The sequence below is a fragment of the Tsuneonella sp. HG222 genome, assembly GCF_053819185.1.
On the sequence record NZ_JBSOQZ010000001.1, the window covers coordinates 1 to 114,239 of the forward strand.

96 protein-coding genes and 2 tRNA genes are annotated in these 114,239 nt (G+C 67.6%); 53 read left to right on the forward strand and 45 right to left on the reverse strand.

The annotated features are described in order from the left end of the window. Window positions 1-1,142 (reverse strand): UDP-glucose dehydrogenase family protein (locus tag ACWPMZ_RS00005; RefSeq protein ID WP_455701980.1); only part of this gene is annotated, 1,142 nt, incomplete at its 3' end. 84 nt (window positions 1,143-1,226) lie between these two features. Then, window positions 1,227-3,146: a polysaccharide biosynthesis protein gene (locus tag ACWPMZ_RS00010; RefSeq protein WP_455701981.1), complete on the reverse strand. Its 1,920-nt coding sequence runs from the start codon at window positions 3,144-3,146 to the stop codon at window positions 1,227-1,229. A 538-nt stretch (window positions 3,147-3,684) separates the two neighbouring features. Between ACWPMZ_RS00010 and ACWPMZ_RS00015 the strand changes: the two genes are divergently transcribed. Further along, window positions 3,685-7,998 (forward strand): beta strand repeat-containing protein, encoded by a 4,314-nt coding sequence (locus ACWPMZ_RS00015; protein ID WP_455701982.1) that lies wholly within the window; start codon window positions 3,685-3,687, stop codon window positions 7,996-7,998. A 347-nt stretch (window positions 7,999-8,345) separates the two neighbouring features. On the opposite strand, the gene ACWPMZ_RS00020 is transcribed toward ACWPMZ_RS00015, so the two are convergent. Then, window positions 8,346-8,822, reverse strand: coding sequence for a hypothetical protein (locus ACWPMZ_RS00020; protein ID WP_455701983.1), 477 nt, complete (start codon window positions 8,820-8,822; stop codon window positions 8,346-8,348). Window positions 8,823-9,092: 270 nt separating this feature from the next. Between ACWPMZ_RS00020 and ACWPMZ_RS00025 the strand changes: the two genes are divergently transcribed. The 9 genes from ACWPMZ_RS00025 to galE all read left to right on the forward strand — a co-directional run bounded on the left by ACWPMZ_RS00025 (window position 9,093) and on the right by galE (window position 21,654). Beyond that, on the forward strand, window positions 9,093-11,144 hold the full coding sequence (locus tag ACWPMZ_RS00025; protein ID WP_455701984.1) for an acyltransferase family protein: 2,052 nt from the start codon (window positions 9,093-9,095) through the stop codon (window positions 11,142-11,144). A gap of 151 nt (window positions 11,145-11,295) precedes the next feature. After that, a complete protein-coding gene (locus ACWPMZ_RS00030) occupies window positions 11,296-12,894 on the forward strand; it encodes a TolC family protein (RefSeq protein WP_455701985.1) in 1,599 nt (532 codons plus the stop codon). Then, the gene (locus ACWPMZ_RS00035) at window positions 12,894-14,624 is read left to right on the forward strand and encodes a type I secretion system permease/ATPase (RefSeq protein WP_455701986.1); all 1,731 of its coding nucleotides are present in this window, start codon (window positions 12,894-12,896) and stop codon (window positions 14,622-14,624) included. The genes ACWPMZ_RS00030 and ACWPMZ_RS00035 overlap by 1 nt, the downstream gene beginning before the upstream one ends. Before the next feature lie 10 nt (window positions 14,625-14,634). Beyond that, on the forward strand, window positions 14,635-15,978 hold the full coding sequence (locus ACWPMZ_RS00040) for an HlyD family type I secretion periplasmic adaptor subunit (protein ID WP_455701987.1): 1,344 nt from the start codon (window positions 14,635-14,637) through the stop codon (window positions 15,976-15,978). A 115-nt stretch (window positions 15,979-16,093) separates the two neighbouring features. Beyond that, entirely contained in the window at window positions 16,094-17,143 is a 1,050-nt protein-coding gene (locus ACWPMZ_RS00045) for a polysaccharide biosynthesis protein (protein WP_455701988.1), read from the forward strand. After that, window positions 17,140-18,273, forward strand: coding sequence for a polysaccharide biosynthesis C-terminal domain-containing protein (locus tag ACWPMZ_RS00050; protein WP_455701989.1), 1,134 nt, complete (start codon window positions 17,140-17,142; stop codon window positions 18,271-18,273). Before ACWPMZ_RS00045 ends, ACWPMZ_RS00050 begins: the two co-directional genes overlap by 4 nt. Beyond that, window positions 18,270-19,415 (forward strand): non-hydrolyzing UDP-N-acetylglucosamine 2-epimerase, encoded by a 1,146-nt coding sequence (wecB, locus tag ACWPMZ_RS00055; RefSeq protein ID WP_455701990.1) that lies wholly within the window; start codon window positions 18,270-18,272, stop codon window positions 19,413-19,415. The genes ACWPMZ_RS00050 and wecB overlap by 4 nt, the downstream gene beginning before the upstream one ends. Before the next feature lie 19 nt (window positions 19,416-19,434). Beyond that, window positions 19,435-20,643 (forward strand): glycosyltransferase family 4 protein, encoded by a 1,209-nt coding sequence (locus ACWPMZ_RS00060; protein ID WP_455701991.1) that lies wholly within the window; start codon window positions 19,435-19,437, stop codon window positions 20,641-20,643. A gap of 9 nt (window positions 20,644-20,652) precedes the next feature. After that, window positions 20,653-21,654 (forward strand): UDP-glucose 4-epimerase GalE, encoded by a 1,002-nt coding sequence (galE, locus tag ACWPMZ_RS00065; protein WP_455701992.1) that lies wholly within the window; start codon window positions 20,653-20,655, stop codon window positions 21,652-21,654. Window positions 21,655-21,663: 9 nt separating this feature from the next. Here the strand turns inward: galE and ACWPMZ_RS00070 are convergent, their stop codons facing one another. From ACWPMZ_RS00070 to ACWPMZ_RS00080, 3 genes are read right to left on the reverse strand one after another with little or no spacing between them, the layout of a single operon-like run. Beyond that, entirely contained in the window at window positions 21,664-22,962 is a 1,299-nt protein-coding gene (locus ACWPMZ_RS00070; protein ID WP_455701993.1) for a hypothetical protein, read from the reverse strand. Between the two features lie 24 nt (window positions 22,963-22,986). After that, on the reverse strand, window positions 22,987-24,381 hold the full coding sequence (locus ACWPMZ_RS00075; protein ID WP_455701994.1) for a hypothetical protein: 1,395 nt from the start codon (window positions 24,379-24,381) through the stop codon (window positions 22,987-22,989). A 9-nt stretch (window positions 24,382-24,390) separates the two neighbouring features. Beyond that, window positions 24,391-25,605 (reverse strand): glycosyltransferase family 4 protein, encoded by a 1,215-nt coding sequence (locus ACWPMZ_RS00080; protein WP_455701995.1) that lies wholly within the window; start codon window positions 25,603-25,605, stop codon window positions 24,391-24,393. 130 nt (window positions 25,606-25,735) lie between these two features. Between ACWPMZ_RS00080 and ACWPMZ_RS00085 the strand changes: the two genes are divergently transcribed. From ACWPMZ_RS00085 to ACWPMZ_RS00105, 5 genes are read left to right on the forward strand one after another with little or no spacing between them, the layout of a single operon-like run. After that, window positions 25,736-26,863: a DegT/DnrJ/EryC1/StrS family aminotransferase gene (locus ACWPMZ_RS00085; protein ID WP_455701996.1), complete on the forward strand. Its 1,128-nt coding sequence runs from the start codon at window positions 25,736-25,738 to the stop codon at window positions 26,861-26,863. Further along, entirely contained in the window at window positions 26,860-27,723 is an 864-nt protein-coding gene (locus tag ACWPMZ_RS00090) for a transketolase (RefSeq protein WP_455701997.1), read from the forward strand. Before ACWPMZ_RS00085 ends, ACWPMZ_RS00090 begins: the two co-directional genes overlap by 4 nt. Then, window positions 27,716-28,642 carry a transketolase family protein gene (locus ACWPMZ_RS00095; protein WP_455701998.1) on the forward strand — a complete coding sequence of 309 codons (927 nt, stop codon included), beginning with the start codon at window positions 27,716-27,718 and terminating at the stop codon, window positions 28,640-28,642. Before ACWPMZ_RS00090 ends, ACWPMZ_RS00095 begins: the two co-directional genes overlap by 8 nt. Next, a complete protein-coding gene (locus ACWPMZ_RS00100; RefSeq protein WP_455701999.1) occupies window positions 28,635-29,378 on the forward strand; it encodes a sugar transferase in 744 nt (247 codons plus the stop codon). The genes ACWPMZ_RS00095 and ACWPMZ_RS00100 overlap by 8 nt, the downstream gene beginning before the upstream one ends. Next, a complete protein-coding gene (locus ACWPMZ_RS00105) occupies window positions 29,378-29,971 on the forward strand; it encodes a GNAT family N-acetyltransferase (RefSeq protein WP_455702000.1) in 594 nt (197 codons plus the stop codon). Before ACWPMZ_RS00100 ends, ACWPMZ_RS00105 begins: the two co-directional genes overlap by 1 nt. Here the strand turns inward: ACWPMZ_RS00105 and ACWPMZ_RS00110 are convergent. The 8 genes from ACWPMZ_RS00110 to ACWPMZ_RS00145 form a co-directional block, all read right to left on the reverse strand. After that, window positions 29,901-31,184 (reverse strand): hypothetical protein, encoded by a 1,284-nt coding sequence (locus ACWPMZ_RS00110; protein WP_455702001.1) that lies wholly within the window; start codon window positions 31,182-31,184, stop codon window positions 29,901-29,903. The two genes, ACWPMZ_RS00105 and ACWPMZ_RS00110, sit on opposite strands and share 71 nt — an antisense overlap. An 11-nt stretch (window positions 31,185-31,195) precedes the next feature. Beyond that, on the reverse strand, window positions 31,196-33,406 hold the full coding sequence (locus tag ACWPMZ_RS00115; RefSeq protein WP_455702002.1) for a GumC family protein: 2,211 nt from the start codon (window positions 33,404-33,406) through the stop codon (window positions 31,196-31,198). A 13-nt stretch (window positions 33,407-33,419) separates the two neighbouring features. Next, window positions 33,420-34,130: a polysaccharide biosynthesis/export family protein gene (locus ACWPMZ_RS00120; RefSeq protein ID WP_455702003.1), complete on the reverse strand. Its 711-nt coding sequence runs from the start codon at window positions 34,128-34,130 to the stop codon at window positions 33,420-33,422. Between the two features lie 132 nt (window positions 34,131-34,262). Next, on the reverse strand, window positions 34,263-35,651 hold the full coding sequence (locus ACWPMZ_RS00125; RefSeq protein ID WP_455702004.1) for an O-antigen ligase family protein: 1,389 nt from the start codon (window positions 35,649-35,651) through the stop codon (window positions 34,263-34,265). Between the two features lie 85 nt (window positions 35,652-35,736). Then, a complete protein-coding gene (locus ACWPMZ_RS00130) occupies window positions 35,737-36,510 on the reverse strand; it encodes a metallophosphoesterase family protein (RefSeq protein WP_455702005.1) in 774 nt (257 codons plus the stop codon). Window positions 36,511-36,637: 127 nt separating this feature from the next. Then, window positions 36,638-37,456: an enoyl-ACP reductase FabI gene (fabI, locus tag ACWPMZ_RS00135; RefSeq protein WP_455702006.1), complete on the reverse strand. Its 819-nt coding sequence runs from the start codon at window positions 37,454-37,456 to the stop codon at window positions 36,638-36,640. Beyond that, complete coding sequence (locus ACWPMZ_RS00140; protein WP_455702007.1) at window positions 37,453-38,532, reverse strand: YihY/virulence factor BrkB family protein; 1,080 nt, start codon at window positions 38,530-38,532, stop codon at window positions 37,453-37,455. The genes fabI and ACWPMZ_RS00140 overlap by 4 nt, the downstream gene beginning before the upstream one ends. Window positions 38,533-38,662: 130 nt before the next feature. Beyond that, a complete protein-coding gene (locus ACWPMZ_RS00145; RefSeq protein WP_455702008.1) occupies window positions 38,663-39,652 on the reverse strand; it encodes a DnaJ C-terminal domain-containing protein in 990 nt (329 codons plus the stop codon). Window positions 39,653-39,874: 222 nt separating this feature from the next. On the opposite strand from ACWPMZ_RS00145, the gene pdxH reads away from it, so the two are divergent. Genes pdxH through ACWPMZ_RS00160 form a run of 3 tightly spaced genes read left to right on the forward strand, consistent with a single transcriptional unit; the run spans window position 39,875 to window position 42,209 of the window. Next, window positions 39,875-40,477 carry a pyridoxamine 5'-phosphate oxidase gene (gene pdxH, locus ACWPMZ_RS00150; protein WP_455702009.1) on the forward strand — a complete coding sequence of 201 codons (603 nt, stop codon included), beginning with the start codon at window positions 39,875-39,877 and terminating at the stop codon, window positions 40,475-40,477. Then, window positions 40,474-41,421: a cation diffusion facilitator family transporter gene (locus ACWPMZ_RS00155; protein ID WP_455702010.1), complete on the forward strand. Its 948-nt coding sequence runs from the start codon at window positions 40,474-40,476 to the stop codon at window positions 41,419-41,421. Before pdxH ends, ACWPMZ_RS00155 begins: the two co-directional genes overlap by 4 nt. Then, the gene (locus tag ACWPMZ_RS00160) at window positions 41,421-42,209 is read left to right on the forward strand and encodes a PhzF family phenazine biosynthesis protein (protein WP_455704144.1); all 789 of its coding nucleotides are present in this window, start codon (window positions 41,421-41,423) and stop codon (window positions 42,207-42,209) included. The genes ACWPMZ_RS00155 and ACWPMZ_RS00160 overlap by 1 nt, the downstream gene beginning before the upstream one ends. On the opposite strand, the gene ACWPMZ_RS00165 is transcribed toward ACWPMZ_RS00160, so the two are convergent. Beyond that, a complete protein-coding gene (locus ACWPMZ_RS00165) occupies window positions 42,194-43,321 on the reverse strand; it encodes a serine hydrolase domain-containing protein (RefSeq protein ID WP_455702011.1) in 1,128 nt (375 codons plus the stop codon). The genes ACWPMZ_RS00160 and ACWPMZ_RS00165 overlap by 16 nt on opposite strands. 31 nt (window positions 43,322-43,352) lie before the next feature. Between ACWPMZ_RS00165 and ACWPMZ_RS00170 the strand changes: the two genes are divergently transcribed. Then, complete coding sequence (locus ACWPMZ_RS00170; RefSeq protein WP_455702012.1) at window positions 43,353-43,724, forward strand: hypothetical protein; 372 nt, start codon at window positions 43,353-43,355, stop codon at window positions 43,722-43,724. Here ACWPMZ_RS00170 and mnmA read toward each other — a convergent pair. Continuing rightward, complete coding sequence (gene mnmA, locus ACWPMZ_RS00175) at window positions 43,691-44,863, reverse strand: tRNA 2-thiouridine(34) synthase MnmA (RefSeq protein ID WP_455702013.1); 1,173 nt, start codon at window positions 44,861-44,863, stop codon at window positions 43,691-43,693. The genes ACWPMZ_RS00170 and mnmA overlap by 34 nt on opposite strands. Before the next feature lie 108 nt (window positions 44,864-44,971). Between mnmA and ACWPMZ_RS00180 the strand changes: the two genes are divergently transcribed. From ACWPMZ_RS00180 to ACWPMZ_RS00210, 7 genes are all read left to right on the forward strand, one after another. Next, complete coding sequence (locus ACWPMZ_RS00180; protein WP_455702014.1) at window positions 44,972-45,295, forward strand: hypothetical protein; 324 nt, start codon at window positions 44,972-44,974, stop codon at window positions 45,293-45,295. After that, a complete protein-coding gene (sciP, locus tag ACWPMZ_RS00185; RefSeq protein WP_455702015.1) occupies window positions 45,292-45,591 on the forward strand; it encodes a CtrA inhibitor SciP in 300 nt (99 codons plus the stop codon). Before ACWPMZ_RS00180 ends, sciP begins: the two co-directional genes overlap by 4 nt. Window positions 45,592-45,744: 153 nt before the next feature. After that, complete coding sequence (locus tag ACWPMZ_RS00190) at window positions 45,745-46,011, forward strand: GlsB/YeaQ/YmgE family stress response membrane protein (protein ID WP_455702016.1); 267 nt, start codon at window positions 45,745-45,747, stop codon at window positions 46,009-46,011. Between the two features lie 237 nt (window positions 46,012-46,248). Then, window positions 46,249-47,430: an efflux RND transporter periplasmic adaptor subunit gene (locus ACWPMZ_RS00195; RefSeq protein ID WP_455702017.1), complete on the forward strand. Its 1,182-nt coding sequence runs from the start codon at window positions 46,249-46,251 to the stop codon at window positions 47,428-47,430. Between the two features lie 12 nt (window positions 47,431-47,442). Then, a complete protein-coding gene (locus tag ACWPMZ_RS00200; RefSeq protein ID WP_455702018.1) occupies window positions 47,443-50,940 on the forward strand; it encodes an efflux RND transporter permease subunit in 3,498 nt (1,165 codons plus the stop codon). A gap of 103 nt (window positions 50,941-51,043) precedes the next feature. Further along, window positions 51,044-52,270, forward strand: coding sequence for a DUF445 domain-containing protein (locus tag ACWPMZ_RS00205; protein WP_455704145.1), 1,227 nt, complete (start codon window positions 51,044-51,046; stop codon window positions 52,268-52,270). Then, window positions 52,267-52,785, forward strand: coding sequence for a GNAT family N-acetyltransferase (locus ACWPMZ_RS00210; RefSeq protein ID WP_455702019.1), 519 nt, complete (start codon window positions 52,267-52,269; stop codon window positions 52,783-52,785). Before ACWPMZ_RS00205 ends, ACWPMZ_RS00210 begins: the two co-directional genes overlap by 4 nt. Window positions 52,786-52,806: 21 nt before the next feature. On the opposite strand, the gene ACWPMZ_RS00215 is transcribed toward ACWPMZ_RS00210, so the two are convergent. Together ACWPMZ_RS00215 and sucC are read right to left on the reverse strand one after the other, a co-directional pair. Further along, complete coding sequence (locus ACWPMZ_RS00215; RefSeq protein ID WP_455702020.1) at window positions 52,807-53,691, reverse strand: hypothetical protein; 885 nt, start codon at window positions 53,689-53,691, stop codon at window positions 52,807-52,809. 58 nt (window positions 53,692-53,749) lie between these two features. Beyond that, window positions 53,750-54,946 (reverse strand): ADP-forming succinate--CoA ligase subunit beta, encoded by a 1,197-nt coding sequence (gene sucC / locus ACWPMZ_RS00220; protein WP_455702021.1) that lies wholly within the window; start codon window positions 54,944-54,946, stop codon window positions 53,750-53,752. 100 nt (window positions 54,947-55,046) lie between these two features. Here sucC and ACWPMZ_RS00225 point away from each other — a divergent pair, with 100 nt between their 5' ends. Together ACWPMZ_RS00225 and ACWPMZ_RS00230 are read left to right on the forward strand one after the other, a co-directional pair. Further along, complete coding sequence (locus ACWPMZ_RS00225; protein WP_455702022.1) at window positions 55,047-55,832, forward strand: 3'(2'),5'-bisphosphate nucleotidase CysQ; 786 nt, start codon at window positions 55,047-55,049, stop codon at window positions 55,830-55,832. Between the two features lie 8 nt (window positions 55,833-55,840). After that, entirely contained in the window at window positions 55,841-57,106 is a 1,266-nt protein-coding gene (locus ACWPMZ_RS00230) for a hypothetical protein (RefSeq protein WP_455702023.1), read from the forward strand. Window positions 57,107-57,170: 64 nt separating this feature from the next. On the opposite strand, the gene ACWPMZ_RS00235 is transcribed toward ACWPMZ_RS00230, so the two are convergent. Beyond that, window positions 57,171-57,857 (reverse strand): OmpA family protein, encoded by a 687-nt coding sequence (locus ACWPMZ_RS00235; protein WP_455702024.1) that lies wholly within the window; start codon window positions 57,855-57,857, stop codon window positions 57,171-57,173. A gap of 166 nt (window positions 57,858-58,023) precedes the next feature. On the opposite strand from ACWPMZ_RS00235, the gene ACWPMZ_RS00240 reads away from it, so the two are divergent. Then, window positions 58,024-59,316 (forward strand): hemolysin family protein, encoded by a 1,293-nt coding sequence (locus ACWPMZ_RS00240; RefSeq protein ID WP_455702025.1) that lies wholly within the window; start codon window positions 58,024-58,026, stop codon window positions 59,314-59,316. 263 nt (window positions 59,317-59,579) lie between these two features. On the opposite strand, the gene ACWPMZ_RS00245 is transcribed toward ACWPMZ_RS00240, so the two are convergent. The 9 genes from ACWPMZ_RS00245 to ACWPMZ_RS00285 form a co-directional block, all read right to left on the reverse strand. After that, window positions 59,580-59,990, reverse strand: a complete 411-nt coding sequence (locus tag ACWPMZ_RS00245) for a DUF3035 domain-containing protein (protein WP_455702026.1) — start codon at window positions 59,988-59,990, stop codon at window positions 59,580-59,582. Continuing rightward, window positions 59,990-60,559 (reverse strand): signal peptidase II, encoded by a 570-nt coding sequence (lspA, locus tag ACWPMZ_RS00250; RefSeq protein WP_455702027.1) that lies wholly within the window; start codon window positions 60,557-60,559, stop codon window positions 59,990-59,992. Before lspA ends, ACWPMZ_RS00245 begins: the two co-directional genes overlap by 1 nt. Then, a complete protein-coding gene (gene ileS / locus ACWPMZ_RS00255; RefSeq protein ID WP_455702028.1) occupies window positions 60,556-63,354 on the reverse strand; it encodes an isoleucine--tRNA ligase in 2,799 nt (932 codons plus the stop codon). Before ileS ends, lspA begins: the two co-directional genes overlap by 4 nt. A gap of 189 nt (window positions 63,355-63,543) precedes the next feature. After that, the gene (locus ACWPMZ_RS00260) at window positions 63,544-64,503 is read right to left on the reverse strand and encodes a bifunctional riboflavin kinase/FAD synthetase (protein WP_455702029.1); all 960 of its coding nucleotides are present in this window, start codon (window positions 64,501-64,503) and stop codon (window positions 63,544-63,546) included. After that, window positions 64,500-65,018: a dihydrofolate reductase gene (locus tag ACWPMZ_RS00265; RefSeq protein ID WP_455702030.1), complete on the reverse strand. Its 519-nt coding sequence runs from the start codon at window positions 65,016-65,018 to the stop codon at window positions 64,500-64,502. Before ACWPMZ_RS00265 ends, ACWPMZ_RS00260 begins: the two co-directional genes overlap by 4 nt. Next, complete coding sequence (locus ACWPMZ_RS00270; protein ID WP_455704146.1) at window positions 65,015-66,073, reverse strand: 5-(carboxyamino)imidazole ribonucleotide synthase; 1,059 nt, start codon at window positions 66,071-66,073, stop codon at window positions 65,015-65,017. Before ACWPMZ_RS00270 ends, ACWPMZ_RS00265 begins: the two co-directional genes overlap by 4 nt. Continuing rightward, window positions 66,073-66,552: a 5-(carboxyamino)imidazole ribonucleotide mutase gene (purE, locus tag ACWPMZ_RS00275; protein WP_455702031.1), complete on the reverse strand. Its 480-nt coding sequence runs from the start codon at window positions 66,550-66,552 to the stop codon at window positions 66,073-66,075. Before purE ends, ACWPMZ_RS00270 begins: the two co-directional genes overlap by 1 nt. Window position 66,553: 1 nt before the next feature. Beyond that, window positions 66,554-67,240, reverse strand: a complete 687-nt coding sequence (gene gpmA / locus ACWPMZ_RS00280; protein WP_455702032.1) for a 2,3-diphosphoglycerate-dependent phosphoglycerate mutase — start codon at window positions 67,238-67,240, stop codon at window positions 66,554-66,556. Window positions 67,241-67,272: 32 nt separating this feature from the next. Then, window positions 67,273-67,437, reverse strand: coding sequence for a hypothetical protein (locus ACWPMZ_RS00285; RefSeq protein ID WP_455702033.1), 165 nt, complete (start codon window positions 67,435-67,437; stop codon window positions 67,273-67,275). 73 nt (window positions 67,438-67,510) lie between these two features. On the opposite strand from ACWPMZ_RS00285, the gene ACWPMZ_RS00290 reads away from it, so the two are divergent. The 3 genes from ACWPMZ_RS00290 (at window position 67,511) to ACWPMZ_RS00300 (ending at window position 69,720) form a co-directional block, all read left to right on the forward strand. After that, window positions 67,511-67,585, forward strand: a tRNA-Thr gene (locus ACWPMZ_RS00290). Window positions 67,586-67,720: 135 nt separating this feature from the next. Then, window positions 67,721-68,215, forward strand: coding sequence for a PH domain-containing protein (locus ACWPMZ_RS00295; protein ID WP_455702034.1), 495 nt, complete (start codon window positions 67,721-67,723; stop codon window positions 68,213-68,215). Further along, window positions 68,212-69,720, forward strand: coding sequence for a PH domain-containing protein (locus ACWPMZ_RS00300; RefSeq protein ID WP_455702035.1), 1,509 nt, complete (start codon window positions 68,212-68,214; stop codon window positions 69,718-69,720). Before ACWPMZ_RS00295 ends, ACWPMZ_RS00300 begins: the two co-directional genes overlap by 4 nt. 15 nt (window positions 69,721-69,735) lie before the next feature. Here the strand turns inward: ACWPMZ_RS00300 and ACWPMZ_RS00305 are convergent, their stop codons facing one another. Further along, on the reverse strand, window positions 69,736-70,041 hold the full coding sequence (locus ACWPMZ_RS00305) for a GNAT family N-acetyltransferase (RefSeq protein ID WP_455702036.1): 306 nt from the start codon (window positions 70,039-70,041) through the stop codon (window positions 69,736-69,738). Between the two features lie 52 nt (window positions 70,042-70,093). Here ACWPMZ_RS00305 and ACWPMZ_RS00310 point away from each other — a divergent pair, with 52 nt between their 5' ends. Both ACWPMZ_RS00310 and ACWPMZ_RS00315 read left to right on the forward strand, forming a co-directional pair. Then, a complete protein-coding gene (locus ACWPMZ_RS00310; protein WP_455702037.1) occupies window positions 70,094-71,095 on the forward strand; it encodes a threonine aldolase family protein in 1,002 nt (333 codons plus the stop codon). Then, window positions 71,092-72,003 (forward strand): DMT family transporter, encoded by a 912-nt coding sequence (locus ACWPMZ_RS00315; protein WP_455702038.1) that lies wholly within the window; start codon window positions 71,092-71,094, stop codon window positions 72,001-72,003. The genes ACWPMZ_RS00310 and ACWPMZ_RS00315 overlap by 4 nt, the downstream gene beginning before the upstream one ends. Here ACWPMZ_RS00315 and ACWPMZ_RS00320 read toward each other — a convergent pair. Further along, entirely contained in the window at window positions 71,984-72,769 is a 786-nt protein-coding gene (locus ACWPMZ_RS00320; RefSeq protein WP_455702039.1) for an SDR family NAD(P)-dependent oxidoreductase, read from the reverse strand. The two genes, ACWPMZ_RS00315 and ACWPMZ_RS00320, sit on opposite strands and share 20 nt — an antisense overlap. A 47-nt stretch (window positions 72,770-72,816) precedes the next feature. Here ACWPMZ_RS00320 and pepN point away from each other — a divergent pair, with 47 nt between their 5' ends. From pepN to ACWPMZ_RS00350, 6 genes are all read left to right on the forward strand, one after another. Further along, window positions 72,817-75,474: an aminopeptidase N gene (gene pepN / locus ACWPMZ_RS00325; RefSeq protein ID WP_455702040.1), complete on the forward strand. Its 2,658-nt coding sequence runs from the start codon at window positions 72,817-72,819 to the stop codon at window positions 75,472-75,474. Beyond that, window positions 75,467-76,240, forward strand: coding sequence for a peptidoglycan editing factor PgeF (pgeF, locus tag ACWPMZ_RS00330; protein WP_455702041.1), 774 nt, complete (start codon window positions 75,467-75,469; stop codon window positions 76,238-76,240). Before pepN ends, pgeF begins: the two co-directional genes overlap by 8 nt. A 170-nt stretch (window positions 76,241-76,410) precedes the next feature. Beyond that, window positions 76,411-76,980: a ubiquinol-cytochrome c reductase iron-sulfur subunit gene (gene petA / locus ACWPMZ_RS00335; protein ID WP_455702042.1), complete on the forward strand. Its 570-nt coding sequence runs from the start codon at window positions 76,411-76,413 to the stop codon at window positions 76,978-76,980. A gap of 17 nt (window positions 76,981-76,997) precedes the next feature. Beyond that, window positions 76,998-78,293, forward strand: coding sequence for a cytochrome b (locus tag ACWPMZ_RS00340; RefSeq protein WP_455702043.1), 1,296 nt, complete (start codon window positions 76,998-77,000; stop codon window positions 78,291-78,293). 26 nt (window positions 78,294-78,319) lie between these two features. After that, window positions 78,320-79,189, forward strand: a complete 870-nt coding sequence (locus ACWPMZ_RS00345) for a cytochrome c1 (RefSeq protein ID WP_455702044.1) — start codon at window positions 78,320-78,322, stop codon at window positions 79,187-79,189. Between the two features lie 34 nt (window positions 79,190-79,223). Beyond that, window positions 79,224-79,760: an adenine phosphoribosyltransferase gene (locus ACWPMZ_RS00350; protein WP_455702045.1), complete on the forward strand. Its 537-nt coding sequence runs from the start codon at window positions 79,224-79,226 to the stop codon at window positions 79,758-79,760. On the opposite strand, the gene ACWPMZ_RS00355 is transcribed toward ACWPMZ_RS00350, so the two are convergent. Together ACWPMZ_RS00355 and ACWPMZ_RS00360 are read right to left on the reverse strand one after the other, a co-directional pair. Next, window positions 79,757-80,341 (reverse strand): nuclear transport factor 2 family protein, encoded by a 585-nt coding sequence (locus tag ACWPMZ_RS00355; protein ID WP_455702046.1) that lies wholly within the window; start codon window positions 80,339-80,341, stop codon window positions 79,757-79,759. The genes ACWPMZ_RS00350 and ACWPMZ_RS00355 overlap by 4 nt on opposite strands. A gap of 14 nt (window positions 80,342-80,355) precedes the next feature. Beyond that, window positions 80,356-81,144 (reverse strand): SDR family oxidoreductase, encoded by a 789-nt coding sequence (locus tag ACWPMZ_RS00360; protein ID WP_455702047.1) that lies wholly within the window; start codon window positions 81,142-81,144, stop codon window positions 80,356-80,358. 93 nt (window positions 81,145-81,237) lie between these two features. Here ACWPMZ_RS00360 and ACWPMZ_RS00365 point away from each other — a divergent pair, with 93 nt between their 5' ends. The 4 genes from ACWPMZ_RS00365 (at window position 81,238) to ACWPMZ_RS00380 (ending at window position 84,771) form a co-directional block, all read left to right on the forward strand. Beyond that, window positions 81,238-83,091: a cation:proton antiporter gene (locus ACWPMZ_RS00365; protein ID WP_455702048.1), complete on the forward strand. Its 1,854-nt coding sequence runs from the start codon at window positions 81,238-81,240 to the stop codon at window positions 83,089-83,091. A gap of 16 nt (window positions 83,092-83,107) precedes the next feature. Continuing rightward, a complete protein-coding gene (locus ACWPMZ_RS00370) occupies window positions 83,108-83,731 on the forward strand; it encodes an OmpA family protein (RefSeq protein ID WP_455702049.1) in 624 nt (207 codons plus the stop codon). Window positions 83,732-83,768: 37 nt separating this feature from the next. Beyond that, window positions 83,769-83,842 (forward strand) — tRNA-Gly (locus ACWPMZ_RS00375). A gap of 353 nt (window positions 83,843-84,195) precedes the next feature. Further along, window positions 84,196-84,771 (forward strand): hypothetical protein, encoded by a 576-nt coding sequence (locus tag ACWPMZ_RS00380; protein ID WP_455702050.1) that lies wholly within the window; start codon window positions 84,196-84,198, stop codon window positions 84,769-84,771. A gap of 140 nt (window positions 84,772-84,911) precedes the next feature. On the opposite strand, the gene ACWPMZ_RS00385 is transcribed toward ACWPMZ_RS00380, so the two are convergent. From ACWPMZ_RS00385 to ACWPMZ_RS00400, 4 genes are all read right to left on the reverse strand, one after another. Continuing rightward, complete coding sequence (locus ACWPMZ_RS00385; protein ID WP_455702051.1) at window positions 84,912-85,478, reverse strand: gamma carbonic anhydrase family protein; 567 nt, start codon at window positions 85,476-85,478, stop codon at window positions 84,912-84,914. Between the two features lie 7 nt (window positions 85,479-85,485). Then, window positions 85,486-86,445, reverse strand: a complete 960-nt coding sequence (locus ACWPMZ_RS00390; protein WP_455702052.1) for an amidohydrolase family protein — start codon at window positions 86,443-86,445, stop codon at window positions 85,486-85,488. A gap of 190 nt (window positions 86,446-86,635) precedes the next feature. Continuing rightward, window positions 86,636-87,595 carry an AraC-like ligand-binding domain-containing protein gene (locus tag ACWPMZ_RS00395; RefSeq protein WP_455702053.1) on the reverse strand — a complete coding sequence of 320 codons (960 nt, stop codon included), beginning with the start codon at window positions 87,593-87,595 and terminating at the stop codon, window positions 86,636-86,638. Window positions 87,596-87,799: 204 nt separating this feature from the next. After that, entirely contained in the window at window positions 87,800-89,098 is a 1,299-nt protein-coding gene (locus tag ACWPMZ_RS00400) for an MFS transporter (protein WP_455702054.1), read from the reverse strand. A gap of 245 nt (window positions 89,099-89,343) precedes the next feature. Here ACWPMZ_RS00400 and ACWPMZ_RS00405 point away from each other — a divergent pair, with 245 nt between their 5' ends. From ACWPMZ_RS00405 to ACWPMZ_RS00425, 5 genes are all read left to right on the forward strand, one after another. After that, the gene (locus ACWPMZ_RS00405) at window positions 89,344-90,117 is read left to right on the forward strand and encodes an SDR family oxidoreductase (protein WP_455702055.1); all 774 of its coding nucleotides are present in this window, start codon (window positions 89,344-89,346) and stop codon (window positions 90,115-90,117) included. Window positions 90,118-90,198: 81 nt separating this feature from the next. Further along, window positions 90,199-91,353 carry an iron-containing alcohol dehydrogenase gene (locus tag ACWPMZ_RS00410; RefSeq protein WP_455702056.1) on the forward strand — a complete coding sequence of 385 codons (1,155 nt, stop codon included), beginning with the start codon at window positions 90,199-90,201 and terminating at the stop codon, window positions 91,351-91,353. 28 nt (window positions 91,354-91,381) lie between these two features. Beyond that, a complete protein-coding gene (locus tag ACWPMZ_RS00415) occupies window positions 91,382-91,840 on the forward strand; it encodes a nuclear transport factor 2 family protein (RefSeq protein WP_455702057.1) in 459 nt (152 codons plus the stop codon). After that, the gene (locus tag ACWPMZ_RS00420; RefSeq protein ID WP_455702058.1) at window positions 91,837-93,297 is read left to right on the forward strand and encodes an NAD-dependent succinate-semialdehyde dehydrogenase; all 1,461 of its coding nucleotides are present in this window, start codon (window positions 91,837-91,839) and stop codon (window positions 93,295-93,297) included. Before ACWPMZ_RS00415 ends, ACWPMZ_RS00420 begins: the two co-directional genes overlap by 4 nt. Window positions 93,298-93,306: 9 nt before the next feature. Then, a complete protein-coding gene (locus ACWPMZ_RS00425) occupies window positions 93,307-94,242 on the forward strand; it encodes a 3-keto-5-aminohexanoate cleavage protein (protein ID WP_455702059.1) in 936 nt (311 codons plus the stop codon). 126 nt (window positions 94,243-94,368) lie between these two features. Here ACWPMZ_RS00425 and ACWPMZ_RS00430 read toward each other — a convergent pair whose 3' ends face one another. Beyond that, window positions 94,369-96,930, reverse strand: coding sequence for a TonB-dependent receptor (locus ACWPMZ_RS00430; protein WP_455702060.1), 2,562 nt, complete (start codon window positions 96,928-96,930; stop codon window positions 94,369-94,371). A 128-nt stretch (window positions 96,931-97,058) separates the two neighbouring features. Beyond that, window positions 97,059-98,228, reverse strand: a complete 1,170-nt coding sequence (locus ACWPMZ_RS00435; protein ID WP_455702061.1) for a sialidase family protein — start codon at window positions 98,226-98,228, stop codon at window positions 97,059-97,061. A gap of 269 nt (window positions 98,229-98,497) precedes the next feature. Here ACWPMZ_RS00435 and ACWPMZ_RS00440 point away from each other — a divergent pair, with 269 nt between their 5' ends. Next, window positions 98,498-100,603 (forward strand): nuclear transport factor 2 family protein, encoded by a 2,106-nt coding sequence (locus ACWPMZ_RS00440; protein WP_455702062.1) that lies wholly within the window; start codon window positions 98,498-98,500, stop codon window positions 100,601-100,603. Between the two features lies 1 nt (window position 100,604). Then, window positions 100,605-102,701 (forward strand): nuclear transport factor 2 family protein, encoded by a 2,097-nt coding sequence (locus tag ACWPMZ_RS00445; protein WP_455702063.1) that lies wholly within the window; start codon window positions 100,605-100,607, stop codon window positions 102,699-102,701. On the opposite strand, the gene ACWPMZ_RS00450 is transcribed toward ACWPMZ_RS00445, so the two are convergent. The 3 genes from ACWPMZ_RS00450 to ACWPMZ_RS00460 all read right to left on the reverse strand — a co-directional run bounded on the left by ACWPMZ_RS00450 (window position 102,698) and on the right by ACWPMZ_RS00460 (window position 105,675). Beyond that, window positions 102,698-103,615 carry a hypothetical protein gene (locus tag ACWPMZ_RS00450; RefSeq protein WP_455702064.1) on the reverse strand — a complete coding sequence of 306 codons (918 nt, stop codon included), beginning with the start codon at window positions 103,613-103,615 and terminating at the stop codon, window positions 102,698-102,700. The genes ACWPMZ_RS00445 and ACWPMZ_RS00450 overlap by 4 nt on opposite strands. Window positions 103,616-103,798: 183 nt before the next feature. Further along, window positions 103,799-104,824: an alpha/beta hydrolase gene (locus tag ACWPMZ_RS00455; RefSeq protein WP_455702065.1), complete on the reverse strand. Its 1,026-nt coding sequence runs from the start codon at window positions 104,822-104,824 to the stop codon at window positions 103,799-103,801. A 74-nt stretch (window positions 104,825-104,898) separates the two neighbouring features. Beyond that, complete coding sequence (locus tag ACWPMZ_RS00460; protein WP_455702066.1) at window positions 104,899-105,675, reverse strand: IclR family transcriptional regulator; 777 nt, start codon at window positions 105,673-105,675, stop codon at window positions 104,899-104,901. A 223-nt stretch (window positions 105,676-105,898) separates the two neighbouring features. Between ACWPMZ_RS00460 and ACWPMZ_RS00465 the strand changes: the two genes are divergently transcribed. Together ACWPMZ_RS00465 and ACWPMZ_RS00470 are read left to right on the forward strand one after the other, a co-directional pair. Continuing rightward, window positions 105,899-106,705, forward strand: coding sequence for an SDR family NAD(P)-dependent oxidoreductase (locus tag ACWPMZ_RS00465; RefSeq protein ID WP_455702067.1), 807 nt, complete (start codon window positions 105,899-105,901; stop codon window positions 106,703-106,705). Window positions 106,706-106,808: 103 nt separating this feature from the next. Next, the gene (locus ACWPMZ_RS00470) at window positions 106,809-107,597 is read left to right on the forward strand and encodes an HpcH/HpaI aldolase family protein (protein ID WP_455702068.1); all 789 of its coding nucleotides are present in this window, start codon (window positions 106,809-106,811) and stop codon (window positions 107,595-107,597) included. Between the two features lie 54 nt (window positions 107,598-107,651). Here the strand turns inward: ACWPMZ_RS00470 and ACWPMZ_RS00475 are convergent, their stop codons facing one another. The 4 genes from ACWPMZ_RS00475 to ACWPMZ_RS00490 form a co-directional block, all read right to left on the reverse strand. Further along, window positions 107,652-108,989, reverse strand: a complete 1,338-nt coding sequence (locus ACWPMZ_RS00475) for a sialidase family protein (RefSeq protein WP_455702069.1) — start codon at window positions 108,987-108,989, stop codon at window positions 107,652-107,654. Between the two features lie 32 nt (window positions 108,990-109,021). After that, window positions 109,022-109,852, reverse strand: coding sequence for a dienelactone hydrolase family protein (locus tag ACWPMZ_RS00480; protein ID WP_455702070.1), 831 nt, complete (start codon window positions 109,850-109,852; stop codon window positions 109,022-109,024). A 29-nt stretch (window positions 109,853-109,881) separates the two neighbouring features. After that, window positions 109,882-111,141, reverse strand: coding sequence for a sialidase family protein (locus tag ACWPMZ_RS00485; RefSeq protein ID WP_455702071.1), 1,260 nt, complete (start codon window positions 111,139-111,141; stop codon window positions 109,882-109,884). Between the two features lie 244 nt (window positions 111,142-111,385). Further along, window positions 111,386-114,070, reverse strand: a complete 2,685-nt coding sequence (locus tag ACWPMZ_RS00490; protein ID WP_455702072.1) for a TonB-dependent receptor — start codon at window positions 114,068-114,070, stop codon at window positions 111,386-111,388. Window positions 114,071-114,239 lie beyond the last annotated feature (169 nt).

Below are 114,239 nucleotides of genomic sequence, written 5' to 3' on the forward strand. Positions count from 1 at the left end.
CCGTCGATCGCGGCGTAGGGGCTGTCGACCATCGTGACGTGGGGCATCAGCGGGCGGGCCTGCTCCATCCCCTCGGGATCGTAGGCGGCAACCTCGACACCGGCATCGATCAGCGCCTGGGCGACAGCTATTGCCGGAGAATCGCGCATGTCGTCGGTGTTGGGCTTGAAGGTCAGGCCGAGCAGCGCGACCTTGCGTCCGCGCGCCGTCCCCATGCCGCCCAGCGCATCGAGGACCTTGCGGCCCATCGCGCGCTTGCGGCCTTCGTTGACCTTGACCACCGCCTCGACGATCCGCACCGGGCTGTTGTAATCCTCGGCCGTCTTGAGCAGCGCCAGCGTGTCCTTGGGGAAGCACGATCCGCCGTAGCCGGGACCGGCGTGGAGGAACTTGGCGCCGATGCGCCCGTCCATCCCGATCCCGCGGCTGACGTCCTGCACGTCGGCCCCGACCTTCTCGCACAGGTCGGCCATCTCGTTGATGAAGGTGATCTTGGTCGCGAGAAAGGCATTGGCGGCGTACTTGATCAGCTCGCTCGTGCGCCGGCTGGTGAACAGGATCGGCGATTCGTTGAGGTAGAGCGGCCGATAGACCTCGCGCATGACCTCGCGGCCGAAATCGTCTTCGGCCCCGATGACGATCCGGTCTGGGCGTTTGAAGTCGCCGATCGCCGCGCCTTCGCGCAGGAACTCGGGGTTGGAGACGACGGCAACCCGGTGGGTGCAGCCGCTCGACGCGATGATCCGCTCGACCTCGTCCCCGGTGCCGACGGGTACGGTCGACTTGGTCACGACGACCGCATCGTGCTCCAGCGCCTCGCTCACTTCGCGCGCCGCCGCATGGACGAACGAAAGGTCCGCATGGCCGTCGCCGCGTCGGCTCGGCGTACCCACGGCGATGAAGATCGCGCGGGCGCCGCGGATTCCCTCGGCCAGGTCGGTGTCGAATGCCAGGCGCCCGGCCTTGACGTTCGCGGCTACCAGATCGTCGAGCCCCGGCTCGTAGATCGGCATGACCCGGTTCTTGAGGCTATCGATCTTGCCTTGGTCCTTGTCGATGCAGACCACGTCATGTCCGAAGTCGGCGAAGCACGCGCCCGACACCAGCCCGACATACCCCGAACCGATCATTGCGATCTTCATCAAAAACCCTCGCCGCTGCCATGCTGTCCGGACGAAAAGCCCGGTGCCGGTCCTGTAGCTACGCTCCGAGGTGTTGCAAACCGGTTAGCCGGCGGCCGGAAGCTCGCGCGAATGGATGGCCCTCTCGAAACCGGGCACCAGGTCGCGTAGGATCGCCACGACCCCCTCGCCATCGCCGGCGGCGGCCGCGGCGCGCATCTGGTTCAGCTTGTCCTCCAGCTCGGCCCAGGGGAGCGAATCCTCATGCGCCTTGATGATGCGCGGGTGGAGCGTGGGCAGCGGATCGCTGCCGATCAGCAGCTCCTCGTACTTCTTTTCGCCGTTGCGCAGGCCGATTTCGACGATCTCGATCTCGCCCATCGGGTTGCTCTCGTCGCGCACCGAGCGGCGCGACAGGCGGATCAGCGTCCGTGCCAGGTCGTAGATCTTCACCGGCTCGCCCATGTCGAGCACGAACACGTCCCCTCCGTCGGCCATCGCGCCAGCCTGGATCACGAGCTGCGCGGCCTCGGGAATGGTCATGAAGTAGCGGGTGACCTCGCGGTCGGTCAGGGTCACCGGGCCACCGGCCGCGATCTGCGCCTTGAAGCGCGGAATGACCGAGCCGCTCGAACCGAGCACGTTGCCGAAGCGGACCATCGCGAAGGTGGTCTTGCCGCCGACCCCGGCGCGGGCCTGGAGCACGAGCTCGCACACCCGCTTGGATGCGCCCATCACGTTGGTCGGGCGCACGGCCTTGTCGGTGGAGATGAGGATGAAGCTCGAAACCCCGGCCGCTTCCGCCGCCAGGCAGGCGTTGAGGGTGCCGAAGACGTTGTTGCACACGCCCGCGATCGGATTGGCCTCTACGAGCGGGACGTGCTTATAGGCCGCCGAGTGGAACACCGTATCGGGCCGTTGGCGGGCGAAGATCCGCCGGACCGCGTTGGCATCGCAGACGTTGCACAGCTCGCTCGCCAACACGCAGTCGCCCAGCGCGGGGTCGGCCGAGAGTTCGTCGGTAATCGTGTAGAGCGCGAACTCCGAGTGCTCGACCAGCACCAGCCGCCGCGGGTGCGAACGCAGAATCTGGCGGCACAGCTCGCTGCCGATCGAGCCGCCGGCGCCGGTCACTAGAACCGTCTTGCCGGCTACGTTGCGGCCCAGCAGCAGCTCGTTCGGCGGCACCGGATCGCGCCCGAGCAGGTCCTCGATCTCGACCTCGCGCAGGTCGCTCAGGGTCACCTCGCCGGCGATGATCTCGGCTGTCGAGGGTAGCGCGCGAACCGACACGCCGTGCGGCTGGAGCGCCTCGACAATCTCGCGCCGGCGCTCGCGCGTGGCGCTCGGCAAAGCGATAAGGACCTCGTCCACATGGTCGCCGTGGACCACCGCCGAAAGCCGCGCCGGATCGTGGATCGGGCGCCCATCGATCCGCTGGCCATGAAGCCGCCAGTCATCGTCGAAATAGCCGAGCACGCGGATGTGCGGCTCGTGCCGCAGCGACAGCGCCAGCTGCTGCCCCGCGCGCCCCGCGCCATAGATGACCACCGCCCGCTCGACCCGCCCGGCTGCGCGGTGCACGAAATCGACCAGCAGGAAGCGCAATCCCAACCGGGACATGCCGACCAGGCCCACGAAGGTCATCGGCTGCAGCACGGCCATGGTCCGCGGCAGGCTATCGACCCGCAGCGCCAGGATCAGCGCGCTCATCATCACGATCATCAGCACCGCCGCCCAGACGAGGTCGAACATCGTCTGACCGCCAGAGAAACGCAGCATCATCCGGTAGAAGCCGAGGTGGCGCGCCACTACTGCCCAGCACAGTATAGCTAGGGCAAGGACGATTGCGAACGGCTTGAGCGGAAGGTAAACCAGGCCGAGCCGCAGCGCGAAGGCAATCCAGGTCGCCAGCAGGCACAAACAGGCGTCCATTGCGGCGACCCAGCGTCGTTGAACTGTCGGATCGAGTTCGGCGAACCGCGTAAGCGCGCCGGAAAGGCTGACGGTCGCCCGGTCGACCACCCGTCCGCGCCAATTTGGAGCTTGTTGTACAGTCAAGGGTGGCACGCTCCAGCAAAGGGGTTGCGCGAAAGACTTTTAGTGACGAGGGCGCGCCGTAGCCATTTTCTCGGACTCGTAATAGGGGTTTAACCCTTGCCGGGCAAAAGGCCTCGCATGCGCGAATCTGCCTCTGCTTAAAAATGGTTGCGTCGCTACAACACGTTAAGCGTGATTGCATAAGGCACGGGCGTATCAGACTTTTGCATGAAAATCACGATTGTCACAGTGGGAAAGGGTTGGTAGGGAGTGCAGGCGCTTGGGACCATAAGTGCGTCTGCCGTTCATCCGAATGCGGCGCTCGCAGTCTCGCAAGCCGGGTTCGCAAGTTTTGGGAGTAATGGAGGCAAGGCGAGAATTTGAGGGGCTAATTACGGGGAATTTCCATTCGCTCACCGTTTGAAGACTCCGGTTCCACCATTTTCGGCAAGCGCGTGCGCTGCTGCAAGTTTCAGTTTTTGATCTGCGGGGCGTTGATTCTGCCCTGATTAGGGAGTTAACCATGGCTACTTATATTTTTGACCAGCCGTCGGCCGAAGTTGAGACCGGCACGAACAGCAACGATCTCTTCATTTCGTCGAACAACAATTTCGGCGCTGGCGATCAGGCCTTCGGCATGGGCGGGATCGATGACTTCCAGTATTTCGCAGATAGCTCGCTTACCGGCGGTGCTGGCGGAATTAACGTGTTTGGTAACGCGGACACGATCCACACGTTTGCGGCATTCATCCTCAATTCGGTTGAAACTTTCACCGTCATCAATGACTCGGGTGACACGCTGGTCTTCGACTTGTCGAGCTCTTCCGGCATCACGGACCTCGTTGCTTCAAACGGCTCGGCCCCCACTGTGTTCGATCAAGTGACTCAGCTCGCCAACGTGCGGCTGGTCAACCAGACCAATGTGGGCAGCGCGGATTTTGCGGTCGGTTTCCAGGCTGCGGTCACTGCAGGCGCAACGGTCCTCAACCTGGTGTTCGACAACACCAGCGGCGACGAGGTGCGTATCGGAACCTCGACGGGAGTCATGGGTTCGCCGAGCACCGCAGGTATCGAAGAAATTCACCTCACCGTATTGAACGGCGATTCGACCATCAATCAACTTCAGGTCAGCACTCTGACCACGCTGATCATCGATGATGCTGCTGGTGCGTTCGATGCGACCATTAATGGCTCGCTTTCCAGCACGATCACGACCGTAACGAACAACAGCGATGGCGATGCCACGATCAGTGCCTCCGCGGCGGCCCAGTCCGTAACATTCACTGGTCAGTCCGGTGCGGAGTTCTTCACTGGCGGGGCGTTTGCTGACACCTTCAACCTCGGTAACGGCAACAACACCGCTTATACCGGTGGCGGCGCCAACACCGTCACGACCGGGTCTGGTGACGATACCGTGCGCGCGCAGGGCACCACCGACACTGTCAACGTCGGCGGTGGCAATGACGTGATTCGCGACACTACCTCGGTCCGCCTCGTTGCCACGATGGGTGATGGTTCGGACTCGCTGATCGGCATCGGCGGCAACTTTAACGCCAGCCTTGGCGCCGCTTTCGATAGTGTCGACATGGGCACCGGCTTCGACGTCGTCTTCGTCGACCAGGGCACCACCGATGCCATGTATCGCCAGATCTCGAACGTCGAAGGCGTCGGCATCTACACCGCTGGCACCACCACGCTTGGGGCGAATGCGCAGGCAGCTGGGGTGAATTCGATCTTCCTCGGTTCGGGCACTGCGGGCAACGACATCGTCAATGCTGGCACCTTCACGACTGGCCTGACGGTACAGGCTGCGGCGAGCAACTCAGCCGCTAATCTCGAAACGGTGGCGGGGCGCCAGGCGCGTTTCAACACCTACTCGGTCGGTCTTGCTAACGGCGGTGGCGACGATCAGGTCACCACCGGCACTGCGGTCGATTACTTCCTGTTCCGCGGCGATAACGCTTTGACCGATGCTGACATCCTCCGTGCCGGCACCGCGCTCAACGCGGGTGGCTCGGTTCTCGGTGATACGCTGGTCCTCGAAGGCGATACCGCGCTTGCAGGCGGCGGCAGTTTCGCCCAGTTCGAGTTCATCGCGCTCGAATCCGCGGTCGGCAGCGCTTACCGCGCTCAGACGCTTGGCGCAGGATTCGGCAACCAGTATGTCCTGAACCTGACCGATGCGAACGCACCAACCACCGGTGTTGGCTCGCTCTACATCAACGGCAGCAACCTCAAGGCTGCGGTTGCCGGTGTGGCGGGTAACGCTGCTGAAACCGTCACCATCAATGCTGCGGCGGTTACCCTCTATGGGCTGGACGTCACGACAGGTGCTGCGGACGACGTGATCACGCTCGGTTCGCTGTCCAGCCGTGTATCCACGCAGGGCGGCGATGACACGGTCACCGATGGTGCTGGCGACGACGTGATTGACGTCGGCACCAGCACTGCTGGCGGCGCCAACCAGGTCTTCCTCACGGCGGGTAACAACACCGTTTTCGGCCTGGGCAACAATGTCGTTTACCTGGGCACGGGTAATGATGCCGTGTTTACTGGGTCCGGTAACGACATCATCGTGATGAACGGCAATCTCGGTGCGGGCGACAACCTGGTCGATGGTGGCGGTTTCGACGCCATCTATTCGAACAGCGGCGCCAACGTCACCGACGGCATGTTCGCCGGCGTCAACACTGGCGGTTTCGTCAATGGTTACGAGGTCCTGTTTGTTGACGGCAACGTGACCGTCTCGTTGGGCGCCAACGCAGCCCGCGCCGGTCTCACGACGATCGTCGGCAATAGCCAGGATCAGTTGATCAACCTTAACAATGCCAACTTCGCCAAGGGCATGCTGGTCGACCTGAGCGCTGGCGGTAACGACACCGTCAACCTTGGCTCGCCCGCCGCCATTGCCGCGCCGAGCGCCAGTGCTCCGACGCCGGCCGGCCTGTTCGATTTCATCGATCCGGAATGGTCTTATGCCTGGGTCCCGACTGCCTTCGCGGTGGATCCGGCGACAATCGATCGTTCGGCCAACGCCAACCTCGTCATCGCCGGCTTCGGCAACCAGACCGTCAATGGCGGAACCGGTAGCGATGTCGTCAGGATTGATAGCCTCGGGCTCGGTGGTAGTGATTGGGATGCGGCCGATATCTTTGCGGGTGGCGCCGGTTACGACGCGATCCAGGTCGACAACCGCGCCGGTGGTGTCACGGCGACGATCAACCTCACCAACGTCACCGGTGTGGAGTTGGTGCAGACCCTCGCCGGCGGCAACCTCGGTGCCGGTGTCGACGCTGATCTCAACGACATCACCATCAGCGGCGGCAACGTCGGGACGCTCACCCGTATCGTTCTCGACAATTCGCTGCTGAACGATGTCGACGATACGACGCGTTACACCCTCAACACGCCCGATCCCGACTTTGCCTTCAATATTTTCGGGGCACAGGCCGGGACGACGCTGGTCAGCAAGATCAACGTCGGCACCAACAACAACATTAACTTCCAGGGCGGTGCCGGGATCGATATTCTGTCGATCAACGGCGGCGATCTCGGGGCAACCACCGTCTTCAACGGCGGCGCTGGCACCCAGGACGCTATCATCCAGACCGGCGGCATGATCACCGACGATTCGTACACTTCGGTGGACGGCGTTGAGATCCTCACTGCCAGCGGTCCGGGCCTCCTGCAGGCCACCCTCGGCGCTCAGGCTGGCGGTTCCGGGATGACCACGATCCAGGGCACCACGGGCAATGACAACGTGCTGTTCGACACTGCTTTCGCTGGCAATGTCACTGTCATCATGAGCGGCGGCGACGACACTTTCGACGCTCGCAATGCCATCGGAACCTTCACCTTCAATGAGAGCCTTGGCAACATCACCGCGGCTGATCTCGTTGTCGGCGGTGCCAACGGTGCCGATGCTTTCAACATTGACGGCTCGGGCGCAGGTCCGACTGTCTTCGGTAATTTCACCAACGTTGACGGCATCGAAGTCTACAACATCTCGCAGGTTGCAGCTGGCAACACCGTCGATCTGACGCTGGGCAACTTCGGTCCGAGCTTCGTCAACGGTACTCAGACCTTCAACATCACGGGTGCTGGCGGTGCTACCAACATCACCACGGTTGTTCATGGGTCGACCGAAAACGCCAGCACGGTCATCAACTCGCTGGCGGGCAATGATCAGATCACGCTCGGCTCGGGTAATGACATCGTCAACGCGGGTTCGGGTAACGACGAACTCTACGGCGGCGGTGGTAACGATGCCCTCAATGGTGGGATCGGTAACGACCAGCTTAGCGGTCAACAGGGCGATGACACCCTCAGCGGTGGCCAGGGTGACGATCGCATCCGCGGCCAGCAGGGCAACGACACCATCTTCGGTGATGCCGGCAACGACATCATCTTCGGCGGTGCGGGTCCGGACGTGCTCAACGGCGGTCTCGGAAACGACATCTACGTCTATGACAACGCCGGGCCGAGCGACAGCGCCCTCCCGACCGGCCGCGACACTGTCACGGTGGGTCTGGGTGACGCCTTCGATCTCGGCCTCGTCATCGGCAACGGTGCCGGCCAGCTCCAGTTCGTCGGCAATCAGGCGAACTTTGGCGATGCGCAGGCTTCGATCAGTGCCGGTGGCGCCATCCAGGCGGTTTACCAGACCGATCAGAACCTGCTCTGGGTCGACATCAATAATGATGGTGCATTGAACAACAATGACCTGCAGATCCAGGTCCTGTTCGATGACGGCCTGACCGGCCTCACCGGTGCAAACTTCGTCAATACCGTTGGTGGCGTTGCCGCCTTCAACGCGACGTTCAATCCCGCGGTCTAAGTATCGCTTCAAATAAATGAAAAGGGGCGGGTCCACGGACCTGCCCCTTTTTCTATGTGTCTATTGCTAGCGCCGAAGTGCACTACAGCTAGTCCGCGGCCGTTGTGTTGGCTCGCATGCGCTTTACCGCGTCGGGAAAAAGCAATCCGAAAACTCGCGCAATGGTTTCTCTATCGTCGTCAGAAAATCTCTCGAGGGCTTCTTGATCCCATGACCCGTCTTCTCGCCAAGCAAACCGCAAGCATGAGAAGAATACGTCCCGGTCTCGTTCTGGGATTGTTGCCAGAACCCCATCAAGTTTGGATGGTTCTACGGGTGGGGGAAGCAAGAGCTCCAGTCGAGCGATCCTACTTCGCAGGCCATTTCGTACCGAGTGTTGCCTTCGCATCATCCATCCGCGCTTCCAAAGCAGTTAGCCGCATTTCCAAGTCTGCTGTTTCGACGAGTGTAGCATGTGCTGCCAACAGCGACATCACCCGAGCTCCTTCCTCGGGTGTGATATCCCCGCCAGCGACTGCGGCCAGGACATCGGAGCTGGCGACTGCGACATCAGCTGCTGAATGAATGGGTGAGAGCTTGAAAGATAGGGGTGTGTCGCGGCGAACAGGCGCAATCCGATCGAGGCAAAGGCGTAGCGCGGTAACGTCGCCCTCAAGCGCTTTCTCAATTGCGATACGTGTCAATGCTTCATGTTCGTTCTGAAGCAGAGCTTCGACTGCGAGTGTGGTCTTGTTGCGGGATCCCCGAGTGCGGCCTCCCAAGCTGTTGCCCGATGCGAAAGTTCCGTCCGATTTCCTGCCGATATTTTTCGGTTCCTTTGTCATTTGGTGAGCTTACCCTTCTGCGATTTGCGATTGGTCCTCGATTGAACTGGGGCAATTATCACCCCCTCCTCCGAAACCCCAATGGCCATTGGTAGAGAGTGTTGGATCTCCCTGCCAAGCAGTTGCTTCGCTCTGTTCCAGAAGACTGGCTGGCAGCAAATCCGCGCAATTATCAGTTTGGTGTGATGTACGAGCCATTGCCTACTAATCTACAGCCCTTCTGGCGGATGGATAATTGCACGGCCAGAGTGAAGGGATTTCAAAATTCGAATGCCCCTTGGTGAGTTGCCTCGTTCCGGATCCTATATTCCGCATATTGACGGACTTCGCGCCGTCGCGGTGCTGGCCGTCATGGTCTACCATGCCGACCGCAGCTGGCTCCCAGGGGGCTATGCCGGGGTCGACGCCTTCTTCGTCATCAGCGGGTACCTGATAACGCGGGTGATCATGGCCGACCGCGCGGCCGGCCGCTTCTCGCTCTGGCGCTTCTGGGACCGGCGGATCCGGCGGATCATGCCGCCGCTCCTCGCCGTCCTCGCCTTCTCACTCGCCGCGGGCTACCTCTTCATGACCCCGGCGGAACTGGCCGGTCTGGGCGCCAGCGCCTTCGCCTCGTTGGCGTCGGCAGGAAACCTCTATTTCTGGCTGTCCGCGGGCAGCTATTTCGGGCTCGCAGCGCCGCTCCAGCCCCTGCTTCACCTCTGGAGCCTGGGTGTCGAGGAGCAGTTCTACCTCGTCTATCCGCTGGTTCTGCTGCTGGCTTGGCGGTTGAAGCCTTCGGCCCTGCTCGCCGCCATGCTCGTCGGGGTCGGCGTGTCGTTCGCATTGGCCGTCTATACAGCGCAGCATCACCCGGCGGCGGGCTTCTTCCTGCCGTTCTCACGGGTCTGGGAGCTGGCCACGGGTTGTGCGCTCGCCCTGTGGCTCCAGGGCAAAGCGTTTCCGCCGGCCTGGCTCGCTGAGCTTGCCACCGCCGCTGCCCTCGCCGCCCTCGCCGCGACATTCGTGCTCATCGACGACCTGACGCTGTGGCCCGGATGGGCAACCGCCCCGGCAGTCATCGCGAGTTCGGCGCTCATCGCCTGCGCACCCGCCGCCAGCGTTCTTGGCCGCCTTCTCGCCGCGCGCCCGATGGTCGCGATCGGGCTGGTGTCGTACGCCGCCTATCTCTGGCACCATCCTTTGCTGGCGTTCGTGCGGGTCGTCGATCCCAACCAGCTGTCCGCGATCGGCGCCATCGGCCTGCTGGCGGCGTCGCTCGGCATGGGCGCGCTGAGCTATCGCTTCATCGAGCGGCGCGCGCGGGACCGCACCCGCTCGCCGGCGCGGCTGTTCTGGCCTGCGCTGCTTGGCTCCGCTGTCGTCGTCGCGGCAGCCTCGCTCCACGCCTGGCTCACGGCCGGCGCCCCGGGCAGGTTGCCCGCAAACCTGGCCGCCGTTTCGGACATGACGCAATCCTATCCCAAGGCGATGGACCCCTGCTTCTATCTCCCGAACACGACGAAGACGTTCGAGCAAAGCTGCCTTCGCGGCGCCAGCGGCCCCGTGCGCATGGCGATCATCGGCGACAGTCACGCGGCAGCCCTCGCCCAAGGCTTCGATCCAGTGCTCGCTCAGACGGGGACCCGGATGCGGCTCCTCGTCGCCGCGGGATGCCCGCCCGTGTCGGACCCGCGCGTGATGAGCGAGCTTCAGCCGCACTGCCCGGCCTTTGCGGAGAAGGTCCTCGCCTGGCTCGAAGCGCAGCCCGACATCCCGGTCGTCGCAATGGCGGCCCGCTGGCCCTATTCGTTCCATCACGATTTCTACGATAACGGCGAAGGCGGGGTGGAGATCGGCCCCGACGACGGGCTGGAGCGCGATCCTGCGCGCGACCGGTTGTTCGCTCAGGCAGTCAAGGCCACGGTCGATCGCCTGCTCGCCGCGGGTAAGACCGTCGTCCTCGTCTATCCCGTGCCCGAGCCTGGGTGGGACGTGCCGAAGTTTCTCGTCCACCGCTACCTCCAGGGCAAGCCTGCCGCCATGCCCTCGATCGACGAGGCGCGTTGGCGCGAGCGGGCGGCGGATGCGGTGAGCATGCTCGACGCGCTCGGCACCGATCCGCGCATCGTGCGGGTCCGCCCCGCCAGCCAAACCTGCGGCCGGCCGTCGCCCGGGCGCTGCGCCCTCGGCATCGGGGCGACCCCGTGGTATTTCGACGATGACCATCCCAGCGCCGAAGGTACTCTGGTCATGATCGACGGCGCCCTTCGCGCGACGGGCGCCATTCAGCCTCTGGCAAAGGCCCTGCGCCAAGGCCGAACGGATCCGGGCGGGCAGTGACAATCCAGTTCCCGCTTGGCTTTGCGAGGAAAACTCACTATCGGCCAGCATTCTAACATTCGCATGCCGGGCGCGAATTTCGCGCGAGATACGGCGCGAGGCGATGCGGCGGCCAGGCAGCCGCATGGACGGATTTTTCAGGCAATCAATCATGCAGGCTAGAACCCTTGCCATCCTGCTGTCGGCAACCTTGCCGGCCACGGCGCTTCAGGCACAGGCGGCTCCGCCCCAATCGCTGCAGGTAGATCCGCAGCAAGGCGCGACTCCGCGTCCGCCGGCGCCGGTCGAACCGACGACCCAGCTGCCCGTCCTGCCGCAAGAGTCCGAGCCAGTGCAGACGCAGCCGCTCGACGTCCCGGTGCAGACGCTGGGCCCGCCGCCGGAAATTCCCTATCGCCAGCCCGACGTGACGCTGAGCACGCCCGAGGCCGCGCTACCGTCGCCCTCGGCCGATCCGCTCGCGCTCGACCGGTCGAGCGATCCCGTTCTCGCCCTCGCCGAAGGGACGACTGATCCCGGCATCTTCGCGGCGGCGATCCGACGGGGCGTCGACCAGCACCCCAGCCTGACCGAGGCCGAGGCCGACCGGGCCGAGGCGAAGGCGGCGCGCAACGAGGCGCGCGCGCTCGAGCTCCCGGTGATCGATTTCAACATGACCTATTTCCGGGTCATCGACCGGGCCTTCTCGAACGATCCGCAGAACATTCTCGAACGCTCGCGGCCGCGGGAACGGACCGATGCGATCCTGCAGGTCAACCAGCCCGTCATCGATTTCGGCAAGACGCAGGCCCGCATCGATGGCGCCAACGAGCGCCTGGCGGCGGCGGACGCCAACATCGACGATTACGCCAGCCGGCTCGCGCTGTCCTCGATCGCCGCCTGGTACCAGGTGTTCACCTACCGCGCGCTCGAGCGGCTCGGCGAGGCTTTCGTCGCCAACCAGGACGAACTGCGCGGCGCGATCGAGAAGCGCATTGCCGAAGGTGTCTCGGCCCCGGCCGATCTCGCCCAGTACGACAGCTACCGCGCGTCCGCGCTCGCGCAGCTGGCCGACTTCCAGCGCCAGCTCAGCACGTCCGAGGCCCAGTACGCGGCTTATATCGGCCAGCCAGCCCCGCCCGATCTCGGCCGCGCCCCAGCGGCGCGCGACGGCGGCCTGACGTTCGATGCGCTGATGGCGAGCGTCGACAATCTGCCGGCGGTCGAGCGGGCACGCCGGCTGTCGTTCGCCTCCCGTTTCGAAACCAAGGCAATGCGGGCGATGGAAAAGCCCAGCGTTTCCGTTGGGGTCAACGCGGGCCGCTATGGCGTGTTCGAGAACGACCGCGACTACGACATCCGCGCCAGCGTCACGCTCAGCCAGCGTTTCCTCGGCGGGGCGAAGCAGCGGACGGACCAGTCCCAAGCCCGCGAAATGCGCGCCCAGGCGACTTACGACCGCGTCCGGCTCGAGGCCGAGCGCGATGCGCAGATCGCCTACGCCGACGTGCAGGCGCTGGAACGGTCGGCCGAGGCGCTGCGCGAGAACTATTTCGCCTCGCGCCAGGCGCGCGACGCCTTGTTCGAAAGGTTTCGCTTTGCCCGCGGTACGTTGTACGACGTGCTCCAGGCACAGACCAACTACTTCAACGTCGCAGTACGCTTCGTCGCTGCCGTGAGCGAACTCGACATCGCGCGTTACAACATGCTCGCGCGCAGCGGGCAGTTGCTCGACACGCTGGACATCGAACACGCCGGGGCATCGGATTGATGAGTGTAGGAAAGTACTTCGAAGAACGCAGGCCGCGCCTCGCCACCTGGCTGGCGGAGCCCATGATGCGGAACAAGGCGGTCTTCATCCGCGTCGCGATCGCGGCGGTGATGATCAACCTGTTCGCCTACGTCATCTCGATGTTCACGCTCGTAGTCTACGATCGCGTCGTTCCCAACCTGGCGTTCGACTCGCTTACCGTGCTGGCCATCGGCCTCGCCGTGGTGCTGGTGTTCGACTTCATCCTGCGGATCCTGCGCGCCTATTTCGTCGACATTGCCGGCGCGGACATGGACCGGGACATCGGCGCCCGCTTCTTCGACAAGATCGTCGAAATCCGCATGGCCGCCAGGCGCGGGTCCACCGGCCAGCTGGCCGGCCTGATGCGCGAACTGGAAACGCTGCGCGATTTCTTCGCCTCGGCCACGCTGATCAGCATCGTGGACGTGCCTTTCGTCATCCTGACCCTGGCGATCATCGCGATGATCGGCAGCTGGACCGTGGTCGTCCCGCTGGTCCTCATTCCGATTACCATCGCGGCCGGCCTGCTCAGCCAGCCGGCGCTCGACCGCCTGTCCAGCCGGACGATGGAAGGCGGGCTCGGCAAGCAGACCGTGCTGGTCGAGATGATCGGGGCGATGGAAATGGTGAAGACCGCCGGCGCGCAGAGGCTTCTGCGCGAGCGGTGGATGAAAGCCGTCGATTCGCAGTCGAGCGCCTCGGTGCGCCAGCGGCTTGTGTCCAACATCGCCGTGACCGTCGCCGCTTCGGCATCCAGCCTGTCCTATGCCGGGGTGGTGATTGTCGGCGTCTTCCTGATCGCCAACCAGACGATCACGATGGGCGGACTCATCGCCGCCTCGATCCTGTCCAGCAGGGCGATCCAGCCGCTGGGCCAGATCGCTTCGATGCTGACCCGCTTTGCCATGACCCGCACGGCCTATCGCCAGCTCGATCGGCTGATGGAGGATTCGGTCGAAGGCGGCGGCGAAGGCGCCCTCAAGCCGAGCGAATTCAAAGGCCGGATCGACCTGCGCGGGGTCGCCTTCAAGTATCCCGGCTCGCCCGAGCGGTCGCTCGAGAACCTTTCCCTGTCGATTGCGCCGGGCGAGAAGGTCGGCATCATCGGAAGGGTCGGTTCGGGCAAGTCGACCGTAACGCGCCTGATCCTGGGGCTTTACGAACCCGAGGAAGGCGTCGTCCTGCTGGATGGCACCGACGTGCGCCAGCTCGACCCCGTCAACATGCGGCGCCAGATCGGCACCGCGCTGCAGGAACCGGTCCTGCTCTCGGGTTCGGTGCGCGAGAACATCACGCTCGACCGCCCGGGGATCGACGACGACGAGATGCTTCGCGCGAGCGAGCTTGCCGGATCGCACGCATTCATGGGCCGCCTGGCCAACGGCTACGACCTCATCCTCGCCGACCGCGGCGAAGGCCTTTCGGGCGGTCAGCGCCAGGCGATCAGCCTCGCCCGCGCCCTCGCGGGCAAGCCGCAAATCCTGATCTTCGACGAGCCGACGAGCGCGATGGACGCGCAGAGCGAGCAGCAACTGATCGACCGGCTCAAGGCCGAGGTCGCCGACCGGACGCTGATCATCGTCAGCCACCGCATCAACTTGTTGCAGCTCGTCGAGCGCCTGATCGTGATCGAGAACGGCCGTATCGTTCAGGACGGGCCGCGCGACCAGGTGCTCCAGGCCCTGCAGGGTCCGCGCAAGGCGGCATGAGGTTCAACCGATGAACGTGCAGAACACTATCAGCATTCCCGCGGAACGCCCGGACGAACCCGAGCACCTCGAGGACATGGTCGTCGACCGCGTGGAGCCGCGCAAGGTCGCCAACCTCCTGCTGTGGCTGATCCTGGGCTTCTTCGTGCTGTTCGTGCTCTGGGCCTCGCTGTCGGAGATCGACCGTTCGGTTCACGCGCAGGGACGCATCGTGCCCGATTCGCGCCTGCAGGTTATTTCCAACCTCGAGGGCGGCATCGTTCAGCAGATCCTCGTGCAGGCCGGCGATAAGGTCGTTGCGGGTCAGCCGCTGGTCCGCCTCGACAAGACGCAGCGGCAGGCGGACTTCGGCTCCAACGCCGTCACGGCCGCTTCGCTGCAGGCCAAGATCGCGCGCCTCCAGGCCCAGATAACCGGCCGGGCGCCCAGCTATCCGTCCACCGCCGCACCGGGCATGGCCGAGGCGGTCGCCATCGAGCGCGCGCTCTATGCTTCCCAGGTTGCCGAGCTTTCCAGCCTCGAGCAGGCCGGCCAGGCGCGCATCCTCCAGTCCAACCGCGCGGTCAGCGAGGCCGAGGCCAACTATCGCTCCGCGCAGGAACAGGCGCGCAACTACGAACAGCAGGCCAACATGATGCGTCCGCTGGTGGAACGCGGGATCGAACCGCGGGCCACGCTGATGACGCTGGAAAGCCAGACCTCGGTCGCCCGCTCGCAGGCGCAGGCCGCGCAGTCGACGATCTCGCGCATGCATGCGCAAGTCGCCGAAGCGACCAGTTCGCTGGCCCAGGCCCGGCAGGACTGGCGCTCGCGCTCGGCCGCCGAACTTTCCGAGGCGCAGACGCGCCTCGCCGCGCTGCGCAGCACGCTTCCGGCGTTGCAGGACCGGGTCGACCGTTCGGTGGTCACCGCCCCTGTCGCAGGCGAGATCAACCGCGTCCTGGTGAGCACGGTCGGCGGGTCGATCGCGGCGGGCCAGCCGCTGGTCGAACTCGTGCCGTCGGGCGAAACGCTGATGATCGAAGGCCGCCTCAACCCGAAGGACATCGGCTTCGTTCGTCTGGGGCAGAAAGCGCGGATCAGCATCACGGCTTACGATTCGGGTGTCTACGGCCAGCTCGATGGCACCGTCGTCTCCATCTCGCCTGATGCCACCGTCGACGAGCAGAGCGGGGATAGCTTCTACACCGTGCAGGTGCGCTCCAACGGCTCGCTCAAGAACGCCGACGGCACGCCGCTGCAGCTTGGCCCGGGCATGACGGCCGACATCTCGCTGCTGGGCGACAAGCGTTCGGTGCTCTCCTACATCCTGACCCCGTTCACGCGCCTGCAGGAGCGGGCCCTGCGCGAATAGGGCACTTGAATCGTTGCGCCTTGGCCGGTGGTGACAGCGCCGGGCGCAGCGTATAAGGCGCGCGCACACGGCGGCGGCAACGCCAGCCAAGCCATTGATTGAACGAGGGGGCCAGGTGCCTACAGAGCACGACGAATTCGCCGGCCGCACGGTGATGATCACCGGAGGGACAGGCTCCTTCGGATCGACGATCCTCAATTATTTCCTGCGCCTGCCGCTGGCCGAGATCCGCATCTACAGCCGCGACGAAAAGAAGCAGGAAGACCAGCGCATGCGGCTGCGCGACAACCGGCTGAAATATTACATCGGCGACGTGCGCGACAAGCGAGCGATCGACAGCGCGATCCGCGGGGTGGACTACATCTACCACGCGGCGGCTCTCAAGCAGGTGCCGAGCTGCGAATTCCACCCGATGGAAGCGGTCAACACCAACGTGCTGGGCACCCACAACGTGCTCGACGCGGCGATCGAGGCGGGCGTCGGCCGGGTCGTCTGCCTGTCGACCGACAAGGCGGTCTACCCCATCAACGCGATGGGCATCTCCAAGGCGATGATGGAGAAGGTGACCGTGGCCAAGGCGCGCACCGCACTGGGCAGCGATACCACGATCTGCGCCACCCGCTACGGCAACGTGCTGGCCAGCCGGGGCTCGGTCGTCCCGCTGTTCGTGCGGCAGATCCAGCAGGGCCGCCCGATGACGGTAACCGACCCCACGATGACGCGCTTCGTCATGACGCTCGACGATGCGGTCGACCTGGTCCTCTACGCGTTCCGCAGCGGGCAGAACGGCGACATCTTCGTCCAGAAGGCCCCCGCCGTGACGATCGAGGATCTCGCCCGGGCAACGGCGATGGTCATGGGCGTGCCCGACCACCCGATTCAGGTCATCGGCACGCGCCACGGCGAGAAGCTCTACGAAGCGCTGCTCAGCCGCGAGGAAATGGCCGTGGCGGAGGACCGGGGCGAGTACTACCGCGTCCCGCCCGACAACCGCGACCTCAACTACGACAAGTTCGTCCGCGAGGGCGAGATCGAGATCAGCGAGGCGGTCGACTTCAATTCGCACAACACCCGCCGCCTGTCCGCCGACGAGATGGCCGCGCGGCTCGAGGCGCTGCCGTTCATCCAGCGGGTCAAGGCCGGGCAACCGGGCGACGAACAGTGAGCGAACGCGCGATCCCCAAGGACGCGCGGATCGCGGTCACCGGGGCGAACGGCTTCGTCGGCAAGAACCTCCTTGTTCGCTTGGGCGAAGCCGGGTTCACCGCCATCGCCGCGCTCACCCGCGAAACCGGGGAACGGGAATTTGCCGAGGCGATCGGTTCGGCCGACGCGATCTTCAACCTCGCGGGCGCGAACCGGCCAGAGGACCCGGCCGAGTTCTACAAAGCGAACCGCGATTACGTGGCGCGCATCTGCGACGCCATCGAGGCCGGCGGGCGCCGGCCGCTGGTCATCCATTCCGGTTCCGCCAAGGCGGGCGATGCCAACGATTACGGCCAGTCGAAGCTGCAGGGCGAAGAGATCCTCGCCGCTCGCGCCGACGAGCTGGGCTTCGCCGCGGTTATCCAGCGCCTGCCCAACATCTTCGGCAAATGGGCGCGGCCGAACTACAATTCGGGCATCGCGACCTTCTGCCACAACGTGGCGCGCGGGCTTGCAATCACCGTCAACGACCCTGCCGCACCGCTGAGCCTGATCTACGTCGACGACCTGATCGACCAGTGGCTGGAAATCCTCGCCGACCCGCCGGCGGGCGTGACACGGCCGGAAGCTCGCCAGGTCTACCATACCACGGTGGGGGAGGCCTCGCAGACCATCCAGGGCTTCGCCAGCGACCGCGAGAACGCGCTGATCGGCCCGGTCGGCGTCGGCCTGACCCGGGCGCTCTATGCCACCTACGTCGCCGCCCTGCCGGAAAGCGAATTCGCCTATCCGCTGGTCGCGCACACCGACCCGCGCGGTTCGTTCTCCGAAATGCTCAAGACGCGCGAGAGCGGGCAGTTCTCCTATTTCACCGCCCATCCGGGGGTGACGCGCGGCGGCCACTATCACCACACCAAGACCGAGAAGTTCCTCATCGTCGCCGGCGAGGCGCTGTTCCGTTTCCGCCACATCCTGACGGGCGCGACGCATGAAGTGCGCACCAGCGCCGCGGTGCCCACGGTGGTGGAGACGATTCCGGGCTGGGCCCACGACGTGACGAACGTCGGCGACACCGAGATGGTCTCGCTGCTTTGGGCCAACGAGATCTTCGACCGCGAGCGCCCCGACACGGTAGGACACACGGTATGACGGCCACGGCACCAAAGCGCCTCAAGGTCATGACGATCGTCGGCACGCGGCCGGAGATCATCCGGCTCTCCCGGGTCATGGCTGTGCTCGACCGCGAGACCGATCACCTGATCGTCCACACCGGGCAGAACTACGACTACGAGTTGAACGGCGTGTTCTTCGACGATCTGGGCGTGCGCAAGCCCGACCACTTTCTCGAAGCGGCCGGCGCAACGGCGGGGGAGACGATCGGCAAGATCCTTATCGCCGCCGACGCCCTGCTGGAAGAGACCAGGCCCGATGCCGTGCTCGTGCTGGGCGATACCAATTCCTGCCTTGCGGTGATCCCGGCCAAGCGGCGCAAGATTCCGATCTTCCACATGGAGGCGGGCAACCGCTGCTTCGACCAGCGCGTGCCGGAGGAAACCAACCGCAAGATCGTCGACCACACGGCCGACATCAACATGCCCTATTCGGCCATCGCGCGCGATTACCTGCTGCGCGAAGGCCTACCGCCCGACCGGGTGATCAAGACCGGCAGCCCGATGTTCGAGGTGCTGACCCATTATCGCGGCGCCATCGAGGCGAGCGACGTCTTGCAGCGCAACGGCCTCGAAAAGGGCGGCTATTTCGTGGTTTCGGCCCACCGCGAGGAAAACGTCGACGGCGAGGGCAAGCTGGCACTGCTCGCCGGATCGCTCAACGCGATCGCCCGGCATTACGACATGCCGGTCATGGTCAGCACGCATCCGCGCACACGCAAGCGGATCGAGGCACTGGGCCTCGAGTTCGACGACCGCATCCGGCTGATGAAGCCCTTCGGTTTCCTCGACTACAATGCCCTGCAGATGCACGCCAAGGCCTGCCTGTCCGACAGCGGCACCATCAGCGAGGAAAGCTCGATCCTGAACTTTCCGGCGCTCAACATCCGCGAGGCGCACGAGCGGCCCGAAGCGATGGAAGAGGGCAGCGTGATGATGGTCGGGCTGGGCGAAGAGCGGATCATGCAGGGCCTCGCGATCCTCGAAAGCCAGCCCCGCGGGGCCGACCGGGGCTTCCGCGAGGTGGCCGACTACACCATGCCGAACGTCTCGGAAAAAGTGCTGCGGATCATCCTCAGCTACACCGACTACGTGAAGCGCACGGTGTGGAAGGAATACTGAGGCCGCCGGGCCCCGCGGTATGCGTTTTCTTTTCCTGACCACGATCTATCCGGCGCCGGGCGACAGCTACATGACCGGCGAGCTGGCGCATGAACTGCGCGGGCGTGGCCACGACGTGGAGGTGCTGCACCTCGCCTGGCGCGCCGAGACCGGGGCTGCCACCGTGGTCCGCGACGATACGGGCGTGCGCGTGGTCGACGTGGCGCCGCGCGCCGCGACCGCGCTGGGCACGTTGGCCTACCGGGCGAGCAAGTTCGTGCTCACCTCGCGCCATGCCACCGCCGAACTGCGGCGCCATTTCGACCTTTCAAAGTTCGACGCGGTCGTCGCGTGGACCCCGGCGCTGACGGTGCGCGGGCCGCTGCTCGCGGCGATCCGCGCGGGCGTGCGGGCGCGCATCCTGTTCGTGTTCGACTTCTTCCCGATCCACCACATGGAAATCGGCATGGTGCCCCGCGGGCCGGTGTTCGAAATCGCCAAGCGGCTGGAGGAACAGCTGATGCGGCGCTTCACCAGCATCGTCTGCAACCTGCCGGGCAACATCGGCTACCTGAAGCGCAACTATCGCCTGCGTCCGGGACAGGACGTGGTCTCGACCCCGCTGTGGTCGGAGATCGGCCCGCCGCCGCAGGCGGACCGGGCGGCCACACGCGCCCGGCTGGGCCTGCCCGCCGGCCGCCCGCTGGCGCTGTTCGGGGGGCAGATCGTCGAGGGGCGCGGGATCGAGCAGATGCTCGAAGCCGCCGCCGAGGCCGAGCGCGCCGGGTCCGATCTCGGTTTCCTGTTCATGGGCAGCGGCCGGCTCGCCTCGCTGGTCGAGGGCGAAGCGGCGAAGCGGAGCAACGTCTTTTACCTCCCGGGCGTCCCGCGCGAACAGTATCTCGAGGTCGTCGCCGCCTGCGATGTCGGCCTGGTGGCGACCGTGCCGGGGGTCAGCTCGTTCTCGTTCCCGACCAAGACGATCGACTACCTGCGCGCAGGGCTTCCGGTCGTCGCGGCGGTCGAGCCGGGCAGCGACTACCTCCACATCCTGACGAATTTCGACGTCGGCGAGGGTGTCGAATTCGGCGATTCCGCCGGGTTCTTCCGCGCCGCCGAGCGGCTGGCGTCGAAACGCGGCCCGGAGCTGTCGGCCCGCGCCGCGCGCTGCCTCGACGAGGTGTTCCACGTCCGCCACACCGCGGACACCGTGCTCGCAGCCGTTGAGCGCGCGGGCGGGCGAGGCTAAGCGACCCCAATGACGACACTCATTACCGGCGGCGCCGGATACATCGGCGGCCACATGGGCCTGCGCCTGGCCGACAAGGGCGAGGATTTCGTGGTGGTCGACGACATGTCGAACGGCGTGCCCTGGGCGGTGCCCGAGGGCCACGACCTGATCGTCGCCTCGACCGGCGACTACCAGCGGATGGTCACCCTGATGCGCGAGCGCAAGGTCGACACGATCTTGCACTTTGCCGCAACGCTGATCACGCCCGACCTCTACGAAAAGCCGCTCGAATACTATCGCATCAACGCGGCCAACGGGCGCGCGCTGCTGCAGGCGGCGGCGGACGCGGGCGTGGGGCAGTTCGTCTATTCGGCGACCAGCGCGGTCTACGGCAACCCGGTGACGAACCCGGTGAGCGAGGAAGCGGCGATCGCGCCGACCACGCCCTACGGCAAGTCCAAGCTGGTGACCGAGCACATGCTGGCCGATCTCGCCGCGGTGAACGGCATGCGCTACGTCGCGCTGCGGTATTTCAACGTCGCCGGGGCGGACCCGCAGGGCCGCTATGGCCAGTCGACTACCAAGACCACGCTGCTGGTGCAGATCGCCGTCCAGGCCGCGCTCGGCTATCGCAAGGGGCTGCAGATCTTCGGCACCGACTATCCGACCTACGACGGGACCTGCGTGCGCGATTACCTGCACGTCACCGACCTGATCGACGCGCACGAATTGGCGCTGGCCCACCTGCGCGGCGGCGGCGAGAGCAAGACCCTCAACGTCGGCTATGGCCACGGCTATTCGGTGCGCGACATCATCGACACGGTGAAGCGGGTCACCGGGCGCGACTTCCCGGTGACCGAGGGGCCGCGCCGGGCCGGCGATCCGATCGAGGTCGTCGCCGAGGCAAGCCGCATCCGTGCCGAGCTCGGCTGGGAGCCCAAGCTCGACGATATCGAGACCATCGTCCGGCACGCCTGGAACTGGGAACAGAAGATGGAGCAGCGCCGCGCGCTCGACGGGCGGGGCTGATACCGGCGCCTAGGTCAGCACGTCGCTTCCCTCGGGCACGGGCGGCACGGGGCGGCGCGCGGCGAGGCGGCCGCGCACGAACCATACCGTGACCAGCAAAGCCGTGACCGCGTAGGCCGTCAGGTAGCCGAGCATCGGGGCGAGCGTCATGCCTGCCGCGATCCCGCCCACGGTGAGCGCGGCCATCAGTGCGAGCGTGCCGATCTCGATCCCGGCGAAGATCCACGGGCGCCCCCGGGCGAGCTGCGCATTCATCGCCACCGCGGCCCAGACGCGCAGCACGTCGCCCGCCATGTAGAGCAGGATGCCGGTCGTCGCCGGGAGGAACGCGGGCGAAAGGATCAGCCGCACCCAGAAGTCGCTCGCCGCCGCGAACAGCGCCAGACCCGCCAGCATGATCGCAAAGCCGGCCGCCCAGGTGACGAAGACCAGCCGGTGCGCCCCGTCCTCGTCGCGCATCGCGGTGTAGCGCGGCAGGAACAGCTGCAGGATCGCCAGGCCCAGGAACTGCGTGGTGGTGTCGGAAATCCGGTTGGCCGCGAGCCAGTAGCCCAGCGTCTCGAGCCCGAACGCCTCGCGGTAGACCGCCCGCAGGCCGAACAGGATCGCCGCGCTGGACGCGGCCACCGCCACGGTCGCCCCGGAATAGCCGAACAGCAGGCGCACTTCCGCGCGAACCGTCGCAAGCGAGGGCCGGGGCAAGCGCTCGGCGAGATAGAACGGCAGCGCGGCGACCATCGTCAGCAGCGGGCCGGCGGCAAAGGCCACCGCGGCGCCCTGCGCCTCACCCTGCCGGAGCAGCCAGAGCGCGCCCGCCGTACTCGCCAGCAGGCCGCAGCCCTGGGCCAGCAGGCTCGCGCCCGGGCGATGGCGGCCGGTCAGGATCGAGGTCAGGATCTGCCCCGGCCCGGCCGCCAGCGTCAGCGCGACCACGGCCAGGGCGGCCCCCGCGGCGCGCCCGTCACCCACCAGCAAGGTCGAGAGCGGATCGCGCAGCAACGCCGCGACCAGGATCCCGACGACCAGCACGGGAAGCCAGATCGCCAGCGCCGCGCCGTGGGCCCTGGCGATCTGCCCTGCATCGTCGCCGGCCGCCGCGGTGATCCGGATCAGGCCGTTCTGCGCCCCGCCGATCGCTGCCAGGTTGAGCAGCGCGGCAAGGATCATCAGCTGGGTGAATTCGGCGAACCCGGCGACGGGAAGCCAGGCGGTCGACGCGGTCAGCAGGGCCAGCGCCGAGCCGACCTTGAACAGGAAGAATGCCGGGATCGTCGCCATGCCGGCCAGGCCGGCGCGCCGGGCGGTCATGCCCGCCCCGTCACGGCGCGGCGCTCACGACGACAGGCGCATCACCACCTGGTGGCGCTTTTCGATCAGCCACATGAATGCCCAGGCGGCCGCGACGAAATAGCCGTCGTAGCTGCCGAACAGCTGGTTGTTGGCGGTGAGGTAGAACATCGTGATCATCAGCGCGCAAAACAGCACTGCAGCCGCATCGCTGTTGCCCACCGTGGCCGAACGCCACGTTCGCCCGAAGATCCAGCCGATGAACAGGATCGCCACCAGCGTGCCCGGGAAGCCCAGGTCGTTCGCCAGCCAGGCCATCAGGGTCGACCAGTAGTTGAGCTCGGACCAGCCGTCGAACCCGTTGCGGTAGGTATAGGTCCGCCGCGCCATCTCGGTATCGCCGGTCAGCAGTTCGTAGACGGCGATGGCGGCCGGCGAATGGCCCACGCCGTAGGTCGGCTTGAAGTCCTTCTCCATCGCGATCTCGAGCCCGTAGAAGCCCGACGCGGTGGACAGGATGAAGAGCGAGGTGGCGAAGCGCGCTTCCTGCGGCATCCAGCGGATCAGCGGCGCATCGAGGTTTGCGCAGATGTTGCTCGTGTTCACGCAGGCGACCGTGCGGTTCTCGACGTTGCCGAGCCGCGCGCTCTTGCGTTCGGAGAACAGCGAGGCGGCCATCGTCACGAACAGCACGCCCACGATCACCACCGGCCAGTAGCGGCGCACGAAGACCATGATCGCGCCCGATGTCTCGCTGTTCGACCGGGCCACGGCGATCAGCAGCGCGCCCACGGCCACGATGGCGAGATCGGCGAACTCGCGGTCGGTGCCGCGCAGCAGCGAGATGAGGATCGTGACGAGAACCGACAGGACCACAAAGCCGCGCTGGAACCAGGTCAGCCGCGTCCAGTGCACCAGGCCCAGCGGCACGACCGCGAAGGTCAGCGGCGAGAAGACCGCGCGCACGATGGCGATCAGGCCGCGCTGGCCGGTCGTCAGTTCGAGCTGTTCCTGCAGGGTGCGATAGGCTTCGCCCTGCTGGCCGATGACCGACATGACTTCCCACGGCCAGCGGCCGGTGTAGACCCGGCTGATCGGGACCACGAGGATCGCCGCCGCGATCGCCCCGCCGATGATCACCCACTCGGTATGCTTGAACGGTTCGGCCACGCGCCGCACGGGCCCCGTCGCCAGCATGTAGCCGACCGCGATCAGCGTGTAGCAGGCCAGGATATAGGCGATCAGGCGCCACCAGTCGGACGCGTGGAAGATCTGCCAGTTGATCGGCCAGATCAGGAACAGGCCGAGCAGGACGAAGAGATAGGCCTCTGCCAGCAGCAGCGGCAGGATGCGCATTCCGCCGGTGAACGGGAAATACGACGGGATCGTACGCACCGGGGCGGGTGCGGGCCGGCCCTGTTCATACGGTATCGTCGCCATGGGGGCGGCTTAAAGCGCCGAGGCGACGAGCGCCAGCGTCTTGTCGATGCCCCGTTCGAAGGCGAGTTCGGCGCGGTAATGTGCCCGGCCCGCCGCGCCCATGCGGTCACACTCCTGTGCGCCTAGGCCGGCCATGCGCTCGATCGCCCCGGCCAGCGCGGCGGCATCCTGCGGCGCGACGACCAGCGCCGCGCCCGATGCGCGCAGGATCTCGCCCGCCTCGCCGTCGATCCCGGCGATCACCGGGCGGCCGCTGGCAAGGTAGTACTGCGTCTTGCTGGGGATGGTGATGGTGAACAGCGGATCGTCGGCAATGTGCAGCAGCAGCGCGTCGGCAGCGGCGAACCAGCGGCCGATCGCCTCCTGCGGGACACGCCCCACGAAGCGCACGTTGGCAAGCCTGCGCCGTGCGGCCTCGGCCTCCAGCGCCGCGCGGTCGATGCCGTCGCCGACGAGGACCAGCGTGGCGGCCACGCCCCGCGCCTGCAGCAGGTCCATCGCCTCGAGCGCGGTGTCGAGCGCTTGCATCCGGCCCAGGTTGCCGCCGTAGACCAGCGTGAATTCGTCGCCCATGCCCAGCGCGGCCCGGTCCGGCGCGGGCAGGGCCAGGGCACTGGCATCGGCCCAGTTGTGCACCACGCCGACCTTTTCGGCCGGAACGCCCCGCTGCAGCAGGCGCCCGGCAATCCCCTGCGATTGCACGAGAATCCGGGCCGCGTGGCGATAGGTGAAATTGCACAGGGCGGCGAGCAGCCGGCCCATGCGCCCGGTTCCGGACATGCCGCTGACGGTCACCGTGTCGGGCCAGAGGTCCTGGATCTCGAGAATGAAGGGGCGCCGCAGCACCTTGCCCGCCAGCGCCGCCGCCACGCCCGGCGTGATCGGCGGGTGGTAGACGTACCACAGGTCGTACCGCCGCCCGCGCAGCAGCAGGTAGGCCAGCACCGAAGCGAAGAAGCTGAGGAAGTTGAGCGAGCGGCCCAGCGACGAGGTGTCGTGGCTGGGGTAGAGCGGCACGCGCTTGACCGTGACCCCGCCCAGCTCCTCCTGCTGGAAGGGCCGCAGGCGATAGCCGGGATAGACCTTGCCGGTGGGATAATTGGGAAACCCGGTCAGCACGTCGACGCTGTGCCCGGCCGCCTCGAGCGCGCGGACGAAGGCCGGGCCCTTGACGATATTGGGTTCGGGATCGAACCACTGCGTGACATAGAGGATGCGGGCCACGGCGAGGCGCTAGCCCCTTGGCGCAGGGCACGCAAGCAGGCCCCGTTCTCGGCGGTTGACGCCTCCGGGGGGCGCCCCTAACGCTCGCGCCCGTCTCACATTTCGCGTGAATTCAGGATCGGGCTTTCCCTTGACCATTTCCGTACCGTTTTTCGACTGGGCCGGCCTCTGGGCCGAGCGTGCCGACGAGTTCGGCCGCATCATGACCGACACCGCCGCGCGCGGGGGTTTCATCCTGCAGCGCGACGTCGACGAGTTCGAGGAGAAGCTGGCCGCCTTCCTGGGCGTGAAGCACGTGGTGGCGCTGTCCGACGGGACCAACGCGATGCACCTGGGCCTGCGGGCCTGCGGCGTGAAGCCGGGCGACGAGATCATCCTGCCGAGCCACGGCTTCATCGCTGCCGCGCAGGCGATCCATTTTGCCGGGGCCGTGCCCGTCCCAGTGGAAATGAGCGAGAGCGACTGGCTGATCGATCCGGCAGACGTCGCCCGCGCGGTGACAGCCAGGACGGTCGGCATCATGCCGGTCCACGTCAACGGCCGGGTCTGCGACATGGACCCGCTGCAGGCCATCGCCGACGAGCACGGGCTGAAGATCTTCGAGGACGCGGCGCAGGCCGCCGGGGCGCGCTACAAGGGCCGCCCCTCGGCCAGCTTCGGCGAGTGGGGAACCTACAGCTTCTATCCGTCCAAGACGCTCGGCTCGTTCGGCGATGCCGGCGCGCTGGCGACCGACAAGGACGAGGTCGCGCATGTCGTGCGCACGATGCGCAACCACGGCGCCGGGCCGGACAAGGCGATTCCCCGCGACGTGGCGATCTGGGGCACCAACTCGCGGCTGGACAACCTCCACGCGGCGATCCTGGTCTACAAGCTGTCGTATTACCAGGAAGCCATCGACCGCCGCCGCGCGATTGCCGCGCGCTACGACGCGGCGCTGCGCGACATCGCCGAGCTGCGCCTGCCCCCGCCCCCGAGCGAGGGCGGCGACTACTACGACATCTTCCAGAATTACGAACTGCGCGCGGGCGAGCGGCGCGATGCGTTGCGGGCGCACCTGGCGGAGCACAAGGTGGGCACGATCGTGCAGTGGGGCGGGGCGGGAATGCACCAGTTCCGCGGGCTCGGCTTCACGCAGGACCTGCCGCGGACCGACGCGTTCTTCCGCGAATCGCTGCTGCTGCCAATGAACCACATCCTGACGGAAGATCAGGTCGAGCACGTGATCGCGACCGTGCGGGGGTTCTTCGGCGCGTGAACCAGGCGCTGCAAAACGCGCCGGACACCCGCGCCCTGGCCCTCAAGCTGCGCAAGCACGTCGTGCGCATGACCCACCTCGGCCAGTCGAGCCATGTCGGCTCGTGCCTGTCGATGGCCGACATCATGGCGGTGCTGTACGGCGAGGTCCTCAACGTCGTCCCGACGCAGCCCAAATGGCCCGATCGGGACCGCTTCATCCTGTCCAAGGGGCATGCCGGCGCCTGCGTCTACGCCGCGCTGGCCGAACGGGGCTTCTTCCCGCCGAGCGAGCTCGACCGGCATTACCAGAACGGGTCGATCTTCTCGGGCCACGTCAGCCACAAGGGCGTACCCGGGGTCGAGATGTCGACCGGCTCGCTCGGCCACGGTCTGCCGGTGGCGACGGGCATGGCCTATCGCCTGCGCCTGCAGGGTTCGCCCGCCCGGGTGTTCTGCGTGCTGTCCGACGGTGAGTGCGACGAAGGCTCGAACTGGGAGGCCTTCCTGTTCGCCGCGCAGCACAAGCTGGAAAACCTGGTCGTGGTGGTCGACTTCAACGGCATCCAGAGCCTGGCGCCGACCGGCGAAACGATCGGGCTCGAGCCGTTCCACGAGAAGCTCGCCGCGTTCAACTGGGGCGTGAAGCGGGTCGACGGGCACGACCATGCCGCGCTGTCCGCCGCGCTCGGCAACGTGCCGTTCGAGGCCGGCAAGCCCTCAATCCTCGTCGCCGAGACGACCAAGGGCAAGGGCGTGTCGTTCATGGAGAACGCGGTGCTGTGGCATTACCGCTTCGCTCACGAAGGCCAGGAATACGATGACGCGATGGCCGAGCTGGCCGCCGCCGAAAACGCGCTGAAGGAGGCGGGCCATGCGTGACGCTTTCGTCCGCGCGCTGGGGGAACTCGCCGACCAGGATCCCGACATCATCCTGGTCAACGGCGACCTCGGCTTCGGGGTCCTGACCGACTTCATCGAGAACCGCCCGACGCAATACGTCAACGCCGGGGTGGCCGAGCAGAACATGACCGGCCTGGCCGCCGGCATGGCGCTGGAAGGCGCGCGGGCCTACACCTACTCGATCGGCAACTTCACCACGCTGCGCTGCCTCGAGCAGCTGCGGAACGATGTCTGCTATCACGAGGCCAACGTCACCGCGGTGGCGATTGGCGGGGGCTTTTCCTACGGCCAGCTGGGCATGTCGCACTTCGCGACCGAGGACCTGGCCATCCTGCGCGCGCTGCCGGCGATGACGGTCGTCGCCCCGTCGGACCCGTGGCAGGCGGTCGAACTTACCAAACAGTTATATGCCAAGGCGGGCCCCGCCTACCTGCGCATCGACAAAGACAAGGCCGGCCTTCCCGAAGCGCCGCACGACGTGACGCTGGGCAAGGTGCGCACGGTGCGCGAAGGTGCCGACGCCACGGTGTTCACCACCGGCGCGATCCTGGTCGAGGCGCTGGCCGCGGCCGAAGTGCTGGCGGGCGAGGGCATCGAGCTCATGCTGGTCGACGTCCACACCATCAAGCCGTTCGATGCCGCAGGCGTCGTCGCGGCAGCGCGCGCGACCGGCGTGGTGCTGACGCTGGAGGAGCACACCGTCGTCGGCGGGCTCGGCTCCGCGGTGGCGGAAGCGCTGCTCGATGCGGGCTCCGCGCCGCGCGCGTTCAAGCGGCTCGGCGTGCAGGACATCTATCCCTCGATCGTGGGCGACCAGCGCTACCTGCGCCGAGCCTACGGCCTCGATTCTGTTGCGCTCGCCGCGGCGGTCAGGGATGTTCTCGGCCGCGATGGCTAAGAGGCTCTTCGATGTCGTAGTCGCGTTCCTGGTGCTGCTGGCGGTCTCGCCGGTCATGCTCTGGGCACTATGGCGCGTCTGGGCCTTCGACAAGCGCGACCCGTTCTACCGCGCGCCGCGCGTCGCGCGCGGGAACGGCGATTTCACGATGATCAAGATCCGCTCGATGAGCGTGGGGGCCGACCGGACCGGCCTCGCCTCGACCTCGGCGGGCGATGCGCGGATCACCCCGGTGGGCCACCTGATCCGTCGCTGGAAGCTCGACGAGCTTTCGCAGTTCTGGAACGTGCTGACCGGCGACATGAGCGTGGTCGGCCCGCGCCCGCAGATCCGCGTGGGCGGCGTCGACCGCTATACGGCCGAGGAGATGCGCCTGCTCAGCGTGCGGCCGGGCATCACCGATCTCAGCTCGATCGTGTTCTCCGACGAAGGCGACATCCTGGCCGGCCAGGCCGACGCCGACGCAGCCTACGAGACGCTGATCCGCCCGTGGAAGAGCCGGCTGGGCCTATTCTACATCGACCATCGCAGCCTGGCGATGGACCTGCGGCTCGCCTGGCTGACCGCGCTCGCCATCGTCGACAAGCCGGCTGCGCTGCGCGGCGTGGACGCGATCCTCGCCCGCCACGGCGCCCCCGCCGACCTGCGCCGCGTCGCCCGGCGCGAGGCGCCGCTCGAACCTGCACTGCCGCCCGGCGCCCCTGGCAGCCCCGGCGCGGGCGTCGCGCTGGCCTGATGGCCCACGCGGTCCGCTTCTACCGCGCCGCCGACGGCGAGGTGCGGCTCCCCCCGCCCGACCTCGGCGACTTGAGTCTGACCCGCTGGCAGCCGCACCGCGACGGCCCGCCCACGGGCCTGTTCGCCGGCAACGCCAACCGCATCTGGTGGGCGATGGACCTCGCCGGCCAGTTCCCGCGCACCGACCTGACCGTCTACGCGATCCACCGGCGCGAGAATGGGGGCGACACGCTGCTCCACCGCCTGCTGGTCACCCCGCGCTGGCACCGCTTCCCGTTCATGGGCCGGCTGGACATGCAGATGGGCGACCTGTGGACCGCGCCCGCGATGCGCGGTCAGGGGCTGGCGGCAAAGGCGATCGCCGCGGTGCAGGCCGACTTTGCCGGCAAGTGCCCGGCGCTGTGGTACGTCGTGGACGAGGACAATGCCGCCTCGATCCGGTTGATCGAGCGGATCGGCTACCGGCTTGAAGGGACCGGCGTGCGGACCAGGCCCTTGGGCCTCGGTCCGCTCGGCCAGTTCAGGATGACGAGCGTTCGTCCGCGGCCTGGCTCTGGCCCTGGCCCAGCCGCTCCAGGCGCACGGGCCTGACGAACACCGTCTCGCTCGAGACCGTGCCGGCGGCATCTGCATAGAGTTCGAGCCATTGGAAGCCGCACGACGAAGGGACGGTCCAGCTCTCGCTCTTGTCTTCCAGCACCACGAAGCGGCCCAGCACGGCATCGTCCGCCGCGCAGCGCAGGCGCCATTCGAGCTCCAGCTTCACTTCGCCGTAGTCGCTCGTCACGCTGTTGCTGAACCGATAGCGGCCCGGGCGCAGCGCCAGCAGCTGGCGGGCCACGACACCGGCGCCCGAGCCCGAGCTGAGCAGGTCGAGCCCGGTGTTGCCGAACGAATCGGTCGACCGCGCGGCGTCGAAATCGGCGGTCGAGGTCAGCAGCCAGGTCAGCGGCTCCAGCCCTTCATGCTTGGCGAAGGCCGGGTCGGTCACTTCCGTGCCGATCGAGCGGGTACCCGTCAGGCCGCGCTCGAATTCGAACGCTTCGGCATAGGCCTTCTGCGCCACCAGTTGTTCCATCAGCAGGGCGCTAAGCTCCTGCCCCTGGTATTCGTAGTCCTTGCCCAGCGCGAGATAGATCTTCGCCAGGTTCTTCGTGCCGAAACCGCTGGTCGCGGCGGTGTAGAGGAATGCCTCGGTCCACGGCGGCTCGCGGCGCAGGATGCGCACGAAGTCCGGCACCAGGCCGGGTTCGGCCAGCGCGCGGGCGAGGAAGGGGAACATCTGGTTCTGTGCGGTGGCCGACACGCGCAGCGCCACGTCGATGTGCTGCAGCATCTCGGGCAGCTGCTCGCGCTTGGCCGCATCCTCGATCAGCCACAGGCGGGTCAGGAGGTTGCGCCTGCTGAGCGAATCGGAGGCCCGCATGATCGCCCCGGCGGCCTTCTGGTCGCCGCGTGCGTTGGCGGCCGCGCCATAGACCGCGAGCGCCTCGACCTGGGTCAGGTCGCCGACCAGCGCCTCGTAGGCCGCTTCGCCGCCTTGCTGCAGCGCGGGCGAATCGGCCGGCAGCAGGCTGGTTGCAGCCTTGCCCGAAGCCTGTTCGGCGGCGACCGACTTGAGCATGTCGGCCTTGGCCGCCAGCGTCAGGATCTCGGGATCGGCGGGTGCCAGACGGCTCGCCAGCAGCAGGCTGGCGGGCAGCCGGGTGGCGGTCTGCACCGTGCCTTCGCGCACCACGAGATAACCGGCGAACAGCGCCAGCACGACGAGAAGTATGGGCCGCAGGAGCCCGCGTTGCCGCATGACTTACTCCGTTACGCCTGGACGGTCGATTTGCCGTAGCCGTACTTGTAGTCGTAGGCGTAGCTGTACTGCGTGTGCTTGGTGCTGAACTTGGTCAGGACCACGCCGAGCAAGTTGATGTTCGCGCCGCGCAGGCGCTGCATCGCGGTACGCACGCGGCTGGTGCGGATCGCCCGCGCCTCGACCGCGTAGATCGTGCCTTCGACCGCCGCCGCGATAAGCGGCGCGTCGGCCAGGCCGAGGACCGGCGGCGAATCGATGATCACGTGGTCGATCCCGCTGTCGAGCAGCTTCTTGATGACGATCTGCAGCCGGTTGCCGACGAGCAGGTCGGCGGCGTTTGGCGGCTGCGGGCCGGCGGTCATGTAGCGCAGGTTCGGGTTGCTGGTTTGGTGCAGCAGCTCCTGCACGTTGTCGTGCCCGGTCAGCGCGTTCGACAGGCCTTCGCCGTTCTTGATGCCGAACTCGTGGTGGACCGACGGGGAGCGCATGTCGCCGTCGATCAACACGATCTTGCGGCCGCTGCGCGCCAGCGTGTGGGCCAGCGCGAAGGCGGTGGTCGACTTGCCTTCCTGCGGCCGGGTGCTGGTGACCGACAGCGAGGCCGGTGCGCCGTGCGCGGTCGACAGGTCGAGGTTGGTCTGCACCGCGATGTAGGATTCCACCAGAGAGGACCTGAGGTCGTTGAGCGCGGCGATCGGGTCGCCGTCCTCGGTCGTCGGGATGACCCCCAGCAGCGGGGCGTGCAGCACGCGGCCGACGTCGGTCGGTTCGGTGATGCCTTCGTCGATCTGCTCCATCAGCATGGCCAGCGCCGCGCCGAGGACGGCGCCGAGCAGCAGCGAGGCGAGCAGGTTGAGCGCGTGGTTGGGCGACGACGGGCCTTCGGGCACCTCGGCATTGTCGACCACCGAGATGTTGTTGGTCCCCACGCCGCCGGCGATGCCGATTTCCTTGTAGCGCTGCAGCAGGCCGTCATACAGCACGCGGTTGGTGTCCACCTCGCGCTGGTAGATGTTGTACTGGATCGAGCGGCGGCGCAGGTCGCTGAGATCGCCGGTGAGCGAGGCGACGCGGGCGCGCAGCGCGGTTTCGCGGGCACCCGCCGCGGTGGCGGCGCCGCCCAGCGTGGCGGAGATGCGGCTCTCTTCGCGCGCGATGCTGGTATCGAGCGCGTCGACCTGGTTCTTGAGCGCCTGGGCCGGCGGATAGTTCGGCTCGAACTGGGTCAGCAGCTTCTGGTACTCGGCCTGGGCGGCGGCGCGGCGATCGCGCAGCGAGGCGAGCGTCGCGTTGGTCAGTGCCTCGGCGCTGGCGGTGCCCGAGCGCGGCATGGCCTGCACGCGGATACGGTCGGCCTCGGCCTTGGCCAGCTCCTCGTTCAGCGTGGCGAGCTGGTCGGCCTGGAGCGAGCGCTGCGAAAGCGTGCGCCCGGTCTGCGTGTCGGTCGCCTGTTCGAGGTTGATGATGTTCTGCGCCGAGGCGTAGGCGACGAGGTCGCGCTCGGAATCCTCCAGCCGCTGGCGCAACTGCTCGAGCCGGTCCTCGAGGAACTCGCGCGCGTAGCTGTTGGCCTCGTAGCGGCGCTTGAGGTTCATCTCGATGAAGTTCGCGCCCCAGGCGTTGGCGATGCGGGCGGACAGCGCCGGGTCGGGCGTGGTCACCGCGATGTCGACCAGCCTGGACGAGCGGATCGGGGCGATCTCGACCGAGCCGAGCACGATGTCGACCGCCTGGCGGATCTTCGCCTGGCGCAGTTCGGCCGGGCTCATCCGCGGGCCTTCTTCTTCGGACGTCGCCGCGTCCTCGATACCGTAGGCGCCCTTGAACATCGGGTCGTCCTGCAGGCGCATGTTGCGCACGACCTGTTCGGCCAGCGCGTTGGAGGCCAGCAGGCCGTACTGCGTCTGGTAGAACTCGAGGTCGAATTCCGACGTCTCGCGCTCGACGCTCTGGATATTGACGACCTGCGCGCTGTCGCGGCTGATCTCGAGCCGCGAGCTCGCGGTGTAGAGCGGGGTGCGGGTGAACGAGTAGAGCAGGCCCAGGATCGTCACCAGGATGATGCTGCCCACGATCAGCCAGCGGCGGCGCACCAGGATGCGCCACAGGCGCAGCATCAGCGGCAGTTCGATGACGTTGGCTTCGGCCTGGGCGTTGGCGTTCACGCTGACCGAGGAAATGCGTTCCCAGGGCTGCGGCGAGGATTCGAGGGTGTTCATCGTCTTCTACCGCCTAGTTCAAAAGCGCTTGCAACAGCAGGATGACCGGCGACGCGGCGACCGGCGCGATCTGGCGGATCATCCGGGTCGAGGGCGAATCCCCGACCACCACGATGTCGTTGGGGTAGATCGGCGGATCATTGTAGGTCCCGCGGCGGATCGCGCCCAGGTTGTAGACCGCGGCCATCTTCTGGCCGCCGACGGTGCGGAAGATCACCACGTCCTCGACGTCGGCATCCTCGGTCGTGCCCTTGGCGGTGGCGACCGCGCGCATCAGCGAAAGGTTGCTGTTGGCCTGGAACACGCCGGGTTCCCTGACCTGCCCGTCGACGGTGATCGTGCGGCTGCGCGCGTTCTTGACGTTGACGGTGACCTGCGGGTTCTTGACGTAGGTGCGCAGGTTCGCGGCGATCGCGTCGGCCAGCTGGTTCTGCGTCATGTTGGAAGCGTCGATCGTGCCAGCCAGCGGAACCGCGACGCGGCCCTGCGCATCGGCCACGACATCGCCGCTCAGGTCCTCGACACCGAAGACGTTGACGGTCAGCTCGTCGAACGGGCCGACGGTATAGGCGGGCGAATGATCGTAGCGGTCGACCGCGGTGGGGGCCGGAAGGTCGGTCAGCGAAGTGACGACCGCCCCATCGGGATCGAGGCCCTTTTCCTTCTGCGAGGCGCAGCCGGTCAGGACCAGCAAGCCGAGCAGCCCGGCAAGTATCTGTTTCATCTGCAAATTCAATCCGATCCCCGAGGTCCCACCCCGACAAGACCGGCCCGTGGGCCGATCAGGCTTAACGGCGCCTGTCCTAAGCGCTGCGGCGGGGGGTTGCAAGCAATTGGGCCGATGCGGCGAGGCCGCTCAATACTGCGCCGAGCCCTTTTCGCGCCCGCCGCGCTGCAGCCAGACGCAGCCGATGACGAACACCGCCATGTGCAGCGGGGTGCGAAGCGGATAGTCGCCCAGGCTGCCGAGCAGCGCGATGGCCGTGGTGAGCGAGCCGATGCGCGCCAGGTTGTCGCCGATCGCGGCCGAGGCCGGGGCGCGCCAGGCGGCGAACGAGCGCCTTGCCCACCACACCAGGAAGGCGACGAACAGCAGCGCGGCCGGAATGCCGCCCTCGATCACGATCTGCACCACGTCCATGTGGGCGTGATTGAGGTACACCGTCTTGAGCGTCTCGACATCCTCGAACCGGCGGAACAGGCGGTCGAAGCTGCCGAACCCGCCGCCCAGCGGCAACATCTCGCGCGCCAGGTCCATGATCGGCGAGAGCAGCTGCAGCCGGTCTTCCTCGGCCGCGTTGGTCTTGAGCAGGCGCTGCATCGTGGGCGTGCTGGCAAAGCCGATCCCGGCCAGGACGATGGCGGCTGCCGCGGCGACCGGCACCGCCAGCGGGTGGCGCAGCCGTTCCAGCCAGGCCGAGCGCCCGCGGTGCTGCTGGCGCGTCTGCTCGCGCCGGGCGGAGGCCATCGTGGCATAGAGCACCGAACCGGCCAGCGCGCCGAACGCGCCCGTCAGCAGGCCCGCGCGCGATCCGGCGAGCAGCAATGTGGCGCCGATCATCACGCCCACCAGCGCGCTGACCGGCAGGCCCACGCGGCGCCAGGTCTCGTTCTCGCGGAAGCCGATCGGCAGCGCGCACAGGATCGGCAGCGCGATCGCCAGCAGGACCGCGTGGTGGTTGCGGTTGGCGAACAGGCCGACCATCGCGTCGGAATTGGTGATGCGGTAGTACCGCAGCGCCGAGCGGGTGCCCCCGCCGCCTTGCGCGAAGCCGAGCACCATGCCGATCAGCGCGATGGCGAGGATCGCCAGCGCCAGCCGCGGCAGGCGGTCGGCGGGAACCTGCGTCGCCAGCACCAGCATCGCCGCGGGCACGACGAGCGAGAGCAGCGCGTTCCAAGTCATGCCCGGCACCAGCGAAAGCGGCCGCCAGGTGTGCGGCAGGCCGATCGCGTCGACGATCCCGGCGTAGAACCCATGGCCGGGAATCGCCGCCCACACGCCGTAGGGCAGCGGGATAAGTTGCAGGGCCGGCAGCAGCGCGGTCAGCCCCATGAACCAGAACAGCGGGCGATAGCGCTTCAGCCGCACCGTGTTGGGCGCCCACAGGCCGGCCACCAGGAATGCCAGCGCGATCAGGCGCAGCGGCATCTGGCTGAGCGCGTCGGCGCGCGAGGCGCCGCCGATCAGCGCCACGACGGCCAGGAACGCGAGCGCGAGAATGAGGGTGAAGCGGTCTTTCATGGATATCCTTGCGTCCCGGCGGCGCTTTGCGCGAAGCGGGTGCGTTTGCCAACAGGCATCGTTCCTGTGCGGGGTCGGGGAGGCGCTAGGCGGCCTCGCCTTCGCGGGCCTGCAGGAACCAGCGATCCTCGCCCTCCAGCGCCAGCGCGGTCAGCACGCCGGTCTGGAAGGCGCCGGTATCGATGCCGATGCGGTGCGGGTGCTCCTGCACTTCCATCGCGATCGAGTGGCCGTGCACCACGACCTTCTCCAGCTCGCCCTCGAAATCGAGGAACTCGCCGCGGATCCAGCGCATGTCCTTGCTCGTCTGCTCGGCCAGCGCCTTGTCGGGCCGCACCCCGGCATGGACGAACAGGTAGTCGCCCAGCGTCATGCTGTCCTTGCCCCGGTCGAGGAAGCGCTTGTGCTCGGGCGGCACGCGCTCGGCGGCCAGCTCGGCCAGCTCGGTGTAGCTGCCGTTCTCGAACTCGGCCTCAGTAATGCCGTAGCTCGCCAGCGTCTCGCGCCCGCCGATCCGGGCGAACAGCCGCATCGTCTGCGCGTCGCCCTCGAGGGTCTGGAGGAAGACCTCCTCGTGATTGCCCTTGAGCAGGTGGACGTCCTTGCGCTCCGCGGCGAACTGGCGGGCCATCTCGACCACCTCGCGGCTGGCCGGACCCCGGTCGATCAGGTCGCCCAGGAAAATCACGATCTGCTGCGCCGCCGGGCGCGCGGCGTGATCGGCCTCGATCTGCCGCAGCAGCTTGCCCAGCAGGTCGGCGCGGCCGTGCACGTCGCCGATCGCGTAGACGCGCGCGCCTTCGGGCACGGCAGGCCGCGTCGGGGCGGGCACGAGTTTCTTGAAGAATTTTCCCAGCATCGTTCGTATCGTCCGGCAGCGGCCGGGCGAGGCGCCCTAGCCGAGTCTCGCCTGCCCGCAAAGCCCCGTTAGGGGCGCACGCTTGCCCGGGGCTGAACCGCCATCGTTGCAGGGAGCCCGGGCCGCGTCAGCCCAGCGCGATATCGGGCGCGTCTTCCTGCTTCATGCCGACCACGTGGTAACCCGCATCGACGTGGTGCGTCTCGCCGGTCACCCCGCTCGACAGGTCGGACAGGAAATAGAGGCCCGAGCCGCCGACGTCCTCGATCGTCACGTTGCGACGCAGCGGCGCGTTGAGCTCGTTCCACTTGAGGATATAGCGGAAATCGCCGATCCCGCTTGCCGCCAGGGTCTTGATCGGCCCGGCGCTGATCGCGTTGACGCGGATGTTCTCCGGCCCGAGGTCGTTGGCCAGGTACTTCACGCTGGTTTCCAGCGCCGCCTTGGCCACGCCCATCACGTTGTAGTGCGGCACGACCTTCTCGGCGCCGTAATAGGTCAGCGTCAGGATGCTGCCGCCGCTGCCGTCGCCCTTGGCGGTCATCATCGGCCGCGCGCGGTTGGCCACCGCGACCAGGCTGTAGGCCGAGATGTTCATCGTCATCAGGAAGTTGTCGAGGCTGGTGTCGACATACTTGCCGCGCAGCTCGTTCTTGTCGGAAAAGCCGATCGCGTGGACCACGAAGTCGAGAGTGTCCCAGCGCGCCTGGAGCGTTTCGAACGCCGTGTCGAGCGCGGCCATGTCGGACACGTCGCACTCGAAGGTGAAGTCGCTGCCCAGCTGTTCGGCCAGCGGCTTGACCCGCTTGCCCAGCGCCTCGCCCTGATAGGAAAAGGCCAGCTCGGCGCCGTGCTCGGCCAGTTTCTGGGCAATGCCCCAGGCCAGCGACTTGTCGTTGGCAAGGCCCATGATCAGGCCGCGCTTGCCCTGCATCAGACCGCTCATTCGTCAGGTTCCTCCTGCTTCTGCGGCACCACCAACCCCACTGCGTCCTGTTTCATCCTGTTCGCCAACGCCATGGCGGCCCGTTCCCGGTTGTCGGTCTGGCCAATGTGGTCCTCGACTTCCTCGGGCGTTTCGGCCAGCGCCGCGTTGAGCTCCGCGCCCATAACCATTCCCAGTCCCACGAGCCAGAAAAAGAACAGCGCGATCATCATGCCCGCCAGGCTGCCGTAGGTCATGTTGTAGCTGAACACGGTGCGCAGCAGCGGCGGCAGCGACAGGGTGACGACGATCCACCACAAGGTGACGAGCAGCGCGCCGGGCCACTTGGGATAGCGCCGCGTGCGATAAAGATGCGGGGTGAGGGTGTAGAACAGCAGGTAGAGCGAGCCGTAGAGCCCGAAGGCCGGGATCAGCCGCGACAGCGAGAGCTGGCTGAGGCCGTCGGACAGTTGCGGGAAATAGGCGTCGATCACCTCCTGGGCGGCGCCGATCAGGACCTGCGCGATCAGGCTGAGCATCAGCAGGATGACCGCCCCGACGATGATCCCGCTGGAAAACAGGCGATACTTCCAGAACGCCGCGGTTGCCTGCGTGCCGTAGGCGCGGCGTAGGATGTCGCGGATGGTCTCGATCAGGCTGCCCACGGTCCACAGGCCCACCAGGCCGCCGGCCCACAGCAGCCAGCCGCTGCGCTGTTCGATCACGTCGCGCGCCACCGGGCCGATCACGTCGGCGACGATCGGGGGCAGGGCCAGCAGGATGGCGTTGATGCTGGCGGCGCGTTCCGTCTCCTCGCCGAAGAAGCTGAAGATCGCCGCGCCGGTGATGAAGAAGGGGAAGATCGCCAGCACCGCCATGTAGGCAAGGTTGCCGGCATGGATGAAACCGTCGTTGTAGGTGCCGATCGCGACCCGCTTGATCACCTCGAAGATCCGGGTGCCGGGCCCGACATGGCGGCGGACATGGTGGCCCATGCCGCGCATCTGGTTGAGCGCCTGCCGCCGCCGTCCTTCGGGGGAAAGATCTTCGACCGGGGGCCCGTGAAGGTTCTGGTCGGGGAGGCCCGGCGGCGTCATGGGGAGGGGGTTCTATCAGTCACGGTCGCTCTGTCGAGCAACCCAACCCGCGAAAATGCCTGCGCGTTCCGCGAATGGGCCGCCGCGCGCCTGGCCGGAGCCGGCGCAGAGGTGAAGGAATGCGTTCGTGCTACTGGCCCAGCTTGGCGCGCGGGTTGCGCGAATCGGTCCACCCATCGAGCCGCGCGGCCAGATCGCTCACGTCGTCGGGCAGGTCGATCTCGATCGTCACCAACTGGTCGCCGCGGCCGCCGCCCTTGGTGGAAAAGCCCTTGCCCTTGAGGCGCATCACCGTGCCGCCGCTGGTGCCGGGCTTGAGCGTCAGCATGACCGCGCCGTCGACCGTGGGGACCTTGACCCTGGCCCCGCGCACCGCCTCGTCGAGCGTGACCGGCAGGTCGAGCCGCACGTCGGCGCCGTCCTTGCGGAAAAAGGCGTGGTTCTCGACCCCGATGGTGACGATGGCGTCGCCGTGCCCGGCCGGGCCGGGCTCGCCCTTGCCCTTGAGCCGCATCTGCGTGCCGTCCTCGGTCCCCGCGGGGAGCTTGAGGTCGATGGTCTTGCCGTCGGCCAGGGTGATGCGCTGCGCCTTCAGCGTGGCGGCGTCCACGAAGGGCACACGCAGTCGGTACTGCACGTCGGCACCCTTGCGCGGCGGTGCTTGGCGGCGCTGGCCGCCCGGTCCGCCCATCGTGCCGCCCATGCCCCCGGCCGGGCCGCCGGCGCGCCCGCCGAACAGGCCTTCGAAGATGTCGCCGATGTCGATCCCTTCGGCCCCACCGCCGAAACCGCCCTGGCCACCTGCGGTGCGGAAGTCGCGCGGGTCGAACCCGCCGTGCGGCGATCCGCCGTTGAAGCCGCCGCCAAACGGACCGCCGCCCCCGCCGAACCCGCGCGGATTGCCCTCGCCGTCGATCTCGCCCCGGTCGAACTGCGCGCGCTTGCTCGCGTCGGACAGCAGGTCGTAGGCGCGGGTCACGTCGGAAAAGCGTTCGGCCGCCTTGGGGTTGTCCGAATTGCGGTCGGGATGCAGCTCCTTGGCGAGTTTGCGATAGGCGGACTTGATGTCCTTCTCCGTCGCGGATCGGGACACGCCAAGGGTTGCGTAGGGATCGGCCATGGTGTGCTAGCTAGGTAATGCACGCGCCGGGCGCAAGCGCGGGGTTTCCTACACGATTCGGCGGGAGTAGGGCGGCGCGATGACCCGGCCCGCAAAACCCCCACGGCGAGCGTTGCAAGGCAGCGCTTCGGTGCCGCTGCCGAGCGGTTCGCGCGCCGGCGGATTTTTCGCTCCTGTACCGTGTAACATCCGGTCCATGTCCGTGGCTGCCGGGGTGGCGGGATGAGCGGGGTCGAGGGCGAATTGCCCGCGTCCGATCCCTTCGGACTGTTCGACGCCTGGTTCGCCGAGGCGCGCGCGGCCGAGCCCAACGATCCCAACGCCATGGCGCTCGCCACCGCCACGCCCGATGGCTTGCCCTCGGTGCGGATGGTCCTGCTCAAGGGCCACGGCAGCGACGGCTTCGTGTTCTACACCAACGCGCACAGCCGCAAGGGCGGCGAGATCCGCGCCAATCCCAACGCGGCGCTGCTGTTCCACTGGAAGTGCCTGCGCCGCCAAGTGCGCATCGAGGGCCCGCTGGCCGAGGTGAGCCCGGCCGAGGCGGACGCCTATTTCCATTCGCGCGCCCGCGTCTCGCAGCTCGGCTCCGCCGCCAGCGAACAGTCCGCCCCGCTGCCCGGCCGGCAGGTCTATCTCGACCGGGTCGACGAGCTGGCCGCGCGCTATCCCTCGGGCGACGTGCCGCGCCCGCCGCACTGGACCGGCTTCCGCCTCGCGCCGCGGGCGATCGAATTCTGGATCGACCGGCCCAACCGGCTGCACGAGCGGCGCCGCTTCACGCGCGACGGGGAGGGGTGGGCCAGCACCCTGCTCTACCCATGACCCCCGAAAGCCGCGCCGAGCGCGCCCGGCTGACCCGCAGCGCCGCGCTCGCCTCGATCGCGATGGCGCTGTTCCTCGGTGTGCTGAAGGGCTGGGCCGCCTGGCGCACCGGATCGACCGCGATGCTCGGCAGCCTGGCCGACACCGCGCTGGACCTGATCGCCAGCCTGGCGACGCTGTGGGGTGTATGGTTCGCGGCCCAGCCGGCCGATGCCGAGCACCGCTTCGGCCACGGCAAGGCAGAGGCACTGGCTGCCTTCGTCCAGGTCATGCTGATCACCGTTTCGGCGGCGGCCATCCTTTTTCGCGCCACCGGCCAGCTCGCCGCGCCGCACGAAACCGGCGCGGCGGAGGAAGGGATCGCGGTTTCCACCATGGCGATCCTCGCGACCTTCGTCCTGATCGGCTGGCAGCGCCACGTGGTCCGCAAGACCGCCAGCATCGCCATCCACACCGACAGCCTGCACTACACCTCGGACCTCGCGCTCAACCTTTCGGTCATCGCCGCGCTGGTGCTCGACCAGTATCTCGGCTTCGACCGGGCCGACCCGCTGTTCGGCATCGGCATCGCGCTGTGGCTGCTGTTCGGGGCCTGGCGCGCGGCGAGCACGGCGGTCGACCAGCTGCTCGACCGCGAATGGCCGGAGGAAAGGCGTCTGCAGTTCGTCGCCGCCGCGGCCGAACACCCCGAGCTGTCGAACCTGCACGACCTGCGGACCCGCAGCAGCGGGGCGCACGATTTCGTCCAGTTCCATGTCGATCTGCCGGCCGAGCTGACCGTGGGCGAGGCGCATGACATCATCGAGCGGGTGGAGAAGGACCTGCTCAATCGCTTTCCCGGGGTCGAGCTGCTGATCCACATCGACCCGCTCGGCCACGTCGACGAGCCCGACAATCCCCTGGTCGAGGAGGACCAGTTCTCGCGGCTCGAAGGTGACGGGTGATGCTGTCCTTCCGCATCGTCGACGCCTTCGCCGCGCGGCCGATGGCGGGCAACCAGGCGGCGGTGGTCCAGCTGGAGCAACCCCTGCTTGACGCCGCGATGCAGGCGATCGCGGCCGAACTGTGTCTGCCCGCCACCGCCTTCGTGCGCGCGGCGGATGGCGGCGCGGCCGACGTTGCGTGGTTTTCCCCCACCGGTGAAATTCGCCTCTGCGGGCACGGCGCGCTCGCCGCGGCCGACACGCTCCTTCCGCCGTCGCCGGGGGAAGCCCTGACATTGCGCACCAGGCACGGAGTGCCGATCGAGGCGCGGCGCGCCGCCGACGGGCAGGCCGAGATCGCGATGCCCGCCATTCCGGTGGAGCGCGGCGAGTGGCCCGAGGCGGCCGCGATGCTGGGCGGCGATCCGCAGGAGGTGTGGCGCAATCCGGGGCGCTACAACGTGTTCGTCTACCGGTCGGAGGGCGAGATCCGCGCGCTTGCCCCCGACCTCGCCGGGCTGGCGGCGCTGGGCGACCACCAGATCGCCTGCACCGCGCCGGGCACAGCGACCGACATCGTCAGCCGCGTGTTCACCGGGGCCGGCGGCGGGCGCGAGGATGCGGCGACCGGGTCGGCCCACGCGGTTCTCGCGCCGCTCTGGGCCGCGCGGCTGGGGCGCGGCGACCTCACCGCCCACCAGACCTCGGCGCGGGGCGGGGATCTCACCTGCCGGCTCGAGGGCGACCGCGTCTGGCTCGGCGGCCGATGCCACCTGGTGGCCGAAGGGCGGCTCTATTCCTCGGGATAGAGCGCGGCGATCCTGGCGATCTCGTCGACCAGGGCGGGGCGCATTTCGTTGTCGGTCTTGCCCAGGCGGACGATGGTAAGCCTGCGGCTGGGAATGACGATCACGTACTGGCCCAGGTGGCCGACGGCGGCGAACGCGTCCTTCGGGCCCTGTTCGGGAAAGAGCACGTGCCGCTCCTCCCCCGAATCGCGGTTGAGCCAGGTCAGCGCGCCGTAGTCCGGGGCGCGCGGGCTTGGCGCGGTCATGAACTCGATCCACCCGCGCGGGACGATCTGCGTGCCGCGCACCGAGCCCTTGTGCCGCATCATCTCGCCCAGCCGGCCCCAGTCGCGCGCGGTGGCCCAGATCATTGATCCGCCCAGCATCGTGCCGCTGCGGTCGAACTCGCCGAGGAACGACTGCGCGCGAAGCGGGCCGTTGAGCCGGCTGGTCATGAACTCGGTCACCGCCAGCCGCCGCTCGTCGGGCGTGCCGTCGGGGGCCAAGACCCGCGCGGCGATGTCCGACAGGATCATGGTGGAAGGGGTGGAGTACTGGAAATGCCGCCCCGGCTCGTGGTCGAGCGGCTGCTCTTCGGCCCATCCCGCCATGTCGTCGCGCCCGTCGAGGAACATCATCCGGACCTCGCCCGATTCGTAGACCGGGTCGGCCTGTTCCTGGTGCCGCAGGCCGCTGCGCATCTGCATCAGCTGGCGCAGCGTGATCTCGCCGCGCGGATCGCCCGGCCGGCGCCAGGCCGGGATCGGCGGCGAACGGTCGAGATGCAGGCGCCCCTCGGCCACCAGCGCGCCGATCATGATGCCGGTCACGGTCTTCGACATCGACCAGCCGATGAACGGCGTGCGCGGCCCGTAGCCTTCGCCATAGCGTTCCGCGGCGATCTCGCCGGCATGGTAGACGACCAGCGCGCGCGTCTCGCCGATCGCTTCGGCGGAAAACAGCCCGTCGACCGCGCGGGCCAGCTTCTCGCGCGGCACGCCCGGGCTTTCGGACACCGCCTCGAGCGCCTCGGGATCGACCGGCGGAAGCACTTCCGTGCCGCCCCCGCAGGCAGCCAAAAGCAGGGCTGGCAGCATCGCCAGGGCAAGGCTAGGGAGGCGGCGGCGCGGCATCGGGCGCGCTACATCCTCCAGGCAGGACATGATGGCAACCGCAAAGACATCCCGGCCGCCCGAGCGCCAGCGGACCCGCCAGCGCGGCCGCCCGCTGTGGCTCAAGGCGCTCGTTCTGCTGGCCGTCGCGGGGCTCGCCGCGTTCCTCTTCTGGCGCGAGCCGATCATGGGCCTGACCCGCACCGGGGCCGCCTACGGCGCGCACGTCGCCTGCTCGTGCCGCTACATCGCCGGGCGCGACATCAAGGACTGCAAGAAGGACTTCGAGCCGGGCATGGCGGCGGTCTTCCTGTCCGACCATCCCGACGAGCGGGCGGTAACCGCCTACGTCCCGCTGCTTGCGGCCGAGACCGCCAGCCACCGGCCGGGTTACGGCTGCGTGCTCGACCCGCTCGACGAATAGGGGCGGGTCCCGGCGATCCATCCTCCGCCGACCACGCGCTCGCCGGCATAGAGCACCGCGGCCTGACCCGGGGCGACGCCGTATTCGGGCTGCGGGAAGCGGATCCGCGCGGTTCCCCCGCCACCCAGCGCGCCGTCCAGCACGATCGGCACCGGCTTGGCGAGGCTGCGCACCTTGGCGCTGAGCGGCGCATCGGGCAGCGGGCCGATGCGGTTGGTCTCGACCAGGGTCGCCTCGCCCACCGCGAGCAGGCGCCGGGGACCGACCCGCACTTCGGCCGTCGCGGCATCGAGGCCGACGACATAGAGCGGTTCGGGCTGGCCGCCGATCTCGAGCCCGCGGCGCTGGCCGACGGTGAAATGGATTACGCCGCCATGCCCGCCCAGGGCTTCGCCGGTCTCGGCATGAACGATCAGGCCGGGGCGCGCGCCTTCCGGGCGGACGGAGCGGACGATCTTCGCGTAGTCGCCGTCGGGCACGAAGCAGATGTCCTGGCTGTCGGGCTTGGCCGCCACGGCAAGGCCCAGGCGCTCGGCGATCGCGCGCACTTCGGCCTTGGGCAGTCCGCCGAGCGGGAAGCGCAGGTAGTCCAGCTGCTCCTCGGTCGTGCCGTAGAGGAAGTACGACTGGTCGCGCGCCGGATCGAGCGCGCGGTGCAGTTCGGGCCCGCCCGGCCCCGCCACGCGCCGCACGTAATGCCCGGTCGCCAGGCAATCCGCGCCAAGCTCGCGCGCCATGCGCAGCAGGTCGGTGAACTTGGGCCCCATGTTGCAGCGGATGCAGGGGATCGGGGTGCGCCCGGCGAGGTAATCGTCGGCGAAGCGCTCGACCACTTCCTCGCGAAAGGCGCTCTCGTGATCGAACACGTAGTGCGCGAAGCCGAGCCGGTCGGCCACGGCGCGCGCGTCGCGGATGTCGTCGCCGGCGCAGCACGCGCCCTTGCGTCCGGTCGCCGCACCGTAATCGTACAGCTGCAGGGTCACGCCGATCACTTCGGCCCCGCTCTGCGCGGCGAGCGCGGCCACGACCGAGCTGTCGACGCCGCCCGACATGGCCACGACCACGCGGCTTTCGCGTGCCGGGCGGGGCAGGTCGAACAGGGTTGCCGGGTCGAGGGCGGGGGAAAGTGCGGCGTTCACGACGGCCCGGCCCTTACACGGGCAGCGCGCGCCCGCAAAGCAGTCGCCTAATACCGGGTAAACGGGTGCTTTACCCGATCTTGACGGTTGACCGGCTATCGGCGGGGCATGTTCGAAGGGAAACCCCCCAAATCCGGTGCCGCGACGCCGGTAACGTTCGAAGGCGAACTCAGGCCGGTGAGCTGGTCCGACCTCGTCGCGCGGCTCGATGCCGTGCGCGGCCTGCGCGCCGGCCTCGAACAGGCGCCCGCCGACCGGCCGGGTTCGGAACGCGATGCCAGTTTCGACCCGGGATCCGCACGGCACATCGCAGCCCTGCCCGATGGCAAACACGGCGTTAACCTTGATGTTTTAGCGGATGGCAAAGCCGCCGGCGACATCAGTCTTCCGCACGAACACCGCTCTGCGGGCGGCGATCCGAGGGATAAATGATCGAGAACCAGAAAATACGTCCTGCGCAGGTTATCGGGCCGCTCGGCGAGCCGCTGACCATCGCCGACCTGCCTTCGCCGGAAACCCGGCGCTGGGTCGTTCGCCGCAAGGCCGAGGTGGTTGCCGCGGTCAACGGCGGGCTGCTGACGATCGACGAGGTGCTCGAACGCTATAACCTCACCCTCGAGGAATTCGCGTCGTGGCAGCGCGCGGTCGACCGTTCGGGCATGCAAGGCCTGCGGGTCACGCGCATCCAGCATTATCGCGATCTCTACGAGCGCCAGCTGAAATATTGAGCACTCCTTCCGGCACGTGAATCGCCGGAATCGTTCACTTTTTTAGGTTAATTGCAGATCTCCGGGTCGCCAGCGGTGCAGGCCCCGGGGAACGCACACGCTTCAGCCCCGTTTTCGCCCCAACTCACCGTTTTTTGAGGAGGAGTGAAGAACATGGGACTTATCATTGCAATTATCGTCGGCGGCATCGCCGGCTGGCTGGCCAGCATCGTCATGCGTCGCGACGCCTCGATGGGCATCGTCATGAATGTCATCGTCGGCGTCATCGGCGCGCTCCTGGGTAACTGGCTCCTGGCCCCGCTCCTCGGCTTCGGCGGCAGCATCCAGACGTTCGATCTCGGCGCCTTCGTGATCGCCATTCTCGGCGCGATCATCCTGCTGGCGATCGTCAACCTCATCCAGCGCAAGCGTATCCGCTAAACCGGAGCGTTGCTTTGCTACATCGGAAGGGCGGCCCGTTTCGGCGGGTCGCCCTTTCTCGTGTCTGAGACAAAATATTACTCGTCGGCCCCCCTGCGCCGTTGGTAGAGGGCATCGTTGCGCAGCGTCGCCGGGTAACCTAGGCGCGTCGGCGCCGCCGCAGGTGCTTTTGGGTGCGGTGCGGCATTTACTGTGTTATGCCCTCCGTGGGCTGCCAGCGGGGCTGTGATTGCGCGCATGAATTACGAGACGACAGTCAATCCCGATATCGATGGGCGCCAGGTCTTCCTCGATCCGGAGGCGGCCGACGCTGCGCGCAAGCGCAAGCGGCTGTGGATCGCGCTCGCCGTGCTGGGCGCGCTGGCACTCGTCGCCTGGCTCGTCCTCACCAGCGGGAGCGAGGAAACCGACTTCGCGCCGCGTCAGGGGCAGATTGCCGCCGTCACCGTCATTTCCCCCGGCCGCGGCACGATCGAGGGCATGATCAACGCCACCGGGACGATCGCCGCCCGCCGCGAACTGCCGGTCGGCAGCGTGGGCGAAGGGGGCCGGATCGTCTCCGTGCCGGTGGAAGCCGGACAATGGGTCAGCGCCGGCCGGGTGCTGGCGGTGATCGACCGTTCGGTCCAGAACCAGCAGGCCGCCAGCCAAGCGGCACAGATCCAGATCGCCCGGGCCGACGCCGATCTGGCGCAGTCCAATCTCGACCGCGCGCTCCAGCTCGTGGAGCGCGGGTTCATCTCCAAGGCCGATGTCGACCGCCTGACCGCCACGCGCGACGCCGCCAATGCCCGCGTTCGCCTGGCGCAGGCGCAGTATGGCGAGCGGCAGGCGCGCAACAACCAGCTCAGCATCATCGCCCCGGCGGCAGGCCTGCTGCTGGAGCGCAACGCGGATCCCGGCCAGGTCGTCGGCGGGGGTTCGGGCGTCCTCTTCCTCATCGCCCGCGGCGGCGAGATGGAGATGCTGGCCAAGCTGGGCGAAAGCGATCTTGCCGTGGTGCCGCAGGGCGCCAGCGGGATGGTCACCCCGGTCGGCACCGAGAAGCAGATTTCCTGCCAGGTTTGGCAGAAGGCACCGGTCATCGATCCGCAGACCCGCCAGGGGACGGCGCGCTGCGCGATGGCCTATGCGCCCGAACTGCGGCCCGGCGGCTTCGCATCGATCACCCTGCAGGGCGGCACCGTCGTCGCCCCGATGCTGCCCGAGAGCGCCATCATGAGCGACGAGAAGGGGGCTTACGTCTACATCGTCGACAAGGACAACAAGGTGCAGCGCCGTTCGGTCAAGACCGGCACGGTGACCGACGAGGGCATTGCTGTCGTCGAGGGGCTGACCGGCAGCGAAAAGATCGTCGCGCGTGCCGGCGGGTTCCTGACCCCGGGCGAGACGGTGAAGCCCATCGCCGCCGGCAAGTAGAGCGCCGGCGCCATGAATTTCCGCAACATTTCCGCCTGGTCGATCCGCAACCCGATCGTCCCCCTGGTGCTGTTCGCCGGCCTGCTGCTGGCGGGCCTGTTCTCGTTCAACCAGATGGACGTGAACGACCGGCCGGACATCGAATTCCCCGTCGTCATCGTGCGGATCTCGCAGCCCGGCGCGGCGCCGAGCGAGATCGAGAACCAGATCACCCAGCGCGTCGAGGCGGCGGTCCAGACGCTCGACGGCGTGAACAACATCAGCTCGACCGCTTCGGAAGGCAGCTCGCAGACCCAGATCGAGTTCGAGCTGGGCACCGACATAGATACCGCGGTCAACGAGGCCAAGGCGGCGGTCGACCAGATCCGCGGCGAACTGCCGGACGGAATCCTCGAGCCGCAGGTCAGCAAGCAGCGCACCAGTTCGCAGCCGATCGTCTACTTCGGCGTCGAAGCCCCCGACATGACGATCGAGCAGCTCTCGTGGTTCATCGACGACACCGTGGCCAAGCGGCTGCTGACCGTCCCGGGGCTGGCCGAAGTCAATCGCAATGGCGGGGTCGACCGCGAAATCCTCGTCATCCTCGACCCCGGCAAGATGCAGTCGCTCGGGGTCACCGCGGCGCAGGTCAACCAGGCGCTGCGCACGCTCAATCTCAACGCGGCCGGCGGGCAGGCGGAGATTGCCGGATCGCGCCAGTCGGTCCGCGTGCTCGGCAACGCGTCCTCGGCCTACGAACTCTCGCAGGCGCAGATCGCGGTCGGCGGGGGGCGCACGGTCAAGCTGGCCGATTTCGCCAACGTGCGCGACGGTTACGGCGAACTGCGCAATCTCGCCAAGCTCAACGGCAAGCAGGTCGTCACCTTCTCCGTCACCCGCGCGCGCGGCGAATCCGACGTGACCGTTTACGACGGGGTGATCGAGGAACTGAAGGCGCTCGAGGCGGAAAACCCGGGCGTCCGCTTCACCCGCCTGTTCACCGAAGTCGACTACATCAAGCAGCAATACGAAAGCTCGATGGCGGCGATGATCGAGGGCGCCGTGCTCGCGGTCGTGGTGGTGTTCCTGTTCCTGCGAGACTGGCGGGCGACCATCATCGCCGCGCTGGCCATCCCGCTGTCCGCGATACCGACGTTCTGGTTTCTCGAAACCTGGTTCGGCTTCTCGCTCAATACCATGTCGCTGCTCGCGCTTGGCCTGGTCGCGGGGGTGCTGGTCGATGATGCCATCGTTGAAATTGAGAACATCGTCAGACACATGCGCATGGGCAAGAGCGCCTATCAGGCATCGATCGACGCGGCCGACGAGATCGGCCTGGCGGTCGTGGCGACGACATTCTCGATCGTCGCGGTGTTTCTGCCAGTCGGCCTCATGCCGGGCGTCGCCGGGCAGTTCTTCAAGAACTTCGGGCTGACGGTCGTCTGCTCGGTGCTGATGAGCCTTGCCGTCGCGCGCATGATCACGCCGATGGTCGCGGCATATTTCCTCAAGGCCAAGGGGCATCAGAGCCACGGCGAAGGCAAGTGGATGGACCGCTACATGAGCGTCCTCAACTGGTCGCTCGACACCCGCAAGGCCGACGCGATCCGCGCACGGCTGACGCCGGTGAAGTCGGACTGGTGGCACTTCCCGGTCGCGCTGCTTTTACGCCTGGTGGTGTTCGCCGCGGCACTCGCCGGGGCTGGCGCGGTCGGCTGGGTACTGCGGAACTTCGCCGGTACGCTTGGCGATGCGCAGTTCTGGTTCGGTCTGCTCGACGTCCTGCCCGGCTTCCTGGCGCAATTCCTCGCCGGACTGGTGGCACTCACCTTCATTCTCGCGGGCATCGCTCTGGCCATGGTCGGCGGCTGGATCGCCGCGCGGCTGGCGGCCTGGGTCATGCGGCTCGCCTCGCATCTGCTCGGCCGGCACTTTGCCGAAGCCTATCTCTACCGTGATGGGCGCTACGCCGCCCGGTTCCGCGGCGACCACCGGGTGTGGATGATGCTGGTCGGCGTGGTGGCGCTGGTCACGACCGGCGTGCTGGCCATGTCCATTCCGAAGCAGTTCTTCCCCAATAACAACAGCGACTTCGCCATGATCCGCGTGTCGATGGTGCCTGGCACGACCCTGCGCCAGACCGAGCAGGTGATCGAACGGATTGCCGAGCGGATGCGCCAGGAACAGGAAGTCGCGCTGGCTCTGGGTATCGTGAACGAGGGCAACGGTGCCGTGCGCCTCGTCCTCAAGCCCGACCGCGTGCGCACGAGCCGCGAGTTCGAGCAGGAAATGACCCCGATCCTGCAGCAGATCCCGGACGCCCGGATCAGCTTCCAGAACCAGCAGGGCGGCGGCGGCGGCGGCACGGGCCGCGCGATCTCGATCATGCTGTCGGGGTCGGATTCGCAGGTTCTCGATGCCGCGGCCAACACCCTGGTCGAACAGGTCAAGGGCGTGGAGGGCGCGGTGGCGCCGCGCGTCGAACTGGACCTCCAGCGGCCCGAACTCATCATCAGGCCGCGCGAGGACCTGGCGCAAAGCCTCGGCGTCACCACCCAGGCGCTGAGCCAGGCGATCCGCATCGCCACGCTGGGCGACATCGACCAGAATGCGGCCAAGTTCTCGCTGTCGGACCGGCAGATTCCGATCCGCGTCCGGCTGGGCGAGAACGAACGGCGCGATTTCTCGGTGATCCGCAACCTGCCGGTGCCGACCGCCAACGGCGGATCGGTCCCGCTCGAACGCGTCGCCGACATCGGCTTCGGCCAGGGCCCGACCAGCATCCAGCGCTACAACCAGAACCGCCGCGTGTTCGTTTCGGCCGACGTTGCGCCTGATGCGGCGAGCGGCGACGTGAAGGGCGCCATCGACCGCCTGCCGATCATGCAGAACCTGCCCGCGGGCGTATCCAACGCGCCGGTCGGCGAAGATGAGTGGCAGGCCGAGATGATCGACAACTTCGGCGTCGCGCTGGGCGCGGCCGTGCTGCTGGTCTTCTCGGTCCTCGTGCTGCTCTATCGACGGCTCGTGTCGCCGCTGGTCAACATGGGCTCGCTGTTTCTCGCCCCGCTGGGCGGGTTGATCCTGCTGCTGATGCTGGGCCAGCCGATTTCGCTGCCGGTGTTCATCGGCATTCTCATGCTGTTCGGCATCGTCGCGAAGAACTCGATCCTGCTGATCGACTTCGCGATCGAGGAGATGGAGACCGGGACCAGCAAGTTCGCCGCGATCGTGGAGGCAGGGCACAAGCGCGCCCAGCCGATCGTCATGACCACGGTGGCGATGACCGCCGGCATGGTCCCCACCGCCGTGTCGCTTTCCGGCGATTCGGCGTGGCGCGCGCCGATGGGCACGGTGGTGATCGGCGGCCTGGTCTTGTCGACGCTGCTCACGCTGCTGATCGTGCCTGCCGGGTTCAGCCTGGCAGACGGCCTGGAGAAGCGGCTCGGGCCCTGGTTGCGCACGCGCTTCCTGACCTACCAGCCGGGTGACGACGAACCCGGGCCTGCCGAGCCGCTGCCGGCGGAATGATCGCTTGAGCGATTCCGCCGGCCTGCCCGCGCCGCCCGCCAAGCCGCCCCGCTCGCCCGTCAGCCGCCCGCCCGCCAGCCCGTTGCCCGACCGCGCTCGCCGCATGCGCCGGGTGGCGACCGGCCTGCTGGTGTCGATGGCGGGACTCTTCGTCCTGGCCCGCGCGATGCTGGGCACCCACCCGGCGTGGGATTATGTCCTGGCGTTCAGCGAGGCGGCGATGGTCGGCGGCCTGGCCGACTGGTTCGCCGTGACCGCGCTGTTTCGCCGGCCGCTCGGCCTGCCGATCCCGCACACCGCTATCATCCCGGAAAACAAGGATCGCATCGCCGATACGATGGCGAACTTCCTGCAGGCCAATTTCCTGACGCCCATCGTCGTCGCGCGGCGGATGCGGGGAATGAACCTGGCGCGCGCGGTGGGCGACTACCTCGGCCAGCCCGGCGGGGCGGATTCGGCGGACCAGCGCGGTGCGCGGGTCCGCGCGGGGGCGGGCGAGATCGTGGCCCAGGTGCTCGAATCGCTCGATCCCGAAAGGCTCGGCGGGCAGGTCCGCGCAGGGCTGTTCAGCCAGCTCGACCGGCTCGAGGTCGCGCCGCTGCTCGGCCAGATGCTGCACGGCGCCATCGCCGACCGCCGCCACCTGCCGCTGCTCGATTCGCTGATCCGCTGGGCCGGGCTGACGCTCGAAGACAACGAGGCGATGGTCCGCGACCTGATTCACAAGCGTGCCAACGCCGTGCTGCGTTGGACGGGTCTCGACGAACGGCTGGCCAACTCGGTGATCGACGGGCTCTATCGCCTGTTGGCCGAGGTGCTGGTCGATCCCCACCATCCGCTGCGCAACAAGATCGAGGAAGGGCTCGCCAAGCTGGCGCACGACCTGCAGCACGACCAGGCAACCCGGGCCAAGGTGGAGCAGGCCAAGGCCGACCTGCTCGCCAATCCCGCGCTCGGCGCATGGTGGCAGGGGGTGTGGGAACGCATCCGCCTGTCGCTGATCGCATCCGCCCGCAATCCGGGGGCAGGCGGGCTGGGCGGGCAACTGGCCGGAATGGTCGGCGAACTGGGCCAGGCACTGCGCGACGACGCGAACCTGCAGCACCAGGTGAACCGCTTCGCGCGGCGGACCGCGGTGGGTGTCGCCACGCGCTATGGCGGACAGATCGTCCAGCTCGTGTCGGAAACGGTCAAGCGCTGGGATGCGCGCACGGTGACCGACCGGATCGAAGGCGCGGTCAGCCGCGATCTTCAGTTCATCCGCCTCAACGGCACGCTGGTCGGCGGGCTCGTGGGCATCGTCATCCACCTGGTGTCCGAGCTGCTGTGAACCTCCCGGTTCTGACGACCGACCGGCTGGAACTGCGCGGGCCGACGAAGGACGATTCGGCCCCGATGCACGCCATCGTCTCGAACGCGCAGACCGGCCGCTTCCTCGGTCCGCCGCGATCCTTTCACGACCACGCCTCGCGCTTCCTGAGCGGGGCCGGCTCGTGGCTGCTGCACGGCTATGGCCCCTTCATGGTCCGCCTGCGCGGCCGCGAAGAGCTGATCGGCAACTGCGGGCTGTTCCACAGCTACCGCGGGCTGGGCGAAGACTTCGACGACAACGCCGAAGCGGGCTGGATCATCGCCGCGGAGCACAACGGCCAGGGTATCGCCAGCGAGGCGATGACCGCAGTGTTCGACTGGTTCGACCGCACGCACGGCCCACGCCGCAGCGTCTGCATGCTCTCGCCCAACAACACCCCGTCGGTGCGCGTGGCCCGCAAGCTGGGCTTCACCCCGCTGCGCGAGACGGAGTTCAACGGCGAACCGGTCGCCTTGCTGGAGCGCGGCCCCTAGCGCCGTTTGCCGCCGCACTGCCTAGCGCAGTATGTTGAACTGGATGGTCGAGAACAGCACACTGGCGACCGGAGTGCCCTTGCTGTCCAGCGCCGGCTCGTAGTCCGTCATCATTCCCTTGCAAACCGCGTCGCGAAAGGCCGGGTCGACCTGCTCGATCTGGACGATGCAGTCGGTTGCTCTCCCCGTCGCGTCGATCATGAGGCGCACTGGGACGAATTCAGACAGCCCCTTGCGAAGCATCTTGCCGGGATACTGAAATTTGACCGATCCGTCCTTCGTGGCCTTTACCCGCGCCAGTCGCGTCAGGCTATTCTGTACCTCGGGCTCAAGCCCCCAGGATCGTTGGAGGTCCGACACGCAGCCTTCGAGCGCCGCGAAAGGCGCCTTCATGCTACCTGTCTCCAGCGTAACGATCCTGCTCCAGTGCAACCGCAGTTCGACAGCTTCGATCTGGTGGCGAAAAGGGTATGTCGCTTGCCAGAAGGCCAGCTCCTCAGCTGCCGAGGCTGCGTCCCTGCCGGCGTTGAGGGCTGCGACCGCTTCCGGTGGACTGGCATAAATATCGAAGGCAATCGCGGGTACGCCGTCCGACACTCCGACAAGCATGGGCACATCCTCCCATCGGTAGTCATGCGGCGGCAGCTTGTAGGTGAACGTCCTCGCATCCGGGCGGGCGGGCTTGATCGGATTGCCGCTCACCAGAAAATGGAGATGAAGAATCCGTCCGTAGGAATCGATCTGCAGGCGAACCGCCTCGTCATTTTCCCCGAAGGTGCGCAGCAGGCTGCAGCGCTCGTCGGCGTAGTCGACCACCCATGGCGAACTGGGTTGCAGCGCGGTTTCCTCGGCGCGGGCCTCGAAGGACCACAGGCAGAGAACCGCCAGCCAGATCGATTTGCGCACGTCTACGCCCTCCCCGGGCGCAGACTAGCGATCACCGCATAACGCGACAAGCAGCCCGTCAGGCGGGCTGGCGGACTTCGGCCACGATCTTGCGCGCGGCATCGCCCAGGTCGTCGGCGGGGATGATCGCCAAGCCTGAGTTGGCGAGGATTGCCTTGCCCTCGGCCACGTTGGTGCCTTCCAGCCGCACGACCAGCGGCACGTCGATGGCCATTTCCTTGGCCGCCGCCACGATCCCTTCGGCGATGGTGTCGCAGCGCATGATTCCGCCGAAGATGTTGACCAGGATGCCTTTCACCGCCGGGTCCGACAGGATGATCTTGAAGGCGGCCGCGACCTTCTCCTTGCTGGCCCCGCCGCCGACGTCGCAGAAGTTCGCCGGGAAGGCGCCGTTCAGCTTGATGATGTCCATCGTCGCCATCGCCAGGCCCGCGCCGTTGACCATGCAGCCGATGTCGCCGTCGAGCTTGATATAGGCCAGGTCGTGCTTGCCGGCCTCGACCTCCATCGGGTCTTCCTCGGTCTCGTCGCGCAGCGCGGCGACGTCCGGGTGGCGGAACTCGGCATTCGAATCGAAGCTCATCTTGGCGTCGAGCACCATCAGCTTGCCGTCCGATTCGGCCAGCGGATTGATCTCGATCATCGAGCAGTCGAGCGCGACGAACGCATCGTAGAGCTGGGCGCCGAGCTTCTGCGCCTGCTTGTTGAGATCGCCGGTCAGTTTGAGCCCGAAGGCCAGCGCGCGGCCGTGGTGCGGCTGGAAGCCCTGCGCCGGGTCGATCACGATGGTGGTGATCTTTTCCGGCGTCTCGTGGGCCACGTCCTCGATGCTCATGCCGCCTTCGGTGCTGGCGATCATCGCCACGCGGCCGCTCGCCCGGTCGACCACCAGCGAGAGGTAGTATTCCTTGCCGATGTCCACCCCGTCGGTGATGTACAGCCGGTTGACCTGCTTGCCCGCGGCGCCGGTCTGGATCGTCACCAGCGTGTTGCCCAGCATCTCCTTCGCGGCCGCCTCGACCTCGTCGATCGACTTGGCCAGCCGCACGCCGCCCTTGGCCTCGGCCGGCAGTTCGGCGAACTTGCCCTTGCCGCGCCCGCCGGCGTGGATCTGCGCCTTCACGACATAGAGCGGCCCGGGCAGCTCCTTCGCCGCCGCGACGGCCTCCTCCACGCTCAGCGCCGGGATGCCGCGGGGCACTGCGATGCCGAACTTCGCCAGAAGCTCCTTGGCCTGGTATTCGTGGATGTTCATCGTCGGGAATGTCCGCTCGTATCTGGGGGGAGGGTGCGGCGCGGCCTAAGCATGGATCGGGGCGCTTGAAAAGACCGCGCCGGGCCGCCAGAGAATTTGCGTGATCGACCGCCTGCGCCTCGAACAGATCTGCCGCGAGGCCGGGCATATCGCCAAGCGCCAGTGGCCGGGCGACGGCCACGCGCTGGAATCGTGGGACAAGACCCCCGGCAGCCCGGTCTGCGTCGCCGACCTGGAGGTCGATGCCTTCCTCAAGCGCGAGCTGCGCGACCTGCTGCCCGCGGCGGGCTGGCTGAGCGAGGAAACGGTCGACCATCCCGAGCGGCTGGAGCGTGGGCTGTGCTGGCTGGTCGACCCGATCGACGGCACGCGCGACTTCATCCGCGGGCGCAAGGGCTGGGCGGTCTCGGTCGCGCTGGTCAGCGCCGGGCGGCCGCTGATCGGCACGCTGGTGGCGCCGGCGCGGGGCGAGGTCTGGAGCGCCACCGCCGGCAAGGGCGCCTGGCGCAACGGCGAGCGGCTGGCGGCGAGCACGCGCAAGACGTTGCCCGGTGCGCGCGTGCCGGCCGATTCGCTCCCGCGCGAGGACAAGGACCTGAAGATGGTCGACAAGCCCAACTCGATCGCGCTGCGCATCGCCATGGTCGCCAGCGGCGAGGCGGATCTCGTCGCCACCCTGCGCTGGGGGTACGAGTGGGACGTCGCCGCCGCCGCGCTGATCGCGCGCGAGGCGGGCGCCGCGGTGAGCGACGCCTTCGGTCACACGCTGAGCTACAACAAGCGCGACCCGCGCGCATTCGGCCTGTTGGTCAGCGCCCCGGCGATACACGCCGCAGCGGTCGCGCGGCTGGCGGAACGTGCCGCCGCATTCTCCCGGGCGGATTGACGCCCGCAATGGCATTCCTGCGCGATCGGGCGATGCCGCTCGCCGCCGCCCTGGCCTTCGCGCTGCTCGCGGTCTTCTATGCGACGAACTTCGCGCTTTACGACGCGCTGATCCGCGCCTGGGGGCACATCCCGTTCGAGCGGCCCTTCCTCGACACAGAGGTGATCGTCGCCGCCGCGCGCTGCCACGGCCCGGGCATGGATATCTGGCAGGCAAATCCGTGCGATTCGCTTGGCCGCCCCTCCACCTATCCGCCGACCTGGCTGTTCCTCGGCTTGTTTCCGGTGACCGAGGGCTGGACGATGCCGCTGGGGATTCTGGTCGACCTGGTCTTCGTCGCCTCGCTTTTCCTGCTTCCCAGACCCCGCTCGTGGGCGGGCGCGGCGCTGCTGGTCCTGGGCGTGCTGTCGAGCGCCACCGTGTTCGCGATGGAGCGCGGCAACGTCGACCTGCTGCTGTTCGCATTGATCGCCGGCACCGCCGCGCTGAGCCTGCGCGGCCCGGTGCTGCGGCTTGCGGGATATGCGCTGGCCTTCATCGCGGCGCTGCTCAAGTACTATCCGGCGGCCGTGCTCGCGCTTGCCCTGCGCGAACGGCCGCGACGGTTCGTGGCGATTGCCGCCGCCTGTGCGCTCGGCGCTATCGTTGTGTTCGCGCTTCTCTGGGGCGATTTTCTCAGGGCTGTCGGCGCCGTGCCCGGCGGCTGGCATTTCCGCGATACCTTCGGGGCTCCCAACCTGGCGACGGGCTGGGCAGCGCTGACAGGGACGGGCGCGGGGCCGAGGATCGCGCTGTGGCTCGGCATGTGCGCGGCGTGCTTGCTGATCGCGGCGCGCTTCGCCCTGCAACCGGCTACCCGCGCCGCGCTGGCCACACTCACCGAACGCGAGCGGATGTTCCTGCTGGCGGGTTCGCTGCTCGTCGCCGGATGCTTCTTCCCCGCGCAGAACATCGAGTACCGCGCCGTACACCTGCTGCTGGTGCTGCCCTCCCTGGTGGCGCTGGCGGGGCAGGGGCTGCGGTACCGCCTGGCTGCAGGGGCCACGCTGCTGGCCCTGTGGGGCATGACCTGGAGGCATTTCCTGGCCGACCCGGCCGCCGTGGAGGCAGGCGGCAATCCCGCCGCCTTCCTCGTGCTGTGGCTGGTCGGGGAAGTGCTGTGGTGGACGAGCGTCACCGTGCAGCTTTCGTGTGTGCTGGCCCTGCTTCTCGATACGCCGGTGGCGCGCGCCCTGCTTCCCGCCAGGCTTCGGCCGCCGGGCACCGGCTCATAGAAAAAGGGGCCGGCATCGCTGCCGGCCCCCTCTTGTTTCTGCCGGGCGTTAGCCCCGCGGAAGGTCAGTTACCCCCGGCGGCGCGCGCTTCGGCTTCGGTGAACGGGATCACCTTGATCTCGACGCGGCGGTTGAGCGGCTCGTTCACGTTGTCGCCGGTCTGCACGCGCAGCTGGGTTTCGCCGAAACCCTGCCAGCGCAGGCGGGCCGAGGAGACGCCGCGGCTGGTCAGGTAATTGGTCACCGACTGGGCGCGGCGTTCCGACAGCGTCTGGTTCGACGCGGCCGAGCCGACGGTGTCGGTGTGGCCGTACACGTCGACGACGCTGTTGGGATACTTCACCAGGCTGGCGGCAACCTGGTCGAGCGTGGCCTGGAACGACGGGCTGATCGTCGAGCTGCCGGTCGCGAAGGTCACGTCGGGCAGGTTGACGAGGAAGGCGCTGCCGTTGTCCACCGGGGTCACGTCGACGCCGCTGCCCGAGGTGGAATCCTTGATCTCGCGGATCTGCTGATCCATCCGGTAACCGACATAACCGCCGGCCGCGCCGCCGGCGACGGCGCCCGCGATGCGCGCGGTTTTGCCGCCGATGAGGCCGCCCAGCAGATAGCCGCCGAGCGCGCCGCCGAGGCCGCCGATGGCGGTGCGGCTGATTTTCTGCTCGCCCGTATTGGGATCGGTGACGCAGGCGGAGGTGCCGAGCAGCGCGATCGCGGCAACGCCGGCAGTGAACATGCGGTTGATTTTCATGATTATGGTTATCCTGCAGGTTGAAATAGGTGACCGGCCGCTCGACCCGAGTGGGTGATCGGTTGCCGGTACGCTGTGGAAAACGCCTGCCTGCGCCACCTGTTCCTGAACGAATCCCCGTCCACCCTTCGCGCGGGCATCCAATTCTGCTAGCGGCCATCCGACGATGACCCCCTTTCCCTGGTTCGATCTTGCAATCCTCGCCGGACTGATCCTCGTGAACGGGGTCTTTTCCATGTCCGAACTGGCGATCGTCTCGGCGCGCACCGCGCGGCTCAAGATGATGGCGGAGAAGGGCAGCGGCGCGGCCCGCACCGCGCTGTCGCTCGCGGCCGACCCGGGCAAGTTCCTCTCCACCGTGCAGATCGGCATCACCCTGGTGGGGATCATCGCCGGTGCCTACTCGGGCGCCACGATCGGCCCGCCGGTGGGCGAGCGGCTGGAAGGGCTGGGCCTCAAACCGCAGACCGCCGAGAATGTCGGCTTCGCCGTCGTGATTGTGCTGACGACCTATTTCAGCCTCGTGATCGGTGAGCTCGTCCCCAAGCAGCTGGCGCTGCGCAAGGCCCTGCCGATCGCGCTGGTCATGGCGCGGCCGATGGCCTTCCTCGCCAAGGCGGCGGCGCCGTTCGTCTGGCTGCTAGACGCCTCGTCCCGGCTGCTGCTGCGCCTGCTCGGCGTTCATCACCGCGGCGAACATGCGCTCTCGGCCGAGGAGATCCACATGATCTTCGCCGAGGCGACCCGGTCGGGCGTGATCGAGGAAGACGAGCGGGCGATCCTCTCGGGCATCATGCGGCTGACCGACCGCACCGTGCGCGAGATGATGACCCCGCGCACGCTGGTCGACTGGCTCGATCTGCACGCGGGCGAGGAGGAAATCCGCGCCACGATCGCCGAATCGCCGCACAGCCTGCTGCCGGTGGCCGACGGATCGGTCGACAAGGTGCTGGGCGTGGTCAAGGTGCGCGAGCTCCTGGCCGAACTGGTCGCCGGGCGGCCGGTCGATCTCAGGCAGTTGACCAAGAAGGCGGAAGTCGTGCCCGACCAGCTCGACGCGATGGACGCGCTGCGCATCCTCCAGGGCTCGGGCCTCGGCATGGCGATGGTGCACGACGAATACGGCCATCTCGACGGGATCGTCACCCCGGCGGACCTGCTGGCGGCGATGGCCGGCAGCTTCGCAAGCCACCAGGACGAGGGCGACGAGCCCGAGCTGTTCGAGCGCGAGGACGGCACCCTGCTGGTCTCGGGCGCACTCTCGGCCGATGCGCTGGCCGAACGGCTCGGCATCGACCTGCCGCAGGCGCGCGAATTCGCGACCGCCGCGGGCTATGTGCTCTACATGCTGAAGAAGCTGCCCGAACTGGGCGAGCACTTCACCGACCAGGGCTGGCGCTTCGAGGTGGTCGACCTCGACGGCCGCAAGATCGACAAGATTCTGGTCAGCGAGGAATAACTCTTGTGGTTGGCGCCCGCCTCCGCGGGCGCATCCTCGCGGCTAATCTCTCCGCTTCGCTCCGAGGCCGCTGCGGGCGGCCGTTCGGCCTTGCCGTTCGCTGGTCGCGAACGGAACCAGCGCTCTCTGGCGTCTTGCAGCTGGAACGGGCTGCGCCCAGCAGCCCGCAAGCGCGAACGCGCGTCCGGAGCGGGCGCGTAACGGAGTGGAGCGCGTCTAGCGAGGATGCGCCCGCGGAGGCGGGCGCGTAAAGCGAAAAACCCCTAGCCCGGGATGATCGCCGAGGCGGCCTGGCCGTCACCCTCGGGCGCGGCGACGATGGCCTGGGTGGTCGTGCCCTTGTCGACCGTGAAGGTGCCCGCATCGCCGACCGACGAGCGAATGCCCGGGGCGGCGGTGCCGGCGCGGTCGAGCGCGCTGGTTTCGACCGCGCTGCGCGGGGCCGGTCCGCCGAACAGCGCGTCGAGCGCCTGCTGGGCGGCGGTGCCTTCGGCCGGGCGCGGCGCGCCGGGCTGCGGCGGCTCGAGCGAGAAGTCGGGCGGGACGACCAGCGGCGCCTGGCGCTGCACGGCGAACTCGTCGGGCCGGTCGCGGTTCATCAGGCCGCTGCTGCCGCAGGCCGACAACAGCGAAACCGCCACGGCGGCGAGGGCGAAACGGGTGGAAATGCGCATCAAAGGGTCTCCGCGGCATCGCGTGCCGGCTGGGGTTCGGGCTCCGTCGTCGGCTCGGCCGCCTGGGCCGGCGTCTGCGGTTCGGGGGGTTTCTCGCGCATGAACAGCGAGCGGGCAAGAATTATCAACACGCCGATGGTGATCGCCGCATCGGCCACGTTGAAGATCAGGAACGGGCGGAATTCGCCGAAATGAAGGTCCGCGAAGTCGAGCACGTAGCCGAACCGGACGCGGTCGATGATGTTGCCCGCCGCGCCGCCCAGCACCATGCCGAGCGCCAGGATGTCGCCCAGCGCGGTCTCGCGCATCATCCACACCGTCACACCCACCGCGATCGTGGCGGTGACGATGATCAGCAGCAGCTTCATCTCCGGCGTCTGGGCCGACAGCATGCCGAGCGAGACGCCGTAGTTGTGGGTCCGGGTCAGCGCGAAGATCGGCACCAGCGGAATCGAATCGCCCCGCTCCATCGCCAGGTGGACGTGGACGATCCACTTGGTCAGCTGGTCGGCGGCGAAGACCGCGGCGGCGAGGGCGAGCCCGGCGATCCTGCGTGTCGGGGGCGTCATGCGTCTTGCTCCAGTTGGGCGACGGCCGTTTCGCACCGGGCGCACAGCGCGCCGTCCTCGGGCACCTCGGGCAGCAGCCGCCAGCACCGGCCGCACTTGGCATCGTGCGTGCGCGCGACGGTGATCACCCCGCCCTCGCGCCGCACGGGGCCGGAAATGAAAAGTTCGGCCAGGTCGGCGTCGGAAAAGCCGCCGGGCACCATGGCCTCGGGCACGGTCACCCCGGCCTCCAGGCCCGAGCGCACGACCTTGTCGCGCCGCAGGGGCTCGATCGCCTCGGTGACCTTTTCGCGCAAGGCCCGCAGCGCAGCCCAGCGGTCGGCATCGGCGACTGCCGCCGGCACCTCCGGCCATTCGAGCAGGTGGACGCTGCCCGCAGCGGGATAGCGCGTGCCCCACACCTCTTCCGCGGTGAACACCAGCACCGGCGCGGCATAGCGGACCAGCGCGTGGAACAGCGTGTCGAGCGCGGTGCGATAGGCGCGGCGCTTCAGGCTGCCGGGCGCCTCGCAATAGAGGCAGTCCTTGCGGATATCGAAGAAGAACGCCGACAGGTCTTCGTTGGCGAAATCCGACAGCGCGCGGACATAGGCGTTGAAGTCGAAATCGTCGGTCGCCCGGCGCAGCGCGGCGTCGAGCCCGCCCAGCAGCGAGAGGACGTAGCGCTCGAGCTCCGGCATCTCGCCGGGGGCGACGCGCTCGCTCTCGTCGAACCCGTCGAGCGCGCCGAGCAGGTAGCGGAAGGTGTTGCGCAGCTTGCGATACTGGTCGGCCACGCCCTTGAGGATCTCGTCGCCGATGCGATGATCCTCGGTATAGTCGACCGACAGCGCCCACAGCCGCAGGATGTCCGCGCCGTAGACCTGCATCAGCTTGCTCGGGTCGACCGTATTGCCGAGCGACTTGGACATCTTGCGCCCGTCGCTCGCCATGGTGAACCCGTGGGTCAGCACCGCCTCGTAAGGCGCGCGGCCGCGCGTTGCGCAGCTCTCCAGCAGGCTCGACTGGAACCAGCCGCGATGCTGGTCGGACCCTTCGAGATAGAGGTCGGCCGGCCACTTGAGGTCGGGCCAGCGTCCGCTTTCGAGCACGAAGGCGTGGGTCGATCCCGAATCGAACCACACGTCGAGGATGTCGGTCACCCGCTCGTAGTCGTCGAGGGCGTAGTCGGTGCCGAGGATCGCCTGGGCATGGTCCTCGTCCCACCCGTCGACGCCGTGGGTGCGGATGGACTCGACGATGCGCGCGTTGACCGCCGGATCGACCAGGTATTCGCCGGTCTTGCGGTCGACGAACAGCGTGATCGGCACGCCCCAGGCGCGCTGGCGGCTGAGCACCCAGTCGGGCCGCCCCTCGACCATCGAGCCGATGCGGTTGCGGCCTTTCTCGGGCACGAAGCGGGTTTCACCGATGGCCTTCATGGCCTTCTCGCGCAGCGTCCCGCCGTCGCTCGCGCGGTCCATCGGCACGAACCACTGCGGGGTGCAGCGGAAGATGACCTTGGCCTTCGAACGCCACGAGTGCGGGTAGGAGTGCCGGTAGTCGGCGCTCGCCGCCAGCAGTGCGCCGGTCTCGCGCAGGTCCGAGCAGATCGGTCCGTCCGGCGCGTTGAACTTGGGATTGATGACCGAGCCCTGCCCGCCGAGCCAGGCCCAGTCGGCGCGGTACTTGCCGTCACCCTCGACCGCGAACACCGGATTGATGCCATGCGCCTTGCACAGGTCGAAGTCGTCCTCGCCATGGTCGGGCGCCATGTGGACGAGGCCCGTGCCGCTTTCGGTGGTGACGAAGTCGCCGGGGAGGAACGGGCGCGGCGCTGCGAAGAACCCGCCGAGGTGGTGCATCGGGTGCCGGGCGACCGTGCCAGCAAGGTCGGAGCCTTTGCCTTGCCAAAGCTGCGCGAAGACGGTCGTGCCACCGATCTCCCGCGCAAGACGCTCTCCTAAATTGGTGTCGAGCGCATCGGCCACGAGAAAGCGCCCGCCGTTAGCCTCCTCGACCAGCATGTAATCAACCTCCCGCCCGTAAGCCAAAGCCTGGTTCACCGGGATCGTCCACGGCGTGGTCGTCCAGATAACGGCGTGCGCGCCGACGAGTTCGGGGATCGGGCTCTCGACGATCTCGAACGCCACGTCGATCTGGGTCGAGACGATGTCCTCGTACTCGACCTCGGCCTCGGCCAGCGCGGTCTTTTCGACCGGGCTCCACATCACCGGCTTGGCCCCGCGATAGAGCTGGCCGCTCTCGGCGAACTTGAGCAGCTCGGAGACGATGACCGCCTCGCTCTCGAACTGCATCGTCAGGTAGGGATTGTCCCAGTCGCCGCCGATGCCGAGGCGCTTCAGCTGCTCGCGCTGGGTGTCGACCCAATGCTGGGCATAGGCGCGGCACTCGGCGCGGAATTCCTTGCGCGGAACCTCGTCCTTGTTGCGCTTTTCCTTGCGGTACTGCTCCTCGACCTTCCACTCGATCGGCAACCCGTGGCAGTCCCACCCGGGCACATAGGGCGCGTCCTTGCCCAGCAGGGTCTGCGTGCGCACGACCATGTCCTTGAGCACGTGGTTCAGCGCGTGGCCGATGTGCATGTCGCCGTTGGCGTAAGGCGGGCCGTCGTGCAGCACGAACTTTGCGCGGCCCTTGCGGCTCGCGCGGACCTGTTCGTAGATTCCCTCGGCCTGCCAGCGCGCGAGAATGCCCGGCTCCTTCTCGGGAAGGCCGGCCTTCATCGGGAAATCGGTCTTCGGCAGGAAGACCGTCGATCTGTAATCGCGCTGAGGGTTTTCGGGTTCTGACATTTCGGATGGGCCGCTAGCGGATGGCGGCGCTGTAGGAAAGTTTTTCGGCAACAATCCCGTCGTCACCCCCGGCCCCGAGCCGGATCCCGCCCGGCTGACCGTCATCCCGGCGGAAGCCGGGATCGCTTCCGGCATGGCGCCCCGCGCGCCAGCGGTCCCAGCCTTCGCTGGGACGACGTCCAACCCGGATCAGCTCCGGTGCGATGATGGAGCGGCGAGCAATTCCCTGGCCCGCGCGCAATCCTGCTCCATCTGCGCGGTCAGCGCGTCCATCGAAGCGAACTTCGCCTCGGGCCGCAGGAAATGGTGCAGCGCCACCTCGATCTCCTGCCCGTAGAGATCGCCGTCGAAGTCGAAGAAGAAGGGCTCCAGCAGCTCCTTCGGCGGATCGAAGGTGGGCCGCACGCCGATGTTGGCCGCGCCCTGCAGCAGCATGCCGCCGGGCAGCCGGCCGGTGACGGCGTAGATGCCGTAGCGCGGGCGCAGGTAAGTACCGAGTTCCATGTTGGCCGTGGGATAGCCGATCGTCCGCCCGCGCTTGTCGCCGTGGACCACCGGCCCGCGCAGCGCGAACGGGCGGGTCAGCAGGCGCGCGGCCTCCTCGCAGTCGCCGGCCTTGAGCGCGTCGCGGATGCGGCTGGAGCTGACGGCGCGGCCCCCCTGGCCGACAGGTGCGTCCATCACCGGGCCGACCGCGCGCGTCTCGATCCCGCAGGTCGCCCCGACCTCGCGCAGCAGGGCGATGTTGCCGCCGCGCCCCTGGCCGAAGGTGAAGTCCTCGCCCGTCACCACGCCCGCCGCGCCGACATGGGCGCCCAGCAGCCGGGCGACGAAATCCTGCGCCGTGGTCGCCGCCAGCGCGCCGTCGAAATGGAACACCAGCATCGCGTCCGCGCCCGCCGCGGCGAACAGCTCCTGCCGCTGGTCGAGCGTGGTCAGGCGGAAGGGCGGTACCTGCGGGGCGAAGTGGCGCACCGGGTGCGGGTCGAACGTGGCGACGATCGCCGGCCGGCCCTGGCTGCGCGCCCAGTCTACCGCCTCCGCCACCACGGCCTGGTGGCCCAGGTGGAAGCCGTCGAAGTTGCCCAGCGCCACGATCCCGCCGCGCAAGGCATCGGGCACAGGCGCGCGGTGGTCGAGCCGGATCATGCCTTGCGCAAGGTGACGAAGCTGTGCGCCGGCCAGGTGCCGTCCGCCGCGCGGTCCTCGCGCGCGACCTCGACCCAGTGCGCGCCGGGATAGGGCATCGTGGTGTCGCCGGCGGTATCCTCGTGGACCTCGGTCAGTTCGAAGCGCGTGGCGATATCCTCGAACAGCGCGAAGATCTCCGCGCCGCCGATCACCGAGATGTCGCCGCGGCCGGCCAGCTCCAGCGCCTGATCGGCGCTGTGCGCCACTTCGGCGCCCGGCGCGCTCCACGTCCGATCGCGTGTCAGCACGATATGCCGCCGGCCGGGCAGCAGGCCGGGCAGCCCGTCCCAGGTCTTGCGGCCCATGATCATCGGCGTGCCCATCGTGTGCGCCACGAAGCGCTTCAGGTCCTCGCGGATGCGCCAGGGCACCAGCCCGCCGCGCGCGATCACGCCATTGTCGGCCCGCGCGACCACGCAGATCACCTCGCGCCCGGACTGGCGGCCAGGTTCGCGCTCATGCTGCGCGCTCATGCCCAGATCCGGGTGACGTGGCCCATCTTGCGGCCCTCGCGCGGCTCGCCCTTGCCGTAGAGGTGCAGGTGCAGGCCCGGCGTGGCGAGCAGGTCGCCGGCCTTGCCGACGTCGGGGCCGATCAGGTTGTCCATCCGCACGTTGGGGTGGACCAGCGCGGTATCGCCCAGCGGCAGGCCGCAGATCGCGCGCACGTGGTTCTCGAACTGGCTCGTCGCCGCGCCCTCGATCGTCCAGTGGCCCGAGTTGTGGACCCGCGGGGCCATCTCGTTGAAGACCGGCCCGTTGGCGGTGGCGAAGAATTCGCAGGTCATCACCCCGACATAGCCCAGCGCCCCGGCAATGCGCCCGGCCAGAGCGCGCGCGGCGGGGACCTGCGCCTCGATCGCCGGGCCGGCGGGCAGGGTGGAGGTGGCCAGGATGCCGCTGTGGTGGACGTTGCGCGCGCTGTCCCAGAAGCGCACCTCGCCGTCCTGCCCGCGCACCAGGATGACGGAGAACTCGTGCTCGAAGCGCACGAGGCCCTCGTAGATCAGTCCGCTACCCGGAAGGCGCAGGCCCTGCGCCTCGCGCGCGCTCTCGATCCGCCACTGGCCCTTGCCGTCGTATCCGTCGCGCCGGGTCTTGAGGATGCCGGGCGTGCCGATCCGCTCGATCGCGGCGAGAAGGTCCTCCATCGAATCGACCGCCGCGTGCGGGGCTACCGTGCCGCCCTGGCTTTCGCAGAAGGCCTTTTCGTGCAGCCGGTCCTGCGCCACCTCCAGCGCGCGGGCGGAGGGGAACAGCTTTTCCGCCGGGATCGCCGCCGTCACGGCGCCGACCGGCACGTTCTCGAACTCGTAGGTCAGCACGTCGCACTGCGCGGCGAACGCGGCGAGCGCGTTGCGGTCGGCCCACTGGGCGCAGGTGAAGCCCGCCGCCACGGCGGCCACGCCGCTGTCCTCGTTGGGGTCGAAGCCGTGGCAGCGATAGCCGAGCTGCGCCGCCGCCATCGCCAGCATGCGCCCGAGCTGGCCGCCGCCCAGGATGCCGATCGTGCTGCCGGGGGGGAGCATCAATCCGCGGGCGTCTCGGCCACCGCCGCGGTCCGCGCAGCGCGCCAGGCCTGCAGGCGCTGCGAGAGATCGGGGTCGGACAGCGCGAGGATCGCGGCGGCGAGCAGCCCGGCGTTGGTCGCCCCGGCCTCGCCGATCGCCAGCGTGCCGGTGGGCACCCCGGCCGGCATCTGCACGATCGACAGCAGGCTATCGAGGCCCGACATCGCTTTCGACTGCACCGGCACGCCCAGCACCGGCAGGTGGGTCAGCGCGCTGATCATGCCCGGCAGGTGCGCCGCGCCGCCGGCGCCCGCGATGATGACCTTGAAGCCCTCCGCCGCCGCGCCCTTGCCGAAGGCGAACATGCGTTCCGGCGTGCGGTGGGCCGAAATGATGCGCGCGTCGTAGATAACGTCGATTTCATCGAGCACGGCGGCGACGAATTTCATCGTCGCCCAGTCGGACTGGCTGCCCATGACGATGGCTACGTCTGCCATGTTAGCGGTCCTTCAGGTAATGCCGTTCGCCCGGCGCCATGTCCTCGCCGAAGTCGTAGACGATCGGCTGCCCGGTGGGAATCTCCAGCCCGGTGATGTCCGCATCCGAGATGCCCGACAGGTGCTTGACCAGCGCGCGCAGCGAATTGCCGTGCGCCGAGACGATCACCGTCTCCCCGGCGGCGAGCTGCGGCACGATCGTGCTTTCGAAGTACGGCAGCACGCGCTCGATGGTCAGCTTCAGGCTCTCGGCGGACGGGATCGCGATGCCGGCATAACGCGGGTCGGCCGACAGGTCGAACTCGCCGCCGGCCTCGAGCACGGGGGGCGGGATGTCGAAGCTGCGGCGCCAGACCTTGACCTGCTCGTCGCCGTGCCGCGCGGCGGTCTCCGCCTTGTCGAGACCGGTCAGCCCGCCGTAGTGCCGCTCGTTGAGCCGCCAGTCCTTGGTCTCCGGGATCCACAGCCGCCCGCAGGCCTCCAGCGCAAGGTGCAGCGTCTTGATCGCGCGGGTCTGCAGCGAGGTATAGGCGACCGTCGGCAGCACGCCCCTGGCGGCCAGCAGCTCGCCCGCGGCCAGCGCTTCCGCCACGCCCTTGTCGGTCAGGTCCACGTCCCACCAGCCGGTGAAGCGGTTTTCCAGGTTCCACTGGCTCTGGCCGTGGCGGACGAGGATCAGGGTCGGCACTGCGATGGCTCCTTCGGCGGGAGCGCTGGGCCCTAGCTGCCCGATTCGCCTTTGGAAAGACCGGTGGCCGGAGGCTTTTCTTGGGCCGCGCCAAGCGCACCGGCCTGCTCGCGCGCCTGGGCCTTGCGGCGGCGCAGGTTCTCGCGCAGCTTGGCCGCCAGCCGCTCCTCGCGCGATTGCCTGTCTTCGCCTGCCATCGGCGCCGCCTGCCGCACCCGCGAACGCTTGACAAGAGCGCCCGCACGGCTAAGGCGCGCGGCTTCCCGGAGCGCTGCTGTAGCTCAGTGGTAGAGCACACCCTTGGTAAGGGTGAGGCCGAGAGTTCAATCCTCTCCAGCAGCACCATTTTTCCGGCGAACCTGCCGCTCGCTACATGAGGTTCGCCGGGAGGGGCTCCCCCCAAAGCCTGCCGCTTTGCTCACCGGATTCGCCTCTGCCGGGGGCTTGCCTCGCGGGCCGTCCTATCAATATAAGACACCGATGGATGGGGGCACCGAACAGCTCGAGCAGGAGCGGCAGGGCGCGCTGACGCCGCTGCATCCCAACCACGTCAAGCTGCTGCGCGTGCAGGCCGCGATCATGGCCTTGCCGCTGGCCGTCGGCGCGCTGGTGCTGGAGACTGCCGATCTGCTTCCGACCGGCGCGTTCCTGGTGCCGATCGCCCTGCTCGTCGCCTGGCTGGTGATCCGTGCGCCGCTGCGCCGCCACTACGCGCGCGGCTACGACATGGCGGCCGACCGGCTGCGCGTGGTGCGTGGGCTGCTGTTCCGCAGCGACACCGTGGTGCCGTTCGGCCGGGTGCAGCACATCGACATCGCGCGCGGCCCGCTCGAACGCTATTTCGGACTTTCCACGCTGGTCCTGCACACCGCCGGCACGCACAACGCCTCGATCCTGCTGCCCGGCCTAGGCGAGCATGACGCGGTCGCCATGCGCGAGGTCATCCGCGAGAAGATCGCCGCGGCGGCGCGATGACCAATCCCGTCCCCGACGCTGCCCGCCGCACCGATCCGCGGGGTTTCGTCGTCTCGGGCCTCACGGCGCTGCTGCGCGGCGGGGTGCCCGCCATTGCCGCGCTGATCGGCACCGGCACACTGGCGATGGGGCTGCTGGTCATCGTCCCGGCGGCGGTCGCGCTGCTGGGCTTCAGCTTCGGCGTGGCCTGGCTGAAGTGGCGCCGGCTGACCTACGCCACGGGCGCCGACAACATCCGTGTGGAACACGGGCTGCTCAGCCGCCATGCGCGCGCCGTGCCCTACGACCGGATCCAGGACGTCAGCCTGGAGCAGAAGCTGATCCCCCGGCTGTTCGGCCTGGCCGAGGTGCGCTTCGAGACGGGCGCCGGCGGCAAGGACGAGATCACGCTCGCCTATCTCTCGCTGCCCGAGGCGGACCGGCTACGCGAACTGGTACGCGACCGCAAGGCGGGGGTGCAGGGCGAGGCAGCGGCGCCGCCGGTCGAGGCGGAAGCCGCCGCCCCGCTGCTCTTCGCGATGGACAACCGCCGGGTGTTGACCTTCGGGCTGTTCGAGTTTTCGCTGGTGATCTTCGCGGTGCTGCTGGGCGCGGCGCAGCAGTTCGAATTCCTCCTGCCGTTCGAGGTATGGGACTGGAAGGCCTGGCGCGCGTTCGGCGCCGCGCACCAGCACGATCTCGATTTCCTCGCCGCCAGTGCGCAGGCGGTGGCGATCGTCGCGGCCGTCGCCGGGGTGCTCGCCGTGGCCGCGCTCGGCGTGCTGACCGGCGTGGTGCGCACCTTCGTGCGCGAATACGGCTTCCGGCTGGAACGGACCGACAAGGGCTTCCGCCGCCGCCGCGGCCTGTTTACCCGGACCGACGTGGTCATGCCGGTCGCCCGGGTCCAGGCGGCCAGGGTCCACACCCGCCTGCTGCGCCGCAGGTTCGGCTGGCACGGCCTCAGCTTCGTCAGCCTGGCGAGCGATGCCAAGTCGGCCAGTCACGCCGTCGCGCCCTTTGCCCGGCTGGACGAGATCGAACCGATCGCCGCCGAGGCCGGCTTCGCCTTGCCGAGGCCGGAGACCGACTGGCACCGCGCCAGCCCGGCCTATGCGACCGACCGCGCGGCCCTGCTGCTGGTTCCCGGCGTCGTGGCCATCGGCGCGGCCCTGCTGGCGGGTATTCCGCTGCTCGCCGTGGCGATCGCGGCGCTTGCCACGCTGGTTGCGCTGGCGCGCCTGCTCGCCTGGCGCCACGCGTTCCATGCCGTGGACGGGGACATGATCATGGCGCGCCGCGGCTGGCTCGCGCCCAGCCTCGACATCGGCCGCCAGCTCAAGATCCAGTCGGTCGAGATCGCCCAAGGACCGCTCGCCCGGCGGCGCGGCTATGCCACGGTCCACTTCGGCGTCGCGGGCGGAGCACTGGCTTTCCACGGCGTCGCCACGCAGGATGCACGGCGGATCGCTCGCGCCACGATCGACCAGGCGGCCTCGGTCGACTTTTCCGCCCTGCCGCGCTGACGGCCGGGCCCGGAGTCAGCTCGGCAGTTCGGCGCGCAGGTCGGCCCATTCCGGATGGCGGCGAAACGCCGCTTCCACGTAGCTGCAGCTCGGCTCGACCTTGAAGCCTTCCTTGCGCGCATCCTCGATCAGGGCGTCGACCAGCGCGGCGGCGATGCCCTTGCCCCGCGCTTCCTGCGGCACGTAGGTATGGTTGGCGATCCGCGTATCGCCGCGGGCGACCCAGGTGAGTTCCGCCTCGCGCGAGGTGCCGGGGACGGGCGCCTTGTAGGCACCATGGGTGGTTTCGTTCTCGCGGGTGACGGCGATGCTGTCGGCCATGGAATCAAGTCTCCTTCTTGCCACGAACCCGCGGCGGGCTAAGGGCGTTCCCATGCAGTTCCTGTCCGACAACGCGGCGAGTGTCCACCCGGCCGTCTGGGCCGCGATGCGCGATGCCGACGCCGCCGATTCGCCCTACGACACCGACCGGATCTCGGCCGAGCTGGACGACCGCTTCGCGCAGGTCTTCAACCGCGAGGTGACGGTGCTGTGGGTCGCGACGGGGACGGCGGCCAACTGCCTCGCGCTGTCGGCGCTGTGCCCGCCGCACGGGGGGGTGATCTGCCACCGCGAGGCGCACATCGAGATGGACGAGGGCGGCGCCCCGGGGTTCTATCTCCACGGCGCCAAGCTGCTGCTGGCCGATGGCGACCACGCCAAGCTGGCGCCCGAGGCGATCGCCGATCTGGTCGGCCGAATCCGCAACCCGCACGACGTTCATCAGGTTCACCCGCACGCGATCTCGATCACCCAGGCCAGCGAGTACGGCTGCGTCTACACGCCGGGCGAGCTTGCCAAAATCGACATGGTCGCGGGCGAGCACGGGCTGAAGCTGCACATGGACGGCGCGCGTTTCGCCAACGCGGTTATCCACGTCGGGCGGCCGGCGGCCGAAGTGGCCGGCCCGGTCGATGCGCTCAGCTTCGGCTTCACCAAGAACGGCGGCATGAACGCCGAGGCGATCGTGTTCTTCGAGCCGGCGCTGGCCGATACGATCCGCTTCCGCCGCAAGCGCGCGGGGCACCTGCAGAGCAAGGGCCGGTTCCTGTCCGCCCAACTGCTGGCGATGCTGGGCGGCGACGTCTGGCTGCACAATGCCGAGGCCGCCAATGCCGCGGCGCGGGCGATCGCCGAGGATGCGGGCGAGCGGCTGCTGCACCCGGTGCAGGCCAACGAGGTGTTCCTGGCCTGCACGGCGGCCGAGCGCGAGGCGCTGCGCGCACAGGGCTTCGCGTTCTACGACTGGGGCCGCGACGCCGCTCGCTTCGTCGCCTCGTGGGACAGTCGCGAGGACCACGCGCGTGCGCTGGGCAGGGCCATCGCCGGTCTATGAGCGAACCCGCCCCGCCGCACGCGCTGCTGCGGCCGCGCGTCGCGCTCCCGTTCCTGGCCATCGCGCTGATCTGGGGCTCGACGTGGTTCGTGATCACCGGGCAGATCGCCGACGTTCCGCCCGCCTGGTCGGTCGCCTACCGCTTCCTCATCGCCACCCCGGCGATGGTGGCGCTGGCGCTGGCCCGGGGCACCCGCATGGCCATGCCGTGGCGCGTGCACCTGCTGGCGATGCTGGTCGGGTTCTTCCAGTTCTGCGGCAACTACAACCTGGTCTATCCGGCCGAACTGCACCTCACCTCGGGCATCGTGGCGGTGATGATCGGGCTGATGATCGTGCCCAACGCGGTGCTCGGCAGCGTGGTCCTGGGCCAACCGATTACGCTCCGCTTCGCGCTCGGCAGCGTGGTCGCCATAGCCGGCATCCTGCTGCTACTGGCCAACGAGGCGCGCACCGTGCGGATCGGCGGCGACGTAGCGCTGGGCGCCTGGCTGGGCATCGGCGCGATGCTGGCCGCCTCGATCTCGAACATCGCGCAGGCCAATGCCACCGGCCGCTCTGTCCCGCTGCTGGCGCTCATTTCCTGGTCCATGCTCTACGGCACGGTGATCGACATCGTTCTGGCCTTCGCGCTGCACGGGCCGCCGGTACTGCCCACGAACGGCGCGTTCTGGGCCGGCACCGCCTATCTCGCAATCATGGGCTCGGTGGTGACCTTCCCGCTCTACTACACGCTGATCCGCGAGATCGGCGCCGGCCGGGCGGCCTATCACAACGTCCTGGTGGTGGTCATCGCCATGGTCATCTCGACCCTGCTCGAAGGCTATCGCTGGTCCGCGCTGGCGGTGGCCGGCGCGGTGCTGGCGCTGGCCGGGCTGATCGTCGCGCTCAGGGCGAAGAGCGTCTGAGGCAATCGAGCAGGCCTTCGCGATAGGTCGGAAACTTGGGCCGCCAGCCCAGCACCCGCTTCGCCTTGCCGTTCGCGACCCGCCGGTTCTCGGCATAGAACCCGCGCGCCATCGGCGAGAGGGCGGCCTCATCGAGCGTCAGAAGCGGGGGCGGGGCCAGGCCGAGCAGGCGGCTGGCCTCCTCGATCACGGCATTCTGCGAACAGGGATGTTCGTCGGCGAGGTTGAACGCCCCGGGCGGCGAATCGAGCGCTAGGTTCACCCCGGCCGCGATGTCCTCGACATGTACCCGGCTGAAGACCTGGCCGGGCAGGTCGATCCGGTGAGCCTTTCCGGCGCGCACCCGTTCCAGCGCGCTGCGGCCCGGCCCGTAGATCCCCGGCAGGCGAAAGACGCGCGCCCCACGCGCCAGCCAGGCGGCATCGCAGGTCGCGCGGGCCGAGCGGCGACCCGTGCCGACCGGCGCGCTCTCGTCCACCCACGCCCCGGCAGCATCGCCGTAGACCCCGGTGGACGACAGGTAGCCAAGCCACTGGGAGTGCAGCAGACTTCCGTAGCGGGCGAGCACCGGATCGGTCTCGCCATCGGGCGGGACGGAGGACAGGACGTGGCTCGACACCGCCAGCGCAGCCTCGACCCCGGCCTCGTCGTCGAACGCCAGGTCCCCGTCGCGCCCCGTCGCCGCAACGCTCCAGCCCTTGCGTTCCAGCGAAGCCTTGATGCGCTTCGCAGAATAGCCCAGTCCGAATATGAACATTTGCGCCACGGCCGCGTTCTAGCCGCAACACCGCTTTGAGGAAGACCGAAAACCCCATGGACATCGCCCGCACGCCCTCGTCCCCCGACGGCAATACCCAGATGGCCGACGCGCCGCCCGTCTCGCCGCAGGAACCCGCGATCATCCGCCGCGCGGACTACCAGCCCTATCCCTGGCGCGTGCCGCAGGTGGCGCTCGATTTCCGGCTGGGGGTGAGCAAGACGCGCGTCCGCTCCACTCTGTCGGTCGAGCGCAACACCGATGCCGCGCCCGCCAACGAGCTGCGACTCGACGGCGACGGGCTCACGGCAGTCGAGGTCACGGTCGACGGCGAGGCGATCAATTCCTGGACGATGGACGGGTCCGAGCTGGTCGTGCCGCTGCCCGGCGAGAGCCACGAGGTTTCGATCGTCACCGAGATCGATCCGGCCGCCAACAGCCAGTTGATGGGCCTCTATGCCTCGGGCGGGATGCTGTGCACCCAGTGCGAGGCGGAGGGCTTCCGACGTATCACCTTCTTCCCCGACCGGCCCGACGTGCTGTCGACCTACAAGGTGCGCATGGAAGGCCCGCGGGCCGAGTTCCCGGTCCTCCTGTCGAACGGCAACAATGTCGCCAACGGCGTGGCGGACGACGGAACGCACTGGGCCGAATGGCATGATCCCTGGCCCAAGCCGAGCTACCTGTTCGCGCTCGTCGCCGGACAGCTGGTGGCCAACAAGGACACCTTCACCACGATGAGTGGGCGCAAGGTCGAGCTCGCCATCTGGGTGCGCGAAGAGGACCTGTCGCGCACCGATCACGCGATGGAATCGCTGATCAAGTCGATGAAATGGGACGAGGAGGCGTTCGGCCGCGAGTACGATCTCGACGTGTTCAATATCGTCGCGGTCAGCGACTTCAACATGGGCGCGATGGAGAACAAGAGCCTCAACGTCTTCAACACCAAGTACGTCCTGGCCGACACCGAGACCGCGACCGACGGCGACTACGATGCGATCGAGGGCGTGATCGGTCACGAGTACTTCCACAACTGGTCGGGCAACCGGATCACCTGCCGCGACTGGTTCCAGCTGAGCCTGAAGGAAGGCTTCACCGTGCTGCGCGACCAGCTGTTCAGCCAGGACATGAACTCCGCGCCGGTCAAGCGGATCGAGGACGTGCGGATCCTGCGCAGCGTCCAGTTTCCCGAGGATTCGGGCCCGCTGGCGCACCCGATCCGGCCCGACAGCTACCAGGAGATCTCGAACTTCTACACCGCCACGATTTACAACAAGGGTGCCGAGGTCATCCGCATGATGCGCACGATGGCCGGGCCCGAGCGGTTCCGCCGCGGCACCGATCTCTACTTCGACCGGCACGACGGCGAGGCCGCCACCTGCGAGGATTTCGTCCGGTCGATCGAGGACGGCGCCGGGCTCGATCTCGGCCAGTTCCGCCGCTGGTACGAGCAGGCCGGGACTCCCCGCGTCACCGTCACGACCGAACTGAGCGGCGATACAGCGACACTCACGCTCGAGCAGATCGTGCCGCCAACGCCCGAGCAGCCGGCCAAGGAGCCGATGCCGATCCCATTGCGCATCGCCCTGTTCGACCGCGAGAGCGGTCGCCACAAGGGCGAGGAACTGGTCATCCTGACCGAGGCCAGGCAGAGCTTCGCCTTCGAAGGCTTCACGCAGCCGCCCGTCCTGTCGATCAACCGCGGCTTCTCCGCCCCGGTGACGATCGAGCGCGAGGTGTCGGATGACGACCTCGTCTTCCTCGCCGCCAACGACGACGATCCCTTTGCCCGCTACGAGGCGATGCAGGACCTGGTCGTCGGCCACCTGCGCGGCGTGCTGTCGGGCTCGACCGACGAGGCGGGGCGCGACGCCGGGCGCCAGGCGATCGGCCAGGCGGTGCGCTCGGTGCTTGCCGACAGCCAGCTCGACGACCTGATGCGCGGCGAACTGCTGGTCCTGCCCGGCGAGACCTACCTGTCCGAACAGATGCTCGTCGCCGATCCGGGCGCGATCCATGCCGAACGCGAAGGGCTCAAGGCCTGGCTCGGCAGCACGCTGGAGAGCGAATTCGTCCAGCTGCACGAACGTGCCGTGGCGGTCGGTGGCGGCATGTCGCCCGAGGCCAAGGGCGCCCGCAAGCTCAAGACGCTGGCCTTGGCCTTCCTGTCCGCCGGCAATCCGCAGCGCGCGGCGACGATGGCGGCGGCGCAGTACGATGCGGCCGACAACATGACCGACCGGCAGGGTGCGCTCATGGTCCTGTCGGGGCTGCCGGGTCCGGAGCGGACGCACAAGCTGCTGGACTTCTACAACCGCTTCAAGGGCAACGCCCTGGTCATCGACAAGTGGTTCGCCATCCAGGCAAGCTCGCTGCACCCCTCGGTGCTCGAACACGTCAAGGCGCTGGCCGGACATCCGGACTTCACGCTCAAGAACCCCAACCGCGCGCGTTCGCTCTACATGCCGTTCACCGGAACGGCGCTGGGTTTCCACGCGGCCGACGGGGCGGGGTACAAGCTGATCGCCGACCTGATCCTGGCGCTCGATCCGATCAACCCGCAGACCGCGGCGCGCTTCGTCTCGCCGCTCGGCCGCTGGCGGCGGATCGAACCGGGCCGCTCGGCGCTGATGAAGGGGGAGCTCGAACGGATCGCGGCGGCCGGCAACCTCAGCCGCGACACCTACGAGCAGGTCACCCGCAGCCTTGGCTGACGAGCCCGTCGAGGCGATCCGCTCCGATCTGCTGGCCGGGATCCCGCACGGGTTCCTCGGCCGCAGGGGCGGGGTGTCGGAAGGCGTCGTCGCGGGGCTGGACATGGGCGCGCGCGGAATGGACCCCGGCGACCCGCGCATGGCGCCGGTGGTCGAGAACCGGCGGCGCGGGGTCGAGGCGGTATTGCCGGGCGCGCGGCTCGTCACCGTCTACCAGGTTCATTCGCCCGATTGCTTGGTCGCCGGGGACTGGGCCGAATCGGACCGGCCGCAGGCCGACGCGCTGGTGACCGACCGGCCCGGGCTCCTGCTCGGCATCCTCACCGCCGACTGCGCGCCGGTGCTGCTGGCCGATCGCCGGGCCGGCATCGTCGGCGCGGCCCATGCGGGCTGGCGCGGGGCGCACGGCGGGGTGCTGGAGCACACGGTCGAGGCGATGGAAGCGATCGGCGCCCACCGCGAGGACATCGTCGCCGCGATCGGCCCGGCCATCGCGCTGGAAAGCTACGAGGTCGACGACGGCTTTCGCGCGAAGTTCACCCTCGCCGACGGGCGGTTCTTCGCGCCGGGGCGCCCGGGGCACTGGTTCTTCGACCTCGAAAGGTACGCCGAAGCGCGGCTCGACGCGGCGGGCGTGGGACAGGTCGACCGCCTGGGACTGGACACCTACGCCGACGAAGCGCGGTTCTTTTCCTATCGCCGGGCGACCCATCGCGCAGAGCCCGACTACGGCCGCCAGATATCGCTGATCGGCCCTCCGGGCTGACCGCAAATCCCCGCTGTTGAACTTGCCCAAAATGCCTGTTGGCATGGCGGGCCGCCTCGTCTATCAGCCCGGCCAAGTCGCCGTCCGGGGGCCTCTTCGGCGCGCGATTTATCAAAATATGACGGTTCCGCCATTGCCACTTCGCGCGGGGCCGCAGGCAAGGCAGGGACATGGCGACTAGCACCGGCACCGCGGAAACTCACACGCTTGCCAGCGACGACGGCGTACGCCGCCGCGACTTCATCGAGATTGCCGCGGTCAGCGCGGCCGGCGTGGGCGGTCTCGTCACGCTTTATCCGCTGATTACCCAGATGGCCCCGTCCAAGGACGTGCTGGCCGAAAGCTCGACCGAAGTCGACCTGACGGGCATCGAGCCCGGGATGGCGATCAAGGCGGTGTTCCGCAAGCAGCCCCTGTTCGTGCGCAACCTGACCGATGCGGAAATCGCCGCGGCCAACCAGGTCGACGCCGGCTCGCTGCGCGACCCGCAGTCGCTGGGCGAGCGGACCAAGGAAGGCAAGGCCAACTGGCTCGTCACCATGGGCGTGTGCACCCACCTCGGCTGCGTGCCGCTGGGCGCCGCCGAAGGCGAGAACAAGGGCGAATTCGGCGGGTACTTCTGCCCCTGCCACGGTTCGCACTACGACACTGCGGCGCGCATCCGCAAAGGCCCGGCCCCGAAGAACCTCGAGGTTCCGGAATACGAATTCACCACCGACACCACGATCCTCGTCGGCTGAGGCGAAAGAGACAGACCATGAGCTTCCCCTGGGCCAAGCACTACGAACCCAAGGCGCCTTTCATGCGCTGGATCGACGAGAAGCTGCCTTTGCCGCGCCTCGTCTACAACGCCATCGGCGCCGGCTATCCGGTGCCGCGCAACCTGAACTACATGTGGAATTTCGGCGTCCTCGCCGGGTTCTGCCTGTTGCTGCAGATCGTCACCGGCGTGATCCTGGCGATGCACTATGCGGCCAACGCCGGCGTTGCGTTCGATTCCGTCGAGCACATCATGCGCGACGTCAACTGGGGCTGGCTGCTGCGCTATGCCCACGCCAACGGGGCGAGCGCGTTCTTCGTGGTCGTCTACCTGCACATCTTCCGCGGCTTCTTCTACTCGTCGTACAAGGCGCCGCGCGAAATGGTCTGGCTGCTGGGCGTGGTCATCTTCCTGCTGATGATGGCGACCGGCTTCATGGGCTACGTCCTGCCGTGGGGCCAGATGAGCTTCTGGGGGGCCAAGGTCATCACCGGCCTGTTCGGCGCCATCCCCGGCATCGGCGAGCCGATCCAGATCTGGCTGCTCGGCGGTTACGCGCCCGATAACGCGGCGCTCAACCGCTTCTTCAGCCTGCACTTCCTGCTGCCGTTCGTGATCGCGGGCGTCATCATCCTGCACATCTGGGCGCTGCACATCCCCGGCTCGTCGAACCCGACCGGCGTCGAGGTGAAGAGCGAGAGCGACACGCTGCCGTTCCACCCGTACTATACCGCCAAGGACGGCTTCGGCCTGGGCGTGTTCCTGCTGTTCTACTTCGCGCTGGTGTTCTTCCTGCCGAACTACCTGGGCCACCCGGACAACTACATCCCGGCCAACCCGCTCAGCACGCCGGCGCACATCGTGCCCGAATGGTACTACTGGCCGTTCTACGCGATCCTGCGCGCCTTCACCGCGGACTTCCTGTTCGTTCCGGCCAAGCTGATGGGCGTGCTTGCGATGTTCAGCGCGATCCTGCTGTGGTTCTTCCTGCCCTGGCTCGACAAGTCGCCGATCCGCTCGGGCCACTACCGGCCGCTGTTCCGCAAGTTCTTCTGGTTCGGCCTGATCCCGGCGATGATCGTGCTGTTCTGGTGCGGCGGCGCCCCGGCCGAAGAGCCCTATGTCATGCTCAGCCAGCTGGCGACCGCGTACTACTTCCTGCACTTCCTGGTGATCCTGCCGATCGTCAGCTCGATCGAGCGGCCCGAACCGCTGCCGTTCTCGATCACCGAAGCCGTGCTGGGGTCCGACAAGAAAGCCGTGCTCGGCGAAAACGCCACACCGGCGGTTTAAGAACGGGTATAGGGAAAGACACGAAAATGGTCCGTATCATCGGAATCCTTGCCGGCCTGTTCTTCACGGTTGCGGTGCTCTGGGGCTTTGTGACCGGGGCGGCGACCGTCGTCGGCCAGGGCTACCTCAAGGAAGACACCGCCGAGACCGAGTTCCACATGCACCCGCGCAAGCTGCACCTCGCCAGCGACGGGCTGTTCGCGCACTGGGACACCCAGCAGCTGCAGCGCGGCATGCAAGTCTATTCGGAAGTCTGCTCGGCCTGCCACTCGCTGCGCCACGTCGCCTTCCGCGATCTCGAGCAGCTCGGCTATTCCGAAGCGCAGGTGAAGGCCTATGCCGCGACCAAGCAGGTCCCGGGCATCGATCCGGTGACCGGCGAGGCCACGACCCGCCCGGGCACGGCGACGGACTACTTCCCCTCGCCCTATCCGAACGACGTCGCCGCGCGCGCCGCGAACAACAACGCCGTTCCGCCCGACCTCTCGCTGATGACGAAGGCGCGGCACGACGGGTCGGCCTACGTCTATTCGCTGCTGACCGGTTACCGCGACCCGGCGACTTTCAGCGTCAACGGCAAGCAGCTGGCCGCGGAGTACCCCGAGTTCGAGACCCCGCCGGGCCTGCATTTCAATCCCTGGTTCGCCAACCTCAACCTCGCGATGGCGCCGCCGCTGTCCGACGGCCAGGTGACCTACGCCGACGGGACCGAAGCGACCGCCGATCAGATGGCGCAGGACGTTTCCGCGTTCCTCACCTGGACCGCGGAGCCGAGCCTGCCGAAGCGCAAGCAAACCGGCTGGCCCGTGATCCTGTTCGTCCTCTTCGCCACGGTGCTCGCGTGGATGGCCAAGAAGCAGATCTGGGCGCCGGTCAAGCCGAAGCACCGCGACTGATGCCGGTCCGCCCCTCGGACGGGGGGCGTCCGGCGTGAGTCCGGCAGAACTGAAGCGCTTGATCCGCACGGTGCCGGACTTCCCGGCACCGGGGATCCTGTTTCGCGACATCACCACGCTGATCGCCCACGGTCCGGGTCTTAGCGCCACCGTCGAGCACATGGCGGAGGCCGCGCGCGAACGCGGCGCATCGGCCATCGCCGGGATCGAGGCGCGCGGTTTCATTTTCGGGGCAATGGTCGCGGCCCGGCTGGGCCTGGGCTTCGTCCCCCTGCGCAAGCCCGGCAAGCTGCCCGTGCCCACGATCGGCGTCGACTACGCGCTCGAATACGGCGCCGCCCGTCTGGAGCTCGACCCCTCGCTGATAGAGCAGGGCGAGCCCATGATCGTGGTCGACGACCTCATCGCCACTGGCGGCACCGCGCTGGCCGGCGTGGACCTGCTGCGCAAGGCGGGGGCGGTGGTCGATCACGCGCTGTTCGTGATCGACCTGCACGAACTCGGCGGCGCCGCGGCGCTACGTGCGACCGGGGTCACCCCGTGGTCGCTGATGGAATTCGACGGGCACTAGACCCGCGGACGATAGACCGGGTTCTGGTCGGTCGCCCGCAGCTCCGCATTCTCCTCGTTGTAGATCTTGCGGTGCTTGAACAGCCAGCGGCCGTCCACCTTGACCAGCTCGTCCTCGTAGTGGCCGTACGTGCCAAGATAAGGCCGGCCGGCGCGCGCATCGTTGTTGTATTCCCACCAGTAGGAGGTGGAGCGGGCGGTATTGCCCTCGATTTCCAGCACGAGGTTCGAAACGTAATGCCGCACCCGGTGGCGACGGGGCGGGAAGCTCGCATCGGCCTTGGCCTTTTCGCGCACGGCCATGTCGATCATGACCTTCTTCAGTTCCTCGTGGCCCTGTTCGCGCCCGCCGGCGAAATCGAGGATCCCGTCCTCGGTGAAGGTCGCGGCATAGGCCTCGGCGTCCTGCCAGTCGAAGGCGTAGAGATAGCGGCTCATCAGGTCTTCGATCTCGGCCCGGTCGTTGCCGTAGTTGGGTCCGTACACTGGCTTCTCCTTCGCAAGCTGGGCCGCCCAGACCAGGGCCGGCGGGGTGGACAGCGCGAGTCCCAGGATCGCGAGCCGAACGGCAGTGAATTTCATTGGTCTTGCCTCCCTCAGAATGTCGAATTCGTCGCTCCGCCGTCGATGACGAGGCTCTGTCCGGTGGTGTATTTCGCCTGTTCGGAGCAGAACATGGCCACCATCGCGCCGCAGTCGTCGGCATCGCCGAAGGTCCCGCTGGCGATGTTCCACGCCGCGATGAACTCGGCCACCTCCTGCTCGAAGGTGATCCCCTTGGCCCGCGCCCGGGCATTGAACAACTCGTCGACGGTCGCGGTGTAGTGCATCCCCGGAAGCACGGTGTTGATCGTCACGTTGTGCCGCGCGACGACCTTGCCGACCGCAACCGCGTAGTTTGTCAGCGCGGCCCGCGTACTGCCCGACAGAACGCGTATCTCGTGCGGATATTTCGCCGCGACCGTGGCGATGTTGACCACCCGCCCCCAGCCGCGCCGGGCCATGCCGTCGACCACGGCGTGCATCATGGCGATCGGGCTCATCAGCGAGATGCGGATCGCCTCGTGCCACTGGTCCTCCGTGATCGCGCGATAGTCGGGCGTCATCGGCGGCGGCGCGCAGGTGCCGACCAGGATATCGGGTTCGGGGCAGGCCGCCAGGATCCTCTCGCGGCCCTCGGGCGAGGCATGATCGGCAACCACCGGCGTGACTGCGGCGCCGGTTGCCGCAGCGATTTCCCGACAGGCGGCAACCAGCCGATCCTCGCCGCGCGCCGAGACCCACACCGCGCAACCTTCGCTCGCGAGGGCCATCGCGGCCGACTTGCCGATGCCCGCGCTGCCGCCGTTGACGATCGCCTTGCGGCCCGAAATTCCCAGGTCCATCCGTCTCTCCCTCGCGCCCATCCTGGCAGCCCCGCGCAGGCAGGCAAGCAATTTGCGGGATAGATTTCCCGTCCCGCTCATTAGCTGAAGGGGATGGAACAACCGGCACTCGTCATCGCGCTCATCGGCCTGCTCGGAATCGGTGCGCAATGGATCGCCTGGCGCACCGGGTGGCCCGCGATCGTCCTCATGCTGGCGGCGGGATTCCTTGCGGGACCGGTGCTGGGCGTGATCGACCCCAAGCTGGCGTTCGGCGAGCTGCTCGAACCGATGGTCTCGATCGGCGTCGCCCTGATCCTGTTCGAAGGCGGGCTCAGTCTCGATTTTCGCGAACTGCGCAAATACGGCGACGGGGTCCTGCGCCTCGTCGTCCTCGGGGTTCCGCTCGGTTGGCTGTTCGGCGCGCTCGCCTGCTATTACGTCGCCGGGCTCGTCTGGCCGGTGGCGATCCTGTTCGCCGGCATCCTGGTGGTGACCGGGCCGACGGTTGTCATCCCGCTGCTGCGCCAGTCGAACGTGCAACCGCGCCCGGCTGCGGTGCTGAAATGGGAAGCCATCGTCAACGACCCGTTCGGCGCGCTGTGCGCGGTCATCGCCTACGAATACTTCCGCCTTTCGTCCGAGGGGCAGGCGGTCTGGGTGGTCGCGCCAAAGATCGCGTTCGCAGCCCTTGCCGCCGGCGCGCTCGGCTACGCGGCGGCGCGCGCGATCGCCTTCGCCTTTCCCCGCGGCTATGTGCCCGAATACCTCAAGGTCCCGGTGCTGCTGGTCACGGTCATCGGGCTCTTCGTGGTCAGCAACCTCATCGAGCACGAGGCCGGGCTGATGGCGGTCACGGTCATGGGCATCGCCCTGGCCAACATGCACGTCACCTCGCTGCGGGCGATCCATCCCTTCAAGCAGAACGTCGCGGTCATCCTGGTCTCCGGGATCTTCATCCTGCTTTCGGCCAGCCTGGACTTCGCGGCGATCCGGCAGTTCGAATGGCGCTTCGGGCTGTTTCTCCTGGTCCTCCTCTTCGTGGTCCGCCCGGCAACGATTTTGTCCGCGCTCGCGTTCAGCAAGGTGCCGTGGAACGAGCGGCTGTTCCTCGCCTGGATCGCGCCGCGCGGCATCGTGCTGGTCGCCATCAGCGGGCTTTTCGCGCTGCGCCTGGTCGACCTGGGCTATGGCGATGGGACGATCCTCATCGGCCTGAGCTTCGCGGTCGCCGTGGCGACGATCGTGGCCCACGGCTTCACCATCGACATCGTCGCCCGCTGGCTGGGCGTGAAGGGGGAGACGCGGCCCGGGCTGCTCATCGTGGGCGCCACCGCATGGAGCATCGCGCTCGCGCGGCAGATGCACGCGATCGGCACGCCGGTGCTGCTGACCGATACCAGCTGGTCGCGCCTCAAGCCTGCGCGGCAGGAGGACATCCCCACGTTCCACGGTGAAATCCTCAACGAAGCGACCGAGCACAATCTCGACACCGCGCCGTTCCAGGTGCTCATCGCCGCAACCGAGAACGAAGCCTACAACACGCTCGTCTGTTCGGAATTCGCGCCCGAGATCGGGACCGACGCGGTCTACCAGCTGGGCGGCGACGAGGACGAGGAAGTGACGCTGCCGACGGGGCTTCGCGGGCGCGAGCTGTTCTCCACCCCGGGCTTCGGCGTGTCGGACCTCAGCCGGCGCCAGCAGGAGGGCTGGGAATTTCGCCGCACCAGGCTGTCCGACAAGTTCGTTCTGGCGGACCTGAAGCAGGCGCTGCCCGAGGCGGCAACGATGCTGCTGATCGTCCGGCCCGGCGGGCAGATGCGCTTCTTCACCCACGCCAGCGCGCCCGAGCCGCAGCCCGGCGACACCATCATTTCCTACGCGCCGCCCGACAAGCGCGCCCCGCAAACCGTAGCCGCGCGGCGAGAGGCGCGGCGCAAGCCGGCCAGGCCGGAACCGGCGACATGACCGAGGGAGCATCGCCATGAAACGTCCCATCTTGCTGCTCGCCGGAGTGGCGGCGCTGGCCGGCTGCGAAGTCAGGCAGGATCCGGCCGGATCGGACCCTTCGCCAGCTCCTGACCCGACCGAAACGGTATCGCTGGTGGAGGGGCCCGATGGGCAGAGCGAAGAACCCGCCTCGATCATCCGGCCCGACGTGACGCCCAGCCCGGTACTGGACGTCGCGCCCGACCCGCTCACCGCGACGATCGGTTTTCCCGATGGCGGCTACGATCTCGACCCGGCGGCGCAGAAGCTGCTGCATTCAGTCTTGGTGTCGGACCAGGTCGAGCGCGGCTGGCCGATCGTGCTGCGCGGCCACACCGATTCGGCCGGCAACGACCAGGGCAACCTGTTCGCCTCGCGCAAGAGAGCCGAAGCGGTCGCTGGGTGGTTCGAGGAACAGGGCATCGCCGCACAGCGGATCGAGGTCGTGCCGATGGGCGAGCAGAACCCCGTGACGCCCAACGCCAGGCTCGACGGGACGCCGAACGAAAGCGGCCGGGCGAAGAACCGCCGGGTGGACGTGTGGATAGCGCCGCCGGGCAAGGCGCCGACGGAAACCGCCGACGCCGCGGCTAGCGGCGGGTCCGAGGACGGACCTTGACGGCGCGCCTCACTTGCCGCAATTCGCGCGCCAGCGGGCGGGTATAGCATAGTGGTAATGCACTAGCCTTCCAAGCTAGCTAGAGGGGTTCGATTCCCCTTACCCGCTCCATCGCTAAAGTCCGTCGGGGTGTCGCCCGCCGCGAGGGCGACCATGGCGGCGAGCCCGCCTTCCACTTTCAGGTCCACGCCTCGGCCGTCCTGGCGGGGCGTCAGGACGATGCGGTCATGGCGGGCGCTTAGCACCGCTGGTGCGAGGCATCGATAACCGAGGCATTAGAGCTTGAACCAGCGCGAGGTACTGCTCCAGCCATCTTTTGCAAATACGGCGCTCACTGATATGTGCGGGCGGTGTTTCAGGGGGATTCGCTCGCAGTTCTGTCGCTGCTGGTTGGCGCTATGCTTGGCGCAATCTTTGGAGCGATTCCGACTGCGCCCGGGCGACCTCGAAATATACTCTGGTCTATGGCCGTTTTTTTTGGGCTGTTGTCCTTGGGTTGGCTGCTCGCTCCGGTCGCGGTCCCGGCCGTTGCGGCGGGTCGGGAGATTGTTTCGGCCTTTGTTCAAACAGGCGCATTCGGCATTTTGCTGCCTGTCGTGATTATGGCGTTCATGTTGCCCAGGCGGGTTAACTCCAGGACGATTAGCCAGCAGGATGGGGAAAGCCCTGCGGCTCGCCACGCGCCGCGCAAGCCCTCTTTCGCCGCTTCCGATGAAAACCAAAGTGCATGGTCGCCGGACATCACCTTTCAAGAAGCTATGATCTATTTGGCCACAGGATCGCGTTGGGGGAACAGCGGCTATAGATCAGTAGACACGGTGAAGTCGGAAATGTCGGCAGCCCTCCGTCAGAATAAGGTGACTTCCTGGGGGCGGGCACACCCAGAGGGGCCGGAAGTCCAGATTAAGTCGTCGTTTTGGCATCACCCGGATATCAACTGGGAGATCGGCTATGCGTTTTCTAACAATGTGAACGCAGCGGCCCACGCCATTCGATTGTCGAAGGGTGAAATCGAAGCGGCTTGGCCACCGAAAAAATAGTCATTTTCCATTGGCAGAGCCTTAGCCACGGGCAAGATTGGCCTATTCTCCGCGCAATCCTCGGGCGGACTTTAACGTCGGCCTCGCTTTTCCGCTCCAGCTCCGCATCGACCCGACTGCCGCCCGGAAGGCCCGTACGGCTAGGCGCCGGCCTCCCGCCAAGCAGCCAGCGCCGCGCGGTGCCGCGCCGCATTCTCGACGTAGTGCAGGGTCTGCTGGGCCATCGCGGCGGCCTCGTCGTCACCGATCTCGCGCATCATCCTGGCGGGGCGACCGGCCCAGACCTGACGGGCCGGGACCGACTTGCCGGGGGTCAGCATCGCGCCCGCCGCCAGCATGGCTTCCTCGCCCAGTTCGCAGTCGTCCATCACGACCGAACCCATGCCGACGAAGGCGCCGGGCGCAATGCGGCAGCCGTGCAGGATCACGCCGTGCCCGACGAGCACCCGTTCGCCCACGATGGTCGGCAGTCCGGCGAAGTCCGGCCTCGGCCCTTCGACGTGGACGATGGTCCCGTCCTGCAGGTTGCTGCCGGCGCCGATCTCGATCCGGTTGATGTCGCCGCGCAGGACGCAGTTGTACCACACGCTGGCATCGGGCCCGATCTCGACATCGCCGATGATCCGCGCACCGGGCGCGATGAAGGCGCTGGAACTGATCCGGGGGGTCTTGCCGCCGAACGGCAGGATCAGCGGGTCGCCTGCCACCGGCCGGTCAGGCTGCGCTGGAGACGGATCGGGTGGCCTCGGCGCGCGATCCGATGCCGTAGATCCGCGCGGCGTTGTCGTGCAGGAAAGCCTGGCTCTCCTGGTCCGTCAGCCGGGCGCAGGCGCCATAGGCCATCTCGACCTTGGTGGCGTAGTCCCACAGCATGGACTGGCCCATGTCGGATCCCCAGACGAGGCGGTCCGGGCCGAACACGTCGACCATCCGGCGGACCAGATCGGCGGCGGCGACGCCGGCCTTCACCAGCCGCTCCATGTTGATCTCGGTGATCTTGAAGAAGACGTTGGCATCGTCGGCGAAGATCGAGATCGTTTCCTTGATCCCGTAATCGGGCGCGGGCGGCATGACCACGGTCTCGCCCGCCTGCTCGCGCAGGGCCACCTCGTACTGCGACATGCCGTAGGGCATGGCCCCGTGATCGAGGATGATCGGCAGGTCGGGAAACATGCGCGCGATGACCTTGATGAGCGGCAGCACGTAGGAAAGCTGGCTGTCGAACACGATGATCGTCATCGGCGTGCCAAGCTCGGCGCAGGCCTTCCAGATCTCCATCGCCGAGGGCGAGCTCATCCACGCAGTGTCGAGGATCCACGGCCGGCTGTTGGCCATGCGGAAGCCGACCACCCCGGAATTGGCCACCATGCCGCGATAGGCCGCGGCGGCGCCGGGGTCTTGCGTGTCGAGGATGACGACCGGATGAAGCCGGTCGGGATAGCGCATGCCGGAATCGAGGATGTAGCTGTTGTCGTAACCGTAGACGTGGCCCCGCTGCACCAGGCAGGCATGGTCCACGCCGTGCTCGTCCATCAGTGCCAGCAGATCTTCGGCCGTCACCGTGAAATCCGGACGGTCGGGGACCGGGAGATCGGGCGTGAACGGGCGCGCGGGATAGGTTTCCCAGTCGGCGGCAATCAGGTGCGCATGCGTATCGAGCAGTCCGGCCGCCATCCCCTCACGTTCCCTCCAGCACTCCGGCCACGCTCAAACGGCTTGCCGGGAGTGGCGCTTGTCAGCGGCATCGGCATTGCGATGCGCGGTGGCCAGCATTCGATCCAGTTTCCGCGATTGCATCCGGGAGGGATCGCCACTTGCCTGTCCGGGCAGGATTATTTGTCTGCCCTGCAGAAGGTCGCCGGCCTCAGGCCGCGCGCGCCATGCCCGAGCGCCGGAAGTCGCGCGGCGCCTGCCCGTACTTCTCGTGGAACGTGCGGGTGAAATGAGCGGCGCTGTTGAAACCCCAGGAGAATGCGATCTCGGTCAGGGTGTGCGCGTTCCATGCCGGGTTCAGCATCTGGCGTGCGCATTCCTCCAGGCGGCGGCGCAGGATGTAGGCGCTCATCTTCTCCCCGCCCGGCGCGAAGACGGTGCGCAGGTAGCGGGGCGAGACGCGCAGGCCGGCGGAGATCGTCGCGGGCGACAGCTCCGGGTCGCGCAGGTTCGCCTCGACGAACTGGATCACGTCCTTGCGGCGCTGCCAGGCGACCGCCGAGGCGTGCTCCATCGTGGCGAGCGAGCTGGTGTAGGACATCGAGATCAGCTCGAGCAGATAGCGCGCCACGCGGTCCTCGCCCGCCGGGTCGATCCCGCTCGCGCCGTCGTGGCTCAGTTCGCGCACCATCGCCGCGACCGTGCCGGTCAGCCCCTTGGCGCCGCCGAGCTGGCGGCCGCAGAACTGCTCGGGCGTGGGCAGGTAGGTGCGCAGAATGTCGCTCGGCACGCGGACCATCACCGTCACCGAATGCCCGGTGGTGCGGAAGAAGTGCGGCAGCCCGGTGTCGCACAGGACGAAATCGCCTGCTTCGAGATGCGACTCCAGCCCGCAGTGGTAGAACGTGCTCGACCCTTCGGCCTGCAGCAGGAAATTGTAGAGCCGCGGCCCGTTGGCGATGATGTGGCTCTGCTTGCGCTCGACGCTGCAGCGGTCGACGGTCAGGCGCGCAAGCTTCACTGGGCCGAGCATGCCGATCCGCAGTTCGGCATCGAAGGGACCGCCATCCTGCGGGATGAATTCGCACAGGCTCATCTTGCTTGCGTAGAGTTCGCCCCAAGCGGCGGCGCGGCCAGCGACCGGCAAACCGTTCGTCGTCAGAAGTTCCATGATCGTTCCCTCTCCCCGTCCCGCATCGTTGGCGGGCAAGCCGGCGCGCGCAAAAACGAACCGCTGTTCCGAAAACTGCAACAGACCCCGAAGCGAGTCAAACGTTTTTGGAACGGCGTTTCGTTTTTGCAATGCAGCGAAGGAAAGGATGTATCGTGGGGAGCGGCATTCGACCGCTCCCGACGGTCGGGCCGAGAGGGCTGTTCAAGGTGCGGGAGCGACGGGTCCGTCGACGGCTAGCGGCTCGATGGCGTCGAGGTCCTCCAGCTCCTTGCCGGCGGTTTCCGGCATGAACATCAGCGACACCAGCACGATCACCACGCCCAGCGCGGCGAAGAAGGCCATGCCGTGCGACAGGTTCTCCGCCGTTGCGATCAGCGGGATACCCATGATGAACACCGCGCTGCCGGCCCGCCCGAAGTTGTAGGCGAAGGCCTGGCCGGTCCCGCGCAGTTCGGTCGGGAACAGCTCGGTGAAATAGGGCCCGAAGCTGGCGTACATGCCAAACTGGAAGAAGCCGTAGACGAAGCCGACCGCGCCCAGCGCCAGCGGACTGCTGCCGAGCGGGGCCAGCAGGTAGACCATGGCCATGATCGCGAACCCGATGCCGAACAGGCGGAAGACGTTGCGCCGGCCCACCGTGTCGCTGACGTAGGCGTTGGTCAGGAAGCCGAAGAAGCCGCCCGCGCTGTTGAACAGCACGAGCACGCCGGCGATCGCCATCGGCACCCCGCGTTCGAGGTTCAGGAAACTCGTCACCGAGTTGCTGATCGAATAGGCGGCCCCTTGCACGCCGAGCGACAGCAGCGCGGTCAGCACGGTGATCCGAAGCACCTTGGGCTTGAAGATGGCGGCCATCGAATGGCGCTGGCCGGTCGCGCGCGCACGCTCGGCGGCGCGCTTGAAGATGTCCGAATCGTCGCTGTCGCGGCGGATGAAGAAGATCAGCAGGGCCGGGAGGATTCCCGCCCAGAAGACCACGCGCCAGCCCATGTCGGGGCCGAACAGCGCGGCCACCGGGCCCGCCATCAGCGCCGCCAGGCCGGACCCGACCGCCGCGCCCGAATGCACGGTGCCGAGCGCCTTGCCGCGGTCCTTGGGTGCGATGACCTCGCCCAGCAGCACCGCGCCGACTGCCCATTCCGCGCCGAAGCCCAGGCCCTGCAACAGGCGGACGACGAGCATCTGTTCGTAGGTCTGGACGAAGCCGGAAATGAACGAGAACACGCTGAACCAAAGGATGGTCAGCTGCAGGATCCTGGCCCGGCCATAGCGATCGCACAGCCAGCCGCCGATCCAGCCGCCCAGCGCCGCGGCGAAGAAGTTCACGCTCGAGATGAAGAACGCCTGCGGCAGCGTCATCCCCAGCGCCACGACCAGCACCGGGATGAGGTAGGAATAGACGACGCTGTCGGCCATATCCATCGCCCAGCCGCCGCTGCAGGTCCAGAAGATCCGGCGCGTCTTGCCGTTCGCTTCGCGATACCAGTCGAACATCGCCATCAGGTGTCTTGCCTCTCCGCCATAGAGTCCGTGAAGGTTCGCCCCCCAGTCGGAGAAAGGGCGCGCGAAATCCACGGGTTTCCGCGGCAAAGCTAGTTTGCGCCCCGCCCACGGCTTGTCTCGTGCGGCCCGCGAAATTGCCGTGGCAACTATATTTGCCGGCCCGCGTCTGATCGCTTGCGCGCAGCGAAATCGCGATCCTATGCAAGGCCTCCCGACCCGGGGAAGGAAAGAAATCGCACGCCATGGATCCGCTGTTTTCGATCGAAGGGAAGACCGCGCTCGTAACGGGCGGGACCAGCGGCATCGGCGCGATGATCGCCGCCGGCCTGCTCCGGCACGGCGTGAAGACCTACGTCACCGGGCGCGACTTGGCCCGCACGCAGGAAGCGGCACAGGCCCTTGCGGCCGACGGGGGCGAATGCATCGCGCTCGCCGCCGATTTCAGCGACCCGGAAGGACCGGCGAACCTGGCCGCCGCACTTTCCGCGCGCGAGGAGCGGCTGCATATCCTGGTCAACAACGCGGGGACGAACGTCGCCGGCGACCTTGCCGGAATGAGCACGAGCGACTGGGACGAGGCGCTGGGCGTCAACCTGCGCGCGCCGGTGTTCCTGACGCGCGAACTCCTGCCTCTCCTGCGCGCCGCCGCGTCCGAGACCGATCCGGGGCGCGTGATAAACGTGGGCTCGATCGGCGGGCTGCACGTGCCCAACTGGGAAGCCCATCCCTACGGCGCGTCCAAGGCGGCGGTCCACCACGTGACGCGGTCGATGGCCAAGGCGCTGGGCGCGGACCGGATCACGGTCAATGCGATCGCACCCGGCCCCTTTCCCTCGCAGATGCACGACACGACGTCCGAGGCCACGCAGCGCTCGATCGAGACTTATATCCCGCTGAAGCGCGCGGGCACCGCCGAGGATGCCGCCGGCGCGGTAATCTTCCTCGCCTCGCGCGCGGGGGCCTACGTCAACGGCCACGTGATCCCGCTCGATGGCGGATACATCGCCGCGTTGTAGGCCGCGCAACCGTTCGCGCCGCTTGAGGAAAGACCGGGGCTGCCGGGCGGTGAATTGCACGACAACTTCTGGAGATTCCGCGTGAACAGTCCTGCCAACCTCGTGCTGCACAATGTCCGCACCGTCCGCCTCGGGCAGGGCGTCGCCGATGCCGTGGGGGCAGACATGGCCGCGGCGGGTGCCCGGCGCGTGCTGGTCGTGACCGGTGCGCCGATCCGCGCGCTGTGCGACGGGCCGGTGCGCGCGCTGGAGGCCGCCGGTTGCGCGGTCGAGGTGCTCGAGGCGAGCGAGGGCGAACCCACGCTGGCCGATCTCGAAGCCTCGCTGGCCGCCGCGCGCGCCTTCGGCACCGATGGCGTGATCGGCCTTGGCGGCGGCAGCGCGATGGACGTCGCCAAGCTGGTGGCCGTCCTGCTCGACGGGCGGCAGCAGTTCGCCGAAGTCGTCGGCACCGATCTGGTGGCGGGCAGGGCCATCCCGCTCGCCTGCGTCCCCACGACCGCCGGAACCGGCAGCGAGGTGACGCCGATCGCCATCGTGGAGGATACCGAGGCGCAGCTGAAGAAGGGCGTCGTCAGCCCGCACATGGTGCCCGACTTCGCCTACCTCGACCCCGAGCTGACCCGCACGATGCCGCGCAGCGTGACCGCCGCCACCGGCGTCGACGCGCTGACCCACTGCATCGAGGCCTACGCCAACAAGTTTTCGCACCCGGTGGTGGACCAGTGGGCGCTCGAAGGCATCCGCCTCGTCGGGCAATATCTCGAGCGCGCGTGTGCCGACGGCAACGACATGGAGGCGCGGGCGGGGATGCTGCGCGCCAGCCACCTGGGCGGTCAGTGCCTGGGCCCGGTCAACACCGGGGCGGTCCACGCCCTGGCCTATCCACTGGGCGGCGAGTTCCACATCGCGCACGGCGTGGCCAACTCGCTGCTGCTGCCGCACGTGCTGCGCTTCAACCTGCCGTCCGCGCCCGCGCGCTATGCCCAGATGGCGCGCGCGCTGGGCTGCGCGAACGGGGCCGACGACGAGGCGACTGCGCTGGCCGGGATCGAGCGGATCGAGCAGCTTTCGGAAGCCATCGGCATCGAACGGCACCTTTCGGCCTTCGGCATCAGCCACAACACCGTACCGCACATGGCGGCCGCCGCCATCACCGTGCAGCGCCTGCTGATGCGCAATCCGCGCGAAGTCAGCGAGGACGATGCCCGCGCAATCTACGAGGCCGCGCTCTAGCGCGCAGCCCCATCGACAGGAGACCCACTTGGCCGACGCAGACCTGCTCCAGCTCAACGCCGAACTCGCGCTGCAGCTGGCCGATTACTGGCACGAGATCGACTTCAACGGCGGCCGCGAGGCATCGTCTTACTACACCGAGGATGCGGTGTTTCACGGGCAGTTCGCCAGCTACGTCGGCGTTGCCAAGATCCAGCAGTTCTACGACTGGCGGCGCGAGCGGGGGGACCGGCTTTCGGTCCACAGCTTCACCAATTTCCGCGCCCGGATGACCGGCGAGGACGAGGCCGAGGCGACCAACTTCCTCTTTCTTTATGCCCGTGACGGGGTCAAACCGCAGCCGAGTCACGAACCCGTGACGATCAGCCTGGCGACGGACCGCTTCGTGCGCCGCGACGGGCGCTGGCTGTGCACCTATCGCCGCTTCGAGCACCTGTTCGAAAGCGACGTGCCGGTGACCAACCCCAACCTGGACGAGGACAAGTGACGGACACCAAGCGCGGCAAGCTCGACAATGCGGATCTCCTGCTTTCCAAGAACCTGATCGGCGGCAAGTGGGTCGGCGGCAACCGCGAGCCGATCCGGGTCGACGATCCCTGGACGCTGGAGGATTTCGCCGAGGTGCCGAACCTTGGCGCCGACGAGGCGCAGCAGGCGGTGGACGCAGCGCAGGAAGCCTTCCCGGCTTGGGCGGCGAAGACCGCCAAGGAGCGCGGCGCGATCCTGCGCAAGTGGTTCGACCTGCTGCAGGCCAACCGCGACGACATCGCCCGCCTGATCACGCTCGAGAACGGCAAGACCTTCAAGGAAGCGCAGGGCGAGTTCGACTACGGCGCGGGGTTCATGGAATTCTACGCCGACGAGGCGACGCGCGCCTTTGGCGAGACCATTCCGGCCCCGGTACCCGGCCGCCGCCTCTATGCCGAGCGCGAGCCGGTCGGCGTCACCGCCGCTATCACGCCGTGGAACTTCCCGCTGGCCATGCTGACGCGCAAGGTCGGCCCGGCGCTCGCCGCGGGTTGCACGATGATCGCCAAGCCCGCCAGCGCCACCCCGCTGACCGCGCTCGCCTTCGCCAGGCTGGGCGAGGAAGCCGGCGTGCCGGCGGGCGTGTTCAACATCCTGACCGGATCGGCGCGGGCCATTGGCGGCGTGCTGACCGGCTCGCCCGTGGTGCGCAAGCTGAGCTTCACCGGCTCGACCGAGATCGGCGTCGGCCTCTACGAGGCGTGCGCCGGGACGATGAAGAAGCTCGGCCTGGAACTGGGCGGTAACGCGCCGTTCCTGGTGTTCGACGATGCCGATCTCGAAACCGCGGTCGAAGCGGCCATGATCGCCAAGTTCCGCAACGGCGGGCAGAGCTGCATCGCGGCTAACCGGATCTACGTTCAGGATGGTATCCGGGAGAAATTCGTTGCCGCGTTCGGCAAGCGGATCGACGGGATGAAGGCTGGCGACGGGTTCGACCCTTCGTCGGACATCGGCCCGCTTATCGATGATGATGGTGTCGAAAAGGTCGTCGAACATCGTGATGATTCTCTACGCCGCGGAGCCCGCGTGGTCGCCGGGGGCGGCGATGCCACCAGGCGGGTGTTCGTGCCGACGCTGCTCGCCGACGTACCGGCAGACGCGCAACTGGCCCATGAAGAGACCTTCGGCCCGCTCGCCGGGGTGATCGGATTCGCCACGCTCGAGGACGGAATACGCCTGGCGAACGCCACCGAGTTCGGTCTCGCCGCCTACATGTGCAGCTCCGATCCGACGACGATTTCGCGGGTCTCGCGCGCGATCGAGAGCGGCATCGTCGGTATCAACACCGGCCTCGTCTCGACCCCCGCGGCGCCCTTCGGCGGCGTGAAGATGAGCGGCGTCGGCAAGGAAGGCAGCCACCACGGGCTCGAGGAATACTTGAATATCAAGTATTTGTGTCACGCGGGAATCTAGGAGAAGCGGGTGCGCAAGTCGAACAAGGTCATCATCACCTGCGCGCCCACGGGCTCGATCCACACCCCCTCGATGTCGCCGCACCTGCCGGTGACGCCCGACCAGATCGCCGAGGCCGCGATCGGTGCGGCCGAGGCCGGCGCGGCGATCCTGCACCTCCACGCGCGCAACCCCGGAGACGGCAGTCCCAGCCCGCGCGCCGAGGACTTCATGGCCTTCCTCCCGCGCATCAAGCAGGGGACCGACGCGGTCATCAACATCTCGACTGGCGGCAGCGCCATGATGAGCCTGGACGCCCGGCTGGAAGGCGCTCACGCCGCCAAGCCCGAGGTCTGCAGCCTCAACATGGGCCCGCTGATCTTCGACTTCTCGGGCGCCGCGAAGCGCGTCGACACCTGGCAGCACGCGTGGGAGCGCGAGTACGTCGAATCCAGCCGCGGCCGGATCATGTACAACGACAATGTCTTCATCGAGCGGATCATGACCGAGGTCGGCCAGGCCTACGGCACGAAGTTCGAGTTCGAATGCTATGACGTCGGCCATCTCTACACGCTGGCACACTTTGCGGATGCCGGGCTGATCGAGCCGCCGTTCCTGATCCAGGGCGTGATCGGCATCCTGGGCGGGATCGGCGCTGACGTGCGCAACCTGGCGCACATGGTCACCGTGGCCGACAGCCTGTTCGGTGACGACTACCTGTTCTCAGCCTTCGCGGCCGGCCGGCACCAGATGGATCTGTGCACCCAGTCCGTGCTGCTCGGCGGCCATGCCCGCGTGGGGCTGGAGGACAGCCTCTTCATCGGCAAGGGCGAACTGGCGAGCAGCAACGCCCAGCAGGTCGCCCGCATCCGGCAGATCGTCGAGGCGCTCGGCCGCGAGGTGGCGACGCCGGCGGAGGCCCGCGCCATGCTCGGCCTCAAGGGCGGCGACGCGGTCGGCTTCTAACTGCCGGCGCGGTTCGCCGCTCCAACAATCGCCGCACGCGCAGGCCCCAAAAAAAGACAGGCCGGGCAACCGTGAGGAGCCCGGCCCAGTTTGGGAGGAGGGCCCGAAGGCCCCCGGTGAGTTTCGTCAGAAACGCTTCGACAGCGTCAGGTAGAATTCGCGCGGACGGGCCGGCTGGGCATCGGTCTGGGGATACCCAAGCCCCTGATAATCGAAGAGGTTCACGTAATAGAACTTGTTGAACAGGTTGGTGACGCCGATCGCCGCGGTGAAATCGTACGGCTCGTTCTCGTAGGTCAGGCGGCCGTTGAACAGGGCGCGGCTCTTGAACAGGTAGTTGTACTTGGTCGAGGTGCCGCTGACGATCTGGCTCGACTCGTAGGTCATGTCGATGCGCGGCGTGATCGAACCGGCGATCGTGGGGTCTTCGTACTTGTAGGCAACGCCGGCGCTGGCGGTCCAGAACGGGTTGTTCTGGCGCCGGTTGACCACCCGGGCGGCAATGTCCGGCGCGGTGAGCTTGGAATAACCGACCGAGCCGTTGATCAGAAGATTATCGATCGGCTCCGCAGTGAGCTCGGCCTCGAGGCCTTTGATCTTGGCGGGCTGGTTGCGATAATAGGTGCGGCCCAGGCACACGATGCCGGTTCCGGCAGGTACGCGGGTGGTGGAGCACTGGGTGGAGCCGGCAGGCCCGCCGGGCAGCGGCTCGAGCTGCTGGTCGCCCTTCTGCGGTTGGCCCTGGTCGTTGAGCAGAGCCTCGGCGCCGCCGATCGTGGTCGGCCGGTTGTTGAAGTCGGTGTAGAACCCGGCAAGGTTCATCCGCAGCCGCCGGTCGAACAGGTCGAGCTTCGCGCCCAATTCGTAGGCGATGCTCTCGTTGCCGTCGAACTGGGCGATCTGGGTGAACTGCAGCGGACGCGGGTTGAAGCCCGGGAGGGTGTAACCCGTCGACGCCGAGCCATATAGCAGGATGTCGTTGCTCGGCTGCCAGTTGACGCCGGCCTTCCAGCTGAACTTCTTCTGCTTGGGCACGACGGTGAAGACGATGTCCGAACTGGTCACCGCAGGGCTGAGGTCGGAGACGTTTGAGAAATTGACCGTCTTCTCGTCATCCGCGTAGCGGCCGCCCAGCACGAAGCCGAGCGCTTCGCCGAACGGCCGGATCGTGGCGTTGGCGAAAACGGCCTTGCTCTTGGGCAGATAGAAGGTGTGCAGCGAGCGCTGCAGGCCCGAGCTTCCCTGGATCAGCGAGGCGAACTGCTCGCCATCGGCCTTGAAATAGAACAGGCCGCCGACCCAGTCGATGAAGTCCGACTTGCCCGCCAGCCGCAACTCGGCGTGATCGTAGCTCTGGATCAGGTGGTTGATCACGTGCTCGACCACCAGCGGCGTGCCGTCGGTATCGAAGGTATGGGTCTCGTCGGTCTTGCGATGCGCGGCAACGCCGGTCAGCGTGATGTTGCCGCCAAGGTCCCAGTTGAACTTGGCCGAAACGCCCCAGTTCTCGAAATTGTTGCGGTTGGGCAGCGCGTAGCCGCCGCGCGTGCACTCGCCGGTGATCGGCGACCTGCTGCCGTTGTAATAGGTGTTGCCCGGGATCACCGTGCAGGCCGGAATCCGGTCCGTATAGGTCACGTAGGTGCTGTACGGGTCGCCTGTGCGGAAACGATTGTCGATGACCAGGCCGAAGTAGGCGGCCTGGCTGCGCATGTTCGCATTTGCCCGGGTCGGATCGATGTCGACGATGGAATCGGCCGCATTGTCCGAGGTATCGCGCAGATAGTCGCCGGTGATCGTGAAGCGGAAATTCGGCGCCGCCTCCCACATCAGGCTGCCGCGCCCGCCGCGCACGTCGGTGCCGCCGTAATGGCCTACCACGCACTCGCCGGGATTGTTGCTCGACGCGCCCTGCAGCGGGGTGATGGCGGGGAAGGTGCCGGCCAGTTGGGGCGTGCCGCGGCGGTTCATCTCGCAGCGGAAATCGAGCATCTTCTGATAGCCGGTCTGCTTCTTCGACAGGCCGGAAACGAGGAGCGCGAGCGAATCGCCGAGCGGAAGGTTGAACCCCGCGCGCACGTCGAGCCGGTTGAAGCTGCCGACCGTCACTTCGCCGTATCCGGACACTTCGCCCAGACGTGGCTGCTTGGCGACGATGTTGATCGCGCCGGCCAGGGTATTGCGCCCGAACAGCGTACCCTGGGGGCCGCGCAGCACTTCGATGTGATCGATGTCGAGCAGGTCGAAGTTCGCGCCCAGCAGGATCGGGTAGTAGACATCGTCGATATAGAACGCGACGGGGTTCTCGGCCCCGAGGCCGGTGTCGGTCGAACCGATCCCGCGGATGAACGCCGATACGCCGGGGCCGAATGCGCCCTGCACGCGGCGGAACTGCGCGTTCGGAACGACCGATGTGAGATCGCCCATGTTTGTGATGCCGCGCGCCTCGAGCGCCTCGGCAGTGACCGCGGTCACCGCGATCGGGGTATCCTGCAGGTTGGTCGCCTGGCGCGTTGCGCTGACGATGATTTCCTCGATCCCGCCGGTGGATGCATCCTCTTCCTCGGAAGCTTCCTGGGCGGGCCGGTCCTGGGCCAGCGCGGCCAGGGGATGGCAGGCGACGACCGCAATGGCGGCCGATGCCAGCAAACGCGACACGGCCTTCGTGTCCGACGGATACAAGCGCATTTCAGAACCCTCCTCACAACCGCCGGCGTCGTGTCGCGCGCCGGACTCGTTCGGGGCGAACACTAGGCGCTGTGACGGCGCAGACTTGACCGGATAGGCGCTCGACTCTGCATCAAGCTGCCTTTCGGTCAGTCGATGGTGAATATGCTGCGTTGGACGTGGCGCACGCCGCCGCTGGCCTGGATCGGGTCATCCTTCGAATTGAAGTAGTAAAGCGTACCCACGGTGTTGTCGTCGACCAGCCAGGAATTGGGATAGCCCAGGTCCCAGCTGCCGCCGTCGTCGCGCACGATGATCTCCGGGCCCCAGGTCTTGCCGCCATCCTCGCTCACCGTGGCGCGGATGCCCGCGGGCATGAGACGATAACCGTAGATGCATACCACCCGCCCGTCCGGCATGACTACGAGCGTGCCGGGCGCGCCGAAATCGTTCGGACGGCTGAGGAAGGCCCAGGTCGCCCCCCCGTCGTCGGAATGGAAAATCTCCGACCACATCACCCCGGTGGGATCGCGCTGGCAGCGGGTGATGCACAGGATCCGCCCGCTCGGGAGCATGTAGCCCCGGGGATAGAACCAGCGATGCCCGACGAAAGCGACGCTCGGATCGGTGTAGTTGGCGTCCGCGTTGCCGAACGAATCCTCGTACGGCGTGACGTGGGCCATGAAATGGAATTCACGCCCTTCGTTGGTGCTGCCGTAGACCAGCGGGTGGCGGTGGGTGTTGTCCTTGTCGACCGAGAACATGAAGACCAGCAGCCGCCCGTCGGGGCGCACCAGGGTGGATTGCACGCCGGTCATCGCATCATGCCCTTCGAGCGGGATGAGGATCGTCTCGCCCCATGTCTGCCCGCCATCGCGCGACAGGCGGATGGTGCCTTGCGTGCCCTTGGTGGCGAACCCGCCCATCGAGCCGTTCGAGACGAGCACGTTCCTGTCGCGATAATCGACCGGGGCGCTCAACCTGGTAGGCATCTCTTCGCGTTTGAGCCCGCGCCCTTCGCCGCCGGGGCCGGCCATCATGTTGTACTGCGGCCCCTCCCAAATCCGCCCGCGATCGCGCGAGCGCATCGTCACCGTGCGCGGGTTCGAACTGTTCTGGCCCAGCACATCGTGCCGGATCGCGCCGCCGCCGTCGCCGTAGGCGACGTTGCGCGTGGCGAAGTTGGAAATGAGCGTGCCGTCGGCATTTTCCCAGAACCCGCTGGTGAAGGGCCACGAGCAGAATTCGTCATCCCGGCGGTAGACGACCGCGTGATCGACCTGCCTGGGCGGACGGGGGGGTAGGAACCTGGTTGCCAATGGCTCGATCCTGCTTCCGGTTGGCGGGATCGCGTGAAAATCCGCGGCCCTCGATGTTGCGGTTATGGCGCCGTCCCGCTGCGCGACTTTACCCAAAGGGCGAAAGCTTCTGCATCGGGAAGCGTAACGCAGGTCCGGCGCCTTGACCCAAATGGCGCAAACTTATTCCTCGCGCCCCGCCAAAGCCGCTTCCCCCTTGCCCGCGCGCGCATGGCCCCGCAACCTGTCGGCAAAGAACGGCTGCGTCGGTTGCCGGGGGAGAAGGTTTGATGTTTCGTTTCACCGCTTTCGTTGCTGCGCTCTGCCTGACGGCGGCGGCAAGCCCCGTTCTTGCGGAAGACGCTACCCAGGCGCAGGTCGACGATCTCGCCCGGGAAGTCTCGCGGGTCGAAGCGGTGCGGGCGGTCAAGGATCTGAAGCGGACGTACGCGCAATATGCCCAGTTCGGCCTTGCCGACCAGATGGCCGCGCTGTTCTCGCGCGATGCCAAAATCGTCTGGGGCGACAAGACGGTGACCGGGCAGGCCGCCATCGCGAAGTGGCTGCAGGCCCGCGTGGGCGCCCGCGCGGGCCTTGCGACCGGGGCGATGCATACCGAACTGATCGACAGCGAAGTGGTCAACCTCTCCGTCGACGGCACCAGCGCCAAGTCGCGCTTCGAAGCCATGGCGATGGCGGGTGACGGCAAGGGCGGCACGTGGATCGACGGCGGCACTTACGAGGACGAATTCGTCCTCGAGGATGGGCGCTGGAAGCTCAGCGTGATGCGCTACTTCCCGCAGTTCGAGGGCGATTACGCCCGCGGCTGGGCCAACGCCGGGGGCGGCGACCTGCCCCGGCCGGATTATCACTTCACCATCGACGAGACCGGCATTCCCATCCCCGCTGCGGTCGGCGCGGCTCCGGCCTCGGGCAAGACCCTGGAAGCCGTCGAGGAGACGATCGACCGGCTCAACCAGGAGGATTCGGTCCGCAACCTGCAGAACGCGTTCGGCTACTACGTTGACCGCAAGATGTGGGACGACGTGGTCGACCTGTTCGCCGCGGATTCCGCCGTGGAGATCGCCGGGACCGGTGTGTTCAAGGGTAAGGACGGCGCCCGCAAGGCGATGGAGCTGATGGGCTCGCAGGGGCTGGATCACGGCGAGTTGAACGAGCACCCGCTGTTTTCCGTCATGGTCCAGGTTCTGCCGGGCCATCAGGAAGCCCTCTCGCGCGGGATTGATCTCGGTCTCACCGGCGATGCCGACGACGGCACGGCGGGGTGGGAATTCTCCGTGTTCCGCAACCGCTTTTCGCGCGAGAACGGCCTGTGGAAGATCAAGGAGCTGCGGCTCTATCCGCTGCTGAAGAGCACGTATGCCGAAGGGTGGGGCAAGGGCGGCACCGCGCGCCCGGCAGCGGGGATGATGCCCGCCTTCCTCGGACCCAATCCGGCCACAGGGGCAGCCGTGACGGCGAAAGGCTTGCGCCAGGTCGGCGAGGATCGCCTCACTCCGGTGTTCGGGAAAACCTACGCCTTTCCCAACGACCCCTATGCCGACCGCCTGTCGGAAGCGAAGCGGCGCCTGGCCCGCTCGGCCGCCTATGACGCGGTCGAGAACGTCAGCCATGCCTATGGCTATTACCTGACCGACGCGCAGTGGGAATCGATGGGCTCTATCTTCGCCCAGAACGGCAACAAGCAGTCGCCCTTCGCCGGGTATTACCTGGGACGCGACAGAATCATCGCGGCGGCGACCGCGATGTACGGCAAGCCGGGTCCGACCCGTCCCTCGATCCCCTATCACTGGCGGCCGCAGCCGGTCATCCTCGTGTCGCACGACGGGCGCTCGGCCAACCTCAGGACCCGGCTGTTCCAGCCCGCGACCGCCAAGCCCAAGGAAGGGGCGGAGATCGGCGGCGGCCTTGCCGGCGGCATGTATCCCAACGATCAGGCGGTGATCGAGAACGGCATCTGGCGGCTGTGGACCCTGACCATCGACGAGCATTACTGGAACAGCATCGGCTGGAAGGGCGGCTGGTCGGCGGCCAAGGATCCCCCGCCGGGGCAGGTCGCCGGGGTCAGCCGCCTGGTCGAGCGCCTCGCGCCCGACATCCTCCTGACCAAGATGGGCCGGCGGATGGAGCATTTCCGCGGCGGAACCGGCGAAACGCTGCAGTGGCCGCAGATCCTTCCGATGTGGTTCAACTACCGCAACCCGGTGTCGGGCCGCATCCCCGAGCATTACTGGCCCGACGGCGTGCCGACCCTGCTGCTGCCGCAGAGCCGCCTGATCGCCAACGGCTACCAGATGCCGCCGACCGGGCCCGAGCAGGACGGGATCGACATCGGCCTGACCCCGCCCGAGGCGGACGCGATGGAGGGGCGCTGAGATGCGGCGCGGATCGGTCCTTCTCGCCGCCCTGGCGCTCGGCACCGCATGGCCGGCCCTTGCCGACCCGGCGCTCGACAGCTTCGCCCGCGAGGTCGAGCGGGCCGAGAGCGTCCGGGCCGTGAAGACCTTGCAGCGCAACTACGCGCAGTACGCCCAGTTCGGCCTGTGGAACCAGGTCGGCGACCTGTTCGCCCCCGACGGGACATTCCAGTTCGACGGTCTGGTCAAGGACCTGCAGGCAGCATCCGGCCCGACCCTGATCGCCGATTTCCTCCGCACGAGATATGGCGGCGGGCGCGAAGGGGCGGCGAGCGACGGACTTTCCTCGATCTTCGTCGAGAACCCCGTGATCAACCTTTCGGTCGACGGCCAGGGCGCCAAGGGCCGCTGGGACGTGTTGATCTTCCACGGTCACGGCGGCAATGCGCGCATCGAGGGAGGGGTCATCCAGTCCGACTACGTCCGCCGGAACGGCGTCTGGCAGATCCTCACCATGCACTACTACCCGCAGTTCGACGGGGCGTACGAAACCGGCTGGACCAACTGGGGCGGGGGCGACCTGCCGGTGGTCCCGTATCACTTCTCGATCGACGAATCCGGCATTCCCATCCCGCCCGCACAGGGGCGGGCACCCAAGGCGGGCGCCGGGCTAGCTGCGCTGCAGGCGCGCGTCGATGCGATGGCCGAGGAAGACCGCATCCGCTCGCTGCAATCCGCCTACGGCTATTACCAGGATCGCAAGATGTGGGACGACGTCGTCGACCTGTTCGCCGACGACGGGGTGGTCGAAGTCGGCGGCCAGGGCGTCTGGCGCGGCAAGGACGGCATCCGTCGCTGGCTCGAGACCATGGGTCCGGCGGGCCTCACGCACGGCCAGCTCAACGACCAGGTCCAGCTCGACACGACGGTGACGATCGCGCCGGGCGGCAACGAGGCGTGGGCCCATGGCATCGAACTGGGCATGCTGGGCGAAGCGGACGAGGAGAAGGGCTGGTGGGAAGTCGCCACTTTCGCCAATCGCTTCGTGCGCGAAGCCGGCGTCTGGAAACTGCGCGAGATGCGCCGCTTCCCCATCATGAAGACCGACATCTTTCAGGGCTGGGGCAAGAGCAGGATCGTCGATCCCGTGCCCGGCGCCGCTAATGCCCCGGACGAACCTTCGAACGCGCTTTCGGGCGGCGTCCCCATGCCGGCCTTCGCGGCCAGGCATCCGGTCACTTCGCGCGAGATCGCCCCGCAAGGCTCGGCCGCAAAGGTTGCCGCGGCCCCGCTGACATCCGCCATCCCGGCGACCCCCGCCGCTGCAGTGACCCTGTCCGAAGCGAAGCGCAGGCTGGACCGGGCAAAGGCTTGGGACGGGATCGAGAACGTCTCGTCCGCCTACGGCTTCTATCTCGACGATTCGCAGCCCCGGGGGTTCGGCGGCATCATCGCCACCAAGGGCACCAAGATGTCGCCCTTTTCCGGCTGGTACATCACCCGCGAGCGCGTGCTCGGTGCCCGGGTTGCCGGCGAACCGCCCAAGACCCAGCCGGGCATCTCATACCACTGGCTCGTCCAGCCGGTGGTGCAGATTTCGGAGGACGGCCGCTCCGCCAAGGGGCGCTTCCGCCTGTTCCAGCCGCGCACCGGCAAGGAAGTGGGCAAGGCGGGCGACTTCTTTAGCGCATCGTTCTGGGGCGGGATGTATCACGACCGCTACGTGCTGGAGGACGGCATCTGGCGCATCTGGGACCTGACGCTCGACGAACCCTATATCAACCCCGTCGCCTGGAAGGACGGCGTCTGGGCCAAGGCGAAGGATCCCGATCCCAATCTGCCCAAGCGCACATTCCGCGGCGGCAGCTTCCCACCCGATGTGACGCTCGAGCAGGTCGGCCGGCGGGCGGAGCACTTCTGGGGCGGTCCGGGCGAAACCTGGCAATGGCCCACGATCCTGCCGATGTGGTTCAGCTACACCAACCCGGTCAGCGGGCGCGAGCCCGAGTTCTACCAGCCCGGCTGCGTGCCGTGCTCGGTGCGCCCGGACCTCAATCTCGAAGCCAACGGCTATCAGGAGCCGCCCGACGCGCCGGCCGCCAACCGCAGCCCCTAGGCTGCGGCGTCGGCGGGCTGCCTGCGGGGATAGTCGTCCGCGTTGAGGACCCAGCCCGGCATGTCGGAGAAGTCCTCCCGTGGGGGCGCGAAGATGTCGACCAGCACGTTCTCGCCTTCGCCCGACGGGGCGGAGGTGTGGATCACCTTGGGCGGTATGACGCAGACTGACGGGGTGTTGCAGCGCTCGTGTTCGTCGTCGCGCCAGTCGTGCTGGTTGGCCGTCCACGGCCAGCGCAGATGGTGCATGTACCAGCCTTTGAGCGCGAGGCTGCACTGCTCGAAATCGTCGTGGTGGTGGGGCGACAGCTTGGTCACGTCGCGCGGGCCCTGCGGGGGGAATACGTTGACCATGAAGGTGGTGCAGCGGAAGATCTTGCCGAAGCGCCCTTCCTGGTCGGGAATGTCCAGGCTGTAGCTGCGGACCTTCCAGCCGCCGACAGGATCGGGCCAGGGCTCGAACGCCGGTATCTGCGGATGCGGACCTTCATAGGCCGCGTTGTTGTCGGCCAGCGCGACCACGTCGGCATTGGCCGTGCTGATCAGGCGAACGATCCGCCCCCCGGCCGTGCAGGTCACGGTGCTGTCACCGGGTGGAATCATCGTGATCGAGTAGCCGTCGATCCGCGTCGTCTCGCCGTTCCATTCGACGGTGGCGGACATCTCGGGCTCGTGCAGCAGCAGGACGTACTCGTCGGCCTGCCCCTTGCGTTCGAACGAGGCTCCGGGTTCGACCTCCGAATAGCAGACGACGAAATTCTGCCCGCGCGTGTACCAGGTGCGCGCCAGTGCCGAGGATTCCTGCGGCGGGTCGGCGTAGAACCGGCCATAGCTGGATCCACCGAAGGCCGAGATCGGCCCGCTGCCGCCGTTCGCGGTGGACAGGCGGGAGCGCGGATCGTCGACTTCGTACATGGGCAGTTCCTTGCAAACCGGATGATTGTTCCAGGTGGCGCCCGCGGCCGGAAACGGCGGCAGCGGGGCGCGCGCCCTCACAATCTCTTGGCTATGATCGCCCCCCGCAAGGTGCAACGCAAAACGCCGGGCGCTGCCGGATCGGGCAAGTGAGGCGTCCGCCGAGAGCAAAATCCCGGTTGGTCAGAACCCGTTGCGTTCGAGCCAGGCGAACAGCAGCCCGGCGACTTCCTCGTTGTTGAGATCGGCGAACGGGATGTGCGTGTTCCCCTGCAGGCCGGCGTCGGTCAGCTTGAACATCTCGACATGGCCGCCGCGATCGTTGACCGCCTTGGTGAACCGTTCGGCCATCGCATAGAAATTGCCCCAGCCGCCTTCCTGGACGTGATCGCCCCAGACGAGCTGGATCGGGATGCGGGTCAGCCTGGCGAATTCCGCATCCGGGACGTAGACCGGGCCGAACGGACCTTCGCGTTCGCCCGCCACGCGCATGGATTCGGGGAAGACGTAGCCCGGGTTCTCGTAGGCGACGATGCCCTTCACGTTGTCGCTCTTGAGCCGCGTCAGGATCGCCCGAAACCCCCCGGCCGAATTGGTCAGCAGCACCGAGGGGCCGATGCGGTTCATCGCCACCGCGGCCGCATCGGATTCGAGCTGCGCGTTCCTGACCGTGTCGAACTCGTCGTAGCGCGCCCGATAGGCCTGCTCGAGCGCCTGCGGATCGTTGACCGGGAACTGGAGACCGGGGAAGAACTCGCCCACCTTGGGTCCGAAGCGCCACGCGCCGAAGTTGCCCTGGTCGCGGCCGACCTGGGCCTTGTAGGTATAATCCTCGCAGCCCCAGTTCGCCCGCCCGACGCGCGGCCCGTCCCACACGTAAGTGGGATAGCCGGCCCGCAGCAGCTTGGTCTGATAGCCTTCCCCGCCGCTCCAGTTGCGTTGCCAGACCGCCGCGCTCGAACTGTGCCAGAGGAACAGGTTGGTCGGCTTGTTCGCAACGGGAATCTGGTATTCGACGTGGCCGTGATCGCACACCAGGGTCTTGCCGGGTTCACCGATCGTCCGCCCGCCTGCCTCGAACGAACCCTGCCGCGCGATCGCCACGGCGGTGGGCGGCAGGGGACTGGACAGGGTCGTTGCCGCGCATGCCGAAACCAGCATCGCGGCCCCCGCAGACGCGGCCGCGCGCAAGAATGTCCGTGCGATCATGCTCCTCAATCCCTTTTGCTCATTATTGTTCTGCCGCGCCGTGGCGACCGGCTTGGCGCGCTCGATCCGGAATGTCAGATGGCCAGCTTGGCCGAAATGGCCTCGGCCGACCGGCATATCGCCTTGACCAGCGCGGCTGGCGGCTTGGCTGGGATGAACTGGATCGAATCCATCGCCGAGAGCATCGCGATCAGATCGCCCCGATGGTCGCGGATCGGCGCGCTGACCGCATTGATGCCGAGCAGAACCTGCTGGGGCGCGTCCGCCCAGCACTGCCGGGCAATCTGCTCGAGGTCTTCCTTGAGGTCCGCCGGATCGGTGATCGTGAACTCGGTGTATTTCGCCAGCTTGCCCGACGGTAGGGCGCCGTCGCGGACCAGGCGATCCGCCAGCAGCAGCTTGCCGGCGGCGGTGGAATGGATCGGCAGCGGCTCTCCCAGCTTGACCGTGATGCCCACCAGCCCCTTGCCGGGAAGGCTTTCCACGATCGAGGCGCTGTCGCCGTAGACCAGCGAGAGATTGAACGAGTGGTCGAACGTTTCGTGCAGCGCCTGAAGTTCGGGCCGGGCGAGTTCGATGATGCCGTCCTCCGCCGCCTGTCCCACCGCGCGGGCCAGCGCGAGCAGCTTGGGCCCGCGGGCGTAGCGATCGCTGCCGTCGCGTTGCACGGCATAGCCCAGCCCCACCAGTGTGCGCAGGTTGCGATAGGCGCGCGGCTTGCTCATTTCGGTCGCGCGGGCGATCTCCGTCACGCCGATGTCCTCGTGCCCGGCGAGCAACTCGAGAATGCGGACCGCCGCCCCCGCGGCCTGGACCGCCTGTTCGCCGTTGCGCATGCCGGGACTGGTCATCGCATCCCCCTCGCGATGTGCGGATTCGTTCGCGCCGTGGTGGCTTTCGCCGCGACCTATCGCAAGGGCAAAAGACAGATCGCTGGTAGGAATGAGATTCATGCCTGCACTGCTACGCCAATGCGCGCGCCATCCCTTTTTCCCAGCGGACGGGAAACCTGATTGGCAGGGCCTAGCGCCGAGCGGAATCGACGGACGGTCGCCCGAGGGCTAGACCGGCGCCATGAGCCAGGACGAAACGTTCGCGGGGAAGGTCGTCGTCGTTACCGGAGCGGCCTCCGGCATCGGGCGAGAATTGGCGCGGCACCTTGCCGGGGCGGGGGCCTGGCTCTTCCTGGCCGACATAGAGCGCGAGCCTCTCATCGAAGTTGCCGGAGAGATCGGCGCGCGCGCCTTGCCGGTGGACGTGGCAGATTCACGATCCGTCGGTGCGCTGGCGGATGCGGTGGCGGGGCTCAAGGGGCACTGCGACCTGCTGGTCTGCAACGCGGGCGTGGCGTCCACCGGCACCATCGCCGACATGACCCAGGATGATTGGGACTGGCTGTTCGGCGTCAACGTGTGGGGTTTCCTCAATCTTTACCGTGCGTTCGGGCCGCTCCTTGGTGCCGCGCCCGGCGGCGGGGCGATCGGGCTAACCTCGTCGATGTCGGCCTTCCACGTCACGCCTGGGATGGGCGGCTACACGGCAAGCAAATTCGCCGTGACCGCCATCGCCGAGACGATCGCGGCGGAACGGCCGGACCTCGCGATGACTATCCTCTGCCCCGGCCCGGTCGATACCCGGCTCGGATCCGCCCAGCGCAACAGGCCGGCGGGTGGGCGGTCGGGCCTCGTCGACGTCGATCTCGCCGCAGGTGGCGGGGGCGGGCTACACTGGGCCGATCCGACCGACGTCGCCGCCCAGTTCCTCGCCGGAATCGCGAGGCGTGCGCGGTATGTGTTTACTCACCCAGAGTGGCGATCGCACGTCGAACCGCGCCACGCGGCGATCGCATCGGCATTCGCCGCCAGCGCGGACACCGACTGAGTGATTGGTCGCGAACAGCATTGCGCAGGACCGAGAGCCGCCGGAGAACAGCCCAGTGGGGGCAGGGATCGCTAGACTTGGTCCGACGAAGAGGAACACAGTTGTGACCAGAACCCTGCCCGATCCCCGCGAATTCCGCCGCCGGCTGCGTGCGCGCGAGCCGTTGCTGGGCACCTTCCTCAAGACCCCCACATCGCACCATGCCGAGATCTTCGGGTCAGTGGGCTACGACTTCGTGATCCTCGACGAGGAACATGCGCCCTGGACGCGCACGAGCCTCGACGTGGGCATACTGGGCGCTCGCGCCTTCGGTACCGCCCCGCTGGTGCGGATCGCGCGGTCCGATGCGAGCTCGGTTCTCTCGGTGCTGGACGACGGGGCGACGGGTATCATGGTGCCGCACGTGGCCTCGGCACAGAAGGCCCGCGATGTCGTCGCATGGTCACGCTATCGCGGGGGCCTGCGCGGGGCGGGGCTGAGCAGGGGCTCCGACCATGGCGCGCGCGCAGGCGACGAGCACCTCGACCATGCCGACGAGGTCGTCACGGTGATGGCGATGATCGAGGATGCCGAGGCGATCGAGCGCGCCGGCGAGATTGCCGCCGTGGATGGTGTCGACGCGATCTTCCTGGGGCGCGGCGACCTCGCGATTTCGCTGGCCAATGCGGGGCCCGGCGCACCCACGATGAAGGAGGCCGTCGAAACGGTCTGCCGCGCCGTCATGGACAGCGGCAAGGCCCTTTCGGCGGTCGTCGGCGACATCGCTTCGGACGAGGCGAAGTGGCTGCGCGATTGCGGGGTCACGGCGATGATGGTCCAGTCGGACCACGGGTTCCTGCGCAATGCGGCCCTCGCGGCGCTCAAGACATTCGAGCAGGAGATGAAGGGCTGACCTCGTGTCGGCCCATTCCTTCCCCTGCTGCGCTATGCGGCGCCCGCCGAGACCCTAGTCGAGCGAGAAGAAGCTGCGCGCCATGTAGCGCACCGCGCCTTCGCCCCACGGCGGGTACTTGTCGGTCTTGACCTGGATCGGGTCGCTCTTGTCGTTGTAGTAATAGAGCACGCCGACACGGCCGGGCGAGACCTCCCACGCGCGGGGATAACCGATGTCCCAGCTGCCTGCATCTTCCCGGATGATGAGTTCGGGACCCCAGCTGCGGCCGCCATCCTCGCTCACAACCGCGCGGATGCCCGCAGGCTCCAGCCGCCGGCCGTAGACCAGCACCAGGCGTCCGTCGCTCATCAGCACCGGAGCACTCGGGGCGCCGAAATCGGTCGCGCGGGACAGGAACTGCCAGGTGCCCCCGCCGTCGTCGCTCGAAAAGATCTCGGTCCACTGCGCGGCCGCCCAGTCGCGGTCGCGCCGCACCACGCACAGCAATCGCCCGTTCTTCAGCGCCACGCCGCGCGGGTACATGAAGGGCGGGCCGCCATTACGCTCGGGCGCAACGGCCGAGAGGAAATGGAAATCGGTGCCGTCCTCGGAGCTGAGGTAGACCAAAGGTCCGCTCGAACCCGGCGCGCCGCCGAAACCCGGTGCGGTGCCGGTCATGAACAGCAGGCATCGCCCGTCCGCCCGTACCGTGGCGGAATCGTACCCGGCGAGCTGCGACAGGCCATCCATCGGCATGGCGGCGGAGCGCGACCAGGTCTTCCCGGCGTCCTTCGAGATGCGGTAGAACGACAACCGCTCCGGCGCCTCGTGCACGGTCTTGAGGTCTTCGTAGAACGCCTTCACCAGCGGGTCGTTCTGCATATACAGGTAGTTGAAGCTCGTCACCAGGACGTTGGGATCGGTGAAGTCCACTTGGCCCAGCTCGTGCAGTGGGCCCTTGCGCCCGTCGACACCGATGCGCGGGACCATGACGTCGTTGTTCGGCCGGCGCGGGTCGGCATCGACCATCTGCCACGTCCGTCCCTTGTCGTTCGAGCGTACGGTGGCACCGCGCCGCCCGCCAGGGCTGTTGGTGACGAGGGCGGTATGGTTGAGCAGTTCCGCCTTCCCGTCAGCGGCCTCGGCATAATCGACGGTGGCGAGCGAGAAGTTGCTGATGAGCCCGCCGCCCGGCGTCTCCCAGAAGCCGCGCGTGTAGGGATGGCTCGCGAACTCGGAGTTGTTGCGATAGACGACCGCGTTGTCGATGTTGCGCGCCCAGCGTGCCTTGCCGAACTTGCGGATCAGCGGCGCGTCATGAGCGCCGGCAACCTTGGACAGCAGCACCAGCCCGGCCGCCGTGCCGCCGAACAAGGCGTTGCGGCGGGAAATGATCGTTTCAGGCTTCATGGCACTTACCCCTGTGGTTTTGTCCGGGCCGCTCATCGGAGGGCCGATTTCAGAAGCGCGACTGTGGCAGCCCACGCCTGGCTGGCGGAGGCGGCATCGGCATTCGGACTGTCGCTCAGCGCGAACCCGTGCTTGCCCGGCACGACGACAACGCTGCCCTTGAGGCCCGCATCGGCGAACGCCTTGGCCAGATCGGTCTTGTCCTCCGGCTCGCGGGCGTCGGCGTCGCTACCGATGGCGACGTAGTAATCGGCCTGCGTTTCCTTGACCAAGAGATGCGGGCTGTTGGGACGCGCGGTAGCGATGGCCAGTGGCTGGATCGCTGCCACCGCGCCGATGCGGGACGGCGCCGCGCGTGCAGTCAGGAAGGCGTGGACGGAGCCCAGTTCGTATCCCAGGGCGCCGGCCTTGGCGGCGGTGTCGACCTGCGGCTGGGCGTCGAGAAATGCCATGTAGGCCTTGGCATCTGCCAGGATCTTTTCGTCGGTCGCTGCGCCGCGCCAGTCCCTGTTGCGGGTGGCGTAGTCTACCGTGGTGGCCGTCGTCCCGTCGAGCTTGAGGCTGCGATAGTAGGCGTTGGGGGCCAGCACGACATAACCTTCCGCCGCGAGCTTGCGGCCGAGCTCGGTCACGACCGGCCGCAGCCCGGACATATCGGCCCAGAGGAGCACCGCTGGCGCCTTGCTAAGCGCTGGCGTGAACAGCAACGCGTCGGTCGAACCGTCGGGCGTTGCGATCGTGACATGCCGTTCGCTTGCGGCGGGCGCGGCGGGCACGGTGGCACAGGCCGTGGTCGCGAAGGCCAACCCCGCGGCGAGGATCGAGAAGCGCCGGCGCGTCAGCCGGGCGGCGAAGTCTTGCATGGCGATGCTCGCTTTTCTGGAGGGTTGCATCAGTCGATCGAAAAGATGCTGCGCTGGACGTGACGGACGCCGCCGTTGACCTGGAGCTTGTCGTCCTTGCTGTTGAAGTAATAGATCGCGCCGATACGCCCGTCGTCCATTTCCCAGGCATTGGGATAGCCCAGGTCCCAGCTTCCCCCGTCGTCTCGCACGATGAGTTCCGGCCCCCAGGTGGCGCCGTCGTCGGCGCTGACCCGCGCCCGGATGCCCGCCGGCATCAGGCGATAGCCATAGACCATGACGAGGCGCCCATCCTGCTTGATGACCAGGCTGCCGGGCGCTCCGAAGTCGTTTACCCGCGACAGGAAGCCCCAGGTCCGGCCACCGTCGTCGCTCTTGTGGACCTCCGTCCACATGACCCCTTCGGGCCCGCGCTGGCTGCGCAGGACGCACAGCATGCGGCCACTCGGCAGCATGTAACCGCGCGGGTAGAACCAGTGCTGCCCGGCATAGGCATAGGGCGGCTTCCAGTCCCCGGCGGTATTGCCGAATGCATCCACCTTGGGCGTGATGAAGGTCGTGAAATGGAAATCGTGGCCGCCGGGCGGAAGGGCGAAGACGCAGGGATGCCGGTCGAACCCGTCGATGACTTCCATCAGCCAGATCAGGACAGTGCCGTCGGGGCGGACCAGCACCGAGTTCATGCCGGAAGCGGAATGCAGGGCGTCGAGCGGAACGTCGATCGCCGGGCTCCAGGAATTCCCGCGGTCTTTCGACACGCGCACCTGCGTGCGGGAAGTGGGGGCCGCGAAATTCGTGGCGTTGTTGGCAACCAGGACGTTCCTGTCGAGGTAGTCGATCGGCTGGAGGTCGGCCATCGTCTTGGCGCCGGCCAGCTTGCGGTCGATGTTGCCGAAGATGTTGTTCACCGGGCCGGACCAGGTCCGCCCGTAATCACGGGACCTGAACGAGAGCATCCGGGTCACGCTGTCGCCCCCGCCCAGCTTGTTGTGGGCGATTGCGTCAGCATCGGGATAGGTGGTCGTGGTGGCGCGGATTTGCTGCAGGATCTCGCCGCCGCCGAGGTTCCAGTACCCCATCACGTGCGGCCAGCCCGCAAACTCGCCCTCGTTGCGATAGACGACCTTGTGTTCGACGTTCGAAAGCCGGCGCGGTTCAGCATAGCGTTCGACGCTGCCCTCGGCGCCCCGGGTTCGGGAGGCGAACATGAGGAGGCTGGCTGCCGCGCCGCCCATCAGCGACGCGCGGCGGCTCACAGAGGGCATTTGCATGTCGCGCCGTGGCGTCATCGTCTCTCCCTTCGTCCTTGCCATGTCACGACCAGGCCGATCCTGTGCTCAGGTATTTGACCCGCTGACGCCGCGGTCAACGGAATTGGGCCTGCCTTGCAACGGAGTAAAGAATGGCCGCCTCTTGCGTGCGGTCGGTGGGGTCTGCGTCTTCCGGAAGGGGCCCTGAAAACCAAAGGACCACCGCCGGGCAGGCGGTGGTCCTCGGTACGCAGCGGCGGGTTTGCCGGCCCTGCGAGAAGCGTCAGAAGCGCTTGCTGAAGCTCAGATACCACGAGCGGGGCTCGCCCGGCTGTCCGAGGTCGACCGACAGCGCCGACCGGGTGAAGATCGTGCGCTGGATGAAGTATTCCTTGTCCAGCAGGTTGGTGACGCCCGCGGCGATCTCGAAGTCGTCCTTCTCGTTGTCGTAGGTAAGACGCGCGTTGAAGGTCGACCGTGCCGGCGTGTCGAACTCGGGATAGTTCGTGCTGTAGGCGATCTTGCCGGTCCAGAACCAGTCGAGGCGGGGCGTCAGCGTGCCGGAGATCTGCGGCACGTCGAAGCGGTACTGAACGCCGCCGTTCAGCGTCCAGTCCGGGAAGGTGAGCGGACGGCCGGTGGTGCTGCCGCGGTCGGTATAGCCCATCGAGAAGTTCGCCACGAGGAAGTCGATCGGCTCGACAGTGGCCTCCAGCTCGAAACCCTTGATCGGGTCGCCGCCCTTGACCGGATAGTTCCAGGACCGGCCGATGCACTCGATGCCCACCGTCGTGCCGTTGGGCGCGCCGTCGGTGGCGGCGTTGTAGGCGCGGCAGTTGGTGAACTTGCCTTCCCATTCGGTACCGATCGGGCCGTCGGGGATGATGGTTTCCTGGCCCGCCTTGATGACAAGCGCGGTCGAGCTCGGATCGTACCGTGGTTCGCGGCCCGAGAACGACCCGTTGCGCATCGAGTAGTCCATCCAGAACGCGTTACCGTTCAGGCGGATGCGGCGGTCGAAGAAGTCCGCCTTGAAGCCCACTTCGTAGCTGATCAGGGCAGTCGGGAACTGCTGCTCGATCTGACCCGCCTGGAAGATGCGAGTATTGAAGCCCGGCAGGCGATAACCCGTCGATGCCGAGGCGTAGACCATGATGTCGTCGCTGATCTTGTAGTCGGCACCCAGCCTCCAGTCCCACCGCGTGTTCTCGATCGGCAGTTCGAAGTAGGTGCTGCTGCTCGAGGGCACGAACTTGATCTGGCCGGCAGGCGTCGCATCGAACTGGGCGGTGTAGTCGACGAACTTTTCGTCCTTCGAACGCCGGATGCCGCCGTTGAAGCTCAGTCCCTCGGCGAAGCCGAAGGCTTCGAACGGCCGGAAGGTCACGTTGAGGTACGCCGCCTGCGCCTTGGGATAGTAGAACACGTCGTGGAACTGCTGCGTGCCGGCGGCGGTGTTCTGCGGCTGGCCGCGCTCGATCGCCTCGCCGTCGTAGTAGAACAGGCCGCCTGTCCAATCCATGAAGCCGTGCTGGCCGGTCAGGCGAACCTCGCCGGTCCAGTACTTCATCGTATCTTCGTGGAAGATGTAGGCGTCGGCCAGCGGAGTGCCGTCGTAGTTGGCACCGAAGCGCGTGTAGATGTGCCGCGTACCGAAGATGGCGAGCGCCTCGATCTCGTCGGTGATGCCGACCCGCAGCTTGGCGCTCACGCCCCAGTTCTCGACCGGGACGCGGCGGCCCCAGCAGTTGCCGCCGCGATAGATCGACCCGTTGTAATAGGTGTTGCCGGGGATGACGAACGCGCTGGGCAGCGGATCGCAGTTGGTCTCGTAGGTCGAATAGAGATCGTCGGTCAGGAAGCGGTCGTCGAAGCGGAACGGCGTGCCCGGGATCGAATACTTGTCGAACAGCGTGATCAGATTGCGGTTCACGCCAGGACCCGAGTTGACGATGACGCCGGTGTAGGCGCCGTACTGCGCCCCGAGCGAATCCAGCCCGCGCAGGTGGCCGGCGGTCAGCATCTTGTTGATGTCGGTGATCTTGTCGGCGGCCGCTTCGTTGTTCGCGGTCGAATAGTCGCCGGCCAGGTTGATCTCGACATTGCTCAGCGGCTCCCAGCGCAGCGTCGCACGCCCGGCCTTCACGTCCTCGCCGCCGGCATGGTCGATGACGCAGCTGTCGGGCTTCTGGATGCCGCCGGCATAGCTCGTCGACGAACTGGAGAAGGGGAACGTGCCGGCCAGGTTGGGGGTGCCGTTCTTGTACATCTGGCAGGCGAAATCGAGGATCTTCATGTAGCCGGTCTGCTTCTTCGAGACCATCGAGAGGCCGACTGCCATGTTCTCGGTCACCGGCAGATTGATGCCGGCGCGCACGTCGAGGCGATTGCGGGAACCGACCTTCATGTCGACATAGGCCGACAGGTCGTTGAAGCTCGGCTTGCGCGAGACCATGTTGACCGCGCCGGAGATGGCATTGCGCCCGAACAGGGTGCCCTGGGGTCCGCGCAGCACTTCGACGTGATCGAGATCGAGCAGGTCGAAGTTGGATCCGAACAGGAACGGGTAGTAGATGTCGTCGATGTAGTAGGCGACGGCCGGTTCTTGCGAGAACTGGGTGTCGACCAGACCGATGCCGCGGATCGTGACCGACACGCCCGCGCCGTAGATCGCCCCGGACTTCTGGAAGGTCGCGTTGGGAACGATCGCGCCCAGGTCGGCGAACGAATTGACCTGCCGATCTTCGAGCGATTCGGCCGTCACCGCCGTGATCGCGATCGGCACGTCCTGGACGTTCGTGACCACCTTGGTGGCGGTGACGAGGATTTCGCCGTTGGCCCGATCGGCTTGCGTGCCGCTCTGGTTGGCGGCGGCTTCCTCCGCGTCGCCCTGATCCTGTGCGTAGGCAGGATGTGCAGCGGCGAGCGCAATGGCCGAGCTGGTGGCGAGTGCGTATTTCCTGAACATCGAAATCCCTCCCATGATTTAGCGCCGCATTAAGCGGGGGCGGGAGGGGCGACTTTACCGGACGGGCCTTTCATTTTGCCGTCGACAGCGTGTGTGCCGTCTTGGCGCCGCGATGTTGCGGGGCTTGTCGATGCCAAGGCTCGCACTTCCCGGTCGCGCAGGAGAAGCG

What these genes read in the sequence shown, in the direction of transcription:
- ACWPMZ_RS00015 (WP_455701982.1), top strand. Translation starts at nt 3,685, where the DNA reads ATGGCTACTTATATTTTTGACCAGCCGTCGGCCGAAGTTGAGACCGGC.
- ACWPMZ_RS00020 (WP_455701983.1), bottom strand. Translation starts at nt 8,822, where the DNA reads ATGACAAAGGAACCGAAAAATATCGGCAGGAAATCGGACGGAACTTTC.
- ACWPMZ_RS00025 (WP_455701984.1), top strand. Translation starts at nt 9,093, where the DNA reads ATGCCCCTTGGTGAGTTGCCTCGTTCCGGATCCTATATTCCGCATATT.
- ACWPMZ_RS00030 (WP_455701985.1), top strand. Translation starts at nt 11,296, where the DNA reads ATGCAGGCTAGAACCCTTGCCATCCTGCTGTCGGCAACCTTGCCGGCC.
- ACWPMZ_RS00035 (WP_455701986.1), top strand. Translation starts at nt 12,894, where the DNA reads ATGAGTGTAGGAAAGTACTTCGAAGAACGCAGGCCGCGCCTCGCCACC.
- ACWPMZ_RS00040 (WP_455701987.1), top strand. Translation starts at nt 14,635, where the DNA reads ATGAACGTGCAGAACACTATCAGCATTCCCGCGGAACGCCCGGACGAA.
- wecB (WP_455701990.1), top strand. Translation starts at nt 18,270, where the DNA reads ATGACGGCCACGGCACCAAAGCGCCTCAAGGTCATGACGATCGTCGGC.
- ACWPMZ_RS00060 (WP_455701991.1), top strand. Translation starts at nt 19,435, where the DNA reads ATGCGTTTTCTTTTCCTGACCACGATCTATCCGGCGCCGGGCGACAGC.
- galE (WP_455701992.1), top strand. Translation starts at nt 20,653, where the DNA reads ATGACGACACTCATTACCGGCGGCGCCGGATACATCGGCGGCCACATG.
- ACWPMZ_RS00070 (WP_455701993.1), bottom strand. Translation starts at nt 22,962, where the DNA reads ATGACCGCCCGGCGCGCCGGCCTGGCCGGCATGGCGACGATCCCGGCA.
- ACWPMZ_RS00075 (WP_455701994.1), bottom strand. Translation starts at nt 24,381, where the DNA reads ATGGCGACGATACCGTATGAACAGGGCCGGCCCGCACCCGCCCCGGTG.
- ACWPMZ_RS00095 (WP_455701998.1), top strand. Translation starts at nt 27,716, where the DNA reads ATGCGTGACGCTTTCGTCCGCGCGCTGGGGGAACTCGCCGACCAGGAT.
- ACWPMZ_RS00100 (WP_455701999.1), top strand. Translation starts at nt 28,635, where the DNA reads ATGGCTAAGAGGCTCTTCGATGTCGTAGTCGCGTTCCTGGTGCTGCTG.
- ACWPMZ_RS00105 (WP_455702000.1), top strand. Translation starts at nt 29,378, where the DNA reads ATGGCCCACGCGGTCCGCTTCTACCGCGCCGCCGACGGCGAGGTGCGG.
- ACWPMZ_RS00110 (WP_455702001.1), bottom strand. Translation starts at nt 31,184, where the DNA reads ATGCGGCAACGCGGGCTCCTGCGGCCCATACTTCTCGTCGTGCTGGCG.
- ACWPMZ_RS00115 (WP_455702002.1), bottom strand. Translation starts at nt 33,406, where the DNA reads ATGAACACCCTCGAATCCTCGCCGCAGCCCTGGGAACGCATTTCCTCG.
- ACWPMZ_RS00120 (WP_455702003.1), bottom strand. Translation starts at nt 34,130, where the DNA reads ATGAAACAGATACTTGCCGGGCTGCTCGGCTTGCTGGTCCTGACCGGC.
- ACWPMZ_RS00125 (WP_455702004.1), bottom strand. Translation starts at nt 35,651, where the DNA reads ATGAAAGACCGCTTCACCCTCATTCTCGCGCTCGCGTTCCTGGCCGTC.
- ACWPMZ_RS00130 (WP_455702005.1), bottom strand. Translation starts at nt 36,510, where the DNA reads ATGCTGGGAAAATTCTTCAAGAAACTCGTGCCCGCCCCGACGCGGCCT.
- fabI (WP_455702006.1), bottom strand. Translation starts at nt 37,456, where the DNA reads ATGAGCGGTCTGATGCAGGGCAAGCGCGGCCTGATCATGGGCCTTGCC.
- ACWPMZ_RS00140 (WP_455702007.1), bottom strand. Translation starts at nt 38,532, where the DNA reads ATGACGCCGCCGGGCCTCCCCGACCAGAACCTTCACGGGCCCCCGGTC.
- ACWPMZ_RS00145 (WP_455702008.1), bottom strand. Translation starts at nt 39,652, where the DNA reads ATGGCCGATCCCTACGCAACCCTTGGCGTGTCCCGATCCGCGACGGAG.
- pdxH (WP_455702009.1), top strand. Translation starts at nt 39,875, where the DNA reads ATGAGCGGGGTCGAGGGCGAATTGCCCGCGTCCGATCCCTTCGGACTG.
- ACWPMZ_RS00155 (WP_455702010.1), top strand. Translation starts at nt 40,474, where the DNA reads ATGACCCCCGAAAGCCGCGCCGAGCGCGCCCGGCTGACCCGCAGCGCC.
- ACWPMZ_RS00160 (WP_455704144.1), top strand. Translation starts at nt 41,421, where the DNA reads ATGCTGTCCTTCCGCATCGTCGACGCCTTCGCCGCGCGGCCGATGGCG.
- ACWPMZ_RS00165 (WP_455702011.1), bottom strand. Translation starts at nt 43,321, where the DNA reads ATGCCGCGCCGCCGCCTCCCTAGCCTTGCCCTGGCGATGCTGCCAGCC.
- ACWPMZ_RS00170 (WP_455702012.1), top strand. Translation starts at nt 43,353, where the DNA reads ATGGCAACCGCAAAGACATCCCGGCCGCCCGAGCGCCAGCGGACCCGC.
- ACWPMZ_RS00180 (WP_455702014.1), top strand. Translation starts at nt 44,972, where the DNA reads ATGTTCGAAGGGAAACCCCCCAAATCCGGTGCCGCGACGCCGGTAACG.
- sciP (WP_455702015.1), top strand. Translation starts at nt 45,292, where the DNA reads ATGATCGAGAACCAGAAAATACGTCCTGCGCAGGTTATCGGGCCGCTC.
- ACWPMZ_RS00190 (WP_455702016.1), top strand. Translation starts at nt 45,745, where the DNA reads ATGGGACTTATCATTGCAATTATCGTCGGCGGCATCGCCGGCTGGCTG.
- ACWPMZ_RS00195 (WP_455702017.1), top strand. Translation starts at nt 46,249, where the DNA reads ATGAATTACGAGACGACAGTCAATCCCGATATCGATGGGCGCCAGGTC.
- ACWPMZ_RS00200 (WP_455702018.1), top strand. Translation starts at nt 47,443, where the DNA reads ATGAATTTCCGCAACATTTCCGCCTGGTCGATCCGCAACCCGATCGTC.
- ACWPMZ_RS00205 (WP_455704145.1), top strand. Translation starts at nt 51,044, where the DNA reads ATGCGCCGGGTGGCGACCGGCCTGCTGGTGTCGATGGCGGGACTCTTC.
- sucC (WP_455702021.1), bottom strand. Translation starts at nt 54,946, where the DNA reads ATGAACATCCACGAATACCAGGCCAAGGAGCTTCTGGCGAAGTTCGGC.
- ACWPMZ_RS00230 (WP_455702023.1), top strand. Translation starts at nt 55,841, where the DNA reads ATGGCATTCCTGCGCGATCGGGCGATGCCGCTCGCCGCCGCCCTGGCC.
- ACWPMZ_RS00235 (WP_455702024.1), bottom strand. Translation starts at nt 57,857, where the DNA reads ATGAAAATCAACCGCATGTTCACTGCCGGCGTTGCCGCGATCGCGCTG.
- ACWPMZ_RS00240 (WP_455702025.1), top strand. Translation starts at nt 58,024, where the DNA reads ATGACCCCCTTTCCCTGGTTCGATCTTGCAATCCTCGCCGGACTGATC.
- ACWPMZ_RS00245 (WP_455702026.1), bottom strand. Translation starts at nt 59,990, where the DNA reads ATGCGCATTTCCACCCGTTTCGCCCTCGCCGCCGTGGCGGTTTCGCTG.
- lspA (WP_455702027.1), bottom strand. Translation starts at nt 60,559, where the DNA reads ATGACGCCCCCGACACGCAGGATCGCCGGGCTCGCCCTCGCCGCCGCG.
- ileS (WP_455702028.1), bottom strand. Translation starts at nt 63,354, where the DNA reads ATGTCAGAACCCGAAAACCCTCAGCGCGATTACAGATCGACGGTCTTC.
- ACWPMZ_RS00260 (WP_455702029.1), bottom strand. Translation starts at nt 64,503, where the DNA reads ATGATCCGGCTCGACCACCGCGCGCCTGTGCCCGATGCCTTGCGCGGC.
- ACWPMZ_RS00265 (WP_455702030.1), bottom strand. Translation starts at nt 65,018, where the DNA reads ATGAGCGCGCAGCATGAGCGCGAACCTGGCCGCCAGTCCGGGCGCGAG.
- ACWPMZ_RS00270 (WP_455704146.1), bottom strand. Translation starts at nt 66,073, where the DNA reads ATGCTCCCCCCCGGCAGCACGATCGGCATCCTGGGCGGCGGCCAGCTC.
- purE (WP_455702031.1), bottom strand. Translation starts at nt 66,552, where the DNA reads ATGGCAGACGTAGCCATCGTCATGGGCAGCCAGTCCGACTGGGCGACG.
- ACWPMZ_RS00285 (WP_455702033.1), bottom strand. Translation starts at nt 67,437, where the DNA reads ATGGCAGGCGAAGACAGGCAATCGCGCGAGGAGCGGCTGGCGGCCAAG.
- ACWPMZ_RS00295 (WP_455702034.1), top strand. Translation starts at nt 67,721, where the DNA reads ATGGATGGGGGCACCGAACAGCTCGAGCAGGAGCGGCAGGGCGCGCTG.
- ACWPMZ_RS00300 (WP_455702035.1), top strand. Translation starts at nt 68,212, where the DNA reads ATGACCAATCCCGTCCCCGACGCTGCCCGCCGCACCGATCCGCGGGGT.
- ACWPMZ_RS00305 (WP_455702036.1), bottom strand. Translation starts at nt 70,041, where the DNA reads ATGGCCGACAGCATCGCCGTCACCCGCGAGAACGAAACCACCCATGGT.
- ACWPMZ_RS00310 (WP_455702037.1), top strand. Translation starts at nt 70,094, where the DNA reads ATGCAGTTCCTGTCCGACAACGCGGCGAGTGTCCACCCGGCCGTCTGG.
- ACWPMZ_RS00315 (WP_455702038.1), top strand. Translation starts at nt 71,092, where the DNA reads ATGAGCGAACCCGCCCCGCCGCACGCGCTGCTGCGGCCGCGCGTCGCG.
- pepN (WP_455702040.1), top strand. Translation starts at nt 72,817, where the DNA reads ATGGACATCGCCCGCACGCCCTCGTCCCCCGACGGCAATACCCAGATG.
- petA (WP_455702042.1), top strand. Translation starts at nt 76,411, where the DNA reads ATGGCGACTAGCACCGGCACCGCGGAAACTCACACGCTTGCCAGCGAC.
- ACWPMZ_RS00340 (WP_455702043.1), top strand. Translation starts at nt 76,998, where the DNA reads ATGAGCTTCCCCTGGGCCAAGCACTACGAACCCAAGGCGCCTTTCATG.
- ACWPMZ_RS00345 (WP_455702044.1), top strand. Translation starts at nt 78,320, where the DNA reads ATGGTCCGTATCATCGGAATCCTTGCCGGCCTGTTCTTCACGGTTGCG.
- ACWPMZ_RS00355 (WP_455702046.1), bottom strand. Translation starts at nt 80,341, where the DNA reads ATGAAATTCACTGCCGTTCGGCTCGCGATCCTGGGACTCGCGCTGTCC.
- ACWPMZ_RS00360 (WP_455702047.1), bottom strand. Translation starts at nt 81,144, where the DNA reads ATGGACCTGGGAATTTCGGGCCGCAAGGCGATCGTCAACGGCGGCAGC.
- ACWPMZ_RS00365 (WP_455702048.1), top strand. Translation starts at nt 81,238, where the DNA reads ATGGAACAACCGGCACTCGTCATCGCGCTCATCGGCCTGCTCGGAATC.
- ACWPMZ_RS00370 (WP_455702049.1), top strand. Translation starts at nt 83,108, where the DNA reads ATGAAACGTCCCATCTTGCTGCTCGCCGGAGTGGCGGCGCTGGCCGGC.
- ACWPMZ_RS00380 (WP_455702050.1), top strand. Translation starts at nt 84,196, where the DNA reads ATGGCCGTTTTTTTTGGGCTGTTGTCCTTGGGTTGGCTGCTCGCTCCG.
- ACWPMZ_RS00390 (WP_455702052.1), bottom strand. Translation starts at nt 86,445, where the DNA reads ATGGCGGCCGGACTGCTCGATACGCATGCGCACCTGATTGCCGCCGAC.
- ACWPMZ_RS00395 (WP_455702053.1), bottom strand. Translation starts at nt 87,595, where the DNA reads ATGGAACTTCTGACGACGAACGGTTTGCCGGTCGCTGGCCGCGCCGCC.
- ACWPMZ_RS00400 (WP_455702054.1), bottom strand. Translation starts at nt 89,098, where the DNA reads ATGGCGATGTTCGACTGGTATCGCGAAGCGAACGGCAAGACGCGCCGG.
- ACWPMZ_RS00405 (WP_455702055.1), top strand. Translation starts at nt 89,344, where the DNA reads ATGGATCCGCTGTTTTCGATCGAAGGGAAGACCGCGCTCGTAACGGGC.
- ACWPMZ_RS00430 (WP_455702060.1), bottom strand. Translation starts at nt 96,930, where the DNA reads ATGCGCTTGTATCCGTCGGACACGAAGGCCGTGTCGCGTTTGCTGGCA.
- ACWPMZ_RS00440 (WP_455702062.1), top strand. Translation starts at nt 98,498, where the DNA reads ATGTTTCGTTTCACCGCTTTCGTTGCTGCGCTCTGCCTGACGGCGGCG.
- ACWPMZ_RS00445 (WP_455702063.1), top strand. Translation starts at nt 100,605, where the DNA reads ATGCGGCGCGGATCGGTCCTTCTCGCCGCCCTGGCGCTCGGCACCGCA.
- ACWPMZ_RS00450 (WP_455702064.1), bottom strand. Translation starts at nt 103,615, where the DNA reads ATGTACGAAGTCGACGATCCGCGCTCCCGCCTGTCCACCGCGAACGGC.
- ACWPMZ_RS00455 (WP_455702065.1), bottom strand. Translation starts at nt 104,824, where the DNA reads ATGATCGCACGGACATTCTTGCGCGCGGCCGCGTCTGCGGGGGCCGCG.
- ACWPMZ_RS00460 (WP_455702066.1), bottom strand. Translation starts at nt 105,675, where the DNA reads ATGACCAGTCCCGGCATGCGCAACGGCGAACAGGCGGTCCAGGCCGCG.
- ACWPMZ_RS00465 (WP_455702067.1), top strand. Translation starts at nt 105,899, where the DNA reads ATGAGCCAGGACGAAACGTTCGCGGGGAAGGTCGTCGTCGTTACCGGA.
- ACWPMZ_RS00475 (WP_455702069.1), bottom strand. Translation starts at nt 108,989, where the DNA reads ATGAAGCCTGAAACGATCATTTCCCGCCGCAACGCCTTGTTCGGCGGC.
- ACWPMZ_RS00480 (WP_455702070.1), bottom strand. Translation starts at nt 109,852, where the DNA reads ATGCAAGACTTCGCCGCCCGGCTGACGCGCCGGCGCTTCTCGATCCTC.
- ACWPMZ_RS00485 (WP_455702071.1), bottom strand. Translation starts at nt 111,141, where the DNA reads ATGACGCCACGGCGCGACATGCAAATGCCCTCTGTGAGCCGCCGCGCG.
- ACWPMZ_RS00490 (WP_455702072.1), bottom strand. Translation starts at nt 114,070, where the DNA reads ATGTTCAGGAAATACGCACTCGCCACCAGCTCGGCCATTGCGCTCGCC.